Source organism: Bacillus sp. FJAT-22090 (assembly GCF_007676755.1).
Lineage (GTDB): Bacteria > Bacillota > Bacilli > Bacillales_A > Planococcaceae > Psychrobacillus.
Map to the genome: position 1 here is coordinate 68,539 of NZ_VEBK01000009.1, position 101,208 is coordinate 169,746.

Below are 101,208 nucleotides of genomic sequence, written 5' to 3' on the forward strand. Positions count from 1 at the left end.
CTTCTGCCGTAGCAGAAAAGAATAGCATCGTCCTTCTACCAAAACGGTCCGCACAGTAACCGCCAATAAGATTCGCTGCAACAGAAAAGACTTGTGAAATAACAAGTAATATCCCTGCCATACTCGTTCCGAACTCCGCAGCAAAATAAATAGCAAGAAACGGAAATACCATCCAAAAACTTAAATTACTAAAAAACTCGCCGAATAAACGGACTTTCAAACTTCGATCCCAATCTTTAATTCTCATAATCTTATCCTCATATCTAGTAGATGTTACTATCCTACCATATCGTTTCGAATTTCGAAATAGATATTTTTAGAAGAGGTAAATTATTTGGAATAGACAGTCAGGTCGTCATTACTAAATCCTTTTAATTGTTTCATCCAATACTTTTGCAGACTCTAATATTTGCATTGATGAATCTCCGATTGTTTCTACAGCGATGGTTAAGCCATTTACTTCGAACTCAATAGACTTCGATTCCTCAGCAAGTTCTTGTATCACAGCAGAAATACTTGAGAAAGACTGCACAGTTTGTTTACTCTCGGATAACCCTAAACCCGCTAATTGCTGAACATCATGAACAGCCTTCACCACTTCTTTTTGTGCTTTGTTTGATTCACCTACAAGCAAGTCAATTTGCTCCACCGAGCTTTTAGTTTGCTCAGAGAGATTGCGTACTTCACTTGCTACCACTGCGAATCCTTTTCCATATTCTCCTGCTCTTGCTGCTTCAATTGCTGAATTGATAGCAAGTAAATTGGTTTTTGTGGCAATATCCTTCACAATTTTGACGACATCTAATATTTCTACGGATGATTGATTTAGCTTTTCGATTATTTCAGTCATAGCAAAAGTCTTATCATATATTTCTTGTGAATTCTCCGTCAATGCTTGTACAACCTGTTTTCCTTTTTCCGCTGTGCCGATCGTTCTTAAGGAAGTCTCCATTCCGTTCGTAACGTCTTTTCTCACTTCTTTAGTGGTAGCTATTAATTCCTCAACCGATGCGGTAGTTTCTGACGATTGCTTCTCTAAAAGAGCAACAATGCCCCCTAACGTTTCTTTAACACTGTATTTTATATGTACTTCTTTTTCCATTACCTGCTCTGCAGCATATCGATCATATTCTTCGATTACTAACTGTTGTTCATAACTCATTATTTTATTGATTGCTTCATGGAAGATTATTTCCTGCTCTTTAAGAAGATCCATTTTTAGAAGTGCTGTTAGGAGGCTATTTTGCAAATTATGGCATGCAGCTAAATACCATTTTGTTTCTAATCCGATACGGACATGTATTTTTGCTATTTTCTTTCTTCTTTCAATATAATCATCATCTAGCTCTCCACTAAACCACTCAGTCACATGCTTTATTAGCGTACTCTCTAAACGCTCCCGAGAGCTATTATGGTTAATAATTTCTACTAGCTTTGGATTTCTCATGATGGAATCATAGAAAGTATGTACCGCTGTTGGAATATATGGCACTACTAATTTTTCCATTTGCTTTAGTGTTTGAAGTACATCTTTTGTTAAATTTATTAAATAAAGCTGCTCTATATGTTCTTTATTAGTAACATTCAGTTTTGGTTCAAAATACCCTAAGTCGTTTAACAAAACTGTTTTTTTCTTCTTTACGAACAACTTTTCTCACCCCTTACTATAATTTTAGCAACATACACGTCAGAAAACAGTGACTTTTCTCACAACCCCTAATTATATTTACCTAAAAAAAACACGAAGGCTACTGGCCTCCGTGTTTTTTTATATTTTATTTTTTGAAGGAATCATATTAAAGATGATGTTTAGTAAAATAGCAGTCACACTTCCTGCTACAATTCCGTTGCTTGTTAAAATTTGAAAGCTTGTTGGAAGAGATATAAATAAGTCTGGAACTACTGTAACTCCTAAACCCATCCCGATTGAACATGCTATGATCATGGAATTATCCTGAGAATCCGAAACGACAGTGCTAAGCATTTTTACTCCTTGCGCAACGACCATTCCAAACATCGCAATCATCGCTCCACCTAGGACTGACGCAGGTATGATTGTCGTAAGCGCGGCAATTTTTGGGATAAATCCAAGCACTATTAGCATCCCGCCTGTAATGTAAATCACATTTTTCGTTTTAACCCCAGACATTTGCATTAGACCAACGTTTTGTGAGAACGTTGTATAAGGGAATGAATTGAAGATACCGCCTAGTAATACAGCGATTCCTTCTGCACGATATCCTTTCGCCAAATCCTCTTTCTCGATTTTTTTTCCAAGAATATCTCCCAGGGCAAAATAAACACCTGTCGATTCAACTAATGAAACCATCGCCACTAAAATCATCGTAATTATTGGTGACCATTCAAACGTTGGTGTACCAAAGTAAAATGGTTGAATCATATGAAAATAACTCGCTTCTGTTACGGGAGAAAAGTCTACTTTTCCCATAATGATTGCGGCAATGGTGCCAAGAATAATACCAAGTAAAATAGAAATTGCTCTTATAAATCCTGTTGAAAAACGATAAAGCAACACGATAAAAATTAAAGTACCAAATGCTAATGAAATATTAGAGGTGGACCCAAAATCACTAGCGCCTTGGCCACCGCCCATATTATTAATAGCAACAGGGATCAGTGTAATTCCTATAATCGTTACAACAGAACCAGTAACTACCGGTGGAAAGAACTTTACAAGATGTCCAAATATACCACTAACCAAAATAACAAAAATTCCTGATACGATAATTGCCCCGTAAATAGCCGATACACCATATTCTCCACCGATTGCAATCATTGGACCGACTGCGGTGAATGTACAACCCAAAACTACTGGTAGTCCAATACCAAAAAAGCGATTGCTCATCACTTGTAAGATTGTCGCAATCCCACACATTAAAATATCAATTGCTACTAAATACGTTAGCTGCTCTGAATTAAGACCAATTGCCCCTCCAACAATAAGTGGTACAATAACAGCTCCCGCATACATCGCGAGAACATGTTGTATACCGAGAGCTGTATTTCTCAATGTATTGTTCATACAGTCGGGATCTCCTCAAAAAACGTGACTTGCCCATCTGCTAGAGATTTAATGTTCGCAAGAGACTCCACACGGATTCCTTTTTCGCGAATCAAGCCCCCGCCTGTTTGAAATCCTTTTTCTATCACAATTCCTACACCAGCATTGTTGGCATTTGCTTGTTCTAAAATATCTAGCAATCCAAGCACTGCTTGTCCATTCGCAAGAAAATCGTCAATGATTAACACGATATCATCGCTGTTTATAAAATCTTTTGATACAGAAATATCATTTGTTTCATTTTTAGTAAATGAATGAACTTGAGAAGTATATAAGTTTCCAGATAAAGTTAGTGATTTACGTTTACGAGCGAAAACCACAGGAACTCCTAAAGTAATACCTGCGAACATTGAAGGTGCAATTCCAGAGGATTCAATCGTTAAGATTTTGGTAATTCCTGCATCTTGAAAACGTGCAGCAAACTCTTCTCCAATTGCTTGCATTAACACTGGATCAATTTGATGATTTAAAAACGTATCTACTTTTAATACATTTTCCGATAACACTTTACCCTCTTGCATAATCTTCTCTTTTAATAATTTCATAATCTCTAAATTCCCTTCAGGTTTATTTTCTCCAAAAAAAGCTCGAATGCTATTGTAACCATCCTTACTAGGAGTGGAACAATGTCATTCGAGCTTGTAAATTCGAATTAAAATAAAAGAAACCATGACAAAAACGTCATAATTCTATTATTTCATTGTCACTCATAGTCAGCTTATTTACGGTAAGCCGGTAGAAACTTGCAGGCCATATTCCTGCGATTATACGAGTTAATGCTATTTGAATATTTCTCATTATAGCACGACAATTTTCAATTACAACAATCTATCAATATATTTAATGATTCATAAAATTCAGTTGAAAATCAAATTTATATGACAAAATTATTACGAGTGCCTGGCACCTGTAATAGTTTTATCTTATTCCTTTCCTAGCTGGGATTAGTTTTTGCTTTCAATGATTGGAAAGCAAGCATAAATGAATCAGGATCGTCTTGAATTTGATAAGAAAAGACCCCTTGGTTTGTATGTAAATATAGGATTCCTCCACCAAACGAAAATGGTTTATGGGATAAATCATGAACATTACAAAGCTCAAACTGATGTCGAGCCGATGTAATACCCTCTATATTTAACTGCAATTCGAACCGCATTTCATTTTGCTTCATTTGATAATAAAAATCTATCTCACGTTCAATTTCAATATAAACAATGGAATTTTCGTTCAACGTCTATACCTCCCAACCCAATCAATAGTCTAGCTGTTTTTTCAAGAACTATACATGTAAGGATTATATGAGTTTGACGAACTCTCTTGTTTGTCCTTCCAGCTTTTCAGAAGCTGAGGATATCTCTCTAAATTCTTCAAGGGCCGTACGAATTTCGGCTTGACTTTTTTCAATGCTTTGTTGGGACTTTCCGTTACTTTGAGCGACTTTCTCTACTTCTTTTGTAATGCCCTCAATATTTTCACGCACTTCTACAATAGAGGCTTCCACTCTTGCTGCAAGTTTTCGTACTTCTTGTGCTACTACATTAAATCCTCTTCCATGCTCTCCTGCTCGAGCTGCTTCGATTGCCGCGTTAAGCGCTAGTAGATTCGTTTGTGCTGCTATCTCTCTGATGGTCTGAACGATACCGCGAATAGAATCTGCTTGAACCTGTAATTTTCCAAGAGCCTCTGTATTTTCTTTCGAACCATTGGCAATCTCATCAATACTATCTAGCAACTCTTCATTACGCTTAATACCTATTTCTGCTCGATTATTCAGATCCTCAGACATGTGATTTAATTCTTCGGTCACAGCCATGATTGTCCGGTGACGCTCCGTTACATTTGTGGCCACTTTCGTTACTCCTAGAACTTTACCTCGATTCCCAAACACCGGCATATAGGTTGCTTCTAACATAACGCTGTCCCCGTTTTTATCTTTGCGCTCTACTTTATCATGAAATGCCTTACCTGCAAATAAATCTTCCCAAAACTTTTCATAATCCTTACTATTTGCATACTCTCTGAAACAGAAGACTTTATGGTCCATCCCCATCAATTCTTCTTTCGTATAACCAAGTTCCTTTGCGAAATTATCATTCACATATGCTATGCGTCTATCTAAATCAAAACGGACAATCGCTAAGTTTTTTTCTAAGGCTTCCACTACTGTCATATCATTCACTTCTTCTAGTTGAACGTTCTTCATATTAATTTCCCCCCACCCATTTAGTTTTTTACATTTGGTGCATATAAAGATAAATCAAGCACAGTTTCCTGGCCCGTTGATAACTTTGCAAGTTCAGAGCCAACAAATGGACCTGCCGTTAATCCTGAAGCACCTAATCCGTTTGCAAAGTAGATATGCTCAAAACCAGGTACCTTCCCTATAGTAGGAAGAAATTCTGGTGTAAAAGGTCTAAATCCTACCCTTACTTCTTCTATACGAGCACTTTCCAACGTTTCTGCGATACTTGTTGCTCTCTCTAATAGTTCTAGTTTTCCTTCTTCCGTTACACCATGATCGTATCCGGTATTCTCCTCATAAGTAGAGCCAGCTACTACTTTTCCATGCTCAAACGTAAGCATATACTGATTTGTTGGAGGGAGTACCACCGGCCAATCTCCTGTATGCTCATTTTCTATATGAAAGTGCATAATTTGCGCTTTTTGAAAACTAACTTGCATATCTACCCCAAGTTTAAAAGGAATTTCATTGCCCCAGGCACCCGCAGTTAAGATGATCTTATCCGCAACTAACTGCTTTCCATTAACTAAAACTGCACCGTAGGCAAGCTGGGCATCACCATATATTACTTCTGCACCAAGTTTTTTTGCCGCTCCGATCAATGCATCTCTCATTGCCCTTCCATCCACCCTGGCAGCACCTTCTACGTATAGAGATGCAGCATTTTCCGATAGAAGAGGAAACAATAACTTTGTTTCTTCTGGAGATAAGATTTTCAACTCCCCAATTTCAGGTGCCTCTTCTCTTTTCGCTATCGCCCGCTCTAGCATTTTTTGTAATTTTTTCTCCTCATTTTGTAATGCTATCGCTCCTACTTGTTTGTATCCAGTCGAAGTTTCTCCTAAGTCCTCAAGCTCTTTTACCAACTGCTTATAATATTTCGCCCCATTTTTTACTAGTTCATACCATTTTTTATTTCTACGTTGGGAAATCCACGGGCAAATAATACCTGCTGCAGCTGCAGATGCTTGTCCCAAATCCTGTCGATCGATTAACGTGACTTTTACTTTCTGTTTTGCCAGATGGTAAGCGGTTGATGCACCTAAAATACCTCCACCTATTACTATAATAGAAGTCATATATTACTCTACACCGCTCTCTAAAATAGAAAATGTAGCATTTTCACAATTCATTTCTGCAAGTGCACCATAGGGAAGGACAAACTTAGGTTCCGTATGACCAAAGTTTAAGTTATAAAAAATTGGTAAATCGGTTAAATCCAATTCGCTCATAATTCTACCAATCGACTCTTTATATTCTTCGTAATACTTTTCATGTTGAGGCTTTCCAAAAATAATGCCGTTTACCTGTTGTAAAATCCCTTGTGAACCATAATTTCTTAGCCAATATTCAATAAATGCAGGATCTGGTGTATCTTCCGAAGTCTCAAAAAATAAAATACTATCTTTCCAATAAGATGCTTCTGGCCAAAGTGTTGTACCTTTAGCAAATTCTAATACTTCGATACAACCTCCGATTAATCTGCCTTGTACTGTCCCATTCCCTTGCAACACTTCATAACCATGATTGGATTGCATTTTTCGTCTAGTATTTTTGTTTTCCACTTTCCACTCTAGGCGTTCACTTGTCCACTCAACTGCTGGTTTAATCTCCCCTATTACGTCATTTGAAAACAAAGTCTTTTTCAAGGCTTCCACCGTGTAGTCGTGCATTTTAACATTTTCAGCGAAATCTGTAAGGATGGCTGGGCCATAAAAAGAAGAAATTCCAGCTTTATGACAAAATAAATGAGACACAGTGACATCTGAATAACCAATAAATACTTTTGGATTTGCACGAATTACATCAAAATCAATATACGGTAACAAACGAATACTTTCGCTGCCACCAATATTTGAAATAATCCCTTTTATCGATGAGTCCTTGAATGCATTCATTAGATCCTCTGCTCGCGCTTTTGGGTTTTCATATAAATAGTCTGCGCCTTTTAAACTATTGGGCATCGGAACGACTTCCAGTCCAAATACTTTTTCTAAACGTTCTACACCTTGTTCATATCTCCATTTTAGGTCTGGTTCCCCAGCTCCACCCCAGGACAAACTAATCGTAGCAACTTTATCCCCTTCTCGAAGCATCTTTGGTTTTATAAGCATGATACACATTCCTCCACCCTTTTTATCCCGGTTCAACTTTCCATCTGCGGAAGATGTAGAATATCTCACCGATGGAAGTTTCACTTTATTTAATTATAGCGGAAACATTCCATTTGTTATTGTCTAAATTAAAAGAAATCGGGTATATGATAATTATATTATTAGTATCGAATGGAAGTGGAAGAGATGAAATGGCAAGGTAGACAGCGTAGTACTAATGTGGAAGACAGAAGAGGTAAAGGAAGCGGAAAAGCAATCGCAGGTATTGGCGGAGGTTTTGGATTAATCATCGTAATTATCATATCCTTGCTTGGAGGAAATCCTGAAGAGCTATTAGGTAATTTAAGCACAACTGAGCAATCCAGCTCTATACCGTATGAAGAAACTGCACAGGAAAAAGAACTTGCTGAATTTGTATCCGTTGTACTAGCTGATACGGAAACTGTGTGGTCCGAAATATTCCAAGAAAACGGTTTACAATATACAAATCCTACACTGGTATTATATACAGATAGTGTGAATTCGGCATGTGGTACTGCCGGTGCCTCTGTTGGTCCTTTTTATTGCCCAGGTGATCAAAAATTATATATCGATCTGAGTTTCTATCAGGAACTTCAAAACAAGTTCCATGCACCCGGCGACTTTGCAATGGCATATGTCATTGCTCACGAAGTAGGTCATCATGTACAAACACTGCTAGGAACATCTGAAAAAGTAATGCCTCTTCGACAAAAGTTAAGTGAAACGGAATTCAACAAATACCTTGTCCGATTTGAACTTCAAGCGGACTACTTTGCTGGTGTTTGGGCCAAGCATGCACAAGGAATGGACTTACTAGAAGAAGGGGATTTAGAAGAAGCTCTTACAGCAGCAAGTGCAGTGGGTGATGATACTTTGCAAAAACAAGCGATGGGATATGTCGTACCAGAAAGTTTCACACATGGAACGTCCGAGCAACGTAAAAACTGGTTTTACAAAGGCTATGAAAATGGCACAATTCAAGGTGGAGATACATTTAGCTCGAAACAATAGATGCTTCATATGACAAACCTTTAAAGCAGATTCTTTCCTAGAGTCTGCTTTTTTCGTTGACCAAAACGGAGAAAACTAATTATAATTAAATATATTGTTCCTTTAATTGGAAAAAGGAGTGAATTGTATGAATATACCTTTTACAAAAATGCATGGTTGCGGCAATGACTATATATACATTAATTGTTTTGAGCGTACGATTGAACATCCCGAACAGCTAAGCAAAATAATTTCTGATCGTCATTTTGGCATCGGTGGAGATGGTATTGTTCTTATTTGCCCTTCGGAAAATGCAGATGCGAAAATGAGGATGTTTAATATTGACGGCAGTGAAGGTAAAATGTGCGGCAATGCAATTCGCTGTGTTGCTAAATTTGTATACGACAATAATATTGTCAAAAAAGAAACACTGCAGATAGACACACTTAGTGGAGTTAAAAAGATAAAATTGCTAGTTAAAGACGGTTATATGACTGCTGCGACAGTAGATATGGGTAAAGCTATTTTAAACCCCTCAGCCATCCCTATTCTAATTGATAAAAAAGAAACGCTTATTCAATTTCCTTTTCACATAGAAGATAAGATCTATCCTATTACAACAGTTTCCATGGGTAATCCACATTGTGTCATATTTTGTGAGGATATAGCATCCATTGATTTACCTGTAATAGGTCCGGGATTTGAACATCATCCTCTGTTCCCAGAGAGTGTAAATACTGAATTTATTCAAGTACAAGATCAGAATACGATTCACATGCGTGTTTGGGAGCGAGGAAGTGGGGAAACGCTTGCCTGCGGTACCGGTGCTTGTGCAGCAGTGGTTGCAGCTGTCTTAAACGGTTATTGTGAAAAAGATACAGATGTTACCGTCAAATTGTTAGGCGGTGAACTTATTATTCGGTATACAAACGATGATGTTTATATGACCGGTCCAGCTGTAACTGTTTTCCATGGAGAAATCCAGTTATAAAATGAACAATCTGAATCAAACTTATCGCAAGGAGTTATCCCAATACTTTTTTGGGATAACTCCTTTTGTCATATTCAGAACGATGAGGACATACACTTGGTTAGTATCTGTAATATTCCGTTTCTACTTTGTAATGCTATTGGTAAATTGTCGTAATATTCCTGTAATAATATACTGCTAATATATGTTTAGACTAAATAGCAAGGGGTAGAGTATTTGAGAAAATTTCTTGGGGCACTCATCATCACAATTGCACTATTGGTTAGCGGAACAACAACAGGCGTGGCCGCATCTTCATCGCACACAGTACAAAAGGGGGATACATTATATAAAATCGCCAAAAAATATAATGTCTCAGTCTCCAATTTAAAATCATGGAACAATCTAAAGTCAGATACTATTCAACTAAAACAAAAATTAACTATTGTAAAATCCAAAGTTCCATCCCGCTCTAATTCGCAGGACAAAGTAGTGAAGGAACTAGTTGTATCCGCAAGTGCATTTACTGCAAATTGCAATGGATGTAGCGGGATTACAAGCACGGGGATTAATTTAAAAAAGAACCCAGATATAAAAGTAATAGCAGTAGACCCAGATGTCATTAAACTTGGAACAAAAGTCCATGTAGAGGGTTACGGCTATGCTGTCGCAGGAGATATAGGTGCAAATATTAAAGGAAATAAAATCGATGTGTTTTTTTCCTCTAAAACCGATGCTTATAAATGGGGACGTAAAAGCGTAAAAATTAAAATACTCGAATAAACAATTAAGGGGCTGTGACAAGGAGTTTTGTCACATCCCCTCTTCTATTTATGAATCACTTAAACGACGGTCCCATTTTTAAGGTTGTACCTATCCCTTCAACCACTTTTTCATAATAGGAGTTTTGATGAGGCACAAAACTGTCCTTCGTTACTACTTTATTAACTAGATTCTTTTCTCCTAGCCCGTTTATGTCAAAACCCTTTACTTGTAGTTCGGTTATTTTTCCAGACCAAAGATCTGCAAATTGCTTAAATTCGGTTCTAACTATCCCCGATACCTCTTCAGCTTGGAGGGTAAAGTCCTCAAAATTTAAATCTCGATTATATACAAATATATTAGCCAACTCATTATCTTTGAGCTCCCCAGTTTCCACTGAATATTCTATTACTCCCATCGATACCAATTCATCAAAAGAGACGGCTATTCCAAGTTCTTCTTTTACTTCTCTAATTCCATCTCGCACGGTTTCCATGGCTAATAGATGTCCTGCGGCTGTAATATCTAAAAGATTTGGATAATCTTTTTTCATCTCACTACGAATTTGCAAATAGATATAATCTATTTCATTCTCTCTGCCTACAAACCAGCAATGAAATGTCTCATGCCAATATCCAAACTTATGTACTTCATGGCGCGTTGCAGTTCCTATAGCATTTCTATTCGTATCAAATATCCTTAACAATTCTTCTTCCATTTTGATCCCCTACCTACTTTATATTACAGAAGAGTTACGAGTGCAAGAAACCAGTAACTCTTCTATAACAATCTCTTTAAGATCCTATTAAGAGCTCAACAAAGTCATGAAGTTTGTCTAATGAAGTTATATTGTGATTGCATTCTTGGCTGTCCTGACAAATATAATTTCCCCTCTTAATAAAGGCATCCTGGGTTGTACCTTTTGCAGCAGAAGTAAACATGCCAATCTCCTCAAAGCGATTACATAAAGTACAAATACCTTTTTTGTTGGAATTTTTGTATCCTCCTGAAATTCCCACAATTTTATTATTATGTTCTACAACAAGAAATTTCTTATTGGATCCTTTATCCGTCCAACCTAAGTATGAAATCTCTTTAAAATCTATTTCTTCTAAGGATGGTACTTTTAACTTTTTAACTTTTGGAAATAACTTCTTAATTGATGGCTCCGTTATTTCTTTAAAAGGGACGACCATACCTTTTATTTGTTCCAAAAAAGTTTCGGCATCTGCTTTTTCTTTTACATCTGAAATGGCCTGTAGTAATTTTTTCTGTTCTTCATTTAGATTTTCAAACAAGCTTAATACTTTTTCGCTTGTAAGTGTTTTTAATGCTCTTAGTACAGCTTGATCGTTTACAGTCGCATGACCATTTATTAATCCCTGAGTTTGATTTTTTATGAAGTTAAATTGATCATTTCTTATGAAAGGATTCATTTTCTATCTCTCCAATCTCTAACTTTTACAGTTTTTTTCATAATTTATTGTATCGAACATTTTTTTCTTTATAAATGGAAAGAATCATTATGAAACGTTTTCTACATAAAACAGTGTAAGTGCCCTTTAGATACAAATATTATTTTCAGAAATTTTTCCTATGAAAAGTGTCCATCAAAATAGCAAGGCTGCTGTAGCATGAACACATTATTCGCGTTACAAAAAAACTGATAAACCCATGTGGAGTTATCAGCTTGAATTAATTCATTTCGTATAAACTATTTTTTTTATCGTTTCTATGGATAGAAAATAGTCTTCAGCAAGTTGCTGTATCGAAGTCCCGTTTTTGAAAGTTTTTTTAATCAACTTATTTCGGTGATCGATTCTCTGTCTCTCTCCAGAGTTTACTCCCCACTGTTTATAGTTTCTATCTAGTTTAGGAATGTAAATCATTTCCCCTTGAATATACTTCTGAATCTCCAGCAAAAGTGCTTCGGGTAAAACAGAAGTTGCTTTTCTATACGTCATTTTGCTCGCTCCTCATTTTTTTATACTTAAAATAAGGTGCAAAGCCGACATTATAAAATGGCGATTAAAGGACTGCCCACGCAAAGTTTCGCCTTTCTACATATAGGCTTTGCATGAGACGTTGCACTATCTGGCATTCTAAGTCTATTTGCCATTATACTCACCTCGCTCTATTCATAGTTTAATACAAGCATACTTGTTTTACCAAATACATATAGTTTTAAAAAGAGATTCTAAATAGGGGTGGTAGAGTTCATGCGAAACTTGTTCGTACTATGCTTGATATTACTAATATCTATTACTTTTAGCAAAACTGTTGTAGGAGCAGCGACATTGTCCCAAAGTATAGGTTTTCAAGATCAGTTATTACATTTTAGCGATATTAAAGTTATAAATGACGATCCAAAAGTGCCACTCGAAGAGATTGCTGCATTTCTAGATATCCCTTTTGGTTTAGAAAAAGGGATCATTTATATACGCAAAAATGGAATAGAAATTAGCTATGATGAAGCCTCTAATATCACCACTAAAGGTGGAATACCTGAAGCCGGGACCCCCCTTGTAAAAGTCGAGGGAGCACTTTATATTAGCGTTAAATTTATCGCGGGCGAAATAGGATATAAAGTAGAAGATTTTGAGAAACAAAGAACACTGCGCATCTACAATGATAGCTGGGCACATATGACATATGTGGAGTTCGAAAACTATTTAAATCAAGTATTGAACAAAAAACAACCTACTAACGGAAAATCAAAAGCAACTATATACTTAACATTTGACGATGGTCCAAATAAATTTACAGCCTTAAACAATGCCATTTTAAATAGATATAATGCCCAAGCGACCTTTTTCTTTCTAGGAAACAATATGAAAAAAAACGCATCCATTATCAATTCGGTAGTAAAAGATGGTCATTATATCGGAACGCACAGTATGACCCACGATAAAGAGAAAGTGTACCTATCAGCCAAATCCTTTATCAATGAAATAAACGATGGAGTGAAGCTAGTTAAAGAAATGACAGGAAAAGATGCAAAACTCGTACGCACACCTTATGGCAGTAAACCACATATAACAACAGCTATGAAGAGCGAACTCATAAAAAATGGCTATAAGTTATGGGATTGGGACGTCGATTCGAATGATTGGAAATACACCGATAAAGAGGCTGACCAAATCGTTAAAAATGTAAAGACTGGTGTAGAAAAAGCCTATAAGTCAGGAGATCGAGACATCATCATCCTGCTTCACGACCGTAGTCAAACGACAAAAGCACTACCAAAAATAATTGAATGGCTTCAAAAGGAAGGCTACACACTTAAAACATACGAGCCTGAGCATCATATCGTACAAAACTTCCTACATGAGACATCCCTATAAATAAAATCATCCAAAAACACAAGTATGTTACGGGTGCCAGGCACCTGTAACATAACACTTATAAGTTTTGTTTTTTCAGTTTCTCTAATAATCCTTGAATTTTCTCGTGTTGTCGTTGTGTTTCCTCTACTAATCGCTCAATTTTATACATACCATCAACTAAAGAAATACAAACAATATCCCCTTCCTTTAAGCCCTCATTTATCTCGGAACGATGAATGTGAAGTCTATCAGTTTCATCTGTATACTTCAAAAAAACGGCGCTATTCCCTTCATATCGATCCAGTGTGTATTTATTTGAGTTCACTAATAACAACCCCTTTCTCATTCAATAACTGGGCGGCATCTCCCTCATTATTCCATATTTTTCTGGCTGTCCATTTTATATAGCCTCCACCTTCTTTGGCATCAGGTCCACTTGTAATATAAATGGTTTCCCCAGCTTCGATAGATATATTCGGAATGTTAAATACTTGATTGCCGGCGACTGATACTAGCTGCCATCCCTTTAGACTTACTGCTTCATCACCTTGGTTCGTAATACCGACAATTTCTTCCTGTAAATCTTTTTTGGAGATAAAGAGCGGGGATTCCGCTACAATGTCAACCGCATTCGGGTGTCCAGCTGATGAGACAGCGTACTCTTTACCATCTGTTTTCACAACTATATCTCCTAATTCCGCCGTTGCATAAATCTCTGAATGAGCTTTTTTTAATTTCGTAACTACAACAGGGGTGGGATGACCATATGTATTGTTTTTCCCATAACTGAGAATGGTTACTTCGGGTTGAACAGCTCGAATAAAAGCAGCTGTACTGCTAGTTGCTGAACCATGGTGACCTGCTTTCAAAATAGTAGATTTCAAATCAAATCGTTTAATCATACTTTTTTCTAAGCTTGCCTCTGCATCCCCAGTCAATAAAAAGGACACTTCCCCGTATTGTACTTTCAACACAATAGAAGCGGCATTTGGCTCGTCAGCACCATCCCCATTATTTAAAACAGTAATCTTCATATCTGAGTCTAAAGGAATCGTGTCTCCTATACTTGGCACAATAAACGGGATTTTCATGTCCAAAATTAGTTGCAGCATGTTTTCATAAGTTTGCGTAGTATGCTCTTTCCCTGAATCCACGAAGTTGTTTACCTGAATGGAATTTAATACAGATAGTAATCCCCCAATATGATCGGCATCTGGATGGGTACCAACTACATAGTCTAGCTTGTTTACCCCTAGCTTCTCTAAGTAATCTACTACCTCTTCTCCCGCCTCTCCCGGTCCCCCGTCAATCAGCATGGTTTTTCCTTCTGGAGATTGGATTAGGATTGAATCTCCTTGTCCCACATCTATAAAATGAACACTCATTTCTTTTTTAGCAGTTGCTCCATTAGAAGATGTTTCTACTTTTGTTTCTTGATCCGGTGTTTCTATCGTACATCCAAATAATACAAACAGCATTAATGCACTAATAATCGATAAAATTTGTTTCATATAAATCCTTCCTTTATAATTTCTGTGCCTGATTAGTGTTACAGTTACCTTGACAAACCTCATCTATTTATCATAGAATTATCAATTGTGCATTACAAATAACGTGGTTCGAGAACCTCCCACGTAAAAAAACTAAGGAGAAATGAATAATGAAAACAAAGACTCTCGCAATAAATGGGATAATTGCAGCTTTATATGTTGTAGTATCGCTATTAATCGCCCCATTTGGATTTACGAATGTACAGTTCCGTATTTCTGAAATGTTTAACCATCTTGTCGTATTCAACAAAAAGTACTTCTTTGGGGTTGTAATCGGAGTAATTGTAACAAATATGTTTTCCCCAATGGCAGCGTATGACTTAACTTTTGGTGTAGCACATTCTATAATTACTTTATCGATTACGATTTTTGCCTCAAAGTTCATTAAAGGGCATATTCAACGCATGATATTTAATACATTACTCTTTACGTTTACGATGTGTATCATTGCATTCGAATTACACCTTGCTTTCGAACTTCCATTTTTCTATACATGGTTAACTGTTGCCGCTGGTGAATTTGTCGTATTAGCAGTCGGAATTCCACTGATGTCTGCTTTAAATAAACGATTAAACTTTAAAAACATGATTTAACTAATTTGCACCCGATTCTTAAAAATAGAAACGGGTGCTTTTTTAGTTATTTATCAATCAATCCTTTTTCTACCAAGAAGTCATGAGCAACATCTTCTGCTTTATCTCCATCAATGTCTACACGTGCGTTCATTTTCAACATATCCTCTTCTGTTATTTTCCCTCCAAGTTCATTTAATACTTTTTCAAGCTCGGGAAATTCCTCTAATACTTCTAAGCGAACGACTGGAGCAGCATCGTATTTAGGGAAGAAACCTAAATCGTCTTTAGTGGTCTGTAGGTCAAAGCGCTCTATTCGTCCATCTGTTGTAAACGCAGGAATCACATCCACCTCCCCATTTTTAACTGCTTCATACATAACATTAGGATCAAGACTTTTTGTTTCCGTAAACGTGAAAGGATAGGAATTAATCAAATCATCAAACCCATCTCCTTGACGCTCATAAAAAGCATGAGGTGCACCAAATACCATATCTTCAAATCTGGAAGCTTCCACAAGATCCGAATAAGTCTTCGCGTCATAATCTTTATCTTTTGTATAAGCTAAGGTATACGTATTCTCAAATCCAAGTGGACTTAACCAAGTCGCATCAAACTGTTCTTCGTATCCTTTTCTAACTTTCTCCAATACACTTTCGGAGCTTTCACCTACTTCGGAATTTTCCTTAAGTACATCCTTTAACCCTGTACCTGTATACTCAACGTATAAATCAATATCCCCTTTTTCAAGGGCAGGAGTCATTATAGCTACTTCTCCCAAGCCATCCTTATACTTCACTTTGTAGTCCGTCTTCTCTTCAATGTATTGTCCTAAGATTTGAGGTAATATATATTGTTCCGTCCAAGGTTTACCACTTATTATTATTTGCTTATCCGAGTTAGAACAAGCACCTAACAATACAATTGTTGCTATTCCAATAGTCGCGAACATTTTTTTCATCCTAATCATCCCCTAGTCTTTAATCCTTTTGGTGTTGCTCTTTTCTCAATCCATTTCAAAGCAAGATCAAACAGAATAGCTAGCAAAGCCACAGGTAAAGCTCCTGCCAAAACAAGCGAGTTATTATATGATTGCAATCCTCTATAAATAACATCCCCTAATCCGCCTGCCCCAACAAATGTAGCAAGCGTTGCAATTCCTACGGTTAACACGGTAGCAGTTCGAATGCCTGCCATGATAAAAGGCAACGCAAGTGGCAACTCAATTTGTCGCAAAACTTGGCCATTCGTCATACCCATTCCTCGACCAGCCTCTATCATTGATTCATCTATTGTTGTAATGCCAGTATATGTATTTCGTAAAATCGGTAAAAGCGCGTAAATAATTAGCGCAATTAACGCTGTTTTTGCTCCTATACCAATAAGAGGAACCAAAAAACCAAATAACGCCAAACTAGGTATAGTTTGAAAAATGGCTGTTATCCCTATTACTGGTTCAGCAAACTTTCTATACCTTGCAACAATGATACCTAACGGTAAAGAAATCGCAACCCCTATTGCCAATGCAATAAATGATAAGTAAATATGTTGAATGAATGCTTCTTGTATTAAGTCGGATCGATTTTGAAGAGTATCTATAAAACTTTGCATTTATGACACCTCCTCTATTTCAAGAATTGCTCGGAGAAGGACCGACTGAGTTACAAAACCCAGTTCTTTTTGTTCTTTTTTTACGAGTAAACATCTTGTTCCTTCATTCTCCAACAATGCAATAGCATCTTCTACTAACAGATCTTCCTCTACTTCCAAGCACGGTGTGTGTCTATCTTGGTCAAAGAAGGGAACTAAGTCTTGTAGCTTACGTTTTCCTACTGCGCGGTTTCGATTGATACGTTCTATACCAATAAAGTTTTTAACAAAGTCATTAGAGGGATTCTCTATCAATTCTGTAGGTGTGCTTATTTGTTCTATCCTTCCTCTTCTCATCACAATTATCAGATCAGCCATTTTTAAAGCTTCATCCATATCATGGGTAACAAAAACAATCGTTTTCTTTAGCTTGTGCTGAAGTTTTTTCGTTTCTATTTGTAATTGTTCACGACTAATAGGATCTAAAGCACTAAACGGCTCATCCATTAAAACGATATCAGGATCTCCAGCCAATGCCCTCACAACTCCAACTCTCTGCTGTTGACCTCCACTTAGTTCTAAAGGATACCTGGCAAAATATTGCTGTGCATCAAGACCAGCCATGCTCATCAGATCCCTTATCCGTTTTGCAGTTTTTTCTTTTGACCATCCTTTTAAACGTGGTACTAGCGATACATTCTTTTCAATAGTCATATGTGGAAATAAACCTATGCGTTGAATAACGTAGCCAATTGTTTTTCGTAATTCTACTGCATCGATGGAGGAGACACCTTTTCCATTTACATAGACTTCTCCCGAAGTCGGTATGTCTAATCGATTGATCATTTTCATTAATGTCGTTTTTCCGCAACCGCTTGGTCCAATGATAGCAACTAATTGTTCAGCAGGAATGGTTAATGATACTTCCTTTAACGCTTCTGTGCCGTCTTCAAACACTTTAGAAATCTTATCGAATCGTATCAAACATACTTTCCTCCTTATCACATTATATTTAGCTGTAACCTTATATACCCTAAAAGAGGGAAATAAAGCGTCTAAGAATTAGAAAAGTTTAGGAATTAATACTACAAGTTTTCTCAACCTTTTGTACATTTGAAAGGGGGAGTAGCTTAGCCACTCCCCCCTCCTTATAATAGTAGAATTATTAAGTTTGCATTTCCGTCATTTCCACTACTATTTTGTACGATCTTAGGCGTGTTTTAAGTAAAAAAGCTTGTAATTGCTCTTTAACCTCTTCCAGATTTCCGATGATTGTGGACTTCAATTGCTGAAGAATACCTTTTCTTTCAAAGGCGTTCCAAATACCATCCATTGTGTCTACAGGCGGCTTAAAAACTGTTGCTGATGTGAAGTAGATAACCTTTTCGCTTCTTCTGTCGTATCCGCAGCTATTCTATTCTCTCCAACCACTGCATAAGTTTTACCCGCGGGGCTTTCGCTTTGGATAGACTTATGCTGTAAGATAACCGATTTTTTTTAAAGATGTCGATTAAGACTGACGTCATGAGAAATCATATACATTCTTATCTTTTCAAAAAAAATAGCAGCCTCTTACACAATTTAATCTTGTATAAGATCTGCTATTTTCTTTTATTTAGTTAATTTAAAATCAGAAACGATATCTTGAAGTTTCTCGGACATTACCGCTAAAGAACGGGAAGCGGCAGTCATTTCAACCATCGATGCATATTGCTCTTCCGCTGCAGCAACTACATTTTGTGTATAATCAGTTGATCTTTCTGTTACATCTTTTGTTTTATTCACTTCTGTTACAAGAACTTCTGTACTACTATTAATTTCTTGAATTTCCTCAGAAACAATAGAAAGCTTATTATTAATCAAGTTTATATCTTCTGCAATCTTTTCAAATGTTTTACCGGCATTTGAAACATAACTCATGCCACTTTCTATTGCAATTTTCCCTTCAGTTGCAGTTTCTACCGTATGCTTTGTATTTACTTGGATTTCACTTATTAAAGAGGAAATATTTTTAGCAGCGTTTCCTGATTCTTCCGCTAATTTTCTTACCTCGTCTGCTACTACAGCAAAACCTTTCCCATGTTCACCTGCTCTTGCAGCTTCAATCGCTGCGTTGAGTGCTAGTAAATTTGTTTGTTCGGCAATACTAGTAATCACATTAATAATTTCGCCAATTTCCTGTGACTTACGTTCAAGCACTAACATTGCTTCTGTAGTAACCGTACTTTGTTTATTGATTTGATTCATTTGTTCTACGGTCTGCATAATAACTTCATTACCAGACAAAGAGACTTTAGAAGTTTCAATCGACAAATCATTTAGTTCTTTAATATTAGACGTTATTTCCGTAATACTAGATGAAATTTGCGAAACAGAATTTTTCGACTCTTCCATACCAGATAATTGTCTTTCTTGACCAGAAGAGATCTGTTGTATGGACTCTGTAATTTCCTCTGAGGCTCTACTCGTTTGCTCACTACTAGCAGTAAGTTCTTCTGATGTAGCAGCCACTTGTTGGGCGGAGCTTGAAACAGAATCGATAACCTCTCTTAAATTAGCTGTCATTGTGTTTATACCAATTGCTAGATCACCTAACTCATCCTTGTTTTTAACCTTAACCTTCTCTATCGCTAAATCTTGATGGGCAATTCTGTTTACACTATCAGCAATGAGTCTAATCGGATTGCCTAAATGTCTTGCAAACAGATAAATAACGACTAAACCGATTATCGTACTAAGAACTAGCGTTACAATTATAGTTACAAGGATAGAATGGGAGCCTGCATTAAATGATTCCATATAGGTCCCAGCGCTTATTACCCAACCCCAGTTGGGATCTAAAGCATTATATGTAATTTTTGTCGCTTCAGTGCCTGGCTGATTTGGAAGCTCCCACTTATAATATACAAATCCTCCACCGTCTTGTGCAGTTTTTATTATGTTTTGTACAATGTATTGGCCATCTACGTCTTGATTTTCCCAACCATTGGTTCCTTCGATAGATGGATGGGCAATTTCTAACCCATCTTCTCCATATGCAACAAAATATCCATTTGCCCCTAAGTCTACTTTAGATGTTAAAGCTCGGGTACCATCACTCTTTAACTCCCCAAGCAAGTATTGTTTAACCTGTTCCTGTGCTTCCTCTAATGAAAGATCACCATTTTTCACAGCATTATTTTTAGAATCAATTAGTAAAAGGGCCATCTCCACACCATTCTTAAGTGTTTTTTCTCCTAAATCATCTAAGTTAGTTTTAGCAGAATAATAACTACTAATACCGATTACCAAACTAGGTATTAATAGTAGGCACACAGAAATAATAAAAAGCTTTGAACGTATCTTCATTTGTTCCTCTCCTTTGTTTCCATCAAAATAACACAGCTGTTGATTGTCCTAAATTTATCAACTCAGGCAATAATTTCAAATTAATGTGTGACGCCTTACTATAGGGAAAGTGCGTCTTAGTGCAGTCCGTTTGACTAGCGACCGCTATGATTTTTCAGCAGTCGGACGCTTTCCGCCGGGTGAGCGATGAGCCATTCCCGCCGCTTGCGCGTTCGTTGGAATGTCTCATTTGCCCACTCATCCGGCAGGAGTCGCCGCCAGCAGAGAAAATCAAAGAAAATCAAAGAAAATTGCTTCCACTCCGAGCATAAATAGTCCATACACAAGGCATAAAATCTTTATTTGGGGAATTGGTTGCTCTTCATAGTAATTTGGTTGCTGTCAAGCCCAAACTGGTTGCGTTGCCTATTGAATTGATTGCTTTCAGGTGACAATTGGTCTCGTTAAGCCATTTTCTAACTTTTAATAGATAGTAAATACAGATAAACGCGCATAGTTTGACGGATTGGAGCTGCTGGGCGGCGACTCCAGTGGGATCAAGTGAGTCAGATGAGACTTCACAGGCGGCCACGTAAGCGGGCGGTGAAGGCTCATCACTCACCCCACGGAAAGCGTCCGTCCTGTAGCGGAAATCCTAGCGGAAATTCCCTTACGACGCACTATCCCTAATAAACGAACCCAAACATAAAACAGTAATCGCTCATCCTTTTTGCTCAATGGAGTAAGATCGATAATCAACAGATGTGTCAAAATAACAACATATTTATGTACTTTTTAACCACATATACATTATCGACTAAAATTTCATAATCTTTAGCACCTATTAGGATAGTAAATTTAAACTAGAAAAGCCCATTTTCACTTAAGAAAATGGGCTTTCTATTCTCATTATTCTTTTATAAACTCAATTGTACTTCTTACTGTGTCAATCGGACGAACATAACTTTCAATTTGCTCACGTTTTGGTTCCAAGAATGGAGGTAAAGATAGCTTTTCCCCTAATGTTTCATAAGGTTCATCACCCATAAATCCAGGTCCGTCTGTTGCAAATTCAAATAATATTCCGTTTGCAACTCTGGCATAAAGACTTTCAAAGAAAAAGCGATCTACATAACCAGACGTGTTAAACCCAAAGCTTTCCATACGTGACGTCCATTCATCTAATACAGATCGGTCTTCTACACGAAAAGCAGCGTGGTGGACTGTCCCGAATCCTTGTCGACCTCGAGGAAGAATAATATTTTTCTCCACGATTACTTGTGCACCATTTCCACCTTCACCAACTTCAAAAAGATGGAGTGCCCCATCTTGAGCTATCTCCTTAAACAACAAAACTTTCTCCATTACTTCTTTCATATAATCGAATTCCGCAATTCTAATATGAATCGGTCCAAGACCAGTAATGGCATACTCTAAAGGAATTGGACCCTTTTGCCATGGAGTGCCTGATGCAATACCTTTATTATTTTCATCAGATACTAGTTGATATTGTTGATCGTCAAAGTCAACAAAAGAAAGGACCTTCGTACCAAATTGGTCTTGAATTCCAGTATGTTTTACTTCTAATCGGTCGAAACGTTTAACCCAATATTCTAATGCTGCATCGCTTGGAACACGGAATCCTGTTTTATAAATTTCATTTGTTCCATGAGTCCCTTTTGGAGTTCCAGGAAAATCAAAGAAAGTCATATCTGTTCCAGCTCCACCTACATCATCTGCAAAAAATAAGTGGTACGTTTGAATATCATCTTGGTTCACAGTTTTTTTGACTAAACGCATTCCTAATGTATATGTGAAAAATTTATAATTTTCTTCCGCGCTACTTGTTATGGCAGTTACATGGTGTATCCCTTTTAAATGGTTCATGCTATATTCCTCCAATATTTTTATCTTTAATTAAAATATCTTTAATTCAAAGTAATTTTAACATGTGACAAAAAGGTTGTCAATTAAATAGAAGCTGTCCCCTAATACTGCAGACAGCTTCTATTATAGACCTATTAGGAAGAAAACATTACACGTCTATTTTCATGCCTATGCTTTGTTCTTTTGCTTTTGCATATACACCTTTTGCTACTGCTAAATCAAAATACGCAGCTCCAACTGATTTAAAAAAGGTAATCTCTTCTTCACTTTCTCTTCCAACTGTTGTACCCGCAACAAGCTTGCCGACTTCGCTATGCACTTGTTCAAAAGACCATTTACCGCGTTCTACTGCATCTATTAGTTCGCCTGCTTCGTCTTTTACTCCTGCCAAGTCATCCACCACAATTTTAGCTGCGCGAGTTATAGTCGTAATATCCACTTCATGCATATGAGGCAAATAAGAACCAACACCATTGATATGTGTTCCCTTCTGCAAATCTTCTCCCCTAAATACAGGTTCGTTGGAACGAGTCGCACAGTTAATAATATCAGCTTGGCGGATCGCCGTAGCAACATTTTCTACAACCTCAAATGCAGTTTCTACTCCAAATGCGCGAAGCTTTTCTCCAAAAGCCTCCGCTTTTTCTGGATTGCGATTCACCAGTAGAATGCGTTCGATGTTACGAACCGCTAGCACTCCAAGTACTTGTTCAAATGCCATTGCACCTGTTCCTATTACTGTTAGCACTTTCGCATTTTTTCTAGCTAAAAAATCTGTTGCAATACCACTTAAAGCGCCTGTACGGAGTCTTGTTAAATACGAGGCATTTAACATTGCCAGATGCTCTCCATTTGAAGCATCAGATAATAAGATGATACCTTGTGTGGTTGCTTTTCCACTTGCTGGATTGTTCGGGAAAATCGTGACGATCTTTACTGCGGCTACTTCTTCTACTAAATCGGCACTCGGCATATATAATGCAGAAGCTTCATATTGAGGAAATTCGATGACTGTACGGTGTGGGTTTGCAATCTTATCTGCTTCTTTTGCTTGCAGTACTTCTTTAATATTTCGAATTGCATCTTTAATCTTGTATGTATTCATTATTTGTTGCTCATTGATAACTAACATGTAAAAACCTCCAATAGATGAAAACCTTATCTTTCCACAATACTCATGAAAGACAAGGTTTTTCTTTATAGCACTTTGTATATCCTACGCTTGTTTCAATTTATTAGAAACTTTAGAATGGTCTTTGACGTTTTCAGAATCCACTTTGTTGATATCATCTAAATTTTCTTGACTACGATCCTTTACAGCCCAAATGGCAAGAAGTGAAATAATAGCTGTTAAAATAATGTAACAAGCCACCGGAATATAAGAATCATTAAACTTAAGCAGTAAAGCTGTCGCAATTAAAGGAGCTGTCCCACCTGCTACCGCAGCACCAATTTGGTATCCAAGGGTAATACCTGTATACCTTACTTTTGCATCAAAGATTTCCGAGAACATCGTTCCAAGCACTGCTGTAATTGGTGCCCAAATAACACCTAATCCAATCACTGTAGCAATTACCAATAGTACGACTGATTGTTGTTGAAGCATCCAAAAGTATGGGAAAGCAAAAACAATCATTCCGATTGTTCCACCTACATATAACTTTTTCCGTCCAACCTTATCAGATAAATTTCCCATGATAGGAATTAATATTGTTGTGATTACCGTTGCTACCATCACTGAATTTAACACTGCCGTTCTTGAGAAACCAAGATTTGTTGTAGCATAAGACACTACAAACGTACCGAAAATATAGAAAGGTGCCGTTTCAACTACTTTTGCCCCAATTGCGATAAGCACTTCACGCCAATGATATTTTAACGTATCCACTATTGGAAGCTTAGGAATTTCACCTGACTCCTTGACCTTTTTGAACGATGGTGTTTCATCTATTCCTTTACGTATCCATAAGCCAAAAACAACTAATAATGCACTGAAGATGAACGGAATACGCCATCCCCATGTCATAAATGAGCCTTCTGGAAGAAGTGTCATTATGGATAATGCTACTGTACCTAGAACCATACCGATTGTTACACCCATTTGAGGAATAGACCCATATAAACCACGTTTATCTTTTGGAGAATACTCAACTGCTAAAAGTAATGCTCCGCCCCATTCTCCTCCAATCCCTAACCCTTGTACAAGACGTAAGGTAATTAAAAGAATCGGTGCCCATACACCTATTGCTTGATAGGTTGGAAGTAGCCCCATTCCGAATGTTGCAACCCCCATTAAACTTAGTGTTAATACTAATGTTTTTTTTCGACCTATTCTATCCCCAATATGACTAAAAATAACGCCACCGAATGGTCGTATAAAAAAGGATAGAGCAAATGACGCATAAGCAAGCAAAAGTCCAATTGATGGGTCCTCTGTGACGAAGAATAATTGGTTAAATACAAGAGCAGCTACTGTCCCATACAAAAAGTAATCGAACCATTCAATAGAACTTCCTACTAAACTAGCTATCCACACTTTTCTCATTTGATTTGAATTCATTCTACATAACCCCTTCCCTAAATTGAAGTGACACTTTAATTTCTCCTTCTTCATTGTAATTTTATTAAAATTTTCTGTCAATACATTTTGCATATTCAGATTTTGGTTGTTTCATTTAAATCATGTATGATAAAGATACATCATGAAAACAAAGGAGAACTTATATGTCTTCTTATTCTATAGGGCAAACATTAAAAGATTTAAGAAAAGAACGTAATCTTACTTTAAAAAGTTTAGCTGAACTGACCGACGTCTCCATTAGTTTTTTATCCCAAGTGGAACGTGGTAAGTCTAGCGTTACTTTAGAATCGTTGAGAAAGATAGCAGATGCATTAAAAGTAAACCCTGCCGTGTTTTTTTCTAATGATTCTCTAACAGAAGACTTAGATTCCATAAGGCAGCAATTTTACTATGAAGACTTATCAAATGGAATTACGGATGCTGCTTACTTACCTATTTTGGTTACATTGCAACCAGGGGAAAATGAAGGGAATGCTTTTTCACATAGCGGGCATGAATTTTTACTTGTCTTACAAGGGACACTAACAGTAGTGGTGGATGGGATAAAGGAAGAATTAGTAGAACATCAATCCATTATGTTTGAGGCAAGCAAATTACATTATTGGTATAACTATACCGATACACCGGTACGATTTTTAGTTGTATCTTCCAAGTAATACAAATAATTTCCAACACAATGAGAGCGTGCGATAAATTCGGGCGCTCTTTACTTTCTTCATCGAGACGAGTACTTGGCAGCATAGCAGTAATGTTGTCAGCTTTAAGTAAAGCAGCAGAAGATCTAGAAACGAGTTGACCAAGTTCTTCCTATGTATACTGTTTTCCACTATTGAATACTATATTTTTTACTAGCCCCGCTGTGAAATATTAGTAAGTTTGCCGGCTATCATTTAAGGGAATAACACTGAAGAAAAAATAGACAAACATAGGAGGAAATATATATGGCTGCTAAGAGGAAAAAGCCATGGAGTAAGCGAAAAAAAGTTTGGTTAGCATTGATTAGTATATTTGTACTTATTTATACTACAGTTATTCTGTGGCATACATACAAACCTCTTCCAGAGGGTGTTTCATATGAGGGTTCGCTACATAAAACAGATTCGGTCGATTTTATAACAGATTTAACGTTTGCACAAGATAAAAAAGGAAATGGCATCGTACATGAAAATCATATTTTCGATAAAATAAATGACATGATTAATAAGGCAGATGAATTTGTCGTTGTCGACTTCTTTTTGTTCGATGGCTATTACGATGAAGACGAGGATTTCCCAGAGATTGCAGATACCTTATCAACTACGATTGCAAATAAAAAGTTAGAGAATCCCACTATGCCTGTGGTTTTTATTACGGATCCACTAAACCGGGGCTATGGATCTTATGAAAACAAATGGTTTAAGAAAATGAGAGAGGCTGGAGTCGAGATAATCTATACCGACTTGGATCCCCTACGCGACTCAACCCCTATTTATTCTGGTATATATCGAATATTTTTTCAGTGGTTTGATATCGGTGGAAAAGGATGGATAGCCAACGCAATGGCAAGCGATGCTCCTAAAATGACTATCGCTTCTTATATGACCTTACTCAATGTAAAAGCAAACCACCGTAAAGCAGTGATCACGGAAAAAGAAGCTATGGTAACATCGTCCAATCCACATGATGCAAGCGGCTTTCATGGAAACATTGCATTAACCGTGACTGGTCCTATTATTAATGATATCTTAAAATCAGAAGAGGCGGTTTCCTTGTTCTCCGGAGGACCTAAACTTCCCCGCATAAAAGAGGAAGATATAGAAGGAAAATATGAAGTTCAATACCTAACCGAGAAAAAGATTTTGGATAAGTTACTTGCCGATTTGGCTGCAACAAAAGAAGGGGATAAAATTTGGCTCGGTATGTTTTTTGTAGAGGAACGTGATATTGTCTCTGCATTGATAGATGCAGCTAACCGTGGAGTAAATGTCAATCTCATATTAGATCCAAATGAGAACTCATTTGGCCAAGAGAAATCGGGACTACCGAACCGGCCAATTGTTCAAGAAATGGTGGAAGATACAAATGGGAAACTGAATGTCCGCTGGTATAATACCGTTATTGGACAATATCATACGAAAGCAATTTGGATTCAATCCAATGAGCATACAATTATCTCAAGTGGTTCGGCAAATTATACAGAGCGCTCAATGGATGATTATAATTTGGAAAATAACTTACGCGTAATTGCACCTAACAATAGTGAGCTCGTGTTACAAATGGAAAATTATTTCGAACGTCTTTGGAATAACGAGGATGCCATGTATACGGTAGATTTAGAGGAATTTCAGGATGGATTTACTTGGTGGCAACGCTGGATTTATAGTATTCAAAAGTTGTTAAAAGTAACAACCTATTAATATAATAACCTCGCTACCTTCAAAAGGTACGAGGTTATTTTACTTATAAAGTTCCCATCCAAAGATTAATACCGTGAGTAAGAACGCAACTATACTTGATACTACATAATGCATGTTTTGTATTTTTGTATATAGTACTTTCTTCCACTGTATGACAATTATCGTTATACCAATTATAGCAATGGCAATATACGCATAGTAAATCCAGAAGTGAATTTTTAACGATGCATATGATGCGTAATAAAGGGTTCGATAAGCTAATATTGCCATGTTCAAGAAGGCCATGATTCCAGCCAAGTTCATTAAATTACTCCACTTTTTAATAGGGGTGATGACAACAGACTTTCTTCTGTTGCCAATACTATTTACGATCATTACTAGTAATGAAGCAAACAAATACAAAACGGAAATAACCGCAGCAAAACAACTAAAAATAACAAATCCCTTCATCCCTTTAGACATTGGAATCATATCCGAAATCATCATAGATACTTTTTCCACTTTACCGTCATACTTTGAAAAATGAAGAAATAAATTATGTTCATCTGTAGATCGGTATAAATAAGGTGCAACCTGTTTGAACGTCATACTTAAAAAAGTAAAAGTTGTTTCATCCTCCGCCTTCAAATGGCCTGTCATAAAAACACCCATCAGCTTTGAAAAACCCTTGTAAACCTGTCTGGCCTGCATATAACTTCCTTCTAAATCAAAGGCAGTCGATAATGCTACCGCACCATCTTCATAAACATAATCACCATATACTAAAACAGATAAACCATAGCTGAGCCCCGATTCAGCAGTCTGATTGGTCATCACGATAACTCCTAAATTTTCTTCCTTAGAAAAAGTAAAATTACTAGAAAAGCTATCCGTATTTCCTCCATGCTCTAACACATCCACCGCATACATCCCATGCCAAAATCCATGAGCATTCCTAGCGATTCCATCGTCATAATGGTCACTTGTAGTAAGCATCTTATTTAAAGTAGTATTACTCTCAAACAATGGACTGTCTTTTCCTTTTTTAGGCATCAATGCTGCGATAAATTTCGCAGCATCTTCCGCTGTACCGATTGCACTTCCTGCTGGATACAAACCAATATATATTCGATCGTTCGGTGAGCGGCTAAATTCACTATCTCCATTTCCTAAATAACCATGGATGTATTCCCTTTTCAGAGCAACACTCTTATTATCTTCTTGTGAAGGGTGTATGGATGTATCCTTCATATCAAGAACCCCAAATATATGTTCATTCACATAATTAGAAAACGGTTGTTCCGTGATCTTTTCTACAATATAGCCCGCAAGCGCAACACCATAGTTAGAATAGGCAACAACCTCACCCGGTTCGTTGATCTGACTAGGTTCAGAAATGCGTAGTGTATTCTCTAAAGAACTTACGTCTTCAGCAGAAAGATAAAACAAATCGGTATATTTATCCTCCCACCCCGCATCATGGTGCATGAGGTTTAACATGGTAATAGGTGTATCATATTTTAGTTTATTGAAAAATCCTTGCGGCAAATATGTTTGGATATCTTCCTCTAAGTTTAGCTTTCCTTGCTCCACAAGTTGCATAACACTTGTCCATACAAGTAGCTTCGTAGCAGATCCCCATTCAAAAACCGTATTCTCACCGACTTCAATTTTCTTTTCTAAATTGGCAAAACCGTACGATGAATTAATGATTAATTCTCCGTCTTTCACAATAGCTACCGCCGCTCCTGTAGTTGTTTTCCCAATATAATTAGCGGCGTATTTATCCACCCGTTGTTTTAATTCTGAGTATGGGATACCAGAGGGAGTAGCATCCCTGTTTGGAGCTGCAAGTGCCGTTAGTGGAAATTGACTAATAAGTAAAATAAACATAACAAACAATATTACTTTTCTCATTTCCCATCTCCATTTGTCTTTGTTTCTATCATACTATTACTAGTCTGTTAGCTATATTCTTAAAATCATTATTTCGTTTCCACGATGTGTTCTACAGACAATGGTAATTCCGTTATTCGCTCCTTTAAAAATAATGGAAATAGATTTATACTTTTTAGTTCATCAAAGCATTTCCAATAATATGTATGTATTTTGCCTTCTTCTATTATTGTAAATTCGTTACCTTTAGTTAAAATGTTTTCATCTTTCAACCCTAATAAGTAAAAAAAGCAAATCTCATGAAACTTTTCTGTTAAAGTATCTTCTACAAAAAAGTTTTCATTCACCCATAACATACGCTTTACATTGACTTCTGTAGAAAGTTCTTCTCTGATTTCCCTTTTTACTGCATCTTCACTTGTTTCGTTAAGCATTACCCTTCCACCAGGAACATAAAAATAGGATTGGTTTTCATCTTTCATAATAAGAACTTTATCATTATGTACTAGTAATCCTGCTACCCGATAATTGAACCTGCCCTCTACAGTTTTGAATGAAATATCCATATAATTCTCCTTTTTACATGTAATATAACCCCGATTTCACATAATAGTGAATTCGGGGCTTTAAAATGAAATTACTTGCTTCTGACAAACAATACTTTATACCATTGATTAACTAGGAATGGCATAAAGGACAAGATATAAATCCAACCTAATTGTACTTTACTTATGGATGCTACTTCAAATACATCTGTCAGTAGTGGCATAAACAATACAAGATGTAAACATAAAAAACCTATTAAAAATGCGATCCAAGTAAATTTATTTGAAAATAAACCAATCGTAAAAATAGATTCCTTCGATCTGGAATTGAAGCCATGTACTAGTCGTGACAAACATAAGGTGGCAAAAGCCATGGTCGCTCCGGTTAATGTATCCCCCGTTGCTAGTCCCATTTGAAAAGCAATTGCAGTAGAAATAGCGATTAATACTCCTTCTAATATTACTTGGGTAGTGAATGCTTTGTTTAATAATGGTGTATGAATATCTCTAGGCTTGTCCTTCATCGTTTTTTTATTATGCGGCTCTAAACCTATTGCAATTGCAGGCAAACTATCAGTAAGTAAATTTATAAAAAGTAAATGTACAGGTGCAAAAGGGACAGGTAAACCTAATACAGTTGCATATAATACAACAAAGATAGCACCAGCATTTCCGGATAATAAGAAAAGAATGGCATTTTTAATATTTGTATATATGCTTCTTCCATTTGAAATCGCTTTAACAATCGTTGAAAAATTGTCATCTGTTAAAACCATCGAGGAGGCATCCTTTGCAACCTCGGTACCTGTAATTCCCATCGCCACACCAATATCAGCTTGTTTTAAGGCTGGTCCATCATTAACACCATCTCCTGTCATTGCAACAACATGTCCTTTTTCCTGCCATGCTTTTACAATACGGATTTTATGTTCTGGTGTGACTCGTGCGTAAACAGAGTAATCTTGAACCTTTTCTTGTAGCTGCTGATCGGTTAATCGTTCAATTTCATATCCTTCAATTGCTTCTGCTGGATCTGTTAAAATACCAATTTGTGTCGCAATTGCAGTGGCAGTTATTTTGTGGTCACCCGTAATCATCACTGGTTTAATACCAGCTTTTATACAGTTTTCAACTGCTTCTTTTGATTCTTTTCTTGGGGGATCCATCATTGCTACTAATCCTACAAAGATTAAATCTCTTTCATCCCCTACATTGATTGTTTGATCTTTCCTTACCTCTTTGTATGCAATTGCTAATACTCTTAAACCATTCTTAGAAAAACCACGATTTGCCTCAACGATTTTTTTACGCTGTTCTTCTGTAATATCAAGTATACCTTTAGATGTTTCGATTTTTACAACTTTGGATAGGAGAACATCTAACGCTCCCTTTGTAGTCATGATAAATTGATGATCGATATGATTTACAGTGCTCATCAGCTTTCGATTTGAATCGAAAGGAAGCTCCGCTACTCTTGGAAATTGGGCTCTTACGCTTAATTCATCTAGATTATATTGTTTTCCTAACTTTACTAGAGCAATTTCCGTAGGATCTCCAATTTCTTTAAGATCTCTTTCTACGGCGTCATTACATAGTAATGCCTTTAAGAGAAAGTTTTTCTCCAAAGCATTTCCCATATGTAATTGATCATATGGAATGACTTTTTGATCGATGTATACATGTTGAACAATCATTTTATTTTCAGTTAACGTTCCTGTTTTATCTGAACATATTACAGAGACACTTCCTAAGCTTTCAACGGCATAAAGCTTTCGTATAATGGCGTTCTCCTTCGCCATTTTTTGGGTACCAAAAGCTAACACAATGGTAACGATAGAGCTTAATGCTTCTGGTATCGCTGCAACAGCAAGTGAAACCGCAAACATAAATGACTCTACTAACTCCCGACCTCGAAAAAGATCGATAGTGAAAATGGCTAGACATATTATTGTAATACCTAAAGCTAAATTTTCTCCAAATTTATCAAGACTTACTTGTAAAGGTGTTTTCTTCTCTTTCGCATTATCGAGTAAATGTACAATCTTTCCAATTTCTGTTTCCATTCCAATAGCTGTAACAATAACAATTCCTCGTCCACTAGTGACAAAGCTACCGGCGAAGACCATATTTTTCTTATCCCCAAGAGTCACATTATCTTTTTTTATAGGCGTAAAATTCTTTTCTATAGCCAATGATTCACCAGTTAAGGAACTTTCATTTATATGCAGATTATGGCTCTCTAATAATCTTCCATCTGCATTTATATAATCACCAGCCTCTAAATAGAGAAGATCGCCTACTACTATATTTTCTGATGGAATTTCAACTAGCTGATTATTTCGCATCACTTTAGCTATCGGGGAGGTTAAAGCTTTTAGATTGTCCAACGACTGTTCTGCTTTCACGTGTTGAACAGTGCCCAGAATAGAGTTTAAAATAATAACGATCAGAATGACAATTGTACTTTCCACTTCTCCTAGCAGAAAAGAGATGCCAGCTGCAATCATTAAAATAATGACTAATAAATCTTTAAACTGTCCAAAGAAAACTGCGAGCGTACTCGTTCTCTTTCCTTCCTTCAGTTCGTTAGAACCATATACTTCTTGTCTGTTTTGAACGTCATAATCACTCAAGCCCTGATTTGTCACGTTCAAAATTTCCATGACTTTTGTTGACGATTGTTGGTGGTATTCGGTCATTCGATTCCCCTTTCATTTTAAAAATAGGTAACTCTCATACGCGTTTTAAAAAAACTCACAAGAAAACTCTACTTGCTGTAGAATCTCGCAGAACTCGAATAATAAATTCGAGTGAGCCTTCAGATATCCATCCCTCTATAATACTTTCACTTTACTAATATTATTCGTTATTCTAATCCAGTATGAGAATATCATTTTGTAACGCTGTCAAAAACAATAGCCACACTATTATGCCCCTATAAAACCCAGGACAAACGGATTATAAAGAAGAGTGGCAATGAAAGAGTAGGTTTAGCGGACATAGCGGGGATTTATAATATATAACAAAACTTTCTTCAAGGGGTCATTATGTCGCAAAGATTTCATATACACCTATTAAAATCATTAGGTAGCCGGAAATCCAAGTTGAATATTTACCAATAAATGATTTACTAAGCAAGTAACCAAAGTGACTACCTAAACCGATAGTTAGGAGTGAGAAAAGCCCAATAGAGATAACTGTCCAAATAGCTGAAATACCATTTGCACCTATACCAATTCCTCCAGCCATGCAGTTAAGAGATAACAGAAACCCTAGGAATATTGTTTCCTTATAGGAAATGTTATGGCTCTGTCCCGTACTTGGAATTTTAAAATTTTTTGTAGATTTACTTCTTGAAGGTCTATTAGATAATAGCGTCCATACACCCACTCCACATAATAAAAGACTCCCTACGATATTTGCCTTAGATGGGGAAATATAATCAATAAGCGTGCTACCAGCAATTACAGCTATATAAGTGATAACCATTGAAATAAACGCTATTAGTAGGTTTGGAAAAATGGAGATTTTTGTTTGTTTAACTCCATAAGCAAGCGCAATTCCTAAATTGTCTAAATTTGAAGCCATCCCAATAAGAATAATGGTAAACCAATGCATAAAATCCTCCTTAACACTAAAAAAATATTTTATTTAATCATATGCCAAAGAAAATATATGGTTCCAATTTTCTGCCATACGGCGGTATTCAGTTTGCCAAGTTTGTAGCCTGTCCAATCGAGTATTTCCGCATCTCCAATCATGAGTAACCGATTAATCGATTCTCAATACACTAGTAGCAGGAAGTTGTTTTGCATTAATTATGCATTTTCATAAAATCATTTTGCCTCGGCTCTTGTCACTTTTATTAACAATTATTCATTTATAGAAAAAAGCAATATACGGCAGTCTATTATCCTCTCATGCCGCTTTTGCGAGCAGTAATATATCTATATGAGTGTATATATACTAGGGAATACATATGAGATTGGAGGTATACGATGAAAAAAAAGTATTTAGTTAAATTGGGGATATTCTTTTCTAGCATAATGATAATATTTTATGTATTATTTATAAATTCAATTAAAGAATCAATTGAAGATGTTAATAGTTTATCTGAAATATTTAATTACAATGATTTAATTAGCTACATTGGACAAAATATACAAGAAGAAGGCTATGGGAAAAATAGTTTAGATTATACTATCCTACCTGGAAAGAAAGTAGAAATTGTCATAAAATTAGCTGATAAAAATATAGATGAACAAAGGAAAATAGAAGTTCAGCAAATAGCCATTGACTCTATAACTGCCTATAATTATGATCCTCAATTTTTTCGTATTGCTATTACAAATTATGCAATGATGTATTAAACAGTATTCCAATATAAAAAGACCAACTGTAAAAGTGGTCTTTTTATTTATGTCGTATATTCTGATTGACTAATAAGAACTTTTTCATTCCAATCTTTACAAACATCTACCCATTGTTGTCCTTTAGCATATGTATACAATTCTTCACAAGTGAGTTCTATTGCACTATTACTGCTCCCACAAGCTGGAAAAACAGTTTCAAATCGTTTTAGGGATACATCTAAATATACGAGCACGTCATCTGGAATACCGAAGGGGCATACTCCGCCTACAGCATGTCCAACCTTCTTTAAAACTTCATCCGGTGAAAGCATTTTCGCTTTTACTCCAAAGGATGTTTTGAATTTTGAGTTATCAATTTTAGCGTCTCCTGCAGCTACTACTAAGATACACTGTTCCTCTTTTTTAAACGACAATGTCTTTGCGATACGAGCTGCTTCAACATGCAAAGCCTGAGCTGCCAGTTCAACGGTTGCACTGGATGCTTCATATTCTAGTATTTTCTCATCTTTTCCAAACTCCCTAAAATATTCTCTTACTACTTCAATTGCCATTTGTCTCACCCCTCTATTTTCAATATTTCAACTATTTATCTAATAATACCATTAATGATTCTCGTTTTGTCACCTCGACGTAGAATTGGGTAGTGTTTAAATATTATTTTGTTGTTTTTTAAAAGGGCAACCAAAAAGATAGTTGCCCTAGGTGTATTAAGCTTCTGGTTCAAATGTTTTGCAATCTGTTTCTTCACTATTGGATGCTTGTTTCCCTTTATTACTTACGACATAAATGGCAGTAGCATTGCATTTATTTCCAGATCTCCAATACGTACAGTTATTAACTTCACAAAGAACATCTTGAGCCAAAGTCCACACCTCCTTATTTGCTAGCTTTAACAAATTGAAGTAGATTATACTGAATAACTAATAGTTATCATGTTAAAATAGAAGTATTTCGAATGGAGGTATTAAAATGCAAACACTTAAGTTTGAGTCTTCTTGGGACAAGGCTTTGTCTAATAAGGATCGCAAAGCAATCGAAGCAACTTTTATTAAAACTAACACTTTTAATAATGAACGTATTCAAATTTCACCATTATGGCAAGCAGTTAACTACAAAAACGAATTACTAGTGACTGTGCTCCTTCACAATTTTACAAACCATCCATACTCATTTAATGAAACTATACTTGGATACACCGAGCATAGTAAGCTTCTTGCCAAACATACATTTACCATTCCAGCCCTCAATATCCCACCCAAAACGAGTATGCCATGGACGTGCATTTTTCCTCTTGAAAGTTTAGCAGACGTATCCGTTTTACAAAATGGAATTTTAACTGTAATTAGATAACTTTGTATGCATCACTTTTTTCTTGCAGAAATAAGTAACATCATTGGACGGCGCAACTCATCTAACATTCCTGGGACACTGTTTAATAGACTTTCAGCAGGTTCTGGCTCTATAAGCCCCGTTATTTCAAAGCCTGCTTTAATTAGATCGTTTATGTAAGTTGTCATCGTCCTATGGTATTTCGAAACCTCTTCACCTAAAAAGTTCGCTTTACGCAATCCCTCCGTCAAGTAATTATCAACTGGCCAATGCAAAATATTCCCTTTCTCATCATAATACCAATCCTGTTTCCCTTGCGCCGTGAAAATCGGATGCTCTACCGAGAATACAAAAACACCACCGTCTTTAAGACAATGCTTAACTTTTGCACAAATATCGTTAAAGGATTCAATATAATGTAAGGCAAGCGAACTCACGACTACATCAAAAGAGTTAGCTGGAAAGTTTATATCTTCGATTCGTTGACAAATATACTGGATAGTACTGGCGTCAGTGGTCTCCTTTGCGACCTTCAGCATCTTTTCTGAAATATCAACCCCTGTAACTTGAACAGCACCATGCTCGACGGCATATCGACAATGCCATCCATAACCACATCCCAAATCTAAAACACGCTTATTTTTAAAATCTGGTAACATTTTCTCAAGTGCGTGCCATTCTCCCGCACCCTCAAGCCCTTTTTGAGATCGACTCATTTGGCTATACTTTTGAAAAAATATAGGATCATCGTATTTGTTTTGTTTCATTTTTCATTTCTCCAGTCACTTACTGTTTCATCGGCAATTAAAATAATTTGCTGAGCAATACTAATTTCATTTACCTTTCATCAGCTTCCCATCTGTCTATTTCTGCACGAACTATCGGTGCTACCTCTTTACCTAATAGTTCAATTGCTTTCATTACATCTTCATGAGGCATTGAACCTACTGGTACATGAAGCATAAACCGTGTGATACCGACGTTTTTACGAAGGAAAATAATTTTTTCAGCTACCGTCTCCACATCCCCTACGTATAAGGCTCCTTCAAGGCTACGTGCAGCATCAAAGGTTGAACGGGTATACGGACCCCATCCTCGTTCTCTTCCTAAAACGTTCATTGCTTGTTGTGTCGGTGGAAAAAACTTCTCCACTGCGGTTTCTGTACTTTCGGCTACAAAACCGTGTGAGTGTGATGCAACTGTCAACTTTGATACATCATGCCCTGCTTGGCTTGCAGCTTGTTTATAAAGCTTAACGAGTGGTTCAAACTGTAATGGGCTGCCTCCAATTATAGCTAACACAAGTGGCAATCCAAGGAAACCTGCTCGTGCAACAGACTGTGGGGTACCACCGCTGGCAATCCAAATTGGTAGTGGGTCTTGTACAGGACGTGGATAAACTCCACGATTTTGAATAGCAGCTCGATGTTTGCCATTCCATGTAACCATTTCAGATTCACGTATTTTTAAAAGCAAATCTAACTTTTCTTCGTACAATTCATCATAGTCCTTTAAGTCATATCCAAACAGTGGGAACGATTCGATAAATGAACCACGTCCCGCCATGATCTCCGCACGACCATTAGATATAGCATCTAATGTAGAAAACTCCTCAAATACTCGCACTGGGTCATCAGAAGAAAGTACCGTAACTGCGCTTGTTAATCTTATTTGCTTTGTCTGCGAAGCTGCTGCTGCTAGAAGAACTGCCGGTGCAGAAGCTGCATAATCCTTTCGATGATGCTCTCCTACTCCAAAGATATCTAAGCCTACTTGATCCGCTAATACAATTTCTTCCACGACCTCACGAATACGCTTAGCATGGCTAGTTACTTTTCCAGTTTTTACATCTGGAGTTGTTTCCACAAATGTTGTAATTCCTATTTCCATTAGATTTGCCCCCTCAATATTACTTAGTATGCCGTTTATAGCCTTATACTTATGTATCGCATTATTTTAAGGGCTATAAATATTCAAAGTCAACTTTCCGCATTCTCATGTTCTTTTCTTCTAAAAAGAAACCATAAACAAGAGAAAATGATGAATGCCACAATTTCTAAAGATAGTATATACCAAGGATAGGGTCCTAAAAAATCTAGAAGACTTCCATTTATAGGTTTTTTGTTTAAAAACATATAGTTCCCTTGCAGAAAATAATTGACGGTAAAAACACATGGCAACAAAATATTTAAAGCGATCATTGTTTTAACGATTCCTTTAAAGGTCGGACGGTACCCTCTCACCCACGTGAAGTAAAGTGCCGTTAGAATGATGCCAGCATGCGTGTAAAAAAAGTGAAAATATCTGAAATGAGGAAAACCTATATCTAAAACTGGTGTTGCTACAGCTTGTAGAGCACCACCGATTCCAGCAAAAAATACAAAATCATATACATGCTTGTTCCGTGTCCATAATAGGATAATGGCCATAACTAAACTAATACTGCACAGTTCGAGCGGTAAAGAACTGCTCCAATCCCATCTTCCGGCTTGAATCATCCAAACATGATAAAAGATATCCATGACTAATAACGATATGCCAAAAAGGACTTCTAATGGGCGAACTTTCTCAAATTGCATCAAATTCATCTTTTTTATAAAAAATAGTAGAAGCGCTAATAAGAACAGCGTCACTATTGCTAACAAATGTGCGAATGAAAACATCTCGAATGGGGGATCCAATTTATCACCATCCTTTTTTACTTTCCTTCCTTAACTATTCGTTTCCAACTTAGAAAATTCCTTTACCCAAAAAACAATAGACATTAGCCAACTAGGTTGAAGTATATACATTAACAGTTTTTGTGAATAGATTATAAAAAATATATCAAAATCTAAGGGGGTATTTGATTTGACACGTAGACGAAATAGAAGGCGCGGTTTCTGTGTTTTGCCTGGGTATAATTGGTGTGGTCCAGGTTGTAGTGGACCCGGTGCTCCTATAAATGATATAGATGCAGCTTGTAAAGCCCATGATGAATGTTATAGCAGAGGAAATAATCGGTGTGAATGTGACCGTGAGTTTCTCCGGAAACTACAGCCGAAGATAAATAGTCATACCCAAAAAGGAAGACATGCCCGTATGCTTTATAATTATATGAAAGTACAAACGGCTTTCACATGTAAAGGTTCTAGAAAATAAAAAAACCGGGCAAAAAGACGCACGGTCCTTTAAAAACAGAACACAGATATACCGTTGATTTCCGCTCTGAGTGGATGCTTTTTCGTGGGCACGGCTTCCAGCTCGTACTGGTCCTACTGGAGTCTCTGCCCTATGCACCAATCAACCTTTACAAAACTGATAATTGAAAACAGAATCAGCTAAATAAACATGGATTACATGCAAACGTCAAGATGAAATTAACGCTAATAATAAGGTAAACCTTATCATTTAAGCAGTATGCTTTGCCCATCACCTAATGAAGTACTACTCATTATTGATATTTCAATCAAATTTCACAACTATTTTATAAAATGAAATTCGAGTCAGGAATTCAAACTACATTAAAATTAATGAACTACTAATGACATGGGGGAAGCAGTTTGAGGAATAAAAAGCGTTTTTATAATATTTTTTGGCGTTGGCACTTTTATGCAGGAATATTTATTGCACCATTACTGATTACGCTAACAATTAGTGGGATAGGTTATTTATTCTACACAGACGTTGAAAATCAAATTTATGAAGATTTGTTTTTCGGTAATAGCAACAACAACGAAAGTGTTTCTATAGATGAAGCAATAGAGAAAGCGGAAAGAGAATATGACGGTTATCATGTAACAAAAGTAAGTGTTTTGGATAATGATTACAATACAAGATTTACTCTGACCAATACAGAAGGCAAGCAAAAATATGTCTTCATTGATAATCATAATCAGATTGTAGGTAGTCAGAACGTAGCATCTACTTATTCCAATATAATGAGAAGTTTACATAGTTCCTTATTTATTGGTGGAACAGTTGTAAACTATTTAGTTGAACTAGCTGCATGTTGGGCTATATTTCTACTTATTTCAGGTGTTTACATGTCATTGAAAGGTAAAATCTTTAGAAGACAGAAAGGAACCAATAATAAGAGACAGAAACATAAAAAACTTCATTCTATTACTGGTACTATAGTTGCTATTCCAATGGTTGTTTTGATCTTTACTGGTTTACCTTGGTCGGCTCTTATGGGGAACTTCATATCTTCAGTGGCACAATCTCATCCATCCATTGGTATTCCAGAATTACAACAAGTTCCTCCCACATCAGAGATCAATGAAATTCCTTGGGCTACTCGTAAAAATGAAGCTCCTACCTCAAGTGATGCTCACGCCCACCATAATGGGATGGCCGGGATGACTAATATGACTAATCACGACAATATGATGAGTGTACAACAGCTGATGGAAAAAGTTGACGAATCACAAATTTCCAAACCATATTCCATCGTTTATCCAATGAGTGCAGACGATGTATATACCGTATCAAAAGGGAGTAATACAGGTGTCACCGGTTTAGATGTTAGTCCATATGAGGAAGTGACCATCTACTTTGATCAATATAGCGGCAAGCTAATTTCACAAGTTGGCTACGAAGATTACGGTATTTTAGGAAAATGGTTCACATGGGGAATCCCTTTACATGAAGGACATCTATTTGGTTGGCCAAATAAAATAATCAATCTAGTCGTTTGTTTGGCATTTTTAACAATAATTATATGGGGATACAAGATGTGGCTAGATAGAAAAGTAAAAGGACAATTGTCAGCTCCCCCAAAAATTCCGATGGGAAAAAGTTTTGTAGGATTCATTATTCTATTAGTTATTCTCGGTATAATAATGCCACTTTTTGGATTGTCCCTAATAGTAATTGCTTTAATAGAATTAATTATTAATCTATTGCAAAAGAATAAAACTAGCAATATTAATAAATCGTTTTGATAAAAAGAATAAGCGAATAAAAAATGGTAGTACAAATCATTTCCATGGTTTGTGCTACCATTTTTTAATGAGAACTGCTTATCCTCTATCGGAGGAAGATGGTATCTCTCGTAGAAGTTGTACAAAAAGCCCATCCCCTTCCAACCATTCTGCGATAAGAATGTCCTCATAGCCAGAAATACCTTTCTCAGCAAGTTGAGCCGTTAACCAGGTTTCATCAAAACCCAAGTCATTAATTTCATCCCATAACACTTTACCGTCTCGAATAAGTGTGACTGGAATATAAACAGGTATGGAAGCTAAGTTCAAATCTTCTTGTGTAGTCTTTTGATATTTGGATTTTTTCATAATACTTAAGGATCCATTTGCTTCTAAATAACAATATGCAACCTCTCGTACAGAAAATGTTTCACTTTGTCTAAGTAGACTTTGTAATTGATTGAGGTTCATTCGATTTTTCTTTAATTCTTCTCGATCTATCCTTCCATTTTTTATAAGGGCGGAAGGTTTTCCTTCAAAAAAGCCACGGACCGTTAAAAACTTTTGCCCGAGAAATTCTACGACAAATAGTAAGATACTCCATAAAGCCATTGTGTAAATGATGTAAGATAATCCTATATCCTTTTGATACAAGCCATTTCCGAGTAATTCTCCTAATACAATCGCAGCAATGAAAGTAAATGGGCTTATTTGTTTAATAATTTTCTTTCCTACAAATTTGACGATAAAAAAGAGAAGAAAAAAACCAACCGTTAGTTCAATTGTTATATTTAGAACACTCATTCTGCTCCTCCCCATTCCCCTGTACTTCCATTAGTTATCACCAAATGTCCCATGATATAGTACATAATTTTAGAACGGAAATGATAAGCTATCTTATCTTCCTTTGAATAATAATGGGTCATACAACCAATTTAGAAATTGATTTTATTTAAGTGTCACAACTTGCGTACCTACCCCGTCTTAAATTATGAAACAACATAGGGGGGATTTTTTTGGAAAACAAGTGGGATGTTGCAATAATCGGTGGTGGGTTGGCGGGTTATGTGGCAGCTAATTATTTGGCTAGAACAGGGATGTCTATATTAATCATAGAAAAGGATAAAAAAACTGGTGGTAGAGCCAGAACGATTCAGATAAACCATGAATTTTTTAATCTAGGTCCACATGCTCTATATACTAAAGGAAATGTTATACCTATTCTTCAAGATTTGGGCATAGAACTAAATGGAAGATCACCTAAACTCAATGGATTATTAATGGATGGGAAAGTTAAATATAATGCTCCTTTTAATCCTTTAGGAGTATTTACAACAGGGTTTTTGAACTGGCAAGAACGTATAGAATGGTTAAAAGTATTATTGAAAATTAAAAACGTGAAAGTCGAAAGGCTCTCTGAACGAACATTTCAACAATGGGTTCACCAGACTGCCACTTCAAATAATGTTCAAGCTTTACTCTTAATACTAGGTAGGCTAGCAACCTATTGTCATGCCCCAGAAAAAGTAAGTGCTAGCGTCATCATTACCCATTTAAAGATGGCTCTAGGAGGAGTATTTTATATTGATAGAGGCTGGCAAACAATTATTGACCAACTCCACAACAAAGCGGTCATTTCAGGAGTTCAAATAAAATCAGGTACTACTGTAAAAGAAGTTAAACTAGTAAAAAATAATTATACGGACTTATTACTATCCAATGATGAGAAACTAACATGTAAGTATGTACTTAGCACCACGGGACCTCAGGAGCTCGCGAAAATGTTAGGGGGAAATATTACACAAACGCAGATGGATTCCTTTGCCCAAATAGTACCTGTAAAGGGGGCCACTTTAGATATCGCTCTAACACAGCTACCTAAACCAAATCAACTATTTGCAATGGAAATAACAGAGCCCTTTTACTATTCCGTCCATTCAAATTCTGCTATTCTTTCCGAAAACGAAAATACCATTGTACTACACGTATTTAAATACCTACACCCGGATGATAACATAGATGGAAAAGAACTTAAAAAAGAGCTTGAACAGTTTTTAGAAAAGATACAACCAGGTTGGCAAGATTACAAAATATCAAGTCGTTTTATGCCTTCTATTACGGTCAACCAACGCCTACCTCAAATTGGGGATAAACAAAAGTTACAGCGTTCTATGTTGAATGAAGCAGGATTATACTTAGCAGGGGATTGGGTCTCATTCCATTCCATACTGTCAGAAGGAGCAGTAAGTAGCGCGAAACAAGCTGCTGAGGAAATAATAAAAAAAGAACAGAGGTGAAGTTATGCAAATTAGCCATGAAGTTTACCTACAGTATAAACCGTTATTGTTTTCCATAGGATATCGTATGCTGGGATCTGTAGTAGAATCCGAAGATCTTGTACATGAAACTTTTTTAAAGTTGTATCAAGTCGATGAGATAAAAATTGAAAATATGAAAGCGTATCTTTGCAAGATGATGACAAATCGCTGTATAGATAGCTTAAGATCTTCCCGACACAGGCGAGAAGAATATGTTGGCCAATGGAATCCTGAACCTTTATTGCTCACGGATATACATGGCCTCAATCCCTCTGAGGCAATTCTTCAAAAAGAAGGATTGAGTATCGCTTACTTGCGGATGATGGAACATTTGACTCCAGATGAAAGAGCAGTTCTTATATTAAGAGAAGTTTTTGACTTTTCTTATTCGGAAATCACAAATTTCTTAGATAAGAAAGAAGAAAACTGCCGGAAGATATTCAGCCGAGCAAAGCAAAAAGTCAATCGTATAGAGAGTGAAAGTCTAAGCTATGAAAATAACAAGTCTATTATTGACCGATTCATACAAGCTTTCGAACAACAACAAATGAATACACTGCTGGAGCTTATATCCGATAATATCATCCTGTATTCAGACGGAGGAGGAAAAGTTAGAGCAGCCATACGCCCTATCAACTCTTTGCCAAATGTACTAGCATTTTTATATGGGATAGCAAAGAAAACAACCACAGATTATTATTTTGATATTAAGAATGTTAATGGGCAACCTGCAATATTAAATTTCTTGAATAATAATCTACACAGTGTTATTAGCTTTTACATTAGAGATGATAAAATTGAAGAACTTTACATTACGTTGAATCCGGATAAGTTGAATCTTCAAACAGTTTATGTTTTACCCTTTCATATAGATTGATGGACCTTTATTGTTTCCTCAGAAGAGACTCCCGTCCACTGAAGTATAATTCATGCGGGTAGTCTCTTTTTGAATGTCTAGCGTATATTTTTGGCTATCGCTGGGAGATTTATATATTCACACTCTTATTTATCACGATTTATAACATAATCCAAAAAATGCTTTAAAAATGCCGTATTACGTGGCACCTCTTCCAGAGTTTCCAATGCAATACAGTAATTTTCCCACATCTCTTTTTTGGCATCTTCTACACCTAATATAGATACAAAATTGGAAGTATTATTTTCCACATCCTGGCCAATTGGTTTTCCTAGTAAGCTTGCATCTCCTTCAACATCTAGCAGATCATCTTTAATTTGAAATGCAATGCCAGCATGACGAGCAAACTTTTTTAAATAGTCCATTTCTTCCTCTTTAGCCTGGGCAAGAATGGCGGGCATTATGAGAGAAGCTTCGAATCCTATTCCGGTTTTATAAAAACACATCGTGTTCAGCTGTTCTATTGTTAATTGTTTCCCTTTAGTATCCAAATCCATCATTTGACCTCTGCACATACTTGCGGTTGTTTGTGCAGAGTACTTAACCAGTTGTAGTACAGCCTTGGAATCGAATTTATCAAGTGACGCTTGTTCCTCTGTAGCCTTTTGTGTTAGAAATAGACCGGTTAATTCTGCAACAGCAATGCTATATACCTCATGAAGGGTCGGACGTCCTCTACGTGTAGTCGCATTATCCTGAGATGGCAGATCATCAAATATTAATGATGCTGTGTGCATATATTCCAATGATTTTAAAAGTGGCTCAATAGCCATACTATTTAATCCATATATGTTTATCCCCACGAACCAAGCAACTATTGGTCTTAAACGCTTTCCGTCACCTTCTAAACTATAATTAGCAGCATCGATTATTTGCTCTTCTGTTAAAAGCATATTCTCCATTTTAGGTATATTCAGGTTGTTGTTGATCTGTTTGCGTAAGTCTTTAACCGTATTTATAAATTCCTCTTTTTCTGACCGCTCATTTCTCAAAATAGTAATCATATGATCGCGAAGTAGCTTGTCGAAAAAGTCTACGTCATCTGCTTTACGAACCATGCCTTGGATAAGTTTATTAAATGTAGGATTACCACTAGCAAATATACTCATAACTTCATTGTATTTTGTCGTACCCACTCGTTCTTTATAGCGTTTCAATCCATTTATTGCCCGATCTAATATAACCTCACAAGTCGACTTATCAGAGTTATATACGTTATGAATTAAATTGAATATAACTGTCCAATATAATTCGAAGGGATTAATAAGATCCGAACGTGTCTTGTGATACTTCAAATAATAGGTATAAGGAGTTACTGCACCTTCTTCCCTATCGTCAAACATATCTGCAAAATCATCCGCAAGCTGATTGTAAATACCGTAAAAAAAAGTTCGGTTATCCAAATCGGTATCTTCAGAGGCTCCAATTACTGAACGGACAATTAAACGAGAAGCAGAGGATTTTAAAATAATTGGTATGTAGAGCTCTTCGTTCGTGTAGTTAGGATTAGAGAGTTCCTTCACTCGATCCACTTCCTGGGAATTAAAAAACACATAGGATTGCTCGTAAAAACCTATTTTTGTCTCTTCACGCTGATGAGCGCTTATATACTCAAAAGCATATTTAAGTTCGGAATGAATATATCTGATCAAATCCTCGTTATTTCCAACCCACTCACCTATTTCTGGCACAGCACCAGTTATAAGTGTTGTCCGTATCAAATCTGAATATTGTTTTTCCTCTTGAGCAGATAGTATTTTTGCATCGAGAAGATCATCAATAAATGGATAAGTCAGACCATATGAATAACCAAGCCTGATTGCTTTGTCTAGTCTCTTACTACGTTCATATGGAGGTGTTTCATCGTCCATCTCTTCTAGTTCTTGCATAATAACACCAGCAATTATTTTAATAAGTTTTCTTTGGGCTTGATCAGCATCCATACCTTTTGGAATATGGGAAGAGACATTTTTTAGTTTATTGACCAACCAAATTAGACTCGATTCCACCCCTTGTTTCTGTGCAAATCTGTATAATCTAGCCATGTTAAAAGACTCGCTATTATCCCCGTTTGTTAAGTGATTTTTCAAATCTTCTACTACGTGCCGAATTCTTTTCTGTGTAACAGAGGAATCTAGAACCTTGCTCAAATCCCTCAAAAAAATATACGAAATACTTCGATGCAGATAATTATCTAGTTTACCAGTGTAATTTAACCATTGAATATATTGTTGATACCCTTTAGTATTGGGTTTTCCTCTTCTCCTCGAAAATAGAGACAATAAAGGATGATGGTGAATGTGGTTATGTTTCCACACTTGTATATCTGTAGTTAGAGCTGCGACATACGTTTTTTGAATGACTTGTTCATTAAGTAATATAAAATAATGGGATGCTTTTAACTCTGCTTGTCGATAACATTCATTGGCATTTATCACTGTCTTCTCGTTCATACCATAATTCACCTTCAATTCCTGTTCTATTTCGAAAAAATCCAACACCATATTTCTATCTACAATATAATATTTTCTATTATAACATCTGATTTTTCTCTTCAGTTTCTTTCCCACTGCTCGACTCCTAATTAACAATCTATTCTAATGTAAATTCCTAAATTCCTATTTTTTTACCGAAAGCAATTTAAATAGGGCTTTCTTGTGATGGTTTAGTTTTAATGGATCGGTGATATACTAAGACGAAGTAAATGATAGTTAATAAGAGATGATTAATGTTAATTATTGGAGGGTGTGTTATCTGTGAAGCTATTTCAGGTAAGAAAAGGACAATTTGTCTATTATAAAAATGAATTACACCGAGTTTATTCGGTAAAGCCTATGTATAAACAGTCTGTTCATCTAATGAGACTGAGGGATCTAACACAACACTTATGTAGCGCAGCAGAAGTAGAAAAATATAATCCAAAAGCACTTGATAGCTTTATTTTCAATAGAAAAATATACACCCTTAGTAAAGACAGAAAAGCTAAGGAAGGGGATTTTATCTTAATTACTAATCCAAATCCCGATTATCTCGATCATTATTCACTAAATGAGATTGAAGAAGTGGCCGTGGTGGAAGATGAAGGTGTTACGACAAACAATTCTAATGGGATTGGGCATAAGGAATATTTATTGATGCTCGTTGGTCGCACCGACAACAGTAATCCAATTGAATATCAAGACAACCAAAATATAGATGAGAGCAATTTATATGAACAAACAGTTATTAATGATGAACTATTCCCAACAATAGGCGATATATATAGAAAAAATGACCAAGATACTTCAATTGAAGCGATGGTAATCGGCATAAAAGACAAGATGATATTTCTAGGTGGAGGATTCGAATTACCGCATGAGGAATTGATGAACAGTGAAAAGTGGGAGTTTCTATATAATCTTTTCGATAAATGAGCTTCCTTAAACTGGTGATATAATTTTATTTAACAAGGGAATACTACATATTGAACATTCCAGAAAGGAGGAAAGAATATGGAAAGAAATAGCCCTGGTTCTAATGATCCTGCTAACAGAAAAGAAAGACTAAAGAAAACAATTGAAAATAAGAAAGCAGCAGAAGCAGCAATGGAGTTCGCTGATGGGAAAGAACTCGCTGCGATCAAGGAGAAAAATGCTCGACGAGAAGAAAATATAGAGGATATGAAAAATGATTTAGAGGCGCAGTCCGAGTCTATAAAAGGATATGTATGAGAAAAATCTTAGTAAAGGGTACCTCTTGAGGTATCCTTTATATATTTGCGGCCGAACAGTACGGTACTACAAAAAGAGAAGTGTTCTTGCAATTGCATTTGAATACGAGTATTATTATGTGTAATTAAATATTCTCTTATTTCAAAAATTTTTGAAGTAAGGATAGAGGCGCAAAGACCATTAGTACACATTTTGAGGATAATGAGATCCTATGACAATTGTGGAAAGGGGAATTTGCCGAAGCGGATAGAATCTCATTTTTCTTGAAGCTGGTTCTGTTGTTGAACAAACACAGAATTGTCATATGGGAAACTATATGGAGGGCTATCTTACGCACAGAAATAGTAAATTATTTCTACTGCAACAACGAGCCCTCGTTGTTGCTTTTTTGCGTCTAATTACTACTGCCCTTCTCTCTCAATTTTTAATCATAAAAAAAGGATGTGGAGAAGAAATGAATTTTGGACAAGTTTTAACTGCTATGGTGACACCATTTGATCATAATGGTGAAATTGATTTTCAAGCTACAAAAGATTTAATAAATTATTTAATTGCAAATGGTACAGAAGGTTTAGTTGTATCTGGTACAACAGGAGAATCTCCAACGTTAACGGAAACAGAAAAAGTACAATTATTTCAATTTGCAGTGGAAGTTGTGAATGGTAGAGTCCCAGTAATTGCTGGTACCGGGTCATACAATACAAAAGCTTCGATAGAATTAACAAAGCTTGCAGAAGATGCAGGTGTCGACGGTATTATGCTCGTTGCTCCGTACTATAGCAAACCATCCCAAGAAGGTTTGTATCAACATTTCAAGACAATTGCTGCGGTCACGTCCTTACCAATCATGCTTTATAATATTCCTGGACGAAGTGTCGTTAATATAGGTGTAGAAACTGTCGTTCGTCTTTCTAAAATCCCGAATATAGTTTCTATTAAAGAAGCAAGCGGTAATTTAGATACGATGGCTGAAATTATAGAGAATACCCCTGAAGACTTTTCGCTTTATAGCGGCGATGATGGCTTGACAATTCCAGTTTTATCGATTGGTGGAACAGGAGTAGTTTCAGTAGCATCCCATGTTATCGGAAATGAAATGCAAACGATGATTGCAAATTTCATGAGCGGTAATATCCAAGAAGCAGCTAGAGATCATCGCAGACTACTGCCAATCATGAAAGCACTATTTGCTGCTCCAAACCCAACACCTGTTAAAGCAGCTTTAAATGTAAAGGGAATCCCTGTCGGCGGTGTCCGTTTACCTATGATACCTTTAACTGGTGAAGAGCTAGATACCTTGCAAAGCGTATTAGCAACACAACAGGAAATAGTAAATTCATAAATCATGGTATTGATTGTCGTAGTTTTTCCAAATCGTACAACATATATAAATTAATGTTTAATGCCCTACTATAGGGAAAGTGTGTCTTAAGGAAGTGTCCGCTTGGATTTCCGCTGCAGGACGGACGCTTTCCATGGGGTGAGTGATGAGCCTTCACCGCCCGCTTGCGCGTTCGTTGTGAAGTCTCATCTTACTCACTTGATTCCACTGGAGTCGCCGTCCTTTTCGCTCCAATCCATCCAAATAGACGCTTTTCTCTGTATATAATATCCATTAAAAGTTAGAAAATGGCTAAGCGAGACCAAATAGCTCGTGAAAGCAACCAATTCAACACGAAACGCAACCAGTTTGAGCGGGAAAGCAACCAAATTGACAACGAGCGCAACCAATTCTTCAAGTAAGGGCTTGCGGACACTGATTGCCATGCACTTTACTTGAAGTCTCCGCTTAATTTACATGGATTAGATCGTCCATTAAATTTGCGCAACATCTTAGTCGTTACTCGCAACTTTATAGACCATATGCGCAATATTATGAATGGACGGAACTTTATGCTTGGATGCTGACTCGTTATGGATAGTGTATAAAAGTTTGTGTAAGGCTTTTTGTAGACAAAAAGAAAAAGGCAAAGTACCCTCAAGTTATCGACCAAAACAACTTTAAAAGGAGAACTTTGCCTATGTCACATTCTAACATATTTTCAGGAGATATTTCTAAACAAATACAAGAAATGGTTCAACTTTTTTTGAAGGAGAAGCTGGAGCTTCTTCTGAAAAATGAAATGGAGGTTGCACTTGAACTAGAGCCTATCGGCGAAAACAACTCGAAGAATGGCTACTATAAGCGCACCTTGGATACTATGTACGGAAAAGTAGAAGATCTTTCTGTACCTAGAGACCGAATGGGTCAGTACCAGACAGCCTTGTTTGATCCCTATCAACGACGCATGGTGGCAGTGGACGATTTGATTATCCAGCTATATCAACACGGAGTGTCGCCACGTAAAGTTGGTTCTATTATTCAGGGTCTTTTAGGAGAAGCATACTCTCCAGGAACTGTTTCCAATATCACCGGTAAACTCGTAGAAGATATCGAGAAGTGGAAAGTGCGTCCTCTACGAAAACGGTATTTGGCCATCTATCTAGATGCGACTTTCCTTAATATTCGTCGGGATACCTATGAGAATGAAGCTGTCTATATAGCGATAGGCGTGACGGAGGATGGTTATCGTGAAGTGCTCGGATTCTTTGTGGGAGGAAATGAGAGTGCACATGGATGGAAAGAAGTGCTGTTTGATATGAAGGCCCGTGGAGTCGAACAAGTGGCACTTGGTATCTTTGATGGTTTATCTGGTCTAGATACGGCTTTCAACTCCGTCTTCCCAGAAGCAGATATACAACTTTGTGTCATCCATAAAGTGCGTTATACAACACACCGTATTCGTCCGAAGGATCGCCCCGACTTCCTACAGGACCTAAAAAAAGTCTACACGGCGGAGCGTTATGAAGGAGCTGTAGAAGCTCTAAATCAACTTAAATCAAACTGGGGAAGTTTATATAAGCGGGAAATCGTCTCTTGGGAAAGAGAACTTCCTGTTTTGATGACCTTTTTAAAATATCCAAAGGAGATTCGAAAGTATCTGTACACAACGAACCTTATTGAACGTTTCAATAGAGAAATCAAAGCAAGAACCAAAGTATCGGGGAATTTTAGTACTGTGGAGGCTGCCGAGAAGATAGTTTATCTGGTTACTACCGTCTATAACCAAAAATTTGAGACCAAGACTTTGAGTGGTTTTAACTTAGCGAGTAAGGAAATAACCAACATTATGAGGTCAAAATTCGGGGAATGATGTAACTGATCACCCGCACCCGTCTCATTTTTACTAGAACTACCACTTGACATGGAGCCTCTGTGGGCGTGCGTTATAAGCCAATAGCCAGCTAAAAAAGCTGGCTTAACAGGGGTTATTTTAACACGCCCACCTCTCCATATAAAGTGGACAGAGAACAAGTTCTCTTTAATTCGCATGATATATTTTCTGTAAAAAAACTAAGGTGTACTTTTTTACACATAATTCTTGACACTACCTCGTTATGCCTGGATAGCTACTTTTTATGCTCGCATAACAGCACCCTTTGCTCGGAGCAGAGGCAACTAATTTAAAACGCACTCTCCCTATTAAACGAATAACGTAAAATAGGTAGTCTTCTTATTTTTCACTCAATCGCTTAAGACGGGATAATCCACACTCGTGTTCCTAAATAATGAAATTGTCTTAAAAAAGAGCGGATTCCAAATAACATCGGAATCCGCTCTTTTTTAATTCTAACTTCTATATTTTACTGCCAACCCTTTTAAGAATTTCCGCGCAAAGTTATCTCCGCATTCTTTATAATTCCGATGTCCTGGTTTTCTTAAAATTGCACCTAATTCCCCTTTTGATACAGCTATCCCACCATCATCGAGGATATCCAGCATAGCTTCTGTTGTTAATTGTAGGGCTACTTTAAGTTTCTTCAGCAACATATTATTTACATGATCTTTATGCTGTTCTGCCGGCTTTGGATTTTCTGATTGCCCTGGTTTGGGTTCTTGCTTTCCTCTTTTATATGTAACTAAGCCATTTAAAAATGATTCCAGCATTTTATTATTACACTTTATATGATTTTCATCTTCTACCGTGTCTTCCTCATCATTCTCTTCTCTTGATTTCGTAAGGATTTTGAGTACTTCTTCTTTTGTAACTTCCACCCCACCTAGTTTAAAAATCTCTACCATATCTTTATTTTTTATATCTAGGGCGTATCTTAACCTGATCAATATATCATTATTCTCCACTTAAAAACCTCCTATAGTATTCTTATAAACCATTTAAGTCTATCGACAAATTTTTTTACAATGTGTAAAGGATTTTCCACTTGTTTATGCTAAATTTTTTTCTTTCCTTTTATTATGTTCAACGAGTAGAGTAAGCCTGAAAATACAATAGTAATTACAACTATTGATAGTGAAACCCAAAACAATGAAGCTAATATTAGATTATTATCAAAAATTCCTACATAGCCAAAAGAATGGCCATAACTTAATACTACCATTCCTTCTTTTTCGAATTCTCTTACCTCTTTGTATTCCACTATTTTGAAATAACCATAGCCACATCCCAACAAAACAATATGGATAGCAAAAGAATAAATAAAAGACCTAATTATTATTTTTGGCATTTAGACTCTTAACGAGCCGCGGAAGCCTCTAGCTGCGTAGTATGAGTCTGCTCCATTATGATACACAAAGACAGTATCGTATCGATAATCACAAAAGATTGCGCCACCAAGTTGTCTAATAGAAGACGGTGTTTTCACCCAACTAGATGTTTTCTTATCGAAGTTTCCAAGTTTTTGCAGATCTCGGTACTGTTCCTCTGTTAAAATTTCAATACCCATGTCAGCGGCCATATCAATAGCGGTATTTTCTGGTTTATGCTGTTTTCTTGATTCCAGTGCTTCACGGTCGTAGCAGATACTTCTGCGACCTTTGGGACTTTCTGTTGAACAATCATAAAAAATAAATTCACCCGTTTCTAGATCATAAGTAACCACATCCGGTTCCCCGCCTGTTGTTTCCATTTCATGAAGCGACCACATTTTTTCATTATTCTTTTCTAGCTTCTCTTGTACTTTATCCCATTCAAGTCCTTCATGACGATCCATATTTTTTTCAAAGCGGTCTTTTAATATCGCGATTATTCTTTCACCTTGCTCCGATGACAACTTTTTAGTTTCATTTTTCATACTAACACCTCTTCGTATCATATATTTTGAACTACTTTCATTATCTTTTTACACGTATACCTCTATAATAGCAAAAACCACCTTCCAGAACGACTGGTTGGTGGTCTAATTTTCTTATAAAATATTAATCCTTGCAGTTATTTATAAAATCTCTAGTTTCGCAATTATAGCAGCAAGAATTTGAAGTAAAGCTTGAATGTTAGCAGCTACATCCGTGTCAGTAGTTACTACTTTTACATTTCTAGAACCTTCAATGATGGTTTTTTGAACGTTTCGTTGTTTACTTTTAGTAAATTGCAAGATATCTTGAACAACAGCTCTACCTTGATCAGTATCTCCGATAGTTGCGATGATAACTGCCACTATCGCTGCTTGAATTCCTAATTGCAAAGAAACTGCAACTTGTGTATCTGTCGTAGTCACATCTACACCTTCAGAGTCTCGAACGATAATTACTTCGAACGATTTCTGCTCAATTTTCGCAATCTGCTTGCCCTCTTGCGGTTCTGGTGTATTCTTTGACTCACAATGATCTAATGCTCGCCATTTGTCTCTATTCGTCATATCTTTCACCTCTTTTCTCTCCATGGTAAAGAACCGTTTTATAGAACATCAATTCTGACGACTAAAGCAAGTAATACTTCAAGCATTACTTGAAGATTAACTGCGATGTCCGTATCAGTTGTTGTAATATTAACGTCTTTTGAATTGTCGATATAGATTCTTTGTCTATTCCGTTGTTCTGTATCCAACTCTTGGAAGAGATTTTGTGTTATCGCTTGGCTTTGGTCATTATCACCTAAAATAATGCTAATTACTAAAGCTATTGCTAACTGTAGACCAACTTGAAGAGAAATCGCAGCTTGCGTATCTGTCGTCTGGACTTCTATATTACATGAGTCTTTAATCCAGATTACTTCATCAGATTCTTGATCAATAACTGAAACTTGAGCTGCAACTTGGGAAATATCTGCATTATGCATATTCTCTGCAAATCCATTGCTATCTGAATAATATTTACTCCCCCGGCATCTCTTACCTCTCGCATAATTTGACATATTTACACCCCCTTTTATAGTGGTATATTGCAAGATACGCATTTCCTAATCTATTAGGAACGGCAATTTATACTTTTATAAAAAATATAAAGACGCCTAGATAGGCGCCTTAGGATAAGAATATTTCATTTGAATCATTTATTGAGAAGGTTTCTGCTTAGTAAATGCATCCACTTTCTTAGTCAGTTCTTCCAGCATTTCTTTAATCTCCTGCTTTTGTTCATCTAATAAATTTGTTTTTATAGTCTCTACGTCCACACCATTTTTTCGGAAGACATTACTCACCAATAAATCGACAACCTTGTTAGAAATTGCATCAGGTTTTTCGGGTAAATTACTCATATATATCCCTCCTTTTCCTAAAATTCAATATCATATCAGCATATGCAACCATAAATAAAGAGGAAACTGCGTGAATCCCGCTCCCTGGCAAATTGACAAAGATTATATGTCAAAAAAGAAATTTAAGATAATCTAAATGACCCTATTTTTACATAAAAAAAAACAGTTTCCCCGCTATCCATCTTTCATTCGGATAGTGGGGAAACTGCTCATAAACTATTGAGAAGTACCCATATATTAATGGAGGTCATTTTCTTTTGCAAAGTTATCAAGCAATGCACGTACTTCATTTGTTGATTTAGTGTGCATCAATTGATTTCTTAATTCACCAGCACCACGGAATCCTTTCACATAAATTTTGAAAAAGCGATGAAGCCCTGTGATGGAACGTGGCAGTTCTTCCGCATATTGATCTTGAAGGTCAAGCTGTAGTCTTAACAGGTCAAGGTATTCTTTACTACTATGCTCTTTTGGCTCTTTTTCAAAAGCAAAAGGATTTTTAAAAATTCCACGCCCAATCATAACACCATCTATACCATATTTTTCAGCAAGCTGCTGGCCAGTTTGACGGTCAGGAATGTCTCCATTGATTGTTATTAACGTATTTGGTGCAATTCGGTCGCGTAATTTTTTGATTTCCGGAATCAGTTCCCAATGTGCATCTACTTGGCTCATTTCCTTTCTTGTACGAAGATGAATAGACAGATTGGCAATGTCTTGTTTCAATATATGTGTTAGCCATTCCTGCCACTCCTCTATATCCGTGTAACCAAGTCTTGTCTTCACACTTACAGGCAGTCCACCTTCTTTTGCTGCTTGAATAAGTTCTGCAGCAATATCTGGCCGTAGAATGAGGCCACTTCCTTTCCCTCTCGTTGCTACATTAGGTACAGGACATCCCATATTAATATCGATTCCTTTAAACCCCAGCTCTGCCATACCAATACTCATTCGACGGAAATATTCAGGATTATCCCCCCAAATATGTGCCACCATCGGCTGTTCATCTTCAGTAAATATCAAACGACCACGGACACTTTTCATACCCTCAGGGTGACAAAAGCTATCGGAGTTTGTGAACTCTGTAAAAAATACATCAGGTCTTCCTGCTTTACTAACTACATGGCGAAAAACAACATCCGTCACATCTTCCATTGGTGCAAGCACAAAAAACGGTCGTGGTAAATCACGCCAAAAATTCTCTATCACTTCAAACTCAAATCCTTTCATTGCTGTTTACGGGATACGTTGTCAAACGCTCACCAAATCTAAAAAAACAAAAATTCCCTACTTATTTCACTTATATCATGCTTGATAATTTTTTATCAACCATAAGTACTTTTGGGTATAACTCGGTAAATGAAAGAGCTATTTTCTATTCTACTAAGGAAGACTCTTTTTCTCTTAGCAGGAATCCTGTTACTACAAAAGAACATACTGCTAGGACAACTAGAAGGATAAAAACTGAATGCAGACTCGTTTCTAAAGCCTTTCCATGTAATTCATCACTTAATAATAGTCCAGATACTGCAATCCCAATAACCTGTCCTAGATTTCTCATCAGGTTATTAGATCCCATCGCTGCACCACGCATATTCCAGTCCACGGCTGATTGGACGGCGACTGTATAGGCAGTAAAAGTTAAGCCAAAACCGAAACCAATGACTCCAGTAACTACCATCATCCACGGAACTGGTGTATCTGTGTTAAAAAAGACAAAGCCACTACATGCAAGAATAATAATGCCGACACCAACTAATGTGATGCTACCAATTGATCTCTTACTCATCAATCTTCCTGACAGTATCGCACCGACCGGCCATGTGACAGACATCGGCAACATAGCAACTCCTGAGAATGTTGCATTCAAACCAGTAACCCCTTGGACCCATAGCGGTATATAAAAAGTTATCGCAACGAGGATGAATCCCAATAAAAATCCAGCGATATTTGAAATCGTAATAAAGCCATTTTTAAATAAAGCTAGTGGCAACATCGGCTCTTTTCCCTTTGCCTCAATTAAGAAAAATAAACAAAGCCCAACTACGGCTACAATAAATAACATCACAATGCTGTTCGTAACTTGCTTATGCTCTTTCAATAAGGTCAAGGCATATAAAAATGCCGTCATTGTAACCGCAAATGTAAAAATACCTGCGTAATCGATGATTTGCTTTTTCTTTTCGATATTTTCGTGTAATGCAGTCCATAAGAGAACTAAAGATATTATCCCAAATGGAAGATTTAAAAAGAAGATCCAATGCCAAGTGATCTTATCAACAATTACTCCTCCTGCAAGTGGACCGACAATCCCCGCAATTCCCCACACACTACTGATCCAGCCTTGCATTTTTGCTCGCATTTTAAATTCAAATACATCACCAATTATTGTAAAAGGAATGGTTGCCAACGCTCCAGCACCAATACCTTGAATAACACGATATACGATAAGCTGCTCCATTGTTAAAGAAAGTCCAGACAGCACTGAGCCGATTAAGAAAATAATTGTTCCTATTGTAAACATTATCTTTCTACCATAAAGATCGGCAAGCTTTCCAAACACTGGTGTAGCGATAACCAATGCCAATAGATAGACGGAAATGACCCATGTATATAAATGGCTTCCACCTAAATCCTCAACAATCTTCGGCATTGCAGTACTGACGATTGTCCCTTCAATGGCTGTTAAAAAGGTTGCAATCAATAAAGCAATTACAACCGATTTCTTTTTTGTATCTTTGTTCAAATTCTTTTACCTTCTTTCATAACTTAATAGCTCCCTGATTGTCTAAGTCTTACCAACGACCAGTCCTTCGGGTCATAAACGATTGTCTCTGATTATTGCAAGTAGCTATTCAGATGATACACGACAATTGTATACAATGTAAATGGAAAGCCAACTATATCAATCCCCTTTAGCTCTTTGCGTATGGTGAAAATAAAAAAAGGGATTCCTTGGTCATGTCTCGAAACTAATAACTAGAACGAGAGGAGGAGCTATATGAAAGCACCTATTGCAAAACGAATTCCACATCCCCATGATTTGCATGGCGATGTGCGTGAAGACGATTATTATTGGCTGAAAGAGCGCGAAAATCCGGAGGTCATCCATTATCTTGAGGAAGAAAATCGATATTACGATGAAATCATGCGCCCGCTTGAGAATCAAACCGAGGAGATTTATCAAAGCATGCTTGACCGTGTTCCAGATTCGGAAATGGGAGTGCCTGTACAACATGGCCAATTCTTCTACTATTCCCGTTTGGATAAAAGCAAGCAATATCCGATTTATGCTCGTAAGAAAGCGACAAGCCGCGAATTTCTATCTGACGCAGCTGAAGAAGTAGTGCTTGATCTGAATGTATTGGCAGAGGAAGATGCCTATTTAAGCGTAACTGTACAACGTATGAGCACAGACCATAACCGACTTGCTTATTTAGAGAATCGGGATGGCACTGACCGGTATATCATCCACATTAAAGATATGAAAACAGGGGAACTTCTGCCCGACCGGATTCCAAATGTATTTTTATATGGAAGTATGGAATGGAGCCGTTGTGGTGACTATATTTTTTATATTACAGTTGATGAAAATCAACGTCCTTGCCAATTATGGAGGCATCGTTTAGGAAGTGCCATTGAAAGCGATGAGCTCGTCTTCGAAGAAAAAGATGAAACATTTACACTATACGTTACTAAATCTCAGAGCGGCAAGTTCATTTTTGTTCATTCCATGTCGAAAACGACGAGCGAGATCCGCATGTTGGATGCAGATTCTGCGCTATCTCCATTACAAGTAATAGACGCACGTCGGGATGGTATCTTATATGATGTCGAGCATTGGGAAGATGATCTGCTCATATTGACGAATGAAAATGCGTTGAATTTCCAACTGCTCCGTTGTCCTCTCAACGACCTTCAAACACGGAAGAATGTCGTTGAATATAGCGAGGAGCGATATCTCCAAGATATGTATCCGTTCCGAGATAAGCTACTCATCTCCGGACGGGAGAATGGATTGACACAAATATGGACGCTGGAGGGAAGTGAGTTAGTTCGAATTGAATGGGATGAACCTCTCTACACCGTGTCAATCTTATCCGACCAAAGCTATGAAACAACTGAGGTATTAATCCAATATGGGTCTCTTCTTACACCAAAAACAACATATGGGCTGAATCTGTCGACTGAAGAGAAGCATCCATTACAAGTAGCACCAGTCAGCGGACAGTATGATCGATCCAACTATTGTCAAAAGCAATTGTGGGCGGTGGCCGGAGATGGAGTCAAAGTACCGATGACCATTGTCTATCAGAAAGATGCACTCAGCGATGGTCCTTCACCGTTAATTTTGTATGGATATGGATCTTATGGTGCAAACAGTGACCCTCATTTCGATCCCTATCGTCTTCCTTTGTTGGATAAAGGAATTGTATTTGTCACAGTACAAGTACGTGGTGGTTCTGAAATGGGACGAAATTGGTATGAGGACGGGAAAATGCAGCAAAAGCGCAATACGTTTACCGATTTTATAGCTGCCGCGCAATACCTTATTGAGGAAGGCTACACAACTCCAAGCCAAATGGCAGCCCGTGGAGGAAGTGCAGGAGGTCTGCTCGTTGGTGCCGTAGCAAACATGGCAGGCGAGCTGTTTAAAGTTGTTGTTCCAGCGGTACCTTTCGTCGATGTCGTAACGACAATGCTGGACACCACGATTCCACTTACAACATTGGAGTGGGACGAGTGGGGTAATCCACAAAATCGTGAGGATTACTTCTATATGAAGTCCTATAGTCCATACGATAACGTTGAGGCGAAAGATTATCCGCATATGTATATCACAACTGGCATAAACGATCCAAGGGTCGGTTATTGGGAACCTGCCAAGTGGGTTGCACGCTTGAGAGTATTAAAAACCGATAACAATACCATTGTTATGAAAACAAACATGGGGGCAGGTCATTTTGGCAAATCAGGTCGGTTTAATCATTTGAAGGAAGCCGCTGAACTCTATGCATTCATTTTGGATAAGCTTGGTGTGAATACGAAGGAAAAAGTACTAAACCCCCGTTAATCGGGAGCACTAAAAAAGTCATCAAAATAATTTTAAAGGGAGTAAGTGAACTCTTTATTGTTCACTTACTCCCTTTTTATGTGGAACCCGTTGATTTCCGTTCCAGACGGACGCGTTCCGCGGGGTGAGCGATGAACCATCACCGCCCCTACGGGTACGTTGTGATGTTTCATCTGTCTCACTGATCCCGTCGGAGTCGCCGTATTCCACTCCAATCAACTAGAGAAAGGTGCCAGGTTCTAAAACAATTCTGAACTGTTTTGGAACCTAGCACCCCTTAGACCCGATTAAATATGTTTAGTTAATAATTTCGCCTTGGTTTTTAGCTGAATTTTCGCGCCATTCTCGTCGCTCGGTAGTTGTTAGTTTCGTCCATTCTGTTTCTTCACCAATAATTCTTAAAGGTTCTCTTGAGCGATAGGAACGTGTTAAGTTACCAGGGAATTTTTTGTCAGTAACATTTGGATCGTTTTCAAATTCACCTGTTGGTTCTATTATATAAACGCGTTCTCTTTCTTCTCCTTTTGCTAATGCTGCTGCAAGTCCTGCGCCATTGACATTAGCAGTGAAATAAATGTGGTTCATTTTAAGCCCAGGCTTGTAATTTGAAATTCCACCCGCTGTCAGTAAATCACCAACCTGCAAATCTGCCTTTGTCCCATGATAAAATGGTCCTTCATCAGAAGGCATACCCTTATAAGAATTTGACAATTCATAATTTCTTTTTGCATTCTCAGAATCACACAACTCCTCATAACATTTGGCAATGTTTAAATATAACGTTGAGTAAGCACTCTTTACATTATCATCATTTATTTGTAATGCACACTGTAGAGATGATTCCATCCATTTTAATTTTTCTGTAATACTTTTTTGTTTACGGGCTAAATGATAAGCTGCAATAAATCTTTCATAGTCGTCTGTTGCTTCGTACCATGCTTTTTGAAACATAGTGATAGCGCCTTCGATATTTCCACTTTCCTCCAATGCCATCCCGCTCATACACAGTTTAATAACGACGTTATTTGGATCAAATTTTATATTCATCTAATCTTACCTCCAAATTAATTTATTGTTATTATGAGTAAACCCAAAATTCAACTTTTTTAAAATCTTTTCCGTTGCCTATTAGATTTTCTCTCTCAAAGAATTTCCACAGCGAATTGGCCTTACTGAAGAAAGATCGGCTCCACTAAAATCAGCATCCCGCAAATAGTGAAAGGTACCAAGTTCTAATATAATTTTGAATCGTTCAAAAACCTGGTATTTTTGTGAAAACCGCCCAATTTATTGCTCATCTTTGAGATTTTCTGTCTTATAAACGTAATAGCCCTCATAATGATAACTTGCGTCGATGCCTTTCATATAAACTTCACGGTCATCGATCTTATCTGTAAGGGCTGCTTTAAGAAGAACTTTGATTTCTACGTCCTTAATGGGGCTTCTTTCCATTGCAAGAAGGTAATCTTCTTTATCTACCTTGCTCCAATCGACAACCTGTCTCACTTCCCTTTTCAATATGGTGTCAAGCCATATTCTTGCGCTTCTACCGTTACCTTCTCTGAAGGGATGAGCCACATTCATCTCAACATATTTTTCTATGATTTCATCAAAGGTTGATTGTGGCATTTTTGCGATATTTTCAAGTGCAACCTCAAGGTACATAACGGGTGCGAAACGAAAACTGCCCTTTGCAATATTTACATAACGTATTTTTCCGGCAAAGTCATAAATTTCTCCGAACAGACACTTGTGAATTTCGGATAATGCCTTAAATGTTCCGACCTCAAATGTATTTAACAAACCCGATTCAAACATTTCAAGCGCTTTTTTCTTGCTGATTTTTTCCTCAACACGAGCAAGCTCCGATGAATCGGTAATCCCAAACTTGTTTTCTAAAGCCATAACTTAATCCTCCCGTCAAATAAACATTTGTTTTAGCAGTGCTTTCTTCTGTTCTTTCAAACTCGTCTTGTTTCATACGCTCAATATCAATCTTGAATCCTATTTTAAGTATATTTTTGAATATACTCTTTAACACATCCGTTGCCCAAATACGAAACTTAGTCGCTTTTTGGGAATTCACGCGATAACCAACAGATATAATGGCATCCAAGTTGTAAAATTTCACTTCTTTAGTTTGTGTTTTCCCTTCAATAGCACCGTGCAGAGTGGTATGTGAAAATTCTGCACTCATAGTGAGGGGTACCAGGTTCTAAAACAATTTTTCAATGAGTACCTGGTACCTTTTTTAAAAAATCAGTTCATCCAATGCGAGGGTCTTTGTATATGAGAAGGCAATTTCGTTTTAACATCACCTTTAGCCGAATTAATTTGCATTTGTGTCAAAAACATACTGGTTGAAAGATCCGCTCCACTAAAATCAGCATCCCGCAAATCAGCACCAATAAAATTTACTGCTCTTAAATCTGCATTTCTTATATCACTAGCGATTAAATATGCTCCTCTAAAATCAATAGCCCTCAAGTCCTTGTTCTTTAATTTTTTCCCCATCCAATCAGCTCTTACATGATCAAAATCTTTGAGCTTTTTAGTACCAGATAACTTCGCAATTGCATTTTCTCTAATAGTATCACTCGCAACTGTAAGCAATTCATTCAATGAAAATCGGTACATCACCAAATCCAGTGATAATAATTCATCGGCATTCAATTTGGTTAAATTCCGTAAACCATTTAATTTCTGGTCCAACTCAACAGACAGGGCACTTGGAATATCGTAGGACAAGGCTTCTGCAGTATAGGCAATCATTTCATGGATTTGTTCCATTATGGGAAACACTTGGAACATTTTTTCTCTAGTTTCAGGATTATCTCGCCAACTTTTCCCGTTAAAAGTAACCTGAGAAACGACTTGTCCAGCACCTAAACAGTCAAATACTGTGCAGCCTTTAAAACCTTTTTCTCTTAACTGACTATGAACTTGGCAACTATAATCAGATTGTAAATTCATGCAGGGTGTACCTGCAGGTTTGTTAAGACGAAAATCACTCGAAGCAATAATATTGAGTGCTGTGCAGCAGAGTCCAAAGCATTTCGAACAATCCGCTGTTAAAGTTTCTCTTATATTTTTAGCTGTTTCATTAACCATTTTTTAAACCTCTTTTAAACTTTCTACTATGATTCTAATGTACATTGTTCCTTCATAATCTGTCCCGTTTATAAAAAGTGAGCGCTGATCTTGTTTCAAGAAAAGCGCACGTTTGGTGAATATAAGCGAAGATAGCGGGTTCTTAAACAATTTTAAATTGTTTTAGAACCTGGCACCACTTAGAACCTTCTATTTTAATTCAAGCCACGCCACACACTCCACGTGCGTTGTCTGTGGAAACATATCCACCGGTTGAACTTCCATCGTTTTATAACCACCATCTTCTAAAATACGCAAATCACGGGCAAGTGTTGCTGGATTACATGATACATAAACTACACGCGAAGGTCTTTGCTCAATGATTGTCGTAAGCAACGCTTCGTCACAGCCTTTTCTAGGTGGATCTACGACTAGCACATCTGCTGTTTTACCTTCCTTATACCATTTCGGGATGACTTCTTCTGCAGGGCCTGCTTCAAAATAAGTATTATCAAACCCATTAAGCTCTGCGTTTCGTTTCGCATCTTCAATTGCTTGAGGAACTATTTCTACACCTAGTACTTGCTTTGCTTGTTGTGCCAGGAATAACGAAATTGTTCCAATTCCACAATACGCGTCAATTACTGTTTCATTTCCAGAGAGCTGCGCATAATCGAGTGCTTGTTTATATAGCACCTCCGTTTGCACAGGATTCACTTGATAAAATGATCGTGCGGAAATTTCGAATCGAACGTCACCAATTAAATCTTCAATCACTGCTTTACCCCAAAGTACATTCGTTTCGTCTCCGAAAATAACGTTTGTATTGCGTGTGTTTACGTTTTGGACGATAGAAGCAACATTTGGTTCAACTGTGCGGATTAACTCAATGATCGCTTCTTTTTTGGACAGTTTCGCATGCTTGGTAACAAGAACGACCATCACTTCGCCAGTTGCACGTCCCGTTCTAACAACAAGATGACGTAATTGCCCTTTTTTCGTTTCTTCATTATAAGGGATTAAATCTAGCTCCAATGCTTTTTCTTTCACTGCACGCATTAATCGATCTGCTTCATCTGATTGGATTAAACAAGTATTCGTATCCGCAATACGATGAGACTTGGATTGATAAAAACCAGCAAGTACTTGTCCATCTTCTAAAGCAAACGGTATTTGAGATTTATTACGATATTCCCATGGTTTCTCCATTCCTTTTGTAGGAAGGACAGGTACATCGATTTTGCCGATACGCTTCATCACATTTCGCACCATATTCTCTTTCCAAGCAAGCTGTCCCTCGTATGATAAATGCTGTAATTGACATCCTCCGCATTCTCCAAATACTGGACATGGGGCATCTACGCGGAATGGGGAAGGCGCTATGATATTCTTTAACTTTGCAAACCCATAGTTTTTCAATGTTTTTAATACATGTACTTCGGCTGTTTCATTCGGTAATCCACCTTGTATGAATAAGGGATAACCGTCAACTTTTGCAACTCCTGCACCGTCATGGGTTAAATCTTCAATATGAACTGTTAACTGATCATTCTTTTTTACGGGTGTGTTCACTTTATATCTCCGTTCTAGTTTTGATTGATTTATTATACCAAAAATGAGGGGTCTTTTGGTGACTGACCGTCTTTCTTCCCTCATTAAAAACAGACGCCATAATGACGTCTGTTTTAAGAAATCTTGTATTTATCTTACTCGCTATCTATCATTCCTAAGAATGCTGCTGGAATAGTTACTTGTTGGTTTTTAACTATTAACTGAGTTAGCTCATCGATTGTTTCTACCTTATTTTCGTCTTTAATAATTTTAATCTCGTTATGCAGTCGTTCCATCTTTCGATCTAGTGCGTATGCCGAATCAGCAGCTTCTTTTAGTTCTTTTAATAATCTTTCCGGCACGAACTGATCATATTTATAAAAGATTTTATGTTCTAAGCTTGCCCAAAAGTCCATCGCTATCGTACGGATTTGCACTTCTACTGTCACAAGTTCCTTACTATCAGACATAAAAACAGGAATTTCTATAAGTAAGTGTAAACTTTTATATCCATTGTTCTTAGGATGCTGTATATAGTCTTTTACTTTTAATATAGTGAGATCACTTTGGTTTTGTAGCATTTCATAAATTTGATAGATATCGGAGATAAACGAACAAGTAATACGTAGTCCCGCAATATCCTTCACATTTTCTCGTATACTATTAACCGAAATGTCTTTCCCTTTTCGACTAAGCTTTTTAATAATGCTCTCAGGGGATTTCAATCGAGAGCTAGTATGTTCTATCGGATTGTATTCGTGAATCATTAAAAATTCTTCTTGAAGAATCTCGATCTTTGTCTCAAGTTCAGCTAATGCAAATTTATACATCAACATTAGACGTGTCATGTTTTTTCTCATTTGCTTAAATTGCTCTAGTTGTTCCGGATTCATATGTTAGTACTCCTTCAATATGTGCCTGAAGAAATCATACCAAATTTATTTTCACTTAACAAAAATAATGTATATTACTTTGTCTCCACAGCTTTCGATTTGACGATTTCCACTAACTGATCCCATGTTTGAATTTCAAAAGTCGGGTGAATTGCTGTTATGTTATTCTTCATATGTGGGTTAAACCAGCAAGTATCAATACCAAAGTTGTTTCCACCTTGTATGTCAGATGTAAGAGAATCTCCAATCATCAATACACGAAATTTGTCGGAAATGTGAAGTTTATCTAGCGTGTATTCAAAGATTTCAGGTTGTGGCTTTTGATAGCCGGCTTCCTCCGAAGTAACAATTACTTCAAACACCTCTTTTAACGTAGATCCATTTATCCTTGCATGCTGTGCAATCGTGAAACCATTCGTTAATAGGGCAAATCTACAATCTGAAAGATTTGAAACCATTTCTGCTACGCCTTCAATCATATGAACTTCTTTTCCTAAGTTCTCTATGTATTTATGTCCAAAAACCTCCGCATTTATATCTAATGCTTCCTCTAGAAATAAACGTTTGAAACGCTCTACCTTCAATTCTGCTAGCGTTGTATGCCCCTGCTCCAAATCATCCCATAATACTTTACTAATAGCTTTATACTTATCAAAATAATCCTTCAAGCCATTTGGTAAGCCATATTCTATAAACAATTGATGAAGCGCATTCTTCTCCGTCATGCCAAAATCGAATAATGTATCATCTAAATCAAATAGTAAAACATCGTATCTCAATTCCTTCATCTCTTTTCTCTTTATTTCATTAATTCCTCTTCATCAAATCTTGCTTTGGAAAAACCTCGTCCTAGTATTTCAGATGCATTTAAGAAAATAACAAATGAAGTAGGCTCTTTTTCTAAAAGGAGTTTCTTAAAATATACTGCCTCTGATTGCTCTACTACACATAAAATCATCGTTTTTTCTTCGTTTGTGTAACCTCCTAATGTCTTAATCTTAGTTAGTCCACGGTTAATCTCTTCTTTGATAATCGCTTGAATTTCTTCTTCTTTATCTGTAATAATGAGTACTAATTTAGTAGTAGATGATTGTAATTGTACAAAATCGATTACTTTACTTGATACATAAATAGAAATCATCGCATATAAAGCTAACTCAAAATTAAAAACTAAGGCGGAGGTGATCACAACTAATCCGTCTACGAGAAGTTGAGAAAACCCACTTGAAATACCTGTAAATTTCTTTAGGATTTGCGCTATCAATGCAGTACCACCAGTAGATCCATTTCCCCGGTAAACGATACCTAAACCTACTCCAAGCATGATACCACCATAAATTGCTCCTAAAAGCGGATTATCAACCATTAGCTTAATATCAGCGGTCAACCAAATAACTAAAGGTACAAATATTGTTCCAACAAGTGTTTTTACACTGAAATCCTTCCCTACAATAATCATTGCTAAGAACAATAGCGGAATATTGATAAGCCATTGTACATACGCCGGATTATATTTAAAAAGTTCGTAGAGAATTGTACTAATTCCCGAAACTCCTCCTGCTGCTAGCTTGGATGGCAATAAAAATACATTGTATGCTAGTCCAATAAGTGATGCTCCAATTATTATTTGAACATATTCCATAATGGAAGTTTTTTTACTATTTGTTTTCACCATATCACTTTTTCTCCCTTTTGTGTTTAAATGCTTAACCATTCTAACAAACTTTGAAGAATAATTTAATCGGATTTTAAATTTATTTTTATGAAACACGAAAAAACCTCGGATACCCGAGGCTTAATGTACTATTTTTCCTTTACTGCTCCATCCTTAGAAGCCGCCCAAAAGGCTGTTATAATTGCCGCTATAAGCACGATAAACGGTGCGTAAAAAATTAAGAAATGTGTCATATTACTCCTCTCCTTATGCGTGATTGTCTTTTTTACCTCGTACATAATCTTTGTTGAATAAAAATAGACGTAACAACAAATACAGAGATGGTATCAATAACGCGAGCCCTGCAATAAATGCAATTATGAGCGCAATTGCCATAGCCTCGTTCGTAAAACTATCATAAATCGTTAAATGTGGATACAGTAAATATGGTCGATGTGCGAATCCATAAGCAAAGAACGCTACGAGAAATTGTCCTCCCATCAGAACAAATGCCAATCCATAACTTCTTTTTTTAACCAAAAGCCAAACTGTTCCAACAAACAATAAAAACGATATGCCAAACGCCCACCAAATATCCAACATATTATTGTAATGCTCTGGATTATGGGAACGTAATTCCACTATAATCCCAGCTGCCGTTATGATAGTCGGCAATGCCCAAATAAGCGAATACTTTCGCATTAGCTTCGTTGCCTCAGTATCACCAGCCCTATATGCATACCATGTCAAAAATACAGCGGAAATATAAAGTACAGCTGAAAGACTAAGTACAACAATAGCCCACGTCAAAGGACTCGTAAACAAGGCATGATAATCGAGAGAAGGAGAGCCATTCACCATTTCAATAAATCCACCTTCTGAAATAGTTAGTACAATGGATAGCGCTGCAGGTATGAACAGACCAGCTAATCCGTACATAAACGAATATCCTTTATGTCCCCTTGAACCATATGTTTCAAATGCATAATAGGACCCTCGAATAGCAAGTAAAACTAAAGCAATACTCGCAGGTACAAGCAATGTAGTCCCATAGTAAAATGCTGTTTTCGGAAAAAATCCTATCACACCTACAAAAAAGAAGACAAGAAATACATTTGTCACTTCCCAAACCGGTGATAAATATCGTTGTATAACATTCGTCAAAATATGTTGCCGTCCTGTAAGTAAACTATAGGCATTGAAAAAACCTGCTCCAAAATCGATAGATGCAACGATCAAATAACCAAATAAGAAAGTCCAAAGTACTGTAATCCCAATGATTTCTAATGTCATGAGATATCAGCCCCCTTTTCAGCGTGGCGATCCTCTAACTCTTGTTCTACTGGATTTCTTCTAAACATACGAGTCAAAACGACTATACTGCCGACTCCAAGTATTAAATAAAGACCCGAAAATAAAATCAACATCGTATCCACATGTTCACTAGTCGTAGCCGCATCTTTTACGCGCATCAACCCTCTCAGTATCCACGGCTGCCTTCCCACTTCTGCAAGCCACCAGCCTGCCTCGATCGCTAGAATTGACAATGGTCCACCTAACACAATTAGCCATCGGAATAGTTTGGAATCGACGAACTTCCATTTCAGTTGTTTACCAAACCAATATGCTGCAGAAAGGACGGTCATCCAAACACCTATCGTCACCATCGCGTCAAACAAATAATGAATATATAGCGGGGGCACCTCATCCTTTGGGAATTCGTTTAATCCTGTTACTTCAGCGGTAGGATTAAAATGCGCTAATATACTTAAAGCAAACGGTATTTTAATGGCATATTTGACCTCTCCGTCCTTCAGAACTCCATATAATACTAACGGCGCTTTTCCCTCCGTTTCAAAATGCCATTCGGCAGCAGCCAATTTCTCTGGTTGATACTCCGCTAAGTATTTTCCCGAGAAGTCTCCAATAATTGCAGCTGCGATCGAAAATACAAGGCCTACTTTCATCGTTAAAAAGAGCGCTTTTTTATGATATATATGATTCGATCCTTTTAATAATCGGAAAGCGGCTATAGCAGCTAAAACAAATGCAGCAGTCATATAGGCAGTAACTACAACATGTGCAACTTTAGTAGGCATCGCCGGATTGAACATTGCAAGTAGAGGGCTAATGTTCACCAATTCACCGTCTACTACATCAAATCCTTGTGGGGCGTTCATAAAAGCATTCACAATGGTTATAAAAACCGCAGATGCAGATGCCCCAATTGCTACGGGAATAAGTAGTAGTAAGTGCTTTTTTTGATTCTCAAATCGATCCCATGTATATAAGTAAATACCGAGGAAAATAGCTTCAAAAAAGAATGCAAATGTTTCCATAAACAGCGGAAGAGCAATTATATTTCCTGCTAGTTCCATAAAGTTTGGCCATAACAGTGATAGCTGCATGCCGATGGCAGTTCCCGTCACTACCCCGACAGCGACTGTTATGACAAAGCCTCGTGCCCATCTTCTAGCCAGTAATATGTAATGTTCATCATTCTTTTTAATCCCAACCCACTGAGCGATCATAATCATGAGTGGAACTCCGACACCAATGGTTGCATAAATAATATGAAAAGATAAAGTTAGCTCGGTCAATACACGGCTAAAAAATACAGCCTCTTCGTTTCCCATTCAATTATCCCTCCTTAGCTTCCGAACATTCTACCTACTAGTGATAATGCCATGATTCCTGCCACAATAAATGCTAGCCATATCAAATATTTTTCCTGCTTTTTGTACATGGACATCACTCCTTTAGCTTATTTTACCCGTAAATTAGATTCTCTAACACGGACTATCAGAAAAACAATTAGAATTCAGCAAGTTGTTCGGTACTTTAACTGTATGAGAAAACCCAGCAATCTATTATGATTGCTGGGTTCAGTCTTATGGTCTATCCTGTTCTCTTATTTCATTAATTGGCACAAAAACCTCTATATGTCTGTATAAATTTTGGAAAGTTGCTGGAATCGTACCTCCATACTCCCCATCCAAGTTGAGTAGAACTTTTTCATCGGAAGTCACTTTAATATGTGTTGCTTTTTTATAAATAACATGTGGATCCTCTAAATGGTCACCACGAATTGCAAGTGACGCTAATCGGATGAACTCTGCGATGTTCACTTTCTTTAAGATTAACAAAGAAAACTTTCCATCATTAATACTTGAGTTAGGAGCAAGCTTTTCAAAGCCTCCAACTGAATTAGTCAGCCCGACTAAAAACATCATTACTTCATCTTCAAACACTTCATCGTCATATTCAATCTTCACTTTAGTAGCATTAATCGATGGTAACATTTCTATGCCTTTTAAATAATACGCCAATTGTCCGAGCATTGTTTTTAATTTACTAGGCACTTCATATGTTAACTCTGTAATTCGTCCACCACCGGCAATATTAATAAAGTAACGATCGTTATTAACAATTCCAACATCCACAGGTATAGTGTCGCCTTTTACAATTATTTCTACAGCTTTTTGTATATCCCTTGGAATATGCAAAGCTCTTGCAAAATCATTCGTTGTTCCCATAGGAATTAAGCCTATTTTAGGTCGTTCCTCGAATTCACTTACTCCCGCTACTACCTCATTTAATGTTCCATCTCCACCCGCAGCAATGATTAGGTTAAAGCCATTCTGCACTGCTTTTTTCGCAGCGATAGTGGCATCTCCTTCACAGGTAGTCGCATGGCAAGACGTTTCATACCCTGCTATTTCTAAAGTCTCCAATACCTCAGGCAAGTGTTTTTTAAAAAGTTCTCTTCCAGAAGTTGGGTTATAGATAATTCGCGCACGTTTCATACAGTTTTCCTTTCTGCTTCACAATTTCTTTCTAGTCATAAAGACTACTGTTTTAAAGAAAAAGTTTCGTTCCATTAGTAAAAGAGCCGACTTATGCCGGCCCTATTCTGTTATACTCTACTACAAATTATTTTTGAAGCACCTGTAACCAGTCATTTCTTACGTCTTCGTAAACTGCTAAATGGAAATCTTTATTGTCTACAAACTCTTTTGTCATTTGTGCATAAAAGGCTTTTTGGACATCCTCAAATGTAGGATCTTCTTTAGCTGGGAATTTAGCTCTTCCGTCCATCACGAACTGTTGTACTTTTTCAGCACGAGGTCCCCATTTAGAAATAACTTCCCCGTTACTATTTAATAATAAATAAACAGGAATAGAACGACCACCATTTGTTAAATATTGATCCATCAAATCCAGATTTTCATCTCGATAGACTGCTCGCACTTCAATACCTGCTGCTTCCGCAATTTTACGCAGTATCGCATTATTCATCATCGCGTCACCACACCAGTCCTCTGTAATCATGAGTACATGTGGTGCTTTTTCTTTTAATAACTCTATAAATTCATCGTCCGCAGGAACTTCGAATTGTTCGTAGATGCTGAAAGATTCTTCTTTCTTCGTTGTCATATCATCCATATATTGTGCAATTGGTTTTGCATTTTCAAAGTATTGTTGTTCAGTAGGCATCCGAGAAATCCCCCTTTTTTCTTAGTATACTTCGTTCTACTAGCTATATCAAATAAGTTGGTTAGCCATAGATCATGCTTCATTTGATTATTGCTCTTGTTAATAATTCCACAATATAAAAGGATAACCCCGCAGAGTTATCCTTTTATGTATTATCTTTTTACGATTTCCTCGTTTAAGATTTTATTTACAAGTGGTGGGTTCGCTTGTCCTTTTGTTGCTTTCATGATTTGACCTACTAGGAAGCCGATTGCACGGTCTTTCCCGTTTTTAAAGTCTTCAATAGATTGGGGATTTGCATCCAAAGTTGCTGTTACAATATCACGAAGTGCACCTTCATCTGAAATTTGCACTAAGCCTTTTGCTTTCACAACTTCCGTAGCTTCACCGCCATTATCTGCAAGCTCTTTGAATACTTTTTTCGCGATTTTCGATGAAATCGTTCCATCCGAAATTAGTTTAATCATACCAGCAAGATTAGATGGAGTAAGTTTGATATCCTTCAATTCTTTTTGATCGGCGTTTAAGTAGGCTGAAACCTCACCCATTAGCCAGTTTGAAGCAAGCTTCACATCTGCACCAAGTACAATTGTTTCTTCAAAGAAATCGGACATTTCTTTTGTTAACGTTAACACCATTGCATCGTATGCAGGGAGTCCAAGCTCTTCGATGTAGCGTCTTTTACGTGCATCTGGAAGTTCTGGGATTTCTGCACGTACTCGCTCTAACCATACATCATCAATGACGATATCTACTAAATCTGGTTCTGGGAAATAGCGATAATCATCTGTTCCTTCTTTAACGCGCATTAGAATCGTTTTACCAGTCTTCTCATCGAAACGACGAGTCTCTTGCTCAATTATTCCACCAGAAGATAGTACTTCTGCCTGGCGAATTTCTTCATGTTCTAACCCTCTACGCACAAAGCTAAAGGAGTTCAAGTTTTTCAACTCCGCTTTTGTACCAAATTCTTCTTGACCATAAGGACGTAATGAAATATTCGCATCACAACGTAATGATCCCTCTTCCATTTTACAGTCTGAAACTCCTGTATATTGGATGATTGACTTTAATTTTTCAAGGTATGCATATGCTTCCTCGGGTGTACGAATGTCTGGCTCCGATACGATTTCTACTAATGGAGTACCTTGGCGGTTGAAATCTACTAGAGAATAACCATCTGCGTGCGATAATTTACCTGCATCTTCTTCCATATGAAGACGAGTAATACCGATACGTTTTGTTTCACCATTCACTTCTATTTCAATCCAGCCGTTTTTCCCGATTGGCTTATCAAATTGGGATATTTGATATGCTTTTGGATTATCCGGGTAGAAATAATTTTTACGATCAAACTTTGTATGTTGTTCGATTTCCATATTTAAAGCAAGAGCTGCACGCATAGCAAAGTCAACTACATTTTTGTTTACTACTGGCAGCACCCCAGGATAACCAAGGTCTATTACTGTTGTATTTGTATTTGGTTCTGCACCAAAATGATTCGGTGCAGAAGAGAAGATTTTTGAGTCTGTTTTCAACTCTACATGTACTTCTAAACCAATGACTGTTTCAAAATTCATATCATTTTCCCTCCCAAATTTGAGGAGTTTGTTTATGGAAATCTGTCGATTGCTCGTATGCATGGGCTACACGATAAATCGTTGCCTCATCAAAGTAATTTCCGATAATTTGTAATCCTAATGGCATTCCATCTTCAAATCCACAAGGAACTGAAATTGCTGGAACACCAGCTAGGTTGATCGGAATCGTTAAAATATCGTTCGCATACATCGTTAATGGATCATCCACGTTTTCACCAATTTTAAATGCAGCGGTTGGTGCGGTTGGTCCGATAATCACATCATACTCTGCTAAAACTTTATCGTAATCTTCTTTGATCAGTGTACGAACTTGTTGTGCTTTTTTATAGTACGCATCGTAAGTTCCGGCACTTAATGAGTATGTTCCAAGCATGATACGACGTTTTACTTCATCTCCAAAACCTTGGGCACGCGTTTCTTTATATAATTCCATTAAGTTTTGTACATTTTCTGCACGGAAACCATATCGTATTCCATCGAAACGAGAAAGGTTAGAAGATGCTTCTGAAGAAGAAAGGATGTAATATGTCGCTAGAGCGTATTTAGAATGTGGCAATGAAACCTCTTCCCATGTAGCTCCAAGTGATTCTAATACTTTCAATGCAGCAAGCACAGACTCACGAGCTGCTTCTCCAACACCTTCTCCTAAATATTCTTTAGGTACAGCGATACGCAAACCTTTTATATCCCCTGTCAAAGCTGCTGCAAAGTTTGGTACTTCTACATCAGCCGAAGTAGAATCTTGTGGGTCAAGACCTGAAATCGCTTCAAGCAACAAAGCATTGTCTTTTACGTTACGAGTAATCGGACCAACTTGGTCAAACGATGAAGCAAATGCCACAAGACCAAAACGGGAAACACGTCCGTATGTAGGTTTCATACCAACAACCCCACAATACGCAGCTGGTTGGCGAATAGAACCACCCGTATCAGAACCTAATGAGAATGGCACTTCTCCTGCTGCTACTGCTGCTGCAGAAGCACCCGATGAACCTCCTGGCACGCGATCTAGTGACCATGGGTTTTTTGTTGTTTTATATGCTGAGTTTTCATTGGAAGAACCCATTGCAAATTCATCCATGTTTAACTTTCCAATTGTGACCATACCTGCCGCACGCAACTTTTTCACAACCGTTGCATCATAAATTGGATTAAACCCTTTTAATATCTTACTTGCGCAAGTTGTTTCTAATCCTTCTGTTACGATATTATCCTTTACTCCGATTGGCAGACCAAATAATGGTCCACGTTCTTCAAAAGGAACTTTATCTAATTCTGCTGCTGTCGTTGTAGCTTGTTCCTTATTTAAAGCTAAGAATGCTTCTACCTCACCATCAAGCTTTTCTACTCGTTCAAAAGCTTCCTTGGTCAAATCAGCAATAGTAATTTCTTTGCTATGTACAAGCGCTTGTAGTTCTGTCGATGAACGTTCAAATAACGTCATTACTTTCCCTCCTCACCACTATTACTCCATAATAGATGGTACTTTTACTTGACCTGCTTCTTGTTCTTTTACATTTAACATCATCGTTTCACGGTCTAACCCTTTGGTTGCAACATCTTCACGCAAGATATTTACTAAAGGTAAAACATGTGTCGTTGGCTCTACATTTGTAGTATCCAATTCATTTAATTGCTCTGCAAATTCCGTAATTGCACCTAGTTGAAGAGCAAACCTTTCTGCTTCTTCTTCTGTAATTGCTAGACGTGCCAAATGTGCCACATGCTTAACTTCTTCTTTTGATAATTCTGCCATTATTTACACCTCCGAATTCAATAACCATAGGAAATATCATATCATTTTTCACTCTACTTGAATAGAGTGTTGCATTATTACTTATATGTTGCGAATAGCTGATGTTAATGGGAGTAAATGTGTACAAACGGTTCTTCTTCCCCTGGTTTCTTAATAAGCAACGCTTCTGCTCCATTCAATGAATTCACCTGTACCTCTACGTTCATCGAAGTATTAAAATTTGTTTTTACTAAACCAGCGAGATGCTGTGTAAAACCAATCACCTCAGAGGCTCCATAAAACTGGATAGGAATTGTGATGGTCATTTTTTGCAGCTGTTTATCTTTAAAATAGCCCGTCCCAATTACACCAGTATAGTTGGAAAAATACGTTTCTACATCCTGTTTAAAGTTGCGGAAGATAGTATCTAAATCACGATACTTTTCTTCCGATTGTGCCGTAGGAAATAGCACATATTCCTCATCGATCGCTTTCCAATCAGAAACATTTTTTCCCGCTGAGGCGGTACTATAAGTGAAATATGTTCCTGGAACGACTGCATTTCTGCTATTTTGTTTAAAGAGACCTACTACAATCGGTACATCCGCTAATCCATCCATTTGACGCATACGTTTAACTACTTCTTCTGCAATTTTCTTCCCATTTTCTTCAATTTGTGCCTGAGTTAATACTTCCTCATAAGTGGCACCATAATCTTCTTTTGTATAATAATAAACAGAATTCAAAGCAAGTCCTATAGAAATTCCTGCTAGCTTGACGGTATTATCCACTTTTTCTAAATAGTCTTGCTCCACAATATGTGTAATATAAACCGGGGCTTTTTTCGCTTTTTCTTCTCCAGTAAGCCCTTCGTCACTTGGGTTTAACCCACCCTTTGATTTATTACTTCTATCTAGCCAGTCTTTTAGCGTAGCAACACTAAGATTCTGCCCTTCTTGGAATAAATATTTGTCGGGAGAGAATTCATTTTGCGAGATGCGCAGAAGTCCGGTCTCTACTTCTCTCACATCGTATTTGGTCGCCATATTTGACACGACAAATCCTCTACTTGCGCTTTCTTCATAAGGCAATATCGTACGGTAGTAATTCTCGTCTAGTTGTAAACTTGGAATAATTACTGTTTTTGTAGCTTCTTCTTCCGTCTTTTGAATAACTTTTGTATCTTTCGTCGGGGAAGGAGTACATCCAGAAACGATCAGCAATAAAACTAGCGTCGATATGCCTATTATTTTTTTTGCCATGTTTTTCAGAACTCCTTTAATCCTTTAAATGATCTAATAATTTTTGCTCATCCCAAACTTCGATTCCAAGACTTGCAGCCTTTTCAAGCTTAGATCCTGCATCTTCTCCAGCGATAACTAAATCAGTCTTTTTACTCACACTACCAGCAACTTTTCCACCAAGTGCTTCAATTTTTTCTTTTGCTTCAGGACGACTTAGTTGTACTAATTTACCTGTAAGTACAATTGTTTTATTGGCAAATGGACTATTCTCCAATAATGACATATCCACAATTTTACCAGTATACCGTAAAGCTAACCTAGCTTCTTTCAATCGTTCAATCAGTTGCTGTACTTCTTTTTGCTCAAAATAAGTCACAAGAGAATCTGCCATCTTATCACCAATTTCAAAAATTGCAGTTAACTCTTCTCTTGTAGCTTTCATCAGTGTATCAAAATCATGAAAAGTTGCCGCCAGTATTTTAGCTGCTTTTTCACCAATATGTCGAATGCCTAGTCCAAACAATACACGTTCCATCGAGTTCGCTTTGGAAGCCTCGATTGCTTCCACTAAATTAGTTGCAGATTTCAGTCCCATTCGCTCTAATCCAATTAAATCTTCTATCGTCAACTTATATAAATCGGAAACATCTTGAATAAGTTGCTCTCTAAATAATTGCTCTACTACTTTCTCGCCGAGTCCTTCGATATTCATTGCATTACGAGACGCAAAATGATAAATGCCTTCTTGGATTTGTGCAGGACATTGAGGATTTACACAGCGTAGTGCCACTTCCTCTTCAATTCTTACTAGTTCACTATCACAAACCGGGCAATGCGTTGGCATTTCATAGGCAATTTCTGTTCCTTGTCTCTCTTCTAGTATTACCGATACAACCTCTGGAATAATATCTCCCGCTTTTCGAATGATGACACGGTCTCCAATTCGTATATCTTTTTCCCGGATAAGATCTTCATTATGAAGCGTTGCACGTTGCACAGTCGTACCTGCCACTTGAGCCGGCTCTAATATTGCAGTAGGTGTTACCACTCCCGTGCGTCCGACTGTTAGATCAATATCAATAATGGTTGTAACAACTTCTTCTGCCGGAAACTTATACGCGATAGCAAAGCGTGGACTTTTCGCAGTAAAGCCTAGTTCTTCCTGCTGCGCGTAATCGTTAACTTTAATAACGATTCCATCGATTTCATATGGTATGTCATTTCTCTTAGCTGTCCACTCTTGAACAAACTCAAGTACTTCTTCAATGGATGAACATTCTCTGGTTTCCTTATTTGTCGGGAGCCCTTGCTTCTTCATTAATTTCAATGCATCAGAGTGTTTTTCGATGTTTTGCTCTTCACCGTCTCCACCCATGCCGTATACGAACATAGATAAATTTCTGCTCGCTGCCATTTTAGGGTCTAGTTGTCGTAGGGAACCAGCAGCAGCATTACGCGGATTAGCAAATAATTCTTCTCCACGTTCGGCTCGCTCCTCGTTCAATTTAACAAAAGAGGACTTAGGCATATATGCCTCTCCTCTTGCCTCAATAGTTACTGGGTCCTTTAAACGCATAGGTATAGAGCGAATTGTTTTTATATTACTGGTAATGTCTTCTCCGGTTGTCCCATCACCACGGGTCGCTCCTCTTACTAAACGACCCTCTTCATATAAAAGTGAGACAGCTAAGCCATCGATTTTCAGCTCGCATACATAGGTTGGCAGTTCATCTATAATACCTCGTATACGCTTATCGAACTCACGAAGTTGGTCTTCATTAAATGCGTTCGACAGACTTAGCATGGGATATGCATGCGTTACTTTTTGAAATCCTTCACTTACTACTGCTCCCACTCTTTGTGTAGGAGAATCTGGCAATATTAAATTCGGATTTTGCTCTTCTAATGCAATCAACTCATGTAAGTATTGATCGTAAACTGAGTCTGGAACAATCGGATCATCCATTACGTAATATGCATAGCCATAGTCATATAAAAGCTTGTGCAATTCTTTTACTCGTTGTTCTAATTTATCCATGGGGTTTTCCTCCACTTTGAATTATCCTTTTTCAATCGGTGCAAATTTTGCAAGTAATCGTTTAATACCAGTCGGACTTGGAAATGCAATATCAAGTTCTGTATCTTCACCATTTCCACGAACACTAACGACCATACCTTCTCCCCATTTTTTATGCACGGCTTTATCTCCCACTTGCCATCCCATTTTGTCTCCACCGGACTGTTTGTATGCAGGACGAATAACCGCTGCTTTTTTGGTCTGTGGAATTGCACTGGATGTAGCAGTTGTACCTCTGTTACCGCTATTTTGCCCTCCGACAATTTCTATAATTTCATCAGAAATTTCTCCTATAAAACGAGAAGGACTATTAAAACTTCCTCGTCCAAAAATCGTTCGGGATTGAGCGCAGGATATAAACAATCTTTCCTCTGCTCGAGTTATGCCAACGTAGGCTAATCGACGTTCTTCCTCCATCTCGTCATCATCCCCGATTGAACGGGAGTGAGGGAAAATATTTTCTTCCATTCCAATGATGAATACGACGGGGAATTCAAGTCCTTTCGCAGCATGCATCGTCATTAAAATAATATTTCCTTGTGATGTATCTTCCTCTTCATCTAACTTATCAATATCGGAAATAAGCGCTAAATCTGTTAAAAAAGAAACAAGGGATTTATCATCACTTTGTTCTTCAAATGCTTTCGTAACGGATAAAAACTCCTCAATATTTTCTAAGCGGCTTTCAGCTTCGATTGTTTTTTCATTTTTCAGCATTGTACGGTATCCAGTTTTTTCTAGTACCTGTTCAACAATTTCTGTCACTGACAAAAACTCTTGCATTTGTGTAAAGTTTTGGATAAGCCCTTGAAATTGAATAACCGAATTTACTGCACGCGCAGGTAATCCCATAAAATCGACCTCATTTAATGCGTCGAGAATGGATCTATCTTGTTCAAGTGCGTACATTGCCATACGTTCAAAAGAAGTTGCTCCAATATTTCGCTTCGGTTCGTTGATAATACGTGCTAGAGACAGATCATCATCATTATTAGCAATCAAACGAAGATACGCTAGTAGATCTTTAATCTCTTTACGATCGTAGAACTTAGTTCCTCCAACTATTGTATATGCCATATTCGATTTAACAAGCACTTCCTCCATTACACGAGACTGTGCATTGGTACGATATAGGATGGCAAAGTCATTGAGCGTTCTATTTTCTGTATCCATCATTTCTTGAATCGATTGCACAACAAATTGAGCTTCCTGCTGCTCATTAAATGCACGAAAAAGCTGGATCTTTTCTCCTTCGCTATTTTCCGTTCGAAGTACTTTTGGATATCTGCTCGTGTTATTACCAATGACGTCATTCGCAGCTTGTAAGATGCGTTGAGAAGAACGATAATTTTGTTCAAGCATAATCATTGTTGCATTTGGATAGTCTTTTTCGAACGATAATATATTTTGAATATCTGCTCCACGCCAACGATAAATCGATTGGTCAGAATCCCCAACGACACAAATATTCTTAAATTTACGTGCAAGCATTTGTACTAATTCGTATTGCGCTTTGTTCGATATGGATAGGTAAGCCTTTGAAGTCATCGCCAGCTTTTCCCCCCATTCACACCGTACGTGAGGGTTTCCCCTCATACGGCGTTCCATCAATTATGAATCTTTAAACTAATATTTTATTTCCAGCCATAACTCGAAGTTTATTTACTTTGTCTCTACCTTCTAGTGTCAGTCTTCCTAATTGAAGATATTTTTCAATCGTCTCTTCTTTTGTTGCGTGAATCAGTTTATGGACCAATTTAGTTATAAAAACCAAATTGTTATATTCATCTGTTCCACCTAATGCTCTTGGCTTCTTATGATGTAATTCCATTTTATTTAGAAGAAGTGGCTCACCTGTAACGAAACATATCCCCTTTTGAGCGATATATTTTGAGATGCGATTGTCATTATACTCAATGCTTTGATTAATTACAGGATTTTTAACTAGTTGCCTAATAATTCCTTCTGATACTGACTTCTGTGTTTTGTGTACGAGACTTCTACCTTCAATCGTGTAGTTGTTTATTTCTTGCGTAAAATTCTTCGGGTTTTTGTGTTTGACACCATTAATTGGGAAAATGGCTACTCGGGCTACGAAAACTTTATTCTTGCCTAAATAGTCTTTGTAATGCGTTTTGTAATATTTACTAAGCTCCCCGTTTTGAGATGACACAAATTTTAAGCTGTTATATAAGGTTCGTTTGACAGAGAATGCAATTTCACTAAAATCCTTTGATACCATTGTCGCCTGCTGATAGAAGTTTTGCAGACCTAATATTGTTGCGTTTAGTTTGGACACTTCTGAGGCGGTGGTATTTTTCTTAATTCTTTTAATGTTTTCTTTAATTTTTTGTTTTGCATTCTTTTTCGCCTTGTCAGTCATAAATGATTTTACAGTATGTTTTTCCTTGTTCCTCACTACTTTCATTTTGAAGCCGAGAAACTCTGAAAAGTTTTTTCTTAAATTGATTACCTTCGATTTTTCCTTGCTAATATCGAGGTGTAATCGCTCTTTCAACCACTTTTTAACTCCTTCAAATATTTTGAAGGCACTTTTATGATCACGACAGAAGATTTTAAAATCATCTGCGTATCGAACGATAAACATCTCTTTTAAACTTGTCATTCTTTTTAAAGTGGCGTATTTTACTGAACGATCTAGCCGCTTTTTGCCACTTATAATGCGTTCTCTCTCATAGTTCTTTTCTGTTTTAAATGTTTCCCATTGGTCGCTTATCCACCAGTCCAACTCGTTTAAAACGATATTAGATAGTAGCGGTGATAAAATTCCACCTTGTGGAGTGCCTTTGTTTGTCTTACCTAGTCCCACAATTTCAGCTTTCAACAGTTTGCTAATGATAGAGATCACTTTCTTATCTTGGATACCCATACACCACATTTGTTTTAGAAGTTTACCATGATTGACGTTATCAAAGAATCCTTTGATGTCTATATCAACCACATAATGTAGCTTATTAATATTCGCTAATGTAACCGCTCTTGAATACGCGTGAAGTGTACCTCTATTTGGTCTAAAACCATAACTGTGATTATGAAATTTCGCTTCGCATATTGGTTCAAGAATTTGTTTAATACATTGCTGTATAATTCGGTCTTCAATTGTTGGGATTCCCAACGGTCTAATGCCACCATTAGCTTTTGGTATTTCTTTTCTTCTTATTTTGTGTGGAATAAAGTTCTCCAATCTTTTTCTAACATATTTCAAGAGTTTTTCGGGTTCTTGTTCACCTATAGTAATAATTGTTGATTCGTTTACACCTTTAGTGAGTGACCCTTTATTTTTCTTGATGTTTCTATATGCTAGTAAGATGTTTTCCCTATCTACTATGAGTTCGTAGAGATTTTTGAATTTCTTATTGTTTTGACTATCTTTGTAAAGCTTGTCGAAGGTTTTTTGCATACCGTAATACTCATTATTTCGTAAAGACTGTCGTTTCAAAACTTTTTCGTTTGCTGTATCAGTCAACACTTTCACCACCATTTACGGTTTGGTGATTGCATTTCTTTTAGTCATACGAGAACCTGATATTATAAAATATTGTTTTCGTTATTCATAAATTGACTAATGGCTATCCCTCCACCGCTTATTATCACGGCTTCAACGGTACTGTGCCATCACTTTCACCAACTTAAAATAAGGTTATACAAATTGTTTTCCCTTATACCTCTTCATCGATTGCAATCTCTCCAAGTAGTTGGCTTACCACGTTCCAAGAAATCATATCTGTACATTTAATACCTTTAGGTCATTCCTCTAACCCTGTTAGCTGGATAGTGCCTGTAACACTATAAGGTGTTTCATAAAGACAAATCTTACTCCACCTCACTAACCCAACAATACGTTGGTGTACCCTTTCGAATACCTATACCTATAGAGCCGTACATTCGGAATTTCGTCAGTAGGAAGTTTTGTTCCCTACATTCTAACCATGGGTATTTTTATAGAACCCCAGTCTATCTACCACACAAAGTGCCTCCACTCCGCTTTCCTGTAATTAGGGTGGTATTCAACTGACTTCACCGAGCTTATAACACATTCAATATTGCAATTGATTATGCTATTCGGAGGATTAGGTCGAGCCTTTCAGAGCGTTACCTCATCATTCGACTCATCTGATTTCTTAGTTCTCCTAGCTTTTGCTAGTGGCTAATCTTTTCAATTAGCAACGTGTCGCACTATCTTGATACTCGTCCACATGTATGTATTGGAATTTGTTTTGATAAAACTCTAATACTTCCGGGACTCTTTTAAATAATGTTAAAGTGGTCATGATCAAATCATCGAAATCTAAAGACTGATTTTTTCTTAAGCGTTTTTCATAGCCTATATATACTTCTGCCACTGTTTTTTCGAATGGATTCATCTCATTCATTTGCGCTTTGAATGTGTCTGCATCAATGCATATGTTCTTTGCACTACTTATCGCATTTAGCATGGAACGTGGATCATACTTTTTAGGATCAATGTTTTGTTCTTTTAAAATATTTTTTATTACTGTTAATTGATCCGTCGTATCCAAGATGGAGAAGCTTTTAGAGTAACCGATTCTGTCAATATCTCTTCTTAGAATTCGTACGCACATAGAGTGGAAAGTAGATACCCACATCCGTTCGCCCGTTCCAGCGCCCAAAATGCCATCAATACGTTCACGCATCTCACGGGCTGCTTTATTCGTAAAGGTGATTGCCAGTATTTTCGAGGGATATACTTCTTTCTCTACAATCAAATACGCTATTCGATGAGTTAATACTCTCGTCTTCCCAGATCCTGCCCCTGCCATGATGAGGAGTGGACCTTCAGTCGTTTTAACCGCCTTTTCTTGCTCCTTATTCATTCCATTTAATAAGTTTTTTCCTATGAGTTCCATCATACACTTCCTTCTCCAGAACGTTTGTTCTCATTATACCTTTCGCTTCTTTTTTATTCAAATATTACTTAACGGCATTTACTGTTTTTAGTGCTTCTGCTAAGTTTTCATATACCTGATTTCCTACAATAATCGTATCTGCATATGCTGCCATTTCACTCGCTTGGGCTTCCGTTTTAATGCCCCCTCCATAAAATAGCCTCGTGTTATTAAGACCTGCTTTTACTCTTCTCACTACTTCTACATCTCCGTATATACCACTATACTCCATATAAAAAATAGGGAATTTAAACATATGCTCGACCATTTGCGCATAAGCAATAATATCCTCATTCGTTTCTGGTTGTCTGGCATCTGTTAGCATAGCGGCTTTACAATCTGGATTTAATATACAATACCCCTCTGGAATAATTTCATCCCAGTTCATCAATTCCCCAAATTCTCTTGTTGCCTCATGATGCAAATCCTTTACCCATTTCGTGTTAGTGCTATTTAATACACTTGGGATGAAATAAAAGTCAAAGCCAGGAGTAATCGATTCTATTGTCGATACTTCCAAGGCAACCGGAACAGCATATCTTCTAATGCGCATTAACAAATCAATAACATTATCAAGTGTTACGCCGTCCGAACCGCCTATTATGATTGCGTCCGTTCCCGACTCGCACACTTTTTCCAAGGCACCTGCATCTATTTCTTTTGCTGGATCTAGTTTAAATATATGACGCCATTCTTTATAATCCATTTTTTCACCTACAATAAGTTGATTAAGCATTCTCCATTATAACAAAAAAACTGAACAGCGGCTTCTGTTCAGTCAAGAGTTCTAATTGTTTTACATGTCTGTTGATTCTTTTGATTTTTGAGTAGGCAATTCTTCTGGATAAAGACGCCCAAGAATTTCGTTGTAGTAGTCGTTACCGTAATCATAAGCACGTCTTACTCGGGAAATAGTTGCTGTGCTCGCCCCTGTTTCTTTTTTAATCGTTTCGTACGTTTTTTTCAATCGGAGCAAATGCGCAACTTCAAAGCGTTGTGCAAGCGATTGGATTTCACTTATTGTACATAAATCATCAAAAAATCGATAGCATTCTTCTATATCGTTTAGCTCTAACACCGCTTTAAACAATTGGTCTGTTTGATGACCTTTTATTTTTTCAATTTGCATCTTTAATCATTCCTTTCTGTATCGCAATCTATCAAGGTAAATAGTTTACCATGCTTTCTAATCCAGGCTTGGTCGGCACAAAGCTAATCCATGATTTTCCCGGGACTAATTTGGCCGGAACTCCATTTTCCATCGGTAATAGCATTCCGTCAACATTTTCCCATTCGATTTCTTTCATTATTCCAGCTTGGAAAAGATAAGCCTTTCCTCCCGCAGTTAAATTTAACTGTTGACGACCAGCATTATCGATTGTTTTATGAGGGATTTCCATGAACAATACATTTGCTAGCTTTACAAGTTCTCCTGATTCTTTATCAACCGTTACTTCCCCGGCAGTTTTTCTTTCATATAAACCTTCTTCTGGTATATATGTATATTGGTTTTCAAAAGTTGCCCCCGAACCATATCGGATACTTACACTAGAAACTGGATTTCCAATTTTAGCACCTTCTATCGAATCGTAAAAAGAAAGGGAAGGTACTTTGTGAATTTCCATGGAAGCCCCTACTTTTTCAGCTCCTGCAAAAATATTCTCTTTTGAGATATACGAGTTATGAGGTGCTTTGCGTTCCTTCGAACGTTTAAAAAGTATACCATCATATTGCATTCCATTAATATTATCTACTATTCTTGCATTTAACATTTTCTGAGCATCTGGACTATAGCCGTGCGCAATATAAAAAGCATCCAGCCCTTTTGCAACTTCGACAAAATAATCACGAGCAGATCTAACTGGTCCCACTATTTCAGGAATTTCACTTTGGTAAAGGGCTAGGAATCTCGTAACATTTCCCTCTGCCAACATTTCATAAACAATATCTGCTTGTGCAATTCCTGATTGCGGCCTTGCTAGCGGATGATTGTTCATCGTGACTAGTATGGATCTCTGTTTTAGTTCTGCTGCTGATCGAACACCGGTAAAAGGAGCGGCATAAGGTAGAACGATTGGTTCCTCTATTGTTTCTTCTATTCCATCTTCTACAATGTCTTCAACCGGTTGTACTACTTCCTCCACTTTCTCGTCATTTGAACAAGCAACGAGAAGTAGAGCGAACACACACACAATCCCCCATTTTTTGAACATCTAAATCCCCCTACCTCATGACAGCTGGAAATAATACTTGTTTTTTCATCACATCGAAAATTCCTCGTTGCGTAACCCGGACATAGGGTAAGTGTGTAGCTTGCAGGAATAATAATGTGTAAATAGCATCCCCATGCTTAAATCCTCTAGCCGCCAACTCTCTTTTTAAATGTAGTTCCTCTTCAATTAATGCTTCCATCGGTTTATCCGAAAGACCCCCACCTATTGGTAATTTCAGCGAACAAACAACTTCCTCATTTTCAACGATGACTATTCCGCCATTCATTTTTTTCATTTCATTAAAAGCTTGAAGCATGCTACTTTTGTTTTTACCGATCAGTATTATATCGCCGGTACTAGAATAGGAAGAAGCAAAACCTTTTAAAGTAGTTGCAAAACCTTTAATGAGAGTAGATACTTTCCATTTACCTTTTCGATCCACTAACAATAGGAAGCTTTCATCATGATCCGTTGACAGCTCATTAACCGTTGTATCAACCGAAACAGAATACGGTTTTGTAATAACATCGTTCACCATCTCAATTCCAAAAGGCATCGAAAATTGAAAATCAGCGTCTGACATATCAAAAGGTAAATCTAAATCCGGTATGTTGGACCAATCGGTTGGTGCCAATGTGTGAACACGTTTATCATCTCGTTTTAACCAAACCCCTTTTGATAAAACACTCGTTGGAACCGGATTGAACTCATCTGTCAAGAAGTTGAGTGATGCAAATCTTCCTGTTGCTATAACCCCGTGCAAATTTGATAAGTTATAGTATTTTGCAACATTGAATGATGCCATCAAATAGGCGTCTATCGGTTTTACCCCAGCATCTAAAGCAACTTGAATACACTTATCCATCACTCCATCTATATGAAATGAAGGAGTTGCCCCGTCCGTTGTCATCATAAGATGATCAAAAATTTGCAAGTCCTTCTCTAGTATCCCTTTTAACAAAATGGGTAGATCTGGTCGGATTGATGAATGACGCAGCGTTACTGCATATCCATGAAGAATTCTTCGTTCCACCTCTTCAATGGTCATCGCTTCATGATCCCCATCTGCACCTAATAGACGCATACGTGCAAGCGTACGATCAGAAGCACCTGGGAAATGTCCTTCGATTTTCATACCATTCATTTTAGCCTGTTGCATCCAGTAAAGCATTTGATCGTCACCTGATAATAATCTTGGCCATCCCGTCAGTTCCCCACCCATAATAACGTCTGGTCGTGCAATCCATTCTCCTACTGTTTTCGAGGTGAATAATTCTTCTTCATTTTCAAGCTCCGTTTGCGAATCGAAACGAGCCCACCAATAAAAAGCAAAAGGTAACTCACTTAGTTTATCCATTATTGAAAACGCTTTCTTATTTTCAAGCATCAAAAACAAGATTAAATTATCTGCTATAAAGGTAGTTGTGCCTAATTGAGCCGCATAATCTGCAAATGTTTGTGGGTTATATAGTTGGAATGGATGTACATGAGGTTCAATATAACCTGGTACAATTTTTTGACCATTAGCATCATACACTTCGGTTTTCTCAGAAACAAGTGGCATTTCCGTACCAGTGTACACAATTCGATCTTTCACAATCCAAATATTTCCGTTCATCCATTTCTTTAAATGACTGTGTAAATAAGTTGCATTTGTAATAAGAATATCTGGTGCTTGTTTCCCATTCACAACTTCTATTTGTTTTCTAATTTCTTCTATTTTCCAAATCGGATATTGCATTCATCCATTCTCCTTTCTATAAGACTACTCATAAAAATAATAGTAGCATAGTGCTTTAGTAAAGCAAAGTGCGGAATTATAAAATTTGTAAATTAGACGCAAGAAAAACGCAAGCAATCTTTACGATTCAAACCTATTTCTAGCGTTTTCGAAGTGCTCTGGTCCGATTGCCTTTAAAAAAAGTTGGTCATGACGATTATCACGACCAACCTTCCTTTTAAGATTATTGAAATGTTCTCCAACCGATATCTGTTCGGAAGAATAAGCCTTCCCATTCTACCTTTGACAAATTTTCATACACTTTTCGCTGAGCATCTTTTAAAGTCGATTCGCTTGCAGCTACTAATATGACACGGCCACCATTTGCGATATATCCATCCTTATCTACTTTTGTACCTGCATGGTAAACATGAAGTCCTGCATCTTGTAATACTTGAAGATCAGGAAGCTTTGCACCTTTTTTCACATTCGCAGGATATCCCTCTGATGCAATAACTACACCTAGCATCGCATCTTCAGACCAATTCAATTGAAACGGTTTTTCATCCATTAATGCCATCATAAATGCACCAAAATCACTTGTCATTCGCGGTAACACAACTTGTGTTTCGGGGTCACCAAAACGAGCATTAAATTCGATTACTTTCGGACCATCCTTCGTTAAAATAAGCCCAGCATATAAAATTCCAGTAAATGGTGTACCTTCTTCTGCCATCGCTTTTACGGTTGGTACAACAACCGTTTCATAAGCAATTTCTACCACATGTGAAGAAATTTGTGGAACTGGAGAGTAAGCTCCCATACCGCCTGTATTTGGCCCTTTGTCGCCATCGTACGCACGTTTATGATCTTGTGCGATAACCATTGGATGAATTTGTCCATTATGTACAAAAGACATAAAAGAAAACTCTTCTCCGTCCAAAAACTCTTCAATTACTAAACGGGAAGATGATTCACCGAATAATTGGTTACCAATCATATCTTCCACAGCTTCATATGCTTCATCTACGGTCATGGCCACAACGACACCTTTTCCAGCAGCTAGTCCATCTGCTTTTACAACAATGGGAGCACCTAGTTTTTCAATATAGGCTTTTGCTTTATCAACTTCCGTGAACGTTTCATAAGCAGCAGTTGGGATATCATATTTTTTCATTAATTCTTTCGCAAATGATTTACTTCCTTCAATTTGCGCTGCTGCTTTGTTCGGTCCAAAAATACGAAGATTATGCAATTCAAAATAATCTACAATTCCAGCAGCTAGCGGTTGCTCAGGACCTACAAATGTTAAATCGATATTGTTTTCTTTCGCAAAGCTTGCAAGCTCTTCAAAAGCCATTATATCGATAGGAATAATTTCTGCATCATTTGCCATACCTGCGTTACCTGGTGCAACAAATACTTTATTTACAGAAGGGGAACCATTGAATTGCTTTGCAATGGCATGCTCACGTCCGCCACTACCAATTACGAGTATGTTCATATGAGATGCGCCTCCCTTAGTGTTTGAAATGACGAACGCCAGTGAATACCATTGCAATTCCGTATTCATTTGCTTTATCAATTGAATCTTGATCTTTTACAGATCCACCTGTTTGAATGATTGCCGTAATGCCTGCTTTTGCAGCAGCTTCCACTGTATCGTTCATCGGGAAAAATGCATCTGATGCAAGCCCTGCTCCTTTTGCACGTTCACCTGCTTGTTCCAATGCAATTTTTGCAGACCCGACACGGTTCATTTGGCCAGCACCGACACCGATTGTCATGTCTTCCGTAGCTACTACAATTGCGTTGGATTTTACATGCTTTACAACACTCCAACCCAACTCTAGCGCTTTCCATTCTTCTGCTGTTGGTTCGCGGTCCGTTACTACTTTTACGTCTGCATCTTTTAATCCATAAGTATCTGGTGATTGAACTAAAAGACCACCTTCTACAGAAACTGTATTCCAAGGGTCTTTTTTCGTTTGCTCATAGGAAATTGTCAATAGACGAATATTTTTCTTTGCAGTAAGCATTGCAATTGCATCTTCAGAAAATGAAGGGGCAATAATGATTTCTAAGAAAATTCCTGCTAAAACTTTCGCAGTTGCTGCATCTACTTCCCGATTTAAAGCGACAATCCCTCCAAAAATAGATGTGGAGTCAGCTTCGTATGCTTTATTGAATGCATCCGAAATAGTTTCCCCTGTCCCAACGCCGCAAGGATTCATATGTTTAACTGCTACAGCTGCTGGTAAGTCAAATTCCTTCACTATTTGAATAGCTGCATTGGCATCTTGAATATTATTATAAGAAAGCTCTTTTCCATGTAATTGTTTTGCGGACGCAATCGAGAAATCTGATCCTAAAGGACGTTTGTAGAAAGCTGCTTGTTGGTGAGGGTTTTCCCCATAACGCAATGCTTGCTTACGTTCATATGTAAGGGTTAATAATTCTGGGAATTCTTCACCAGTTAAATCGGTCATATAGCTAGCGATTAGGGCATCATATGCTGCAGTGTGGCGAAATACTTTTGCAGCTAGTCTGCGGCGTGTTTCTAACGTGGTATCACCGGTTTCTTTTAATTGTTCCAATACTTCCTCGTAGTCCGATGCATCAGTTACCACTGTCACGTATTGGTGATTTTTCGCAGCGGAGCGTAGCATAGAAGGCCCACCGATATCAATATTTTCAATTGCATCTTCAAATGCAACATTAGGTTTGGAAATTGTTTCAAAGAAAGGATATAAGTTTACACATACTACTTGAATCGGTGTAATACTATGCTCTTCAAGTTGTGCTTGGTGAGAGGGATCGTCGTGTTTTGCTAATAATCCACCGTGTATCATTGGATTTAATGTTTTTACTCGACCATCTAGTATTTCTGGGAAGTTTGTTACGGAATCTACTGAAGTAATTGCCACATCATTTTGTTCTAAAAAAGCTTTTGTTCCACCAGTCGATAAAATTTCATATCCCAGCTGTTCCAACGCTTTTGCAAATTCAAGAATTCCTGATTTATCTGAAACACTAAGTAAAGCACGTTTTGACACGTTATTTCCTCCTCTGATTTATGTAAGTATATATCGTTTTTCGAAGTTTACCGACGCGAAGTAGCTGAGCTGGAGCGATTCTTGGGAAAGTTCGAGCGATTCTCTATTTCTACCCAATATACGCCTGTACTATTGGGTAGAATCTTCCCTAAAGGGAGCCAGCGTGCTTTTATAGCAAAAGCTGGCACTGACTACAGGCTCCACAGTTTTTGTAATGTTTTCGTATATAACTCATGCTCTATGGAGTGAATACGTTCTTTTGTTTGCTCTTTATCACCGTCGACTACATCAACAGCTGCTTGCGCTAAAATAGGACCAGTGTCCATTCCGGCATCCACATAGTGAACAGTTACTCCTGTTACTTTTACTCCATGCTCCATTGCTTGTCCGATGGCATCTTTACCTGGAAACGCAGGGAGTAGAGATGGATGAATATTAATGATTTTACTTGGATATGCTTCGAGTAAAACTGTTCCAATCAATCGCATATATCCAGCAAGCACAATCCACTCTACTTCAAGCTCTTTTAACTTTTGTAATACGTGTAGTTCGAACGCTTCTTTAGAAGAAAAACTAGTAGGTTTAACGGCCAGTGTTTGAATACCGGCAGTTTTTGCACGCACTAGTACAAATGCTTCTGGTTTATCTGAGACTACAAGCGAAATAGTACCAGATAGTTGACCAGCTTCGATCGCATCATGAATGGCTTGAAAATTACTGCCGCTTCCTGATGCAAATACTGCAAATTTCGGTTTTCCAGCCATTACACTAAACTCCCGTCATGTGTTCCGGTAAATCGAACCCCTTCACCTTTCACAACACGACCAATTGTATATGCTTTTTCACCATGGGCCTCAGCAAGAGCAATCGCTTGTTGTGCTTCCTCTTTAGATAACGCAAGTACGAAACCAATACCCATATTGAATACATTGTATAAATCACGATCTGTAAGCTCGCCTTTTTCCTTCAACAAGTTAAAGATAGGTAGCACTTCCCACGAGCCTAAGTCTACTTCTACAGCCAAACCTTCGGGCATCATACGTGGTAAATTTTCATAGAACCCTCCACCAGTAACATGTGCCATTCCGTGAATTGAAAGCTCTTTATGCATTTCCATTACAGGCTTTGCATAAATTTTCGTTGGGGTAAGTAGAGTTTTTCCAATTTCTCCAAGCTCCTCATAACCTGCAACTACTGTTTCTGAAGTATAAGCTTGCTCTTCAAATACAATTTTACGTACAAGTGAATAGCCATTTGAATGGATGCCGCTAGAAGCAATTCCAACGAGCACATCGCCTTCTACAATTTTTTCACCAGTAACAATTTTTGATTTTTCACAAGCACCAACCGCAAATCCTGCTAGATCATACTCATCTTCTTCATAAAGACCTGGCATTTCGGCTGTTTCTCCTCCGATTAATGCTGCACCAGATTGAACACAACCATCTGCAACACCTTTTACGATTTGTTCAATACGTTCAGGCACCGCTTTTCCTACTGCAACATAATCTAGGAAAAATAACGGTTCTGCTCCTTGTGCAACGATATCATTGACACACATTGCCACACAGTCCACTCCGATTGTATCGTGTGAATCTGTCATAAATGCAAGCTTCAGCTTTGTTCCTACACCGTCTGTTCCAGAAATAAGAACAGGTTCTTTATAATCTAATGAAGACAGGTCAAACATGCCTCCAAAACCTCCAAAAGTACCCATAATACCTTTTCTAGCTGTACGTTCGACATGTGATTTCATTCGCTGAACAGCTTCATAGCCAGCTTCAATATTTACACCAGCTTTTTCATATGCTTTTGACATGTAAAATCCTCCTATCGAACAAGCTCTTTTTCATGTGGTAATTTTGTGTTTGGAGAAATTGGAGTGGGATACTCACCAGTGAAGCAAGCTAAGCAGTGTCCACAATTTTTCCCCTCATCCGTTCTTCCAATCGCTTCCACCATACCTTCAACAGATAAAAACGAAAGCGAGTCGGCACCTATTAACTCGCGCATTTCTTCCACATTATTATTGGAAGCGATCAATTCTGAATCGGTACTAATATCAATCCCGTAAAAACAAGGACTTTTTAAAGGAGGAGAACTAATGACAACATGCACTTCTTTCGCTCCAGCCTCTTTTAACATTTTCACAATGCGTTTCGATGTGGTCCCCCGAACAATCGAATCATCCACCATAACCACACGTTTTCCGTTTACAACTTGACGAACTGGTGAAAGTTTCATCTTCACACCGCGCTCACGAAGATCTTGTGATGGTTGTATAAACGTACGTCCTACATAACGGTTTTTAATAAGTCCCATCTCATAGGGAATACCGGATGCTTCCGAAAATCCTATCGCAGCTGAAATACTAGAATCAGGTACACCAGTAATAACATCCGCATCTACTTGAATTTCTTTGGCTAGCTGTTTACCTAGACGTTTTCTAGCCATATGAATATTAATACCATCGATATCTGAGTCAGGTCGGGAGAAATATACATATTCCATCGTACAAATCGCACGTTCTGCTGGCTCCGAAAAGCGTTCTGATCGTAACCCTTGATCATTGATGATTAGTAACTCACCAGGTTCCACTGAACGAATAACTTCCGCCCCTATTAAATCGAACGCACTTGTTTCCGATGCAACTACCCAAGCCTCCCCTAACTTTCCTAAAGAAAGTGGGCGCATGCCATGTGGATCTTGTGCTACTATCATTGTATCTTCCGTTAAGATAATAAAAGCAAAAGCCCCATCCAACAATTTCAATGCTTGTTTCGCACGTTCCTCTAATGAGGTATGATGACTTTTTTTCAATAAATGTGCTAAGACTTCTGTATCAGAAGTCGTTTGAAAAATACTTCCTTGCTGCTCCAGACTTCTTTTCAATCTATTGGCATTTACTATATTTCCATTATGAGCAATGGCAAGGCTTCCAGTAGTCGAATTAAAAAGCAATGGTTGGACATTCTCAATTCCCGAACCACCGGCAGTGGCATAACGTACATGAGCAATAGCAGCTTTTCCTTCTAATTTTTCAAGCTTGCCGTTACTGAAAACATCATTTACAAGTCCTTCACCTTTGACTGCTCGTAGAAATTCCCCGTCTGTCACTACTATTCCAGCACCCTCTTGGCCCCTATGTTGAAGAGCATGCAAACCATAATAGCTAATGGGAGCAGGATCTGGATGTCCCCAAATCCCAAACACACCACATTCTTCGTTTAAGCCTCTGACTTCAGCAAGCATGGTATTGCTCCTTTCCAAGCTGAACGGAATTCGTCAACAGAACCGCTGATCCATTCAGTTCCGTCTTCATTAGAAATAACTACCTTATTTGAATTTGTTACAGTACCAATTTGAACTGCCTCTTTTACAATTTTCTCAAATTCAGTTGCATTTTCATGTTTAACAGTTACAAGGAAACGGGATTGAGACTCACTAAATAATGCTGTTGTTGCAGAACCTTCTATGCTTACTTCCACTCCAAGGCCCTTTGCACCAAAAGCTTTCTCTGCTAGTGCAACCGCGAGGCCACCTTCTGCAATATCATGTGCAGACTGTACAACACCTGCTTGGATTGCTGAGAGCAATGCTTTTTGACGAGCTGCTTCGACATCCAAATCAATCGAAGGAGCCTGACCAAAAATGCGTTTTTCTACTAACTTTTGAAGCTCTGAACCACCGAATTCTGTTTTCGATTCACCAATCACGTATATAATATCCCCAGCTTGTTTTACATCTTGAGTTGTAACATGAGCCACATCTTCCACAAGTCCCACAAGACCAATAGTTGGTGTTGGGTAAACCGCTGTTCCACTACGCTCATTGTATAACGAGACGTTCCCGCCAATGACTGGTGAGTCTAGTGCAAGACATGCTTCTGAAATACCGTCAGCTGATTTTTCTAGTTGCCAGAAGATTTCTGGGTTTTCCGGATTACCGAAGTTCAAGCAGTCCGTTATTGCAAGAGGTTTTGCCCCAGAGCATACAACATTACGTGCTGCTTCTGCTACTGCAATTTTTCCACCCACAACTGGATCTAAATAGATATATCTAGAGTTACAATCCGTTGTCATTGCTAAGCCTTTATTCGTGCCACGAACACGTACCACCGCAGCATCCGATCCAGGCGTAACTACTGTACTCGTACGAACTTGATAGTCGTATTGATCATACACCCATTCCTTTGAAGCAATCGTCGGTTGCTGTAGTAAGCTTAATAATGTTTCTTTGTAATTTGAAACTGTGGGCTCTGTATTCTCCATTGCTTGGAATTCTGTGAAATATGCCGGAACTGCTGATGGTTTATGATATACAGGTGCTTCTTCTGCCAGTGCATCAGCAGGTACCTCTGCCACTACTTCTCCTTTATGGAGTAGGCGAAGCATTTTATCATTCGTTACTTTTCCAACGGCTACACAGTCTAATCCGTATTTATCAAAAATCTTCACGATTTCATCTTCTCGTCCTTTTTTCACAACAATCAACATGCGTTCTTGCGATTCAGAGAGCATCATTTCATATGCCGTCATACCAGTTTCCCGTTGAGGAATAAAGTCTAAATTCATTTCCACACCATAACCGGCTTTGGAAGCCATCTCAGCAGATGAGGAAGTTAAACCTGCAGCTCCCATATCTTGAATACCGATCAATGCATCCGACTTTACTACTTCTAAACATGCTTCAAGTAAAAGTTTTTCCATAAATGGATCTCCTACTTGAACAGCTGGACGTTTTTCTTCTGAAGCTTCAGTCAATTCTTCCGATGCAAAGGTTGCACCATGGATACCATCACGACCAGTTTTAGCACCCGCATACAGTACTGTATTTCCTTCCCCAGCTGCAATGCCTTTTTGAATATCTTCATGGTTGATCAAACCAACACACATTGCATTAACTAATGGATTACCTTCATAGCAGTCATCAAACTGGATCTCTCCACCAACTGTAGGAATACCAATACAATTTCCATATCCTGCAATACCTGCTACTACTTCTTCAAACAAATATTTCACACGTGGTGTTTTTAACTCGCCAAAACGTAGAGAATTTAACATCGCAATCGGACGTGCTCCCATTGAGAATACATCGCGGATAATACCACCAACACCTGTCGCTGCTCCTTGATATGGCTCGATAGCAGAAGGATGATTATGTGATTCCATTTTGAACACAACCGCTTGCCCATCTCCGATATCTACAATTCCAGCACCTTCACCAGGACCTTGAAGGACTTGCGGACCTTTTGTAGGAAACTTGCGCAATACAGGTTTTGAGTTTTTATAGGAACAATGCTCCGACCACATAACAGAGAATAACCCTGTTTCTGTATAGTTTGGAAGACGGCCTAGAATCTTCTCGACCATTGCAAATTCTTCATCGGACATACCCATTTGTGCATATAATTTTTGTTCTTTTATTTGCTCCGGATTTGGTTCAAGCATGACTGACATGAGATTCCCTCCACTGTTTCACTATAGATTTAAATAACGCAAGTCCATCTGATCCACCCATAATGTCATTGGCAGCGCGCTCTGGATGTGGCATCATTCCTAATACATTTCCTGTTGCATTTATAATACCTGCAATGTCCTCGATACTTCCGTTTGGATTTTCGGAAGCGTACGTGAACACGATTTGATTATTTTCTTTTAAACTAGCAAGAGTTTCTTCATCGCAATAATAGTTTCCTTCGCCATGTGCGATTGGAATTTGAATTACTTCGCCTTTTTTATAGCCTGAAGTAAATTGCGTCTCGTTATTTTCCACTGTCAGCCCAACTGTACGACACATGAATTTAAGGTTTTTATTGCGAAGCAGTGCGCCCGGTAGAAGACCCGCTTCGGTTAATACTTGGAATCCGTTACAAACACCAAGTACTGGTTTACCCGCCTCTGCTGCTTTCACAACCTCAGACATTACGTTTGAGAAACGAGAAATTGCCCCACAACGTAAGTAATCCCCATACGAAAAACCACCTGGTAGCAATATCCCATCAAAACCGCTTAAATCGGTTGCATCATGCCATACGTACTCTACTTCTTCTCCAAGCTCGTCTTTAATCGCATGGTACATATCTAAATCACAGTTCGATCCTGGAAAAACGATTACTGCAAACTTCATTTGCTAGCAACCTCCTCAACTTCAAAACGATAGTCTTCGATTACTGTATTTGTAAGAAGCTTTTCACACATTTCCTTTACGACCGTATCTATATCACGATTGGATTCCTCTATTTGAAGTTCCAGAAATTTTCCAATACGAACATCTGTCACTTCGTTATAATTCATAGAATGAAGGGCACCCATTACTGCCGAACCTTGTGGATCCAAAACACTTTCACGTAATGTCACATATACTTTTACTTTTTTCATTTTGATAATCCTCCTAAGCGGGAAAGTATAATTTCGTACACATCTGTTAAACTACCTAAATTACGTCTAAAAACGTCTTTATCGAGTTTATTATTTGTTTCGTCATCCCATAGTCTGCAAGTATCTGGGGAAATCTCGTCCGCAAGTAATATTTCACCTTTTGCAGTTTTACCGAACTCGAGTTTCATGTCGATTAACGTCACACCGATTTCTTTAAAAATAGGCTGTAACACACTGTTAATCTCTATCGCCTTTATTTTGATCGTCTCTATTTCCTCAGGTGTTGCAAGCTCCAACAATTCAATATGAGCATCTGTTAGTAAAGGATCACCTAAACTATCATCCTTGTAGTAGATTTCTACAATAGAATGCTTTAAAGGCATTCCTTCTTCTAATCCAAGTCTTTTGGATAGACTGCCTGCTGCTATATTTCGAACAACTACTTCTAAAGGTATAATCTCTACTTTTTGAACAAGTTGTTCATTTTCTGATATTTGTTTCACAAAATGCGAGTCAATCCCATGCTGTTTTAACCGTTCAAAAAGAATAGTGGTAATTTTATTGTTTAACATTCCTTTGCCAACTATTTCTTCTTTTTTCTCTCCATTAAAAGCTGTAGCACTATCTTTATAAGATACAAATAGAATGTTTTCATCTTCCGTTGCGAATAGTTGTTTTGCTTTACCTTCGTATAATAGACGACCTTTTTCCACTGTGAATTCCCCCGATAAAGTGAACTTTCAAACAGAGAGAGGGTTGTATCCCTCCCTAATGTTCGTTAAAACTTTTAAAGTTTAATTTAGACCTAAGCGTTCGAAAATCATATCTACATGTTGGATATGATAGTTATAATCGAAACAGTCATCCAACTCTTCTTTTGAAAGCAATGACGTGATTTTTTCTTCCCCATCCACAAATGTACGGAATGCAGTTTGAGATTCCCAAGCTTGCATAGCAAGCGGCTGAACAGTATCATATGCTTCTTCACGAGCTAAACCTTTGTCGATTAGGGCAAGAAGTACACGTTGAGAATAAATTAACCCCAAAGTGGAGTCCATATTACGTTTCATGTTTTCCGGGAAAACAGTTAAGTTTTTCACGATATTACCAAAACGATTTAACATATAGTTCAGTGCGATTGTTGCATCTGGTAAGATAACGCGTTCTGCTGAAGAATGAGAGATGTCTCTTTCATGCCATAAAGACACATTTTCGTAAGCGGTCATCATATAACCACGCATTAACCTTGCAAGTCCTGTCATGTTCTCCGAGCCAATTGGATTACGCTTATGTGGCATAGCCGAAGAACCTTTTTGACCTTTTGCAAAGAACTCCTCTACTTCACGTGTTTCGGATTTTTGTAATCCGCGAATCTCAGTTGCAAACTTTTCAACAGAAGTGGCGATTAGCGCTAATGTACTCATGTATTGTGCGTGACGATCACGTTGTAATGTTTGCGTTGAAATAGATGATGCAGCAAGTCCTAGGTTTTCACAAACGTATTTCTCAACAAAAGGATCAATGTTTGCATAAGTGCCTACTGCACCCGACATTTTACCAGTTTCAATAATTTTTGCTGCAGCTTCAAATCTTTCTAAATTACGTTTCATTTCTTCTGTCCAAAGTGCAAGCTTTAAGCCAAAAGTTGTCGGCTCAGCATGAACACCATGTGTACGTCCCATCATTACTGTGTATTTATGTTCTTTTGCTTTGTTCTCAAGAATTTCGATAAAATTATGAAGATCTTTACGGATAATAACATTCGCTTGTTTAATTAAATAAGAAAGTGCTGTATCTACTACGTCCGTAGATGTTAAACCGTAGTGAACCCATTTACGCTCTTCTCCAAGTGTCTCAGAAACAGCACGAGTGAATGCAACTACATCATGTCTTGTTTCCTGCTCAATTTCTAAAATACGATCGACAGAGAAAGATGCATTTTTGCGAAGTGCCACTACGTCTTCTTTTGGAATATCTCCAATTTCAGCCCATGCCTCACATGCTAAAATTTCTACTTCAAGCCAAGCGTTGTATTTGTTTTCCTCTGTCCAAATTGCTCCCATTTCCGGGCGTGTATAACGTTCGATCATTTAAGTTCCTCCTCATTTAAGACCAGATTGTTGATTGATTTATTTCTTCTAATGTTTGATCAATGTCAGTTGAAAGGATTGTTACATGTCCCATCTTACGGTTTGTTTTCGCTTCTGCTTTTCCATATAAATGAACAGACCAGTTAGGAAATTTACTAATTGAATTCGTTAATGGGATAACATGCTGTCCCAAAATATTCACCATAACAGTGTCTGTCCAAAGCTTTGGCTCTCGTAGCGGCCAACCACAAACTGCTCTAATATGTTGATGAAATTGGGATATGTTACATGCCTCGATTGAGTAGTGCCCCGAGTTATGTGGTCTTGGAGCTAATTCATTAATCATTATTCCTTGATCGTCTAATACGAACATCTCCACTGCAAGAGTTCCTACTAGATTTAAATGATTCGCGATAGTAATGGCTGCATCTATTGCCTTCTCAGTTAGAGAAGCGTCTATTCGGGCAGGAACAATTGTTTCATGTAAAATATGATTCACGTGAATATTTTCTCCAATTGGAAGGCAGAACGTTTGTCCATCGCCATTTCGCTGAACAATTACAGATATTTCCTTTGTAAATGGAACAAATGCCTCTGCAATACAAGCAGAATGATCAAAAAGCGATTTAGCTAAGGAAAGCTCCTCTTTTGAATGAATAATTTGCTGACCTTTTCCATCATACCCACCACGAGAAGTTTTCACTACACAAGGAAAACCTATTTCATCAACCTGTTCTTCCAACTCTCCATAGTTCCTTGCTTCGACAAATTTCGCAATTGGGACACCTGATGCCTGAAGTTCCTTTTTTTCTAATATGCGATCTTGCGTAATTTTTACAAGTTCAGCCCCTTGTGGAACATATGCAATTTGCGATAATCTTTTCAAACCCGCATAATCGATATTTTCAAATTCATATGTAATCACGTCACTTACTTCAGCAAGTTCTTCTAATGCAGCCTCATCATTATATGGAGCAACAATGCGAATATCTGCAACTTGACCACAAGGTGAATCCATCGTTGGTTCTAATACTGCTATTTTAAAGCCTGCCTCTTTCGCTGCTAATGCCATCATCCTTCCAAGCTGCCCGCCACCAATTATACCTATTGTTTGCCCTGGATAGATAACTTTAGTCATTGAAGCTCACCATTACTTTCATATACTTTATTTTTAATGCTTTCTCTTCGTTTTTCTAATCGTTCTGCCAATTCTACATCCTGGATAGAAAGAATTTGTGCCGCAAGAAGCCCTGCGTTCGTTGCCCCTGCCTTTCCAATCGCAACAGTTGCTACTGGCACCCCTCCTGGCATTTGAACAATGGATAGCAATGAATCTAAACCATTCAATGCTTTAGATTGAACCGGTACACCAATAACTGGGAGAGTAGTCTTAGCAGCAACCATTCCAGGTAAATGTGCAGCACCGCCAGCTCCAGCAATTATTACATGAATTCCTCGTATTCTTGCTTCCTCCGCATATTCAAACATTAAATCGGGCGTACGATGTGCAGAAACTACTTGTTTTTCATACGGTATATTAAGTTCCTCAAGAATTTCACAACTATATTTCATTGTTTCCCAATCACTAGAGCTACCCATAATTACACCAATTTTTGCGTTCATCATATCCATCCCTTCATCTAACTCACATTAGTGAATCTATGACATCTGCCATTAAACATAAAAAGTTCCCTAAATAAACTACTCTCTATACAAGAAAAGCAGTTTACTTAAGGAACTAGCGGTAGGATTTGTGTTTGTCATTAATAACATGCCTCAACACATCCTTTTAACATCATCCTAAAGTTGCTTTCCCTCATAGTCCTGTCATTACGGTGACTTGGTAGAGACGCTAAAGCCAATCCTTTAGCATATATGGGGATATAATCGTCTATTTCTAATCACATTCTAACAAGTATGAAGAGTCACGTCAACCCATTATACGAACGTTTATTTTCAGTCAAAGTTAATCGTTCGTATTTTGATGTTATTTTTTTGCATTTTCCTCTTTTATTCCTTTTAACATAATCAATTGTTTAATCGGAACAGGTTGACCATCTATTTCAGCAAAAAGGGGTTCCTCTTTTCTCCCTGCCACTTGAAAACCTTGCCTGGCCATTCTTTCGATACAGGTTGTGATGCTTTCATTTTCCTCAACTTCGAACCATTTTGTTTCTTTCTTCATCAAATAGCTTTCCTTTCTTTACTGATCTATTCAAAATTTAGTTTGATGATTTTACTTGTTGATTTGTTTATTATATCAACTTTTGTCGCTTTTTGTTTGAGTTTCATTGTTAGGTGCATGTAGATACTCGTATTTTTTAACGTAGAGGGGAAACAATCAACTGAAAGTATGAAAAGTTTAGCTGAGTGACTGATTTACACATGAAAGTAAATAACAACTAAGATCCATCCCTTGTATGGAGTATATGAACTTAATAAAAGAAGAGAGCAGTTGGAAGTAAATGGCTGTACGCAACCAATTGTTCTGCGAAGGCAACCAGTTTAGGCTTTAAGCAACCAGTTTGATCATGAGAGCAACCATCTCTTCCACGAACGCAACCAGTTTCTCGGTGAGAGCAACCAAACGAGATTGGGCTGTTTGCTTTAGCACGAATGTCTAATAAATCAAGCTACTATTTAGAAATAAATGGCTGTACGCAACCAATTGCTCAGCGAGAGCAACCAGTTTAGGCCTTAAAGCAACCAGTTTGTCCATGAGAGCAACCATCTCTCCCACGAACGCAACCAGTTTCCCGGTGAGAGCAACCAAACGAGATGGAGCTACTTACTTTAGCACGAATGTCTAATAAAGGAAGCTACTATTTAGAAATAAATGGCTGTACGCAACCAATTGCTCTGCGAAGGCAATCAGTTTAGGCCTCAAAGCAACCAGTTTGATCATGAGAGCAACCATCTCTCCCACGAACGCAACCAGTTTCCCGGTAAAAGCAACTAAACGAGATTGGGTTGCTTGCTTTAGCAGGAATGTCTAATAAATGAAGCAACTATTTAGAAATAAATGGCTGTACGCAACAAATTGCTCTGCGAAGGCAACCAGTTTAGGCCTTAAAGCAACCAGTTTGATCATGAGAGCAACCATCTCTTCCACGAACGCAACCAGTTTCTCGGTGAGAGCAACCAAACGAGATTGAGCTACTTACATTAACACGAATGTCTAATAAATGAAGCTACTATTTAGAAATAAGTGGCTGTACGCAACCAATTTAGACATCAAAGCAACCAGTTTCCCGTCAAGAGCAACTAACTAAGAACTGTCCCTTTTACTGAGTACAAAATTCTAGAAAACGAGAACGCATTTGGTGATAAGTGGCAAAACTAGCAACCACATCAGACTGACCATAGATCAGGATTAATTCAATCCGCAAATAAAAAAGCCGCCACCGATTACTCGGTAACGACTTCTTCTTGTGTGCCCAGCGACGTCCTACTCTCACAGGGGGAGACCCCCAACTACCATCGGCGCTGAAG

At 37.6% G+C, this 101,208-nt stretch carries 94 protein-coding genes, 4 pseudogenes and 4 riboswitches (1 of these 102 only partly in view); of the genes and pseudogenes, 18 read left to right on the forward strand and 80 right to left on the reverse strand.

What is annotated here, in order from left to right; genetic code table 11:
- From FS486_RS12350 to FS486_RS12385, 10 genes and pseudogenes are all read right to left on the reverse strand, one after another.
- A protein-coding gene (locus FS486_RS12350) for an MDR family MFS transporter (protein WP_144511853.1) crosses the window boundary here: on the reverse strand, positions 1-247 show its 5' end (the start). Its footprint begins 1,031 nt before the window's first position; the window shows 247 of its 1,278 coding nt (coding positions 1-247); the start codon lies at positions 245-247; its stop codon lies off the left edge, out of view.
- A gap of 114 nt (positions 248-361) precedes the next feature.
- Complete coding sequence (locus FS486_RS20675) at positions 362-1,102, reverse strand: methyl-accepting chemotaxis protein (RefSeq protein WP_395940856.1); 741 nt, start codon at positions 1,100-1,102, stop codon at positions 362-364.
- Between the two features lie 30 nt (positions 1,103-1,132).
- A pseudogene (locus FS486_RS20680) lies at positions 1,133-1,648 on the reverse strand (protoglobin domain-containing protein); the annotation flags it as partial.
- Between the two features lie 120 nt (positions 1,649-1,768).
- The gene (locus FS486_RS12360; RefSeq protein WP_186321441.1) at positions 1,769-3,043 is read right to left on the reverse strand and encodes a nucleobase:cation symporter-2 family protein; all 1,275 of its coding nucleotides are present in this window, start codon (positions 3,041-3,043) and stop codon (positions 1,769-1,771) included.
- The gene (locus tag FS486_RS12365) at positions 3,040-3,627 is read right to left on the reverse strand and encodes a xanthine phosphoribosyltransferase (RefSeq protein ID WP_144511855.1); all 588 of its coding nucleotides are present in this window, start codon (positions 3,625-3,627) and stop codon (positions 3,040-3,042) included. Before FS486_RS12365 ends, FS486_RS12360 begins: the two co-directional genes overlap by 4 nt.
- Positions 3,628-3,772: 145 nt before the next feature.
- Positions 3,773-3,874: riboswitch (purine riboswitch) on the reverse strand.
- 142 nt (positions 3,875-4,016) lie between these two features.
- Positions 4,017-4,313: a hypothetical protein gene (locus FS486_RS12370; protein ID WP_144511856.1), complete on the reverse strand. Its 297-nt coding sequence runs from the start codon at positions 4,311-4,313 to the stop codon at positions 4,017-4,019.
- Between the two features lie 63 nt (positions 4,314-4,376).
- Complete coding sequence (locus FS486_RS20685) at positions 4,377-4,895, reverse strand: methyl-accepting chemotaxis protein (protein ID WP_395940857.1); 519 nt, start codon at positions 4,893-4,895, stop codon at positions 4,377-4,379.
- Positions 4,896-4,910: 15 nt separating this feature from the next.
- Positions 4,911-5,285: pseudogene (locus FS486_RS20690) on the reverse strand (PAS domain-containing protein); the annotation flags it as partial.
- A 20-nt stretch (positions 5,286-5,305) separates the two neighbouring features.
- On the reverse strand, positions 5,306-6,403 hold the full coding sequence (locus FS486_RS12380; RefSeq protein WP_144511858.1) for an NAD(P)/FAD-dependent oxidoreductase: 1,098 nt from the start codon (positions 6,401-6,403) through the stop codon (positions 5,306-5,308).
- Positions 6,404-6,406: 3 nt separating this feature from the next.
- Positions 6,407-7,438 (reverse strand): S66 family peptidase, encoded by a 1,032-nt coding sequence (locus tag FS486_RS12385; protein WP_144511859.1) that lies wholly within the window; start codon positions 7,436-7,438, stop codon positions 6,407-6,409.
- 186 nt (positions 7,439-7,624) lie between these two features.
- Between FS486_RS12385 and ypfJ the strand changes: the two genes are divergently transcribed.
- The 3 genes from ypfJ (at position 7,625) to FS486_RS12400 (ending at position 10,202) form a co-directional block, all read left to right on the forward strand.
- Positions 7,625-8,470: a KPN_02809 family neutral zinc metallopeptidase gene (gene ypfJ / locus FS486_RS12390; RefSeq protein ID WP_144511860.1), complete on the forward strand. Its 846-nt coding sequence runs from the start codon at positions 7,625-7,627 to the stop codon at positions 8,468-8,470.
- A gap of 127 nt (positions 8,471-8,597) precedes the next feature.
- Positions 8,598-9,440 (forward strand): diaminopimelate epimerase, encoded by an 843-nt coding sequence (gene dapF, locus FS486_RS12395; RefSeq protein WP_144511861.1) that lies wholly within the window; start codon positions 8,598-8,600, stop codon positions 9,438-9,440.
- A 216-nt stretch (positions 9,441-9,656) separates the two neighbouring features.
- Complete coding sequence (locus FS486_RS12400) at positions 9,657-10,202, forward strand: 3D domain-containing protein (RefSeq protein WP_144511862.1); 546 nt, start codon at positions 9,657-9,659, stop codon at positions 10,200-10,202.
- Positions 10,203-10,257: 55 nt separating this feature from the next.
- Here FS486_RS12400 and FS486_RS12405 read toward each other — a convergent pair whose 3' ends face one another.
- The 3 genes from FS486_RS12405 to FS486_RS12415 form a co-directional block, all read right to left on the reverse strand.
- Positions 10,258-10,899, reverse strand: a complete 642-nt coding sequence (locus FS486_RS12405; RefSeq protein ID WP_144511863.1) for an NUDIX hydrolase — start codon at positions 10,897-10,899, stop codon at positions 10,258-10,260.
- 76 nt (positions 10,900-10,975) lie between these two features.
- The gene (locus FS486_RS12410) at positions 10,976-11,617 is read right to left on the reverse strand and encodes a FusB/FusC family EF-G-binding protein (protein WP_144511864.1); all 642 of its coding nucleotides are present in this window, start codon (positions 11,615-11,617) and stop codon (positions 10,976-10,978) included.
- A gap of 264 nt (positions 11,618-11,881) precedes the next feature.
- Positions 11,882-12,145, reverse strand: a complete 264-nt coding sequence (locus tag FS486_RS12415) for a CD3324 family protein (RefSeq protein ID WP_144511865.1) — start codon at positions 12,143-12,145, stop codon at positions 11,882-11,884.
- A 255-nt stretch (positions 12,146-12,400) separates the two neighbouring features.
- Between FS486_RS12415 and FS486_RS12420 the strand changes: the two genes are divergently transcribed.
- Positions 12,401-13,525 (forward strand): polysaccharide deacetylase family protein, encoded by a 1,125-nt coding sequence (locus FS486_RS12420; RefSeq protein WP_144511866.1) that lies wholly within the window; start codon positions 12,401-12,403, stop codon positions 13,523-13,525.
- Positions 13,526-13,583: 58 nt separating this feature from the next.
- On the opposite strand, the gene FS486_RS12425 is transcribed toward FS486_RS12420, so the two are convergent.
- Both FS486_RS12425 and FS486_RS12430 read right to left on the reverse strand, forming a co-directional pair.
- A complete protein-coding gene (locus tag FS486_RS12425; protein WP_144511867.1) occupies positions 13,584-13,832 on the reverse strand; it encodes a DUF3006 domain-containing protein in 249 nt (82 codons plus the stop codon).
- Positions 13,819-15,018, reverse strand: coding sequence for an MBL fold metallo-hydrolase (locus tag FS486_RS12430; protein ID WP_144511868.1), 1,200 nt, complete (start codon positions 15,016-15,018; stop codon positions 13,819-13,821). Before FS486_RS12430 ends, FS486_RS12425 begins: the two co-directional genes overlap by 14 nt.
- Positions 15,019-15,115: 97 nt before the next feature.
- A riboswitch (PreQ1 riboswitch) is annotated at positions 15,116-15,160 on the forward strand.
- Between the two features lie 7 nt (positions 15,161-15,167).
- On the opposite strand from FS486_RS12430, the gene FS486_RS12435 reads away from it, so the two are divergent.
- Entirely contained in the window at positions 15,168-15,650 is a 483-nt protein-coding gene (locus FS486_RS12435; RefSeq protein WP_144511869.1) for a QueT transporter family protein, read from the forward strand.
- A 46-nt stretch (positions 15,651-15,696) separates the two neighbouring features.
- Here FS486_RS12435 and FS486_RS12440 read toward each other — a convergent pair whose 3' ends face one another.
- The 8 genes from FS486_RS12440 to FS486_RS12470 form a co-directional block, all read right to left on the reverse strand.
- Entirely contained in the window at positions 15,697-16,590 is an 894-nt protein-coding gene (locus FS486_RS12440; protein ID WP_144511870.1) for a glycine betaine ABC transporter substrate-binding protein, read from the reverse strand.
- 5 nt (positions 16,591-16,595) lie between these two features.
- Positions 16,596-17,240, reverse strand: a complete 645-nt coding sequence (locus FS486_RS12445; protein ID WP_144511871.1) for an ABC transporter permease — start codon at positions 17,238-17,240, stop codon at positions 16,596-16,598.
- Positions 17,241-18,203 (reverse strand): ABC transporter ATP-binding protein, encoded by a 963-nt coding sequence (locus FS486_RS12450; RefSeq protein WP_144511872.1) that lies wholly within the window; start codon positions 18,201-18,203, stop codon positions 17,241-17,243.
- 181 nt (positions 18,204-18,384) lie between these two features.
- Complete coding sequence (locus FS486_RS20180) at positions 18,385-18,552, reverse strand: hypothetical protein (protein WP_186321442.1); 168 nt, start codon at positions 18,550-18,552, stop codon at positions 18,385-18,387.
- A gap of 278 nt (positions 18,553-18,830) precedes the next feature.
- Positions 18,831-20,567, reverse strand: a complete 1,737-nt coding sequence (locus FS486_RS12455; RefSeq protein WP_144511873.1) for a methyl-accepting chemotaxis protein — start codon at positions 20,565-20,567, stop codon at positions 18,831-18,833.
- A gap of 888 nt (positions 20,568-21,455) precedes the next feature.
- On the reverse strand, positions 21,456-22,433 hold the full coding sequence (locus FS486_RS12460) for a ring-cleaving dioxygenase (protein WP_144511874.1): 978 nt from the start codon (positions 22,431-22,433) through the stop codon (positions 21,456-21,458).
- A gap of 148 nt (positions 22,434-22,581) precedes the next feature.
- Entirely contained in the window at positions 22,582-23,565 is a 984-nt protein-coding gene (locus tag FS486_RS12465) for an ornithine cyclodeaminase family protein (RefSeq protein ID WP_144511875.1), read from the reverse strand.
- Positions 23,566-23,649: 84 nt separating this feature from the next.
- Positions 23,650-24,993: an MFS transporter gene (locus tag FS486_RS12470; RefSeq protein ID WP_144511876.1), complete on the reverse strand. Its 1,344-nt coding sequence runs from the start codon at positions 24,991-24,993 to the stop codon at positions 23,650-23,652.
- A gap of 164 nt (positions 24,994-25,157) precedes the next feature.
- Between FS486_RS12470 and FS486_RS12475 the strand changes: the two genes are divergently transcribed.
- A complete protein-coding gene (locus FS486_RS12475) occupies positions 25,158-25,670 on the forward strand; it encodes a helix-turn-helix domain-containing protein (RefSeq protein ID WP_144511877.1) in 513 nt (170 codons plus the stop codon).
- 285 nt (positions 25,671-25,955) lie between these two features.
- On the forward strand, positions 25,956-27,410 hold the full coding sequence (locus FS486_RS12480) for a phospholipase D family protein (RefSeq protein WP_144511878.1): 1,455 nt from the start codon (positions 25,956-25,958) through the stop codon (positions 27,408-27,410).
- 39 nt (positions 27,411-27,449) lie between these two features.
- Here FS486_RS12480 and FS486_RS12485 read toward each other — a convergent pair whose 3' ends face one another.
- The 4 genes from FS486_RS12485 to FS486_RS12500 form a co-directional block, all read right to left on the reverse strand.
- Positions 27,450-29,306 (reverse strand): serine hydrolase domain-containing protein, encoded by a 1,857-nt coding sequence (locus FS486_RS12485; RefSeq protein ID WP_260858104.1) that lies wholly within the window; start codon positions 29,304-29,306, stop codon positions 27,450-27,452.
- 68 nt (positions 29,307-29,374) lie between these two features.
- Positions 29,375-29,851 carry an NUDIX hydrolase gene (locus FS486_RS12490; protein WP_144511879.1) on the reverse strand — a complete coding sequence of 159 codons (477 nt, stop codon included), beginning with the start codon at positions 29,849-29,851 and terminating at the stop codon, positions 29,375-29,377.
- A gap of 71 nt (positions 29,852-29,922) precedes the next feature.
- Positions 29,923-32,529 (reverse strand): cation-translocating P-type ATPase, encoded by a 2,607-nt coding sequence (locus FS486_RS12495; RefSeq protein WP_144511880.1) that lies wholly within the window; start codon positions 32,527-32,529, stop codon positions 29,923-29,925.
- Between the two features lie 346 nt (positions 32,530-32,875).
- Positions 32,876-33,448: a manganese efflux pump gene (locus FS486_RS12500; RefSeq protein WP_144511881.1), complete on the reverse strand. Its 573-nt coding sequence runs from the start codon at positions 33,446-33,448 to the stop codon at positions 32,876-32,878.
- A 380-nt stretch (positions 33,449-33,828) separates the two neighbouring features.
- On the opposite strand from FS486_RS12500, the gene FS486_RS12505 reads away from it, so the two are divergent.
- On the forward strand, positions 33,829-34,200 hold the full coding sequence (locus FS486_RS12505) for a hypothetical protein (protein WP_144511882.1): 372 nt from the start codon (positions 33,829-33,831) through the stop codon (positions 34,198-34,200).
- Positions 34,201-34,247: 47 nt separating this feature from the next.
- On the opposite strand, the gene FS486_RS12510 is transcribed toward FS486_RS12505, so the two are convergent.
- Positions 34,248-34,754, reverse strand: coding sequence for a YbaK/EbsC family protein (locus FS486_RS12510; protein ID WP_144511883.1), 507 nt, complete (start codon positions 34,752-34,754; stop codon positions 34,248-34,250).
- Between the two features lie 156 nt (positions 34,755-34,910).
- Positions 34,911-35,066, reverse strand: coding sequence for a DUF1540 domain-containing protein (locus FS486_RS12515; protein ID WP_144511884.1), 156 nt, complete (start codon positions 35,064-35,066; stop codon positions 34,911-34,913).
- Between the two features lie 106 nt (positions 35,067-35,172).
- Here FS486_RS12515 and FS486_RS12520 point away from each other — a divergent pair, with 106 nt between their 5' ends.
- On the forward strand, positions 35,173-35,553 hold the full coding sequence (locus FS486_RS12520; RefSeq protein WP_144511885.1) for an SLAP domain-containing protein: 381 nt from the start codon (positions 35,173-35,175) through the stop codon (positions 35,551-35,553).
- An 11-nt stretch (positions 35,554-35,564) separates the two neighbouring features.
- Here FS486_RS12520 and FS486_RS12525 read toward each other — a convergent pair whose 3' ends face one another.
- The 3 genes from FS486_RS12525 to FS486_RS12535 form a co-directional block, all read right to left on the reverse strand.
- Positions 35,565-36,299, reverse strand: a complete 735-nt coding sequence (locus tag FS486_RS12525) for a class I SAM-dependent methyltransferase (RefSeq protein ID WP_144511886.1) — start codon at positions 36,297-36,299, stop codon at positions 35,565-35,567.
- Between the two features lie 70 nt (positions 36,300-36,369).
- The gene (locus tag FS486_RS12530; RefSeq protein ID WP_144511887.1) at positions 36,370-37,422 is read right to left on the reverse strand and encodes an LLM class flavin-dependent oxidoreductase; all 1,053 of its coding nucleotides are present in this window, start codon (positions 37,420-37,422) and stop codon (positions 36,370-36,372) included.
- An 89-nt stretch (positions 37,423-37,511) separates the two neighbouring features.
- A complete protein-coding gene (locus FS486_RS12535) occupies positions 37,512-38,213 on the reverse strand; it encodes a YwaF family protein (protein ID WP_260858105.1) in 702 nt (233 codons plus the stop codon).
- Positions 38,214-38,382: 169 nt separating this feature from the next.
- Between FS486_RS12535 and FS486_RS12540 the strand changes: the two genes are divergently transcribed.
- Both FS486_RS12540 and FS486_RS12545 read left to right on the forward strand, forming a co-directional pair.
- Positions 38,383-38,673 (forward strand): phospholipase, encoded by a 291-nt coding sequence (locus tag FS486_RS12540; RefSeq protein ID WP_260858106.1) that lies wholly within the window; start codon positions 38,383-38,385, stop codon positions 38,671-38,673.
- A gap of 401 nt (positions 38,674-39,074) precedes the next feature.
- On the forward strand, positions 39,075-40,457 hold the full coding sequence (locus tag FS486_RS12545) for a PepSY-associated TM helix domain-containing protein (protein ID WP_144511888.1): 1,383 nt from the start codon (positions 39,075-39,077) through the stop codon (positions 40,455-40,457).
- A gap of 78 nt (positions 40,458-40,535) precedes the next feature.
- Here the strand turns inward: FS486_RS12545 and FS486_RS12550 are convergent, their stop codons facing one another.
- On the reverse strand, positions 40,536-41,240 hold the full coding sequence (locus FS486_RS12550; protein ID WP_144511889.1) for a DUF421 domain-containing protein: 705 nt from the start codon (positions 41,238-41,240) through the stop codon (positions 40,536-40,538).
- Positions 41,241-41,452: 212 nt separating this feature from the next.
- On the opposite strand from FS486_RS12550, the gene FS486_RS12555 reads away from it, so the two are divergent.
- Both FS486_RS12555 and FS486_RS12560 read left to right on the forward strand, forming a co-directional pair.
- Positions 41,453-42,733 (forward strand): phytoene desaturase family protein, encoded by a 1,281-nt coding sequence (locus tag FS486_RS12555; protein WP_144511890.1) that lies wholly within the window; start codon positions 41,453-41,455, stop codon positions 42,731-42,733.
- A 4-nt stretch (positions 42,734-42,737) separates the two neighbouring features.
- Positions 42,738-43,631, forward strand: a complete 894-nt coding sequence (locus tag FS486_RS12560; protein ID WP_144511891.1) for an RNA polymerase sigma-70 factor — start codon at positions 42,738-42,740, stop codon at positions 43,629-43,631.
- Positions 43,632-43,756: 125 nt separating this feature from the next.
- Here the strand turns inward: FS486_RS12560 and FS486_RS12565 are convergent, their stop codons facing one another.
- Positions 43,757-46,123 carry a polyprenyl synthetase family protein gene (locus FS486_RS12565; protein WP_144511892.1) on the reverse strand — a complete coding sequence of 789 codons (2,367 nt, stop codon included), beginning with the start codon at positions 46,121-46,123 and terminating at the stop codon, positions 43,757-43,759.
- A gap of 303 nt (positions 46,124-46,426) precedes the next feature.
- On the opposite strand from FS486_RS12565, the gene FS486_RS12570 reads away from it, so the two are divergent.
- The 4 genes from FS486_RS12570 to FS486_RS12585 all read left to right on the forward strand — a co-directional run bounded on the left by FS486_RS12570 (position 46,427) and on the right by FS486_RS12585 (position 50,574).
- Complete coding sequence (locus FS486_RS12570; RefSeq protein ID WP_144511893.1) at positions 46,427-47,083, forward strand: hypothetical protein; 657 nt, start codon at positions 46,427-46,429, stop codon at positions 47,081-47,083.
- A 78-nt stretch (positions 47,084-47,161) separates the two neighbouring features.
- Complete coding sequence (locus FS486_RS12575; RefSeq protein ID WP_144511894.1) at positions 47,162-47,380, forward strand: small, acid-soluble spore protein tlp; 219 nt, start codon at positions 47,162-47,164, stop codon at positions 47,378-47,380.
- Positions 47,381-47,535: 155 nt separating this feature from the next.
- Positions 47,536-47,715: riboswitch (Lysine riboswitch) on the forward strand.
- Positions 47,716-47,834: 119 nt separating this feature from the next.
- Positions 47,835-48,722, forward strand: coding sequence for a 4-hydroxy-tetrahydrodipicolinate synthase (gene dapA, locus FS486_RS12580; RefSeq protein ID WP_144511895.1), 888 nt, complete (start codon positions 47,835-47,837; stop codon positions 48,720-48,722).
- A 679-nt stretch (positions 48,723-49,401) separates the two neighbouring features.
- Positions 49,402-50,574: an IS256 family transposase gene (locus FS486_RS12585; RefSeq protein ID WP_144511896.1), complete on the forward strand. Its 1,173-nt coding sequence runs from the start codon at positions 49,402-49,404 to the stop codon at positions 50,572-50,574.
- A 476-nt stretch (positions 50,575-51,050) separates the two neighbouring features.
- Here the strand turns inward: FS486_RS12585 and FS486_RS12590 are convergent, their stop codons facing one another.
- From FS486_RS12590 to FS486_RS12625, 8 genes are all read right to left on the reverse strand, one after another.
- Positions 51,051-51,563: a YehS family protein gene (locus tag FS486_RS12590; protein WP_144511897.1), complete on the reverse strand. Its 513-nt coding sequence runs from the start codon at positions 51,561-51,563 to the stop codon at positions 51,051-51,053.
- A gap of 89 nt (positions 51,564-51,652) precedes the next feature.
- Positions 51,653-51,946, reverse strand: coding sequence for a hypothetical protein (locus FS486_RS12595; RefSeq protein WP_144511898.1), 294 nt, complete (start codon positions 51,944-51,946; stop codon positions 51,653-51,655).
- Positions 51,947-52,513 (reverse strand): DUF4256 domain-containing protein, encoded by a 567-nt coding sequence (locus FS486_RS12600; protein ID WP_144511899.1) that lies wholly within the window; start codon positions 52,511-52,513, stop codon positions 51,947-51,949. It abuts the gene before it with no gap.
- 141 nt (positions 52,514-52,654) lie between these two features.
- Positions 52,655-53,077, reverse strand: coding sequence for a spore coat protein (locus FS486_RS12605; protein WP_144511900.1), 423 nt, complete (start codon positions 53,075-53,077; stop codon positions 52,655-52,657).
- 38 nt (positions 53,078-53,115) lie between these two features.
- Positions 53,116-53,571 carry a spore coat protein gene (locus FS486_RS12610; protein ID WP_144511901.1) on the reverse strand — a complete coding sequence of 152 codons (456 nt, stop codon included), beginning with the start codon at positions 53,569-53,571 and terminating at the stop codon, positions 53,116-53,118.
- Positions 53,572-53,709: 138 nt separating this feature from the next.
- Entirely contained in the window at positions 53,710-53,913 is a 204-nt protein-coding gene (locus FS486_RS12615) for a Zn-dependent oligopeptidase (protein WP_144511902.1), read from the reverse strand.
- A 237-nt stretch (positions 53,914-54,150) separates the two neighbouring features.
- Entirely contained in the window at positions 54,151-55,122 is a 972-nt protein-coding gene (locus FS486_RS12620) for a tRNA dihydrouridine synthase (protein WP_144511903.1), read from the reverse strand.
- 166 nt (positions 55,123-55,288) lie between these two features.
- A complete protein-coding gene (locus tag FS486_RS12625; RefSeq protein ID WP_144511904.1) occupies positions 55,289-56,659 on the reverse strand; it encodes an MDR family MFS transporter in 1,371 nt (456 codons plus the stop codon).
- 255 nt (positions 56,660-56,914) lie between these two features.
- On the opposite strand from FS486_RS12625, the gene FS486_RS12630 reads away from it, so the two are divergent.
- Positions 56,915-58,987: a S9 family peptidase gene (locus FS486_RS12630; RefSeq protein ID WP_144511905.1), complete on the forward strand. Its 2,073-nt coding sequence runs from the start codon at positions 56,915-56,917 to the stop codon at positions 58,985-58,987.
- A 297-nt stretch (positions 58,988-59,284) separates the two neighbouring features.
- Here FS486_RS12630 and arr read toward each other — a convergent pair whose 3' ends face one another.
- The 38 genes and pseudogenes from arr to FS486_RS12815 all read right to left on the reverse strand — a co-directional run bounded on the left by arr (position 59,285) and on the right by FS486_RS12815 (position 99,901).
- Complete coding sequence (arr, locus tag FS486_RS20695) at positions 59,285-60,034, reverse strand: NAD(+)--rifampin ADP-ribosyltransferase (RefSeq protein WP_144511906.1); 750 nt, start codon at positions 60,032-60,034, stop codon at positions 59,285-59,287.
- Between the two features lie 240 nt (positions 60,035-60,274).
- Entirely contained in the window at positions 60,275-60,892 is a 618-nt protein-coding gene (gene fic / locus FS486_RS12640) for a protein adenylyltransferase Fic (protein ID WP_144511907.1), read from the reverse strand.
- The gene (gene rhuM, locus FS486_RS12645) at positions 60,837-61,184 is read right to left on the reverse strand and encodes a RhuM family protein (RefSeq protein WP_144511908.1); all 348 of its coding nucleotides are present in this window, start codon (positions 61,182-61,184) and stop codon (positions 60,837-60,839) included. The genes fic and rhuM overlap by 56 nt, the downstream gene beginning before the upstream one ends.
- 62 nt (positions 61,185-61,246) lie before the next feature.
- Positions 61,247-62,098, reverse strand: a complete 852-nt coding sequence (locus tag FS486_RS12650; RefSeq protein ID WP_144511909.1) for a pentapeptide repeat-containing protein — start codon at positions 62,096-62,098, stop codon at positions 61,247-61,249.
- Positions 62,099-62,287: 189 nt separating this feature from the next.
- Positions 62,288-63,649 carry a 23S rRNA (uracil(1939)-C(5))-methyltransferase RlmD gene (rlmD, locus tag FS486_RS12655; protein ID WP_144511910.1) on the reverse strand — a complete coding sequence of 454 codons (1,362 nt, stop codon included), beginning with the start codon at positions 63,647-63,649 and terminating at the stop codon, positions 62,288-62,290.
- Positions 63,650-63,783: 134 nt separating this feature from the next.
- Positions 63,784-64,521, reverse strand: coding sequence for a GTP pyrophosphokinase (locus FS486_RS12660; protein WP_144511911.1), 738 nt, complete (start codon positions 64,519-64,521; stop codon positions 63,784-63,786).
- Positions 64,522-64,595: 74 nt separating this feature from the next.
- Positions 64,596-65,300, reverse strand: a complete 705-nt coding sequence (locus FS486_RS12665) for a YjjG family noncanonical pyrimidine nucleotidase (protein ID WP_144511946.1) — start codon at positions 65,298-65,300, stop codon at positions 64,596-64,598.
- Positions 65,301-65,320: 20 nt separating this feature from the next.
- Entirely contained in the window at positions 65,321-66,196 is an 876-nt protein-coding gene (locus FS486_RS12670; protein ID WP_144511912.1) for a YitT family protein, read from the reverse strand.
- A gap of 128 nt (positions 66,197-66,324) precedes the next feature.
- Complete coding sequence (gene cydS, locus FS486_RS20700) at positions 66,325-66,429, reverse strand: cytochrome bd oxidase small subunit CydS family protein (protein ID WP_395940855.1); 105 nt, start codon at positions 66,427-66,429, stop codon at positions 66,325-66,327.
- Between the two features lie 13 nt (positions 66,430-66,442).
- Positions 66,443-67,468 (reverse strand): cytochrome d ubiquinol oxidase subunit II, encoded by a 1,026-nt coding sequence (locus tag FS486_RS12675; RefSeq protein WP_144511913.1) that lies wholly within the window; start codon positions 67,466-67,468, stop codon positions 66,443-66,445.
- The gene (locus FS486_RS12680) at positions 67,465-68,811 is read right to left on the reverse strand and encodes a cytochrome ubiquinol oxidase subunit I (RefSeq protein ID WP_144511914.1); all 1,347 of its coding nucleotides are present in this window, start codon (positions 68,809-68,811) and stop codon (positions 67,465-67,467) included. Before FS486_RS12680 ends, FS486_RS12675 begins: the two co-directional genes overlap by 4 nt.
- Positions 68,812-69,066: 255 nt before the next feature.
- Complete coding sequence (locus FS486_RS12685; RefSeq protein WP_144511915.1) at positions 69,067-69,981, reverse strand: diacylglycerol kinase; 915 nt, start codon at positions 69,979-69,981, stop codon at positions 69,067-69,069.
- Between the two features lie 127 nt (positions 69,982-70,108).
- Complete coding sequence (locus tag FS486_RS12690) at positions 70,109-70,672, reverse strand: thioredoxin family protein (RefSeq protein WP_144511916.1); 564 nt, start codon at positions 70,670-70,672, stop codon at positions 70,109-70,111.
- 152 nt (positions 70,673-70,824) lie between these two features.
- Positions 70,825-72,252, reverse strand: a complete 1,428-nt coding sequence (gene gatB, locus FS486_RS12695; protein ID WP_144511917.1) for an Asp-tRNA(Asn)/Glu-tRNA(Gln) amidotransferase subunit GatB — start codon at positions 72,250-72,252, stop codon at positions 70,825-70,827.
- Between the two features lies 1 nt (position 72,253).
- Positions 72,254-73,717 (reverse strand): Asp-tRNA(Asn)/Glu-tRNA(Gln) amidotransferase subunit GatA, encoded by a 1,464-nt coding sequence (gatA, locus tag FS486_RS12700; RefSeq protein ID WP_144511918.1) that lies wholly within the window; start codon positions 73,715-73,717, stop codon positions 72,254-72,256.
- Positions 73,718-73,738: 21 nt separating this feature from the next.
- A complete protein-coding gene (gene gatC / locus FS486_RS12705) occupies positions 73,739-74,029 on the reverse strand; it encodes an Asp-tRNA(Asn)/Glu-tRNA(Gln) amidotransferase subunit GatC (RefSeq protein WP_144511919.1) in 291 nt (96 codons plus the stop codon).
- 104 nt (positions 74,030-74,133) lie between these two features.
- Positions 74,134-75,270: a CamS family sex pheromone protein gene (locus tag FS486_RS12710; protein WP_144511920.1), complete on the reverse strand. Its 1,137-nt coding sequence runs from the start codon at positions 75,268-75,270 to the stop codon at positions 74,134-74,136.
- 16 nt (positions 75,271-75,286) lie between these two features.
- Positions 75,287-77,290: an NAD-dependent DNA ligase LigA gene (gene ligA, locus FS486_RS12715; protein WP_144511921.1), complete on the reverse strand. Its 2,004-nt coding sequence runs from the start codon at positions 77,288-77,290 to the stop codon at positions 75,287-75,289.
- A gap of 21 nt (positions 77,291-77,311) precedes the next feature.
- A pseudogene (locus FS486_RS12720) lies at positions 77,312-78,850 on the reverse strand (3'-5' exonuclease); the annotation flags it as partial.
- Between the two features lie 100 nt (positions 78,851-78,950).
- The gene (ltrA, locus tag FS486_RS12725; RefSeq protein ID WP_313956992.1) at positions 78,951-80,819 is read right to left on the reverse strand and encodes a group II intron reverse transcriptase/maturase; all 1,869 of its coding nucleotides are present in this window, start codon (positions 80,817-80,819) and stop codon (positions 78,951-78,953) included.
- Positions 80,820-81,525: 706 nt separating this feature from the next.
- Positions 81,526-82,218: pseudogene (locus FS486_RS12730) on the reverse strand (UvrD-helicase domain-containing protein); the annotation flags it as partial.
- A gap of 64 nt (positions 82,219-82,282) precedes the next feature.
- Positions 82,283-82,963: a heptaprenylglyceryl phosphate synthase gene (pcrB, locus tag FS486_RS12735; RefSeq protein WP_144511948.1), complete on the reverse strand. Its 681-nt coding sequence runs from the start codon at positions 82,961-82,963 to the stop codon at positions 82,283-82,285.
- Positions 82,964-83,053: 90 nt separating this feature from the next.
- A complete protein-coding gene (locus FS486_RS12740) occupies positions 83,054-83,386 on the reverse strand; it encodes a YerC/YecD family TrpR-related protein (RefSeq protein WP_144511923.1) in 333 nt (110 codons plus the stop codon).
- Between the two features lie 31 nt (positions 83,387-83,417).
- Positions 83,418-84,470 carry a DUF3048 domain-containing protein gene (locus tag FS486_RS12745; RefSeq protein ID WP_144511924.1) on the reverse strand — a complete coding sequence of 351 codons (1,053 nt, stop codon included), beginning with the start codon at positions 84,468-84,470 and terminating at the stop codon, positions 83,418-83,420.
- A 10-nt stretch (positions 84,471-84,480) separates the two neighbouring features.
- Positions 84,481-86,211 carry an adenine deaminase C-terminal domain-containing protein gene (locus FS486_RS12750; protein ID WP_144511925.1) on the reverse strand — a complete coding sequence of 577 codons (1,731 nt, stop codon included), beginning with the start codon at positions 86,209-86,211 and terminating at the stop codon, positions 84,481-84,483.
- A 223-nt stretch (positions 86,212-86,434) separates the two neighbouring features.
- Positions 86,435-87,694, reverse strand: a complete 1,260-nt coding sequence (gene purD, locus FS486_RS12755; RefSeq protein WP_144511926.1) for a phosphoribosylamine--glycine ligase — start codon at positions 87,692-87,694, stop codon at positions 86,435-86,437.
- Positions 87,695-87,710: 16 nt separating this feature from the next.
- On the reverse strand, positions 87,711-89,246 hold the full coding sequence (gene purH / locus FS486_RS12760) for a bifunctional phosphoribosylaminoimidazolecarboxamide formyltransferase/IMP cyclohydrolase (RefSeq protein ID WP_144511927.1): 1,536 nt from the start codon (positions 89,244-89,246) through the stop codon (positions 87,711-87,713).
- Between the two features lie 191 nt (positions 89,247-89,437).
- Positions 89,438-90,010, reverse strand: a complete 573-nt coding sequence (purN, locus tag FS486_RS12765) for a phosphoribosylglycinamide formyltransferase (protein ID WP_144511928.1) — start codon at positions 90,008-90,010, stop codon at positions 89,438-89,440.
- On the reverse strand, positions 90,010-91,065 hold the full coding sequence (gene purM, locus FS486_RS12770) for a phosphoribosylformylglycinamidine cyclo-ligase (RefSeq protein ID WP_144511929.1): 1,056 nt from the start codon (positions 91,063-91,065) through the stop codon (positions 90,010-90,012). The genes purN and purM overlap by 1 nt, the downstream gene beginning before the upstream one ends.
- 11 nt (positions 91,066-91,076) lie before the next feature.
- Complete coding sequence (gene purF, locus FS486_RS12775; protein WP_144511930.1) at positions 91,077-92,498, reverse strand: amidophosphoribosyltransferase; 1,422 nt, start codon at positions 92,496-92,498, stop codon at positions 91,077-91,079.
- Complete coding sequence (gene purL / locus FS486_RS12780) at positions 92,474-94,705, reverse strand: phosphoribosylformylglycinamidine synthase subunit PurL (protein WP_144511931.1); 2,232 nt, start codon at positions 94,703-94,705, stop codon at positions 92,474-92,476. Before purL ends, purF begins: the two co-directional genes overlap by 25 nt.
- Positions 94,689-95,375, reverse strand: coding sequence for a phosphoribosylformylglycinamidine synthase subunit PurQ (gene purQ / locus FS486_RS12785; RefSeq protein WP_144511932.1), 687 nt, complete (start codon positions 95,373-95,375; stop codon positions 94,689-94,691). Before purQ ends, purL begins: the two co-directional genes overlap by 17 nt.
- Positions 95,372-95,626: a phosphoribosylformylglycinamidine synthase subunit PurS gene (gene purS / locus FS486_RS12790; protein WP_144511933.1), complete on the reverse strand. Its 255-nt coding sequence runs from the start codon at positions 95,624-95,626 to the stop codon at positions 95,372-95,374. The genes purQ and purS overlap by 4 nt, the downstream gene beginning before the upstream one ends.
- Positions 95,623-96,339, reverse strand: coding sequence for a phosphoribosylaminoimidazolesuccinocarboxamide synthase (purC, locus tag FS486_RS12795; protein ID WP_144511934.1), 717 nt, complete (start codon positions 96,337-96,339; stop codon positions 95,623-95,625). Before purC ends, purS begins: the two co-directional genes overlap by 4 nt.
- Before the next feature lie 81 nt (positions 96,340-96,420).
- Positions 96,421-97,716: an adenylosuccinate lyase gene (gene purB / locus FS486_RS12800; RefSeq protein ID WP_144511935.1), complete on the reverse strand. Its 1,296-nt coding sequence runs from the start codon at positions 97,714-97,716 to the stop codon at positions 96,421-96,423.
- A 16-nt stretch (positions 97,717-97,732) separates the two neighbouring features.
- Positions 97,733-98,854 carry a 5-(carboxyamino)imidazole ribonucleotide synthase gene (gene purK / locus FS486_RS12805; protein WP_144511936.1) on the reverse strand — a complete coding sequence of 374 codons (1,122 nt, stop codon included), beginning with the start codon at positions 98,852-98,854 and terminating at the stop codon, positions 97,733-97,735.
- Positions 98,851-99,339 carry a 5-(carboxyamino)imidazole ribonucleotide mutase gene (purE, locus tag FS486_RS12810; RefSeq protein ID WP_144511949.1) on the reverse strand — a complete coding sequence of 163 codons (489 nt, stop codon included), beginning with the start codon at positions 99,337-99,339 and terminating at the stop codon, positions 98,851-98,853. Before purE ends, purK begins: the two co-directional genes overlap by 4 nt.
- 176 nt (positions 99,340-99,515) lie before the next feature.
- A riboswitch (purine riboswitch) is annotated at positions 99,516-99,615 on the reverse strand.
- A gap of 88 nt (positions 99,616-99,703) precedes the next feature.
- Positions 99,704-99,901, reverse strand: a complete 198-nt coding sequence (locus tag FS486_RS12815; RefSeq protein WP_144511937.1) for an NETI motif-containing protein — start codon at positions 99,899-99,901, stop codon at positions 99,704-99,706.
- Positions 99,902-101,208: the final 1,307 nt, after the last annotated feature.

Bases quoted from the DNA above. Each gene is read 5' to 3' on its own strand.
- FS486_RS20675 (WP_395940856.1), bottom strand. From the start codon at position 1,102: ATGGAAAAAGAAGTACATATAAAATACAGTGTTAAAGAAACGTTAGGG.
- FS486_RS12360 (WP_186321441.1), bottom strand. From the start codon at position 3,043: ATGAACAATACATTGAGAAATACAGCTCTCGGTATACAACATGTTCTC.
- FS486_RS12365 (WP_144511855.1), bottom strand. From the start codon at position 3,627: ATGAAATTATTAAAAGAGAAGATTATGCAAGAGGGTAAAGTGTTATCG.
- FS486_RS20685 (WP_395940857.1), bottom strand. From the start codon at position 4,895: ATGGCTGTGACCGAAGAATTAAATCACATGTCTGAGGATCTGAATAAT.
- FS486_RS12380 (WP_144511858.1), bottom strand. From the start codon at position 6,403: ATGACTTCTATTATAGTAATAGGTGGAGGTATTTTAGGTGCATCAACC.
- FS486_RS12385 (WP_144511859.1), bottom strand. From the start codon at position 7,438: ATGCTTATAAAACCAAAGATGCTTCGAGAAGGGGATAAAGTTGCTACG.
- ypfJ (WP_144511860.1), top strand. From the start codon at position 7,625: ATGAAATGGCAAGGTAGACAGCGTAGTACTAATGTGGAAGACAGAAGA.
- dapF (WP_144511861.1), top strand. From the start codon at position 8,598: ATGAATATACCTTTTACAAAAATGCATGGTTGCGGCAATGACTATATA.
- FS486_RS12405 (WP_144511863.1), bottom strand. From the start codon at position 10,899: ATGGAAGAAGAATTGTTAAGGATATTTGATACGAATAGAAATGCTATA.
- FS486_RS12410 (WP_144511864.1), bottom strand. From the start codon at position 11,617: ATGAATCCTTTCATAAGAAATGATCAATTTAACTTCATAAAAAATCAA.
- FS486_RS12415 (WP_144511865.1), bottom strand. From the start codon at position 12,145: ATGACGTATAGAAAAGCAACTTCTGTTTTACCCGAAGCACTTTTGCTG.
- FS486_RS12420 (WP_144511866.1), top strand. From the start codon at position 12,401: ATGCGAAACTTGTTCGTACTATGCTTGATATTACTAATATCTATTACT.
- FS486_RS12430 (WP_144511868.1), bottom strand. From the start codon at position 15,018: ATGAAACAAATTTTATCGATTATTAGTGCATTAATGCTGTTTGTATTA.
- FS486_RS12435 (WP_144511869.1), top strand. From the start codon at position 15,168: ATGAAAACAAAGACTCTCGCAATAAATGGGATAATTGCAGCTTTATAT.
- FS486_RS12440 (WP_144511870.1), bottom strand. From the start codon at position 16,590: ATGAAAAAAATGTTCGCGACTATTGGAATAGCAACAATTGTATTGTTA.
- FS486_RS12445 (WP_144511871.1), bottom strand. From the start codon at position 17,240: ATGCAAAGTTTTATAGATACTCTTCAAAATCGATCCGACTTAATACAA.
- FS486_RS20180 (WP_186321442.1), bottom strand. From the start codon at position 18,552: ATGGATGGTATTTGGAACGCCTTTGAAAGAAAAGGTATTCTTCAGCAA.
- FS486_RS12455 (WP_144511873.1), bottom strand. From the start codon at position 20,567: ATGAAGATACGTTCAAAGCTTTTTATTATTTCTGTGTGCCTACTATTA.
- FS486_RS12460 (WP_144511874.1), bottom strand. From the start codon at position 22,433: ATGAACCATTTAAAAGGGATACACCATGTAACTGCCATAACAAGTAGC.
- FS486_RS12465 (WP_144511875.1), bottom strand. From the start codon at position 23,565: ATGTTAGTTATCAATGAGCAACAAATAATGAATACATACAAGATTAAA.
- FS486_RS12470 (WP_144511876.1), bottom strand. From the start codon at position 24,993: ATGAATTCAAATCAAATGAGAAAAGTGTGGATAGCTAGTTTAGTAGGA.
- FS486_RS12475 (WP_144511877.1), top strand. From the start codon at position 25,158: ATGTCTTCTTATTCTATAGGGCAAACATTAAAAGATTTAAGAAAAGAA.
- FS486_RS12480 (WP_144511878.1), top strand. From the start codon at position 25,956: ATGGCTGCTAAGAGGAAAAAGCCATGGAGTAAGCGAAAAAAAGTTTGG.
- FS486_RS12485 (WP_260858104.1), bottom strand. From the start codon at position 29,306: ATGAGAAAAGTAATATTGTTTGTTATGTTTATTTTACTTATTAGTCAA.
- FS486_RS12490 (WP_144511879.1), bottom strand. From the start codon at position 29,851: ATGGATATTTCATTCAAAACTGTAGAGGGCAGGTTCAATTATCGGGTA.
- FS486_RS12495 (WP_144511880.1), bottom strand. From the start codon at position 32,529: ATGACCGAATACCACCAACAATCGTCAACAAAAGTCATGGAAATTTTG.
- FS486_RS12500 (WP_144511881.1), bottom strand. From the start codon at position 33,448: ATGCATTGGTTTACCATTATTCTTATTGGGATGGCTTCAAATTTAGAC.
- FS486_RS12505 (WP_144511882.1), top strand. From the start codon at position 33,829: ATGAAAAAAAAGTATTTAGTTAAATTGGGGATATTCTTTTCTAGCATA.
- FS486_RS12510 (WP_144511883.1), bottom strand. From the start codon at position 34,754: ATGGCAATTGAAGTAGTAAGAGAATATTTTAGGGAGTTTGGAAAAGAT.
- FS486_RS12520 (WP_144511885.1), top strand. From the start codon at position 35,173: ATGCAAACACTTAAGTTTGAGTCTTCTTGGGACAAGGCTTTGTCTAAT.
- FS486_RS12525 (WP_144511886.1), bottom strand. From the start codon at position 36,299: ATGAAACAAAACAAATACGATGATCCTATATTTTTTCAAAAGTATAGC.
- FS486_RS12530 (WP_144511887.1), bottom strand. From the start codon at position 37,422: ATGGAAATAGGAATTACAACATTTGTGGAAACAACTCCAGATGTAAAA.
- FS486_RS12550 (WP_144511889.1), bottom strand. From the start codon at position 41,240: ATGAGTGTTCTAAATATAACAATTGAACTAACGGTTGGTTTTTTTCTT.
- FS486_RS12560 (WP_144511891.1), top strand. From the start codon at position 42,738: ATGCAAATTAGCCATGAAGTTTACCTACAGTATAAACCGTTATTGTTT.
- FS486_RS12565 (WP_144511892.1), bottom strand. From the start codon at position 46,123: ATGAACGAGAAGACAGTGATAAATGCCAATGAATGTTATCGACAAGCA.
- FS486_RS12575 (WP_144511894.1), top strand. From the start codon at position 47,162: ATGGAAAGAAATAGCCCTGGTTCTAATGATCCTGCTAACAGAAAAGAA.
- dapA (WP_144511895.1), top strand. From the start codon at position 47,835: ATGAATTTTGGACAAGTTTTAACTGCTATGGTGACACCATTTGATCAT.
- FS486_RS12585 (WP_144511896.1), top strand. From the start codon at position 49,402: ATGTCACATTCTAACATATTTTCAGGAGATATTTCTAAACAAATACAA.
- FS486_RS12595 (WP_144511898.1), bottom strand. From the start codon at position 51,946: ATGCCAAAAATAATAATTAGGTCTTTTATTTATTCTTTTGCTATCCAT.
- FS486_RS12600 (WP_144511899.1), bottom strand. From the start codon at position 52,513: ATGAAAAATGAAACTAAAAAGTTGTCATCGGAGCAAGGTGAAAGAATA.
- FS486_RS12605 (WP_144511900.1), bottom strand. From the start codon at position 53,077: ATGACGAATAGAGACAAATGGCGAGCATTAGATCATTGTGAGTCAAAG.
- FS486_RS12610 (WP_144511901.1), bottom strand. From the start codon at position 53,571: ATGTCAAATTATGCGAGAGGTAAGAGATGCCGGGGGAGTAAATATTAT.
- FS486_RS12615 (WP_144511902.1), bottom strand. From the start codon at position 53,913: ATGAGTAATTTACCCGAAAAACCTGATGCAATTTCTAACAAGGTTGTC.
- FS486_RS12630 (WP_144511905.1), top strand. From the start codon at position 56,915: ATGAAAGCACCTATTGCAAAACGAATTCCACATCCCCATGATTTGCAT.
- arr (WP_144511906.1), bottom strand. From the start codon at position 60,034: ATGAATATAAAATTTGATCCAAATAACGTCGTTATTAAACTGTGTATG.
- fic (WP_144511907.1), bottom strand. From the start codon at position 60,892: ATGGCTTTAGAAAACAAGTTTGGGATTACCGATTCATCGGAGCTTGCT.
- rhuM (WP_144511908.1), bottom strand. From the start codon at position 61,184: ATGAGTGCAGAATTTTCACATACCACTCTGCACGGTGCTATTGAAGGG.
- FS486_RS12650 (WP_144511909.1), bottom strand. From the start codon at position 62,098: ATGGTTAATGAAACAGCTAAAAATATAAGAGAAACTTTAACAGCGGAT.
- FS486_RS12660 (WP_144511911.1), bottom strand. From the start codon at position 64,521: ATGAATCCGGAACAACTAGAGCAATTTAAGCAAATGAGAAAAAACATG.
- FS486_RS12670 (WP_144511912.1), bottom strand. From the start codon at position 66,196: ATGGTGAAAACAAATAGTAAAAAAACTTCCATTATGGAATATGTTCAA.
- cydS (WP_395940855.1), bottom strand. From the start codon at position 66,429: ATGACACATTTCTTAATTTTTTACGCACCGTTTATCGTGCTTATAGCG.
- FS486_RS12675 (WP_144511913.1), bottom strand. From the start codon at position 67,468: ATGACATTAGAAATCATTGGGATTACAGTACTTTGGACTTTCTTATTT.
- FS486_RS12680 (WP_144511914.1), bottom strand. From the start codon at position 68,811: ATGGGAAACGAAGAGGCTGTATTTTTTAGCCGTGTATTGACCGAGCTA.
- FS486_RS12685 (WP_144511915.1), bottom strand. From the start codon at position 69,981: ATGAAACGTGCGCGAATTATCTATAACCCAACTTCTGGAAGAGAACTT.
- FS486_RS12690 (WP_144511916.1), bottom strand. From the start codon at position 70,672: ATGCCTACTGAACAACAATACTTTGAAAATGCAAAACCAATTGCACAA.
- gatB (WP_144511917.1), bottom strand. From the start codon at position 72,252: ATGAATTTTGAAACAGTCATTGGTTTAGAAGTACATGTAGAGTTGAAA.
- gatA (WP_144511918.1), bottom strand. From the start codon at position 73,717: ATGACGTTATTTGAACGTTCATCGACAGAACTACAAGCGCTTGTACAT.
- gatC (WP_144511919.1), bottom strand. From the start codon at position 74,029: ATGGCAGAATTATCAAAAGAAGAAGTTAAGCATGTGGCACATTTGGCA.
- FS486_RS12710 (WP_144511920.1), bottom strand. From the start codon at position 75,270: ATGGCAAAAAAAATAATAGGCATATCGACGCTAGTTTTATTGCTGATC.
- ligA (WP_144511921.1), bottom strand. From the start codon at position 77,290: ATGGATAAATTAGAACAACGAGTAAAAGAATTGCACAAGCTTTTATAT.
- pcrB (WP_144511948.1), bottom strand. From the start codon at position 82,963: ATGGATTATAAAGAATGGCGTCATATATTTAAACTAGATCCAGCAAAA.
- FS486_RS12740 (WP_144511923.1), bottom strand. From the start codon at position 83,386: ATGCAAATTGAAAAAATAAAAGGTCATCAAACAGACCAATTGTTTAAA.
- FS486_RS12745 (WP_144511924.1), bottom strand. From the start codon at position 84,470: ATGTTCAAAAAATGGGGGATTGTGTGTGTGTTCGCTCTACTTCTCGTT.
- FS486_RS12750 (WP_144511925.1), bottom strand. From the start codon at position 86,211: ATGCAATATCCGATTTGGAAAATAGAAGAAATTAGAAAACAAATAGAA.
- purD (WP_144511926.1), bottom strand. From the start codon at position 87,694: ATGAACATACTCGTAATTGGTAGTGGCGGACGTGAGCATGCCATTGCA.
- purN (WP_144511928.1), bottom strand. From the start codon at position 90,010: ATGGCTGGAAAACCGAAATTTGCAGTATTTGCATCAGGAAGCGGCAGT.
- purM (WP_144511929.1), bottom strand. From the start codon at position 91,065: ATGTCAAAAGCATATGAAAAAGCTGGTGTAAATATTGAAGCTGGCTAT.
- purF (WP_144511930.1), bottom strand. From the start codon at position 92,498: ATGCTTGCTGAAGTCAGAGGCTTAAACGAAGAATGTGGTGTGTTTGGG.
- purL (WP_144511931.1), bottom strand. From the start codon at position 94,705: ATGTCAGTCATGCTTGAACCAAATCCGGAGCAAATAAAAGAACAAAAA.
- purQ (WP_144511932.1), bottom strand. From the start codon at position 95,375: ATGAAGTTTGCAGTAATCGTTTTTCCAGGATCGAACTGTGATTTAGAT.
- purS (WP_144511933.1), bottom strand. From the start codon at position 95,626: ATGAAAAAAGTAAAAGTATATGTGACATTACGTGAAAGTGTTTTGGAT.
- purB (WP_144511935.1), bottom strand. From the start codon at position 97,716: ATGATCGAACGTTATACACGCCCGGAAATGGGAGCAATTTGGACAGAG.
- purK (WP_144511936.1), bottom strand. From the start codon at position 98,854: ATGACTAAAGTTATCTATCCAGGGCAAACAATAGGTATAATTGGTGGC.
- purE (WP_144511949.1), bottom strand. From the start codon at position 99,339: ATGAACGCAAAAATTGGTGTAATTATGGGTAGCTCTAGTGATTGGGAA.
- FS486_RS12815 (WP_144511937.1), bottom strand. From the start codon at position 99,901: ATGAAGAAAGAAACAAAATGGTTCGAAGTTGAGGAAAATGAAAGCATC.